At 63.1% G+C, this 113,087-nt stretch carries 104 protein-coding genes and 2 tRNA genes (1 of these 106 running past the window's edge); 71 read left to right on the top strand and 35 right to left on the bottom strand.

Annotated elements, in window-relative coordinates:
• The 3 genes from AB7A72_RS20365 to AB7A72_RS20375 all read left to right on the top strand — a co-directional run bounded on the left by AB7A72_RS20365 (position 1) and on the right by AB7A72_RS20375 (position 1,582).
• Positions 1–76: transfer RNA gene (locus AB7A72_RS20365), tRNA-Gly, on the top strand.
• A gap of 242 nt (positions 77–318) precedes the next feature.
• Positions 319–407, top strand: a tRNA-Leu gene (locus tag AB7A72_RS20370).
• Positions 408–607: 200 nt separating this feature from the next.
• Entirely contained in the window at positions 608–1,582 is a 975-nt protein-coding gene (locus AB7A72_RS20375; RefSeq protein WP_369460967.1) for a tyrosine-type recombinase/integrase, read from the top strand.
• Here AB7A72_RS20375 and AB7A72_RS20380 read toward each other — a convergent pair.
• The 16 genes from AB7A72_RS20380 to AB7A72_RS20455 all read right to left on the bottom strand — a co-directional run bounded on the left by AB7A72_RS20380 (position 1,579) and on the right by AB7A72_RS20455 (position 10,947).
• Positions 1,579–1,812 carry a helix-turn-helix transcriptional regulator gene (locus AB7A72_RS20380; protein ID WP_313333546.1) on the bottom strand — a complete coding sequence of 78 codons (234 nt, stop codon included), beginning with the start codon at positions 1,810–1,812 and terminating at the stop codon, positions 1,579–1,581. The two genes, AB7A72_RS20375 and AB7A72_RS20380, sit on opposite strands and share 4 nt — an antisense overlap.
• A gap of 378 nt (positions 1,813–2,190) precedes the next feature.
• Positions 2,191–2,577 (bottom strand): DUF551 domain-containing protein, encoded by a 387-nt coding sequence (locus AB7A72_RS20385; protein WP_369460968.1) that lies wholly within the window; start codon positions 2,575–2,577, stop codon positions 2,191–2,193.
• Complete coding sequence (locus tag AB7A72_RS20390; protein ID WP_369460969.1) at positions 2,574–3,398, bottom strand: hypothetical protein; 825 nt, start codon at positions 3,396–3,398, stop codon at positions 2,574–2,576. The genes AB7A72_RS20385 and AB7A72_RS20390 overlap by 4 nt, the downstream gene beginning before the upstream one ends.
• Positions 3,395–3,592 carry a hypothetical protein gene (locus AB7A72_RS20395; RefSeq protein ID WP_369460970.1) on the bottom strand — a complete coding sequence of 66 codons (198 nt, stop codon included), beginning with the start codon at positions 3,590–3,592 and terminating at the stop codon, positions 3,395–3,397. Before AB7A72_RS20395 ends, AB7A72_RS20390 begins: the two co-directional genes overlap by 4 nt.
• On the bottom strand, positions 3,589–4,008 hold the full coding sequence (locus AB7A72_RS20400) for a hypothetical protein (RefSeq protein WP_369460971.1): 420 nt from the start codon (positions 4,006–4,008) through the stop codon (positions 3,589–3,591). Before AB7A72_RS20400 ends, AB7A72_RS20395 begins: the two co-directional genes overlap by 4 nt.
• Positions 4,009–4,232: 224 nt before the next feature.
• Positions 4,233–4,709: an XF1762 family protein gene (locus AB7A72_RS20405; RefSeq protein WP_369460972.1), complete on the bottom strand. Its 477-nt coding sequence runs from the start codon at positions 4,707–4,709 to the stop codon at positions 4,233–4,235.
• Complete coding sequence (locus tag AB7A72_RS20410; RefSeq protein WP_369460973.1) at positions 4,709–6,154, bottom strand: hypothetical protein; 1,446 nt, start codon at positions 6,152–6,154, stop codon at positions 4,709–4,711. Before AB7A72_RS20410 ends, AB7A72_RS20405 begins: the two co-directional genes overlap by 1 nt.
• 68 nt (positions 6,155–6,222) lie before the next feature.
• Positions 6,223–7,335: an RNA-directed DNA polymerase gene (locus AB7A72_RS20415; protein ID WP_369460974.1), complete on the bottom strand. Its 1,113-nt coding sequence runs from the start codon at positions 7,333–7,335 to the stop codon at positions 6,223–6,225.
• Between the two features lie 201 nt (positions 7,336–7,536).
• Entirely contained in the window at positions 7,537–7,950 is a 414-nt protein-coding gene (locus tag AB7A72_RS20420; RefSeq protein WP_369460975.1) for a four helix bundle protein, read from the bottom strand.
• Between the two features lie 30 nt (positions 7,951–7,980).
• Complete coding sequence (locus tag AB7A72_RS20425; protein WP_369460976.1) at positions 7,981–8,379, bottom strand: Lcl domain-containing protein; 399 nt, start codon at positions 8,377–8,379, stop codon at positions 7,981–7,983.
• A 42-nt stretch (positions 8,380–8,421) separates the two neighbouring features.
• Entirely contained in the window at positions 8,422–9,003 is a 582-nt protein-coding gene (locus AB7A72_RS20430; RefSeq protein WP_369460977.1) for a hypothetical protein, read from the bottom strand.
• A gap of 123 nt (positions 9,004–9,126) precedes the next feature.
• Positions 9,127–9,765, bottom strand: coding sequence for a deoxynucleotide monophosphate kinase family protein (locus tag AB7A72_RS20435; protein WP_369460978.1), 639 nt, complete (start codon positions 9,763–9,765; stop codon positions 9,127–9,129).
• A complete protein-coding gene (locus tag AB7A72_RS20440; RefSeq protein WP_369460979.1) occupies positions 9,762–10,016 on the bottom strand; it encodes a hypothetical protein in 255 nt (84 codons plus the stop codon). Before AB7A72_RS20440 ends, AB7A72_RS20435 begins: the two co-directional genes overlap by 4 nt.
• A gap of 62 nt (positions 10,017–10,078) precedes the next feature.
• Positions 10,079–10,450, bottom strand: coding sequence for a hypothetical protein (locus AB7A72_RS20445; RefSeq protein WP_369460980.1), 372 nt, complete (start codon positions 10,448–10,450; stop codon positions 10,079–10,081).
• Positions 10,447–10,596, bottom strand: a complete 150-nt coding sequence (locus AB7A72_RS20450; protein WP_369460981.1) for a hypothetical protein — start codon at positions 10,594–10,596, stop codon at positions 10,447–10,449. The genes AB7A72_RS20445 and AB7A72_RS20450 overlap by 4 nt, the downstream gene beginning before the upstream one ends.
• A gap of 144 nt (positions 10,597–10,740) precedes the next feature.
• Positions 10,741–10,947, bottom strand: coding sequence for a hypothetical protein (locus AB7A72_RS20455; RefSeq protein WP_369460982.1), 207 nt, complete (start codon positions 10,945–10,947; stop codon positions 10,741–10,743).
• 1,262 nt (positions 10,948–12,209) lie between these two features.
• Here AB7A72_RS20455 and AB7A72_RS20460 point away from each other — a divergent pair.
• Positions 12,210–12,497, top strand: a complete 288-nt coding sequence (locus tag AB7A72_RS20460) for a helix-turn-helix transcriptional regulator (RefSeq protein ID WP_369460983.1) — start codon at positions 12,210–12,212, stop codon at positions 12,495–12,497.
• Between the two features lie 291 nt (positions 12,498–12,788).
• On the opposite strand, the gene AB7A72_RS20465 is transcribed toward AB7A72_RS20460, so the two are convergent.
• Positions 12,789–13,253, bottom strand: a complete 465-nt coding sequence (locus AB7A72_RS20465; protein ID WP_369460984.1) for a helix-turn-helix domain-containing protein — start codon at positions 13,251–13,253, stop codon at positions 12,789–12,791.
• 72 nt (positions 13,254–13,325) lie between these two features.
• Between AB7A72_RS20465 and AB7A72_RS20470 the strand changes: the two genes are divergently transcribed.
• The gene (locus tag AB7A72_RS20470) at positions 13,326–13,565 is read left to right on the top strand and encodes a Cro/CI family transcriptional regulator (RefSeq protein WP_369460985.1); all 240 of its coding nucleotides are present in this window, start codon (positions 13,326–13,328) and stop codon (positions 13,563–13,565) included.
• A 138-nt stretch (positions 13,566–13,703) separates the two neighbouring features.
• On the opposite strand, the gene AB7A72_RS20475 is transcribed toward AB7A72_RS20470, so the two are convergent.
• Positions 13,704–13,931 carry a hypothetical protein gene (locus AB7A72_RS20475; RefSeq protein WP_369460986.1) on the bottom strand — a complete coding sequence of 76 codons (228 nt, stop codon included), beginning with the start codon at positions 13,929–13,931 and terminating at the stop codon, positions 13,704–13,706.
• A gap of 27 nt (positions 13,932–13,958) precedes the next feature.
• Between AB7A72_RS20475 and AB7A72_RS20480 the strand changes: the two genes are divergently transcribed.
• From AB7A72_RS20480 to AB7A72_RS20610, 27 genes are all read left to right on the top strand, one after another.
• A complete protein-coding gene (locus AB7A72_RS20480) occupies positions 13,959–14,510 on the top strand; it encodes a phage regulatory CII family protein (protein ID WP_369460987.1) in 552 nt (183 codons plus the stop codon).
• 13 nt (positions 14,511–14,523) lie between these two features.
• Complete coding sequence (locus AB7A72_RS20485) at positions 14,524–14,853, top strand: LexA family transcriptional regulator (RefSeq protein ID WP_369460988.1); 330 nt, start codon at positions 14,524–14,526, stop codon at positions 14,851–14,853.
• A gap of 10 nt (positions 14,854–14,863) precedes the next feature.
• Positions 14,864–15,829: a YdaU family protein gene (locus tag AB7A72_RS20490; RefSeq protein WP_369460989.1), complete on the top strand. Its 966-nt coding sequence runs from the start codon at positions 14,864–14,866 to the stop codon at positions 15,827–15,829.
• Complete coding sequence (locus AB7A72_RS20495) at positions 15,826–16,296, top strand: hypothetical protein (protein ID WP_369460990.1); 471 nt, start codon at positions 15,826–15,828, stop codon at positions 16,294–16,296. Before AB7A72_RS20490 ends, AB7A72_RS20495 begins: the two co-directional genes overlap by 4 nt.
• Positions 16,293–17,111, top strand: coding sequence for a hypothetical protein (locus tag AB7A72_RS20500; protein ID WP_369460991.1), 819 nt, complete (start codon positions 16,293–16,295; stop codon positions 17,109–17,111). The genes AB7A72_RS20495 and AB7A72_RS20500 overlap by 4 nt, the downstream gene beginning before the upstream one ends.
• 144 nt (positions 17,112–17,255) lie before the next feature.
• Positions 17,256–17,783 (top strand): hypothetical protein, encoded by a 528-nt coding sequence (locus AB7A72_RS20505; protein ID WP_369460992.1) that lies wholly within the window; start codon positions 17,256–17,258, stop codon positions 17,781–17,783.
• Positions 17,783–19,807 carry a phage terminase large subunit family protein gene (locus AB7A72_RS20510; protein ID WP_369460993.1) on the top strand — a complete coding sequence of 675 codons (2,025 nt, stop codon included), beginning with the start codon at positions 17,783–17,785 and terminating at the stop codon, positions 19,805–19,807. The genes AB7A72_RS20505 and AB7A72_RS20510 overlap by 1 nt, the downstream gene beginning before the upstream one ends.
• Positions 19,789–20,136 carry a Mor transcription activator family protein gene (locus AB7A72_RS20515; RefSeq protein WP_369460994.1) on the top strand — a complete coding sequence of 116 codons (348 nt, stop codon included), beginning with the start codon at positions 19,789–19,791 and terminating at the stop codon, positions 20,134–20,136. Before AB7A72_RS20510 ends, AB7A72_RS20515 begins: the two co-directional genes overlap by 19 nt.
• Before the next feature lie 82 nt (positions 20,137–20,218).
• Positions 20,219–20,446, top strand: a complete 228-nt coding sequence (locus AB7A72_RS20520) for a hypothetical protein (protein ID WP_369460995.1) — start codon at positions 20,219–20,221, stop codon at positions 20,444–20,446.
• The gene (locus tag AB7A72_RS20525) at positions 20,443–21,954 is read left to right on the top strand and encodes a phage portal protein (protein WP_369460996.1); all 1,512 of its coding nucleotides are present in this window, start codon (positions 20,443–20,445) and stop codon (positions 21,952–21,954) included. The genes AB7A72_RS20520 and AB7A72_RS20525 overlap by 4 nt, the downstream gene beginning before the upstream one ends.
• A gap of 85 nt (positions 21,955–22,039) precedes the next feature.
• Entirely contained in the window at positions 22,040–24,100 is a 2,061-nt protein-coding gene (locus AB7A72_RS20530) for a ClpP-like prohead protease/major capsid protein fusion protein (RefSeq protein ID WP_369460997.1), read from the top strand.
• 54 nt (positions 24,101–24,154) lie between these two features.
• Positions 24,155–24,475, top strand: a complete 321-nt coding sequence (locus tag AB7A72_RS20535) for a DUF2190 family protein (RefSeq protein WP_369460998.1) — start codon at positions 24,155–24,157, stop codon at positions 24,473–24,475.
• A 5-nt stretch (positions 24,476–24,480) separates the two neighbouring features.
• Positions 24,481–24,795, top strand: a complete 315-nt coding sequence (locus tag AB7A72_RS20540) for a head-tail joining protein (RefSeq protein ID WP_369460999.1) — start codon at positions 24,481–24,483, stop codon at positions 24,793–24,795.
• Entirely contained in the window at positions 24,795–25,208 is a 414-nt protein-coding gene (locus tag AB7A72_RS20545) for a hypothetical protein (RefSeq protein ID WP_369461000.1), read from the top strand. The genes AB7A72_RS20540 and AB7A72_RS20545 overlap by 1 nt, the downstream gene beginning before the upstream one ends.
• Before the next feature lie 23 nt (positions 25,209–25,231).
• A complete protein-coding gene (locus AB7A72_RS20550) occupies positions 25,232–26,032 on the top strand; it encodes a phage tail tube protein (RefSeq protein ID WP_369461001.1) in 801 nt (266 codons plus the stop codon).
• 96 nt (positions 26,033–26,128) lie between these two features.
• Entirely contained in the window at positions 26,129–28,855 is a 2,727-nt protein-coding gene (locus tag AB7A72_RS20555; RefSeq protein ID WP_369461002.1) for a phage tail tape measure protein, read from the top strand.
• Positions 28,852–29,244, top strand: a complete 393-nt coding sequence (locus tag AB7A72_RS20560) for a hypothetical protein (RefSeq protein WP_369461004.1) — start codon at positions 28,852–28,854, stop codon at positions 29,242–29,244. The genes AB7A72_RS20555 and AB7A72_RS20560 overlap by 4 nt, the downstream gene beginning before the upstream one ends.
• A gap of 2 nt (positions 29,245–29,246) precedes the next feature.
• Positions 29,247–30,956, top strand: a complete 1,710-nt coding sequence (locus AB7A72_RS20565) for a hypothetical protein (RefSeq protein ID WP_369461005.1) — start codon at positions 29,247–29,249, stop codon at positions 30,954–30,956.
• A 9-nt stretch (positions 30,957–30,965) separates the two neighbouring features.
• Positions 30,966–32,888, top strand: coding sequence for a hypothetical protein (locus AB7A72_RS20570; RefSeq protein WP_369461006.1), 1,923 nt, complete (start codon positions 30,966–30,968; stop codon positions 32,886–32,888).
• A gap of 9 nt (positions 32,889–32,897) precedes the next feature.
• Positions 32,898–34,076: a hypothetical protein gene (locus AB7A72_RS20575; RefSeq protein ID WP_369461007.1), complete on the top strand. Its 1,179-nt coding sequence runs from the start codon at positions 32,898–32,900 to the stop codon at positions 34,074–34,076.
• A complete protein-coding gene (locus AB7A72_RS20580) occupies positions 34,076–35,452 on the top strand; it encodes a hypothetical protein (protein ID WP_369461008.1) in 1,377 nt (458 codons plus the stop codon). The genes AB7A72_RS20575 and AB7A72_RS20580 overlap by 1 nt, the downstream gene beginning before the upstream one ends.
• Positions 35,449–35,886, top strand: a complete 438-nt coding sequence (locus AB7A72_RS20585) for a hypothetical protein (protein WP_369461009.1) — start codon at positions 35,449–35,451, stop codon at positions 35,884–35,886. Before AB7A72_RS20580 ends, AB7A72_RS20585 begins: the two co-directional genes overlap by 4 nt.
• Positions 35,887–35,896: 10 nt before the next feature.
• On the top strand, positions 35,897–37,792 hold the full coding sequence (locus AB7A72_RS20590; protein WP_369461010.1) for a hypothetical protein: 1,896 nt from the start codon (positions 35,897–35,899) through the stop codon (positions 37,790–37,792).
• Between the two features lie 272 nt (positions 37,793–38,064).
• A complete protein-coding gene (locus tag AB7A72_RS20595; RefSeq protein WP_369461011.1) occupies positions 38,065–38,400 on the top strand; it encodes a hypothetical protein in 336 nt (111 codons plus the stop codon).
• Positions 38,397–39,029, top strand: coding sequence for a glycoside hydrolase family protein (locus tag AB7A72_RS20600; protein WP_369461012.1), 633 nt, complete (start codon positions 38,397–38,399; stop codon positions 39,027–39,029). The genes AB7A72_RS20595 and AB7A72_RS20600 overlap by 4 nt, the downstream gene beginning before the upstream one ends.
• A complete protein-coding gene (locus tag AB7A72_RS20605) occupies positions 39,029–39,232 on the top strand; it encodes a hypothetical protein (RefSeq protein ID WP_369461013.1) in 204 nt (67 codons plus the stop codon). Before AB7A72_RS20600 ends, AB7A72_RS20605 begins: the two co-directional genes overlap by 1 nt.
• Positions 39,229–39,762, top strand: coding sequence for a hypothetical protein (locus AB7A72_RS20610; RefSeq protein WP_369461014.1), 534 nt, complete (start codon positions 39,229–39,231; stop codon positions 39,760–39,762). Before AB7A72_RS20605 ends, AB7A72_RS20610 begins: the two co-directional genes overlap by 4 nt.
• 58 nt (positions 39,763–39,820) lie before the next feature.
• Here the strand turns inward: AB7A72_RS20610 and AB7A72_RS20615 are convergent, their stop codons facing one another.
• The 4 genes from AB7A72_RS20615 to AB7A72_RS20630 all read right to left on the bottom strand — a co-directional run bounded on the left by AB7A72_RS20615 (position 39,821) and on the right by AB7A72_RS20630 (position 42,740).
• The gene (locus AB7A72_RS20615; RefSeq protein WP_369461015.1) at positions 39,821–40,249 is read right to left on the bottom strand and encodes an SHOCT domain-containing protein; all 429 of its coding nucleotides are present in this window, start codon (positions 40,247–40,249) and stop codon (positions 39,821–39,823) included.
• Positions 40,250–40,345: 96 nt separating this feature from the next.
• Positions 40,346–40,633, bottom strand: a complete 288-nt coding sequence (locus AB7A72_RS20620; protein WP_369461016.1) for a hypothetical protein — start codon at positions 40,631–40,633, stop codon at positions 40,346–40,348.
• Positions 40,634–41,240: 607 nt separating this feature from the next.
• Entirely contained in the window at positions 41,241–41,570 is a 330-nt protein-coding gene (locus AB7A72_RS20625; RefSeq protein ID WP_369461017.1) for a YdcA family protein, read from the bottom strand.
• Between the two features lie 135 nt (positions 41,571–41,705).
• Entirely contained in the window at positions 41,706–42,740 is a 1,035-nt protein-coding gene (locus AB7A72_RS20630; RefSeq protein WP_369461018.1) for a helix-turn-helix domain-containing protein, read from the bottom strand.
• Positions 42,741–43,451: 711 nt separating this feature from the next.
• Between AB7A72_RS20630 and AB7A72_RS20635 the strand changes: the two genes are divergently transcribed.
• From AB7A72_RS20635 to AB7A72_RS20695, 13 genes are all read left to right on the top strand, one after another.
• Positions 43,452–43,769 (top strand): pilus assembly protein, encoded by a 318-nt coding sequence (locus tag AB7A72_RS20635; RefSeq protein ID WP_369461019.1) that lies wholly within the window; start codon positions 43,452–43,454, stop codon positions 43,767–43,769.
• 332 nt (positions 43,770–44,101) lie between these two features.
• The gene (locus AB7A72_RS20640) at positions 44,102–45,901 is read left to right on the top strand and encodes a hypothetical protein (protein ID WP_369461020.1); all 1,800 of its coding nucleotides are present in this window, start codon (positions 44,102–44,104) and stop codon (positions 45,899–45,901) included.
• Complete coding sequence (locus AB7A72_RS20645; RefSeq protein ID WP_313332147.1) at positions 45,898–46,974, top strand: hypothetical protein; 1,077 nt, start codon at positions 45,898–45,900, stop codon at positions 46,972–46,974. The genes AB7A72_RS20640 and AB7A72_RS20645 overlap by 4 nt, the downstream gene beginning before the upstream one ends.
• Before the next feature lie 32 nt (positions 46,975–47,006).
• Positions 47,007–47,753: a hypothetical protein gene (locus AB7A72_RS20650; RefSeq protein WP_369461021.1), complete on the top strand. Its 747-nt coding sequence runs from the start codon at positions 47,007–47,009 to the stop codon at positions 47,751–47,753.
• A gap of 11 nt (positions 47,754–47,764) precedes the next feature.
• The gene (locus AB7A72_RS20655) at positions 47,765–47,974 is read left to right on the top strand and encodes a hypothetical protein (protein WP_369461022.1); all 210 of its coding nucleotides are present in this window, start codon (positions 47,765–47,767) and stop codon (positions 47,972–47,974) included.
• Positions 47,968–48,984 carry a Flp pilus assembly protein CpaB gene (gene cpaB / locus AB7A72_RS20660; protein WP_312530899.1) on the top strand — a complete coding sequence of 339 codons (1,017 nt, stop codon included), beginning with the start codon at positions 47,968–47,970 and terminating at the stop codon, positions 48,982–48,984. Before AB7A72_RS20655 ends, cpaB begins: the two co-directional genes overlap by 7 nt.
• A gap of 87 nt (positions 48,985–49,071) precedes the next feature.
• A complete protein-coding gene (locus tag AB7A72_RS20665) occupies positions 49,072–50,742 on the top strand; it encodes a type II and III secretion system protein family protein (protein ID WP_369461023.1) in 1,671 nt (556 codons plus the stop codon).
• A gap of 30 nt (positions 50,743–50,772) precedes the next feature.
• Positions 50,773–52,440 (top strand): ATPase, T2SS/T4P/T4SS family, encoded by a 1,668-nt coding sequence (locus tag AB7A72_RS20670; protein WP_369461024.1) that lies wholly within the window; start codon positions 50,773–50,775, stop codon positions 52,438–52,440.
• Positions 52,437–53,294, top strand: coding sequence for a type II secretion system F family protein (locus AB7A72_RS20675; RefSeq protein WP_239809097.1), 858 nt, complete (start codon positions 52,437–52,439; stop codon positions 53,292–53,294). The genes AB7A72_RS20670 and AB7A72_RS20675 overlap by 4 nt, the downstream gene beginning before the upstream one ends.
• Positions 53,295–53,297: 3 nt before the next feature.
• On the top strand, positions 53,298–54,185 hold the full coding sequence (locus AB7A72_RS20680) for a type II secretion system F family protein (protein WP_239809096.1): 888 nt from the start codon (positions 53,298–53,300) through the stop codon (positions 54,183–54,185).
• Positions 54,186–54,196: 11 nt separating this feature from the next.
• Positions 54,197–54,505: a DUF192 domain-containing protein gene (locus tag AB7A72_RS20685; protein WP_239809095.1), complete on the top strand. Its 309-nt coding sequence runs from the start codon at positions 54,197–54,199 to the stop codon at positions 54,503–54,505.
• An 11-nt stretch (positions 54,506–54,516) separates the two neighbouring features.
• Positions 54,517–55,692 carry a TadE/TadG family type IV pilus assembly protein gene (locus AB7A72_RS20690; RefSeq protein WP_369461025.1) on the top strand — a complete coding sequence of 392 codons (1,176 nt, stop codon included), beginning with the start codon at positions 54,517–54,519 and terminating at the stop codon, positions 55,690–55,692.
• Positions 55,679–56,122 (top strand): hypothetical protein, encoded by a 444-nt coding sequence (locus AB7A72_RS20695; RefSeq protein WP_369461026.1) that lies wholly within the window; start codon positions 55,679–55,681, stop codon positions 56,120–56,122. Before AB7A72_RS20690 ends, AB7A72_RS20695 begins: the two co-directional genes overlap by 14 nt.
• A gap of 11 nt (positions 56,123–56,133) precedes the next feature.
• On the opposite strand, the gene AB7A72_RS20700 is transcribed toward AB7A72_RS20695, so the two are convergent.
• From AB7A72_RS20700 to AB7A72_RS20735, 8 genes are read right to left on the bottom strand one after another with little or no spacing between them, the layout of a single operon-like run.
• Positions 56,134–56,571 carry an SEL1-like repeat protein gene (locus tag AB7A72_RS20700; protein WP_369461027.1) on the bottom strand — a complete coding sequence of 146 codons (438 nt, stop codon included), beginning with the start codon at positions 56,569–56,571 and terminating at the stop codon, positions 56,134–56,136.
• Positions 56,572–56,613: 42 nt separating this feature from the next.
• Complete coding sequence (locus AB7A72_RS20705) at positions 56,614–57,777, bottom strand: oxidoreductase (protein ID WP_369461028.1); 1,164 nt, start codon at positions 57,775–57,777, stop codon at positions 56,614–56,616.
• An 11-nt stretch (positions 57,778–57,788) separates the two neighbouring features.
• Entirely contained in the window at positions 57,789–59,021 is a 1,233-nt protein-coding gene (locus AB7A72_RS20710) for an ABC transporter substrate-binding protein (RefSeq protein ID WP_407065007.1), read from the bottom strand.
• A 14-nt stretch (positions 59,022–59,035) separates the two neighbouring features.
• On the bottom strand, positions 59,036–60,061 hold the full coding sequence (locus AB7A72_RS20715; RefSeq protein WP_369461029.1) for a Bug family tripartite tricarboxylate transporter substrate binding protein: 1,026 nt from the start codon (positions 60,059–60,061) through the stop codon (positions 59,036–59,038).
• A gap of 58 nt (positions 60,062–60,119) precedes the next feature.
• Entirely contained in the window at positions 60,120–60,857 is a 738-nt protein-coding gene (locus tag AB7A72_RS20720) for an SDR family oxidoreductase (protein WP_369461030.1), read from the bottom strand.
• A complete protein-coding gene (locus AB7A72_RS20725) occupies positions 60,854–62,029 on the bottom strand; it encodes an acyl-CoA dehydrogenase family protein (RefSeq protein ID WP_369461031.1) in 1,176 nt (391 codons plus the stop codon). The genes AB7A72_RS20720 and AB7A72_RS20725 overlap by 4 nt, the downstream gene beginning before the upstream one ends.
• Complete coding sequence (locus AB7A72_RS20730; RefSeq protein WP_369461032.1) at positions 62,026–63,723, bottom strand: AMP-binding protein; 1,698 nt, start codon at positions 63,721–63,723, stop codon at positions 62,026–62,028. The genes AB7A72_RS20725 and AB7A72_RS20730 overlap by 4 nt, the downstream gene beginning before the upstream one ends.
• 9 nt (positions 63,724–63,732) lie before the next feature.
• Complete coding sequence (locus tag AB7A72_RS20735; protein WP_369461033.1) at positions 63,733–64,815, bottom strand: cyclase family protein; 1,083 nt, start codon at positions 64,813–64,815, stop codon at positions 63,733–63,735.
• 136 nt (positions 64,816–64,951) lie between these two features.
• Here AB7A72_RS20735 and AB7A72_RS20740 point away from each other — a divergent pair, with 136 nt between their 5' ends.
• The 6 genes from AB7A72_RS20740 (at position 64,952) to AB7A72_RS20765 (ending at position 83,201) form a co-directional block, all read left to right on the top strand.
• A complete protein-coding gene (locus AB7A72_RS20740; RefSeq protein WP_369461034.1) occupies positions 64,952–65,749 on the top strand; it encodes an IclR family transcriptional regulator in 798 nt (265 codons plus the stop codon).
• A gap of 98 nt (positions 65,750–65,847) precedes the next feature.
• Positions 65,848–66,933: a TerB family tellurite resistance protein gene (locus AB7A72_RS20745; protein WP_369461035.1), complete on the top strand. Its 1,086-nt coding sequence runs from the start codon at positions 65,848–65,850 to the stop codon at positions 66,931–66,933.
• A gap of 518 nt (positions 66,934–67,451) precedes the next feature.
• A complete protein-coding gene (locus AB7A72_RS20750) occupies positions 67,452–77,183 on the top strand; it encodes a beta strand repeat-containing protein (RefSeq protein WP_369461036.1) in 9,732 nt (3,243 codons plus the stop codon).
• Positions 77,184–77,818: 635 nt separating this feature from the next.
• Complete coding sequence (locus tag AB7A72_RS20755; RefSeq protein WP_369461037.1) at positions 77,819–81,448, top strand: choice-of-anchor P family protein; 3,630 nt, start codon at positions 77,819–77,821, stop codon at positions 81,446–81,448.
• A gap of 485 nt (positions 81,449–81,933) precedes the next feature.
• Positions 81,934–82,563: a DUF6806 family protein gene (locus tag AB7A72_RS20760; RefSeq protein ID WP_239809080.1), complete on the top strand. Its 630-nt coding sequence runs from the start codon at positions 81,934–81,936 to the stop codon at positions 82,561–82,563.
• 89 nt (positions 82,564–82,652) lie between these two features.
• A complete protein-coding gene (locus AB7A72_RS20765; protein ID WP_312461496.1) occupies positions 82,653–83,201 on the top strand; it encodes a YgjP-like metallopeptidase domain-containing protein in 549 nt (182 codons plus the stop codon).
• Here the strand turns inward: AB7A72_RS20765 and murI are convergent, their stop codons facing one another.
• Positions 83,202–84,053, bottom strand: coding sequence for a glutamate racemase (gene murI / locus AB7A72_RS20770; RefSeq protein WP_312835412.1), 852 nt, complete (start codon positions 84,051–84,053; stop codon positions 83,202–83,204).
• 67 nt (positions 84,054–84,120) lie between these two features.
• Positions 84,121–84,495 (bottom strand): hypothetical protein, encoded by a 375-nt coding sequence (locus AB7A72_RS20775; RefSeq protein WP_312461495.1) that lies wholly within the window; start codon positions 84,493–84,495, stop codon positions 84,121–84,123.
• Between the two features lie 221 nt (positions 84,496–84,716).
• Here AB7A72_RS20775 and AB7A72_RS20780 point away from each other — a divergent pair, with 221 nt between their 5' ends.
• Both AB7A72_RS20780 and AB7A72_RS20785 read left to right on the top strand, forming a co-directional pair.
• Entirely contained in the window at positions 84,717–85,421 is a 705-nt protein-coding gene (locus AB7A72_RS20780) for a YebC/PmpR family DNA-binding transcriptional regulator (protein WP_369461038.1), read from the top strand.
• Positions 85,422–85,598: 177 nt separating this feature from the next.
• Positions 85,599–85,877: a PsiF family protein gene (locus tag AB7A72_RS20785; protein ID WP_021027750.1), complete on the top strand. Its 279-nt coding sequence runs from the start codon at positions 85,599–85,601 to the stop codon at positions 85,875–85,877.
• Between the two features lie 128 nt (positions 85,878–86,005).
• Here AB7A72_RS20785 and AB7A72_RS20790 read toward each other — a convergent pair whose 3' ends face one another.
• Entirely contained in the window at positions 86,006–87,028 is a 1,023-nt protein-coding gene (locus tag AB7A72_RS20790) for a porin (protein WP_239809075.1), read from the bottom strand.
• A gap of 290 nt (positions 87,029–87,318) precedes the next feature.
• On the opposite strand from AB7A72_RS20790, the gene AB7A72_RS20795 reads away from it, so the two are divergent.
• The 10 genes from AB7A72_RS20795 (at position 87,319) to AB7A72_RS20840 (ending at position 99,841) form a co-directional block, all read left to right on the top strand.
• Positions 87,319–87,936 (top strand): Crp/Fnr family transcriptional regulator, encoded by a 618-nt coding sequence (locus tag AB7A72_RS20795; protein WP_239809074.1) that lies wholly within the window; start codon positions 87,319–87,321, stop codon positions 87,934–87,936.
• Positions 87,937–88,241: 305 nt separating this feature from the next.
• Entirely contained in the window at positions 88,242–90,308 is a 2,067-nt protein-coding gene (locus AB7A72_RS20800) for a sensor domain-containing diguanylate cyclase (RefSeq protein ID WP_239809073.1), read from the top strand.
• Between the two features lie 172 nt (positions 90,309–90,480).
• Positions 90,481–91,428 carry a LysR family transcriptional regulator gene (locus tag AB7A72_RS20805; RefSeq protein ID WP_312413399.1) on the top strand — a complete coding sequence of 316 codons (948 nt, stop codon included), beginning with the start codon at positions 90,481–90,483 and terminating at the stop codon, positions 91,426–91,428.
• Positions 91,429–91,490: 62 nt separating this feature from the next.
• Positions 91,491–93,086, top strand: coding sequence for an ABC transporter ATP-binding protein (locus AB7A72_RS20810; protein WP_369461039.1), 1,596 nt, complete (start codon positions 91,491–91,493; stop codon positions 93,084–93,086).
• On the top strand, positions 93,079–94,161 hold the full coding sequence (locus tag AB7A72_RS20815; protein ID WP_369461040.1) for an ABC transporter permease: 1,083 nt from the start codon (positions 93,079–93,081) through the stop codon (positions 94,159–94,161). The genes AB7A72_RS20810 and AB7A72_RS20815 overlap by 8 nt, the downstream gene beginning before the upstream one ends.
• Positions 94,161–95,081 (top strand): ABC transporter permease, encoded by a 921-nt coding sequence (locus tag AB7A72_RS20820; protein ID WP_021027743.1) that lies wholly within the window; start codon positions 94,161–94,163, stop codon positions 95,079–95,081. The genes AB7A72_RS20815 and AB7A72_RS20820 overlap by 1 nt, the downstream gene beginning before the upstream one ends.
• Before the next feature lie 78 nt (positions 95,082–95,159).
• Entirely contained in the window at positions 95,160–96,308 is a 1,149-nt protein-coding gene (locus AB7A72_RS20825; protein ID WP_312413409.1) for a BMP family ABC transporter substrate-binding protein, read from the top strand.
• 209 nt (positions 96,309–96,517) lie between these two features.
• Positions 96,518–97,666 carry a BMP family ABC transporter substrate-binding protein gene (locus AB7A72_RS20830; RefSeq protein ID WP_239809069.1) on the top strand — a complete coding sequence of 383 codons (1,149 nt, stop codon included), beginning with the start codon at positions 96,518–96,520 and terminating at the stop codon, positions 97,664–97,666.
• Positions 97,667–97,800: 134 nt separating this feature from the next.
• Positions 97,801–98,790: an aromatic ring-hydroxylating dioxygenase subunit alpha gene (locus AB7A72_RS20835; RefSeq protein ID WP_312461487.1), complete on the top strand. Its 990-nt coding sequence runs from the start codon at positions 97,801–97,803 to the stop codon at positions 98,788–98,790.
• A 1-nt stretch (position 98,791) separates the two neighbouring features.
• Positions 98,792–99,841 carry an adenosine deaminase gene (locus AB7A72_RS20840; protein ID WP_369461041.1) on the top strand — a complete coding sequence of 350 codons (1,050 nt, stop codon included), beginning with the start codon at positions 98,792–98,794 and terminating at the stop codon, positions 99,839–99,841.
• 50 nt (positions 99,842–99,891) lie between these two features.
• Here the strand turns inward: AB7A72_RS20840 and AB7A72_RS20845 are convergent, their stop codons facing one another.
• Entirely contained in the window at positions 99,892–100,356 is a 465-nt protein-coding gene (locus AB7A72_RS20845; RefSeq protein ID WP_133857827.1) for an HIT family protein, read from the bottom strand.
• Positions 100,357–100,637: 281 nt separating this feature from the next.
• Here AB7A72_RS20845 and guaD point away from each other — a divergent pair, with 281 nt between their 5' ends.
• From guaD to AB7A72_RS20865, 4 genes are all read left to right on the top strand, one after another.
• Positions 100,638–101,939: a guanine deaminase gene (guaD, locus tag AB7A72_RS20850; protein ID WP_369461042.1), complete on the top strand. Its 1,302-nt coding sequence runs from the start codon at positions 100,638–100,640 to the stop codon at positions 101,937–101,939.
• A 103-nt stretch (positions 101,940–102,042) separates the two neighbouring features.
• Positions 102,043–102,609, top strand: a complete 567-nt coding sequence (gene dcd / locus AB7A72_RS20855; protein WP_239809065.1) for a dCTP deaminase — start codon at positions 102,043–102,045, stop codon at positions 102,607–102,609.
• A 223-nt stretch (positions 102,610–102,832) separates the two neighbouring features.
• Positions 102,833–103,708 carry a KPN_02809 family neutral zinc metallopeptidase gene (gene ypfJ / locus AB7A72_RS20860; protein WP_239809064.1) on the top strand — a complete coding sequence of 292 codons (876 nt, stop codon included), beginning with the start codon at positions 102,833–102,835 and terminating at the stop codon, positions 103,706–103,708.
• A 185-nt stretch (positions 103,709–103,893) separates the two neighbouring features.
• On the top strand, positions 103,894–105,345 hold the full coding sequence (locus tag AB7A72_RS20865) for a DEAD/DEAH box helicase (RefSeq protein ID WP_312413423.1): 1,452 nt from the start codon (positions 103,894–103,896) through the stop codon (positions 105,343–105,345).
• Positions 105,346–105,404: 59 nt separating this feature from the next.
• Here the strand turns inward: AB7A72_RS20865 and AB7A72_RS20870 are convergent, their stop codons facing one another.
• On the bottom strand, positions 105,405–106,247 hold the full coding sequence (locus AB7A72_RS20870) for a symmetrical bis(5'-nucleosyl)-tetraphosphatase (protein ID WP_369461043.1): 843 nt from the start codon (positions 106,245–106,247) through the stop codon (positions 105,405–105,407).
• A gap of 53 nt (positions 106,248–106,300) precedes the next feature.
• On the opposite strand from AB7A72_RS20870, the gene AB7A72_RS20875 reads away from it, so the two are divergent.
• The 4 genes from AB7A72_RS20875 to AB7A72_RS20890 form a co-directional block, all read left to right on the top strand.
• The gene (locus AB7A72_RS20875) at positions 106,301–107,581 is read left to right on the top strand and encodes a hemolysin family protein (RefSeq protein WP_369461044.1); all 1,281 of its coding nucleotides are present in this window, start codon (positions 106,301–106,303) and stop codon (positions 107,579–107,581) included.
• 121 nt (positions 107,582–107,702) lie between these two features.
• Positions 107,703–107,990: an H-NS histone family protein gene (locus AB7A72_RS20880; RefSeq protein WP_239809061.1), complete on the top strand. Its 288-nt coding sequence runs from the start codon at positions 107,703–107,705 to the stop codon at positions 107,988–107,990.
• A 465-nt stretch (positions 107,991–108,455) separates the two neighbouring features.
• Positions 108,456–111,380, top strand: a complete 2,925-nt coding sequence (locus tag AB7A72_RS20885) for an aconitate hydratase (protein ID WP_369461045.1) — start codon at positions 108,456–108,458, stop codon at positions 111,378–111,380.
• 118 nt (positions 111,381–111,498) lie between these two features.
• Positions 111,499–113,087, top strand: the 5' portion of a protein-coding gene (locus AB7A72_RS20890) for a putative bifunctional diguanylate cyclase/phosphodiesterase (protein WP_312835419.1). Its footprint extends 1,309 nt past the window's final position; the window shows 1,589 of its 2,898 coding nt (coding positions 1–1,589); its start codon is at positions 111,499–111,501; its stop codon lies off the right edge, out of view.

Raw genomic sequence — 113,087 nt, forward strand, 5'->3', positions numbered from 1 at the left:
GCGGGAATAGCTCAGTTGGTAGAGCGATACCTTGCCAAGGTATAGGTCGACGGTTCGAACCCGTTTTCCCGCTCCAACACATTGCGAAAAGAGCCTTTGGGCTCTTTTTTGCTTTTCGGCGTCTGCGTTCTGCACGCTGGCGCATGTTGCTGCCGCTGCACAGACCGGCACGACGCCTGTCTTCGTTTTCCCCTCGCGCATTCGCTGTCATGGGCACTGCGCACATCTGCAGATGCTGTGGCTACTGTGTCCACACGGAGTTCCCCGGCTGTCTTCGTCCAACAGCGCAGCGGGAGCGGCTAGAATGGCAGGCTGCGTGCCCCGATGGTGAAATTGGTAGACACCCGGGACTTAAAATCCCGTGCCGCGAAAGTGGCGTGCCGGTTCGATCCCGGCTCGGGGCACCATCCATATGTTTTGCTTTCACTAGATTTAACTTTGCAGAGTGAAAATCGTGAATTTTCAAGCTTTAGCGGATACCATCTAACCCGTTTTAACTGCCAAAAGTGATTGTCCGTGAAGCTGGCTGCACGGGAAATGCACGGGCAAATGCACGGGAGACTTGGGGATGGGGAAGCCGAGGAAAACTGCTGAGGGCACATGGCGCGTGCAGTACCAGCTTGATGGCAAGCGTGTCGGAGGCACATTCGCAACCAAGCGAGAGGCTGACGACTGGTTGGCTCGCACTCGGGTAGAAAGCACGGCTCGCCAGCAAGGCAAAACCGGCACCATCAAGACACTCAAGCAGGCGATGTTGCGTTATGGTGAGGAGGTTTCTCCAACCAAGCGCGGCGGTGACAAGGAAGTCATCCGCATCAACGCCATTCTGCAGCATGAGGCATTCCCCTCCAATGTGAAGATGTCGGACCTGACGCCAGACCATCTGACAGCCTGGCGAGATGCCCGGCTCAAAATTCGGGCGCGGGGGTCTGTGTTGCGGGACATGAACCTGCTCTCATCAATCATGACGACAGCTAGGCGGGAGTGGCGCTGGATCTCAGCCAACCCGATGAGTGATGTTCGCCGGCCTGCTGAGCCTGATCACCGGGAGGTCGTCATATCGAGGGTTCAGATTGTCAAGATGCTGCGAGCATTGGACTACTCCAGTGGTCCTGTTCGGAGTGTTCGACAGGCGGTAGCTATGGCTTTTGCTATGGCTCTATGTACGGGGATGCGGGCGGGGGAATTGTGTAATTTGAAGTGGGAGGATGTGCGAGAGGATCATGTCATCCTGCACATCACCAAAAACGGGAAGCGCCGTGAAGTTCCGCTGAGTTCACGGGCAAAGATGCTCATCAACCGGCTGCGCGGCTGGGATGAGGAGAAGGTGTTCGGGATTACCGCGCAATCCTTGGACGCGATGTTCCGCAAGTATCGGGTCCGTGCAGGGCTCTCGGGGTTCACGTTCCATGACAGCCGGCATACGGCGGCAACGATGATCGCCGGCCGCATGCGCAGTGGCAGCATGCCTGCGCAGCAGGCCGTCATGGACCTTTGCAAAATGTTTGGATGGTCCAGGATGGACCAGGCGCTGGTCTACTACAACCCCAAGGCCGGGGACATAGCAGCGCGCCTTGGCTAGGCCTTCTTCTTTGATTCCCACTCGAGTACCTCGGCGAGCAGCCAGCGGCCATCGTTGCAGGGTTCGGGGAAGTCGCCGCGGCGGACCATGGCCATCACTGTCTGGCGGCATCGGCCAACGCGTTCTGTGACTTGCACTGTGCTGAGCCGATCGCCTTTGTTCTGGGCCATCAAGATCACAGCATCAGTCAGGCGGGCAACCTCCTTCTGGAGTGCTTCGATTTCACTCATATCAGTTCTCCAAAAAAGAACCCCGCTCATTGGCGGGGCTCGGGTTCGTCTTGTTCGGGGAGGGGTGCTCGTTTGTCACCCCATTTGCGGGAGCGTTTGGTGGTCATTTGTGCCCTCGTTTGCGCAGGCTGCGCTGGTGCAGATCTCTGTCCTGCAGGACGTTGCAAATCGGGTAGCGGGATAGGAGGTGCTCAAACTCGCCGCCGGTAATGGCCTCGCCGGTGCACACCCACTCCCACGAGATCTTGAGGGGGAGACTTCCCGGAAGAATGCTCCCGAATGATGTGGCACGCAGGAGGTCGGTCTGTACTGGCGAAAGTTGAATTCCCCAGGCGTCGGACTTGTGGACCATCTGGCGCCTGACATAGTGGACTCGCATCATGTGATTTCTTCCTGCTTTGGGGCTGCGGGGAGGGGCTGCCAATGGGTTGGTTGGTCGGGGCTTGGGTCAGCATCCTCCAGCAGCGCATCCACCCATACCCACAGCGCGTAACCAGGGCCCTCAATCCATCTCATGCGGGCTTGCTCGCCGTTGAATGCCCACACCTCTGTTCCATCCTTCGGCGCAGTCTCGATGCTCTGCCAGCAATCGGCGCCCTTGTGGGCCATGGCTGCTTGCCATGTGAGCCAGCGAGCTTGGATTTCTGGATGCTTATAGGCGCCCAGCTCGTCCCGATTGAGCCATCCTTGGCCGCGCACAAAGATTCCGTTTTCGGTGAGGACGTGTTTTCCAAACGCCTCACGGCTTGGGTCAGGGGTTGTCATTGGTGGCTCCTATTCTGTGTGCGTTCGTAGTCATCAAGCATGCCGAATGCTGCTTTCTTCGCCCATCCCTCTGCGAACCAGTTTCCGACCAAACGCTCAAGATCGTGCTGGCTCAGCGGCTCCCGCTCAGGTGCTGTCGGGGCGGCTGAGAGCATGGCGCGATAGGCAGAGCCCATGTCGAAATAATCAACAGCCTCGCCGACAGGACAGCCAGCGGCGGTCATTGCCTGCGTCGGCTCCACCGGCACCAGGCGCCACCCATCCGGCGCAGACTGCCGCGCTGATAGCTGGGCCAACTGCTCGCGCGCATCGGTGTTCAGCCGATTGGCCATGTCCAGGCGCTGGGTGAGGGCGGTGACTTGCTGCTCGGCGGCTGCGGCGCGGTTGGTTTGCTTGATGGCTTCTTTGTCGGCCTTATGAAGCATTACCTCAAGGTCAATTTCGCGCTGCGCGAGAGTGGCGAGCCGATCGAAATAGGTCTTTTCGGTAGCCTCCAGTGCCGCAATGCGGTTGGCTTGGGCGACTAGCTGGGCTCGGATCACCGAAGTGTATGGCAGCAGGCCTTCTGTATCGAACGGTTCACCATTGGCCGCGTCATTGAGCGCGTCCAGCCAGATCACTGGCAAATCACACTCGCCGCCCAGGCCCGCGTAGCAGGTGGCTGCGAGGGCGCGCAGTCGCTCTATCTCGGCGTGCTGGCGGCGCAGCTCGGCCGCAATGGCGTCATAGCCAATCTCTAGCATTTCATCTGGATCAAAATCTGAGTCGATCCAGTTCGCCAGCCGTAGCGCTTCGGGCTTTGCTTCTGTCTTGTCGGTCATGCTACCCATACTGCTTTTCCTCCAGTTGGCTCGAAGTCGCCAGATTTGAGGCGAATGTATTGCTGGCCATCAACGCCGGCCGATTGGACGTATCCCTGGATGCCCCAAGACTTAACCTCGGTGACTACAACCATGCAGGCGCCGAATGTCTCGCGGTCGGGATTGACTTGAACAATGTCGTTTACTTGGGTCATGGTGCTTCCTTGGGGGCGGGCTTCGCATCTTCCTCGGCGATCTCAGCCAGGCGCTCTTCGGAGAAGTCATCTGCTGTCAGGATGTATTGTTTTGCTTCAACAACTAGATAGAAGCGAGGAGGGGGACATTCGCTTAGCCAGTTTTCCAGCAGGGTCTGCAGCTTTGCCTTGTGATCCGGTGTCACTTCCGGATAGCCCTCGGCATACTCATCTCCAAAGTCCCAGGCGCTACTTGCAATGTCCTCTATTACAGAGTCGGCATCTACCAAACTGGAGATGGACGGTTCCTTCGCCGCGCCTTGGTATACCGTGTCACCTGGGCGAAGTTCATCGCCGTAGGTGTCCAGCAAGTCTCCGAGATCGCTGCAGTTGAAGTCTTCGTTGTCTTTCGACCAGCATTCTTTGGTGTTGTTCATATCTCAATCCTCCTTCTTGGCCTGGGCTGCCTCAAGATTCAGCCGGGCGCACACGGCCTTGGCTTCTTTCTCTGTCTCGAATGGATGGACTTTTCCCTGGTAGCCACATGGCTTGTACCGGCGCTCACCTGGTGCTTTGCGAGAGATGCCCCAACCGACAACTGGCGCCCCGGGCCTGCTAATGTCGTTCCAGCTCACAGGCCGGAATTTGCAACCTTGAATGCTCATTTGCTCCCCTTCTGTTGTGTGGTCTGAGCGGGCCATGCGCCCCATCCGTATGCGCACTTATCTTCCGTGGGGTGTTTGTCTGTGCGCGGTCTGCTTTCACAATTCCAGCTACGTCCACGCACATCCCAAAGGAGTTGCCAGCCGCTTGCCCTAAGACTGGCTCCGGGTTCGCTGGCCAGGATGTAGGTCAGTCCGCGCCGGAAACCTTTGGCCTCTGCAGCCCTGCGCGTTGCGGCGTAGAGCATGCTGCAGGCGTTTGCAGAGCCATTGGTGCACATGCGAGTCACCTCGCAAGTCAAGCCGTCATCTAGAGCCCTCGCAACTGGACGGCCAACAACTGCCACGCCGATTAGCACGCCCTCAGAGTCGTGTAGGCCTTGCCGCCAGAGCGCTCCTACTGGTGCGCCGTGGTGGCGGTGGTGCTCTCTGATGAAGGCGTCTGCGTCTGCTCGCGTTATGGGCCGTAGTTCCATCACGCCTCCTTTGCGGCATTGCCGCCTTCCTGGGCTGCAGCCATGGCGGCGTCGATTACAGCTGCGTCTTTGCAGTGGCTGAGGCGAAGCGAGTCCATTTCGATGTGATCGTATGCCAATTCAAGCGCATGCAGCAGTAGCGCATCTGCGGGCTGGGCCTGGGGTGCTGCCAGTAGCAAGTCACGCAGCTTGGCCATTTCTTCTGCAGCATCCACAGAAACAGGGTCTTCGTTTTCCTGAAGCGCCTCAATCACTCGATTTGTGAAGGTCGCATCGAAGGCCAACAGCTCGCCCTGCGCCTTCTTACCTTGCAACAGTTCGATATGCAGGCGCAGGAGCTCATGGGCAGCAGGTTCAGGCAGGGTGTATGCGATGCCATTGATCAATACGGATTCGGTCGGCCCGGCCTCAAAGTTGGGTTTGGCATCCTGCACCAGCAGCGTTACGCCGTGCTTGTCGCCCGCATCCTCCATCACCTCGGTGACAGTGCCGAAATAGCGATGGCCGGCATCGTGGTCGCCCGTGCTCACATCCACCGATACCGACATCCCCTCGATCAGGGCGGCCAGCTGGTCGGTGGTGCTCAGCTGCAGCAGGGCGCGCGCAGCCTTGTACACATAGGACTTGAGGTCGGTCAGCCCCTCTTTGATTGTGAAGCCGTTGGCAAGGAATACAGCCTTGATCTGCTCGTCTGTCACCGGCTCGGTCTGCACCCCTGCCTCGATCCCTTCTCCACGCGCCGCCAGGAACGCGCAGAAGTTCGCCACATCCACCGGGTCGCCTTTGGCAACGTGATCGCGCAGCATGGCCGACAGGCGTGGCTGTGAACATTCCGGCGTGTCCCAGCCGCCATAACCTTTGGCGCGCTGCTTTGCGAGCTTGGCCTTCATCTTGGCGGCTAGGGCATCCACGGCCGCGTCGTCGGGGTGCACCTCTGCCAAGTCACCTGCCGAGGAATCCTCGGTAGCTGGAAGTGTTGGGGTGGCGGCAAGGGCGGCGCGGGCCTGGCCTCGCGCAACGTCCAACTCAAGCAACGCGATGCTCATCCCCGGCAACTCCGCGAGCGAGTTATAGACTTCGGTCGTTGTGAGCGCTGCACGCTTTTCGCAGGCACCCTCCAACTGCGCCAGGGCCACAGCCACTGCTGCGGGCGCTGCCTGTGCTGCCACTGCCTGGGCGGTTACTTCGTGGAGCAGCTTTTCCAAGCGATGCCTGAACCACGCCGACCTGTAGCTGTCTGCATCGTCATACTCGTGGATAAAGCGATGCAGCTCAGTTGCCAGCTTGGAGTCATGTTCGGCGCCGTATCCGCCTTCAGCAATCCTTTTCGCGATGAACTCCGAGTTGCTGACCCGCAGCTGGCATTCTTCCCAGCTTGGTAGGTTGCTGGGTGGCGCATCCCCCTCGGCAGTCTTGAGGTGAGCGGAAGAGTTGTTTTCAGCCATGTTGGGCTCCAGAAATGGAAATGCCCGCTCAGGGCGGGCTGTGAATAGGGGCCCACTGGGGGCGGTGGTTATTCGGGCTTTAAATCCCGACGGCGAAAAGCCTTGTCCAGGTGCAAGCCGTCTACGGCATGCCCTCGCATAAGTAGCGCTCGGCAGATAAGCGCTTGCTCGTGGTGACTGGCACCAGCCTGCCGAACCAGGCCCAGATAGCTGTTGCCTGTTTCAAAGACCTGGTCGGCTGGAATTTCTTCCAGTCGCCTCAGGGCGTTTCGGAGGGTGCGCCGGCGGGTAACGCGTCGGTGCGGCAAGATGATCTGGCCGACATAGTCAATGCCGCGATGGATTGGTTGTCGAATGGTCTTGCGCGGGTTGAGCGCCAGACCCAGGGCCGGCAGGAACGCATTGATGCTGGCAAGTGCGCCGTTCAGCCAATCCGGCGATTCATGCAGCAACACCATGTCATCGACGTAGCGCGTGTAGTGACGCGCGCGTATGTGGTGCTTGATGTGCTGGTCAAGCTCGTTCAGCAGCACATTGGCGAAGAACTGGCTGGAGAGGTTGCCAATGGGTAGGCCGCAGTGTGAGGCTGCGTTGGTGAGGCGCTTATGCAGCGGTACGGCGGCGAGGATCGCTCTGCTGCCGCGAACTTCGTAGTCCAGTCGTGGGTCGTGAAGCAGGACTGTCTTTGTTAGGCCTCGCCACCAGCGCTCAGGTATCTGGTCCACCAGCAGTGGCCAGAGCTTGCGCTTATCGATGGACACAAAGAAGTTGGCCAGATCGATCTTCAGATAGTGGCCCGGCACGGTCCAGTTCTGCGTCTGGCTGCGTACTTTCGCCTCAAGCCGCTCGGCCGCATACAGGGTGCCACGCCCGGGAATGCATGCACATGAGTCCGCAATGAAGCGCCTGTGAAAACGCTCCGAAATCTCGTTGTAGACCATGTGGTGCACCACGCGATCAGTAAAGTCTGCTGCCCAAACTTCGCGTGGTCTGGGTTCGCTGATGGCAAAGCAGATGCTGCGACCAGGCCGATAGCTGCCATCGCGCAGTTTCTCATTCAGGTCCAGCAGGTTGTGCTCCAGCCGCTGCTCAAAGCGCAGCGCGCTGGCGGAGGTCCGCTTGTGCCGGCGGCAGTCGAAGTAGGCCTGCACCAGCTTCTCGAGCGAATAGCTTGAATTCATAGAAATTCTCGGTGAAATATGCGGACGGGGTGGACTCGGAACTCGTTGTTCCGGTTGTTGTTGTTCGTGTTTCCGTTCTTGAAATCGACCGCCCAGGGGTATCGAACTCATCACGTCGGCCCGCCGATGTCTCAGCGGGCAAACTGCGCGGAATCACTGCAGCTGCTGCCGCTGATATTCCTGTCGCGCCTTTCGGTGGGCTTATGGCCCAGCGGCTCGACCAGATTTCATGGCGCGTTGGCCTGGCTGCCTTGGCAGACCGGCGACAAGCGCTCGCTCCGAGGATTTCTGCCAGCCGGTGGCTTGTTTGCCGATGCTGGTGGTCAAGGCAATGGCATGGCTGTACTGCTTTGGCGAGATCAGGCGCAGATCGACCGCCAGGCGAAGTGACAGGTTGACTGCCTCCACTTCCTGCCGCATGCGCAGCAGGACTGGTGTCCTGTCGCTTGTGGTGTTGGCCTCATAGGTGCGCATGACCAAAGACATGCAGCGCCTGCGAAGCTCTGCGCCAAAATCGGCCTTGTAGTTTCTGCGCATGTTGGAGACGTATTCGGTGACCAGCTTGCTCAGATCGTAGGTGGCCTTGTAGATCTCAGTATCAGTGTGTAGTGCCATGCCGCAGGGGCGGGCTACGCCCGCAAAGGGTTAAAGAGTTGAAGCGGAAAAGCTGCGGACGGGGCGGACTCGGAACTCGTTGTTCCGGGTGCGGCCGTCCGTGAGACCGTCCTTGAAACCGACCGCCCAGGCCCATCCGTGGTGCTCGCTACGCGACCAGTACCAGCCGTCCTTGTCAAAGTGCTCACGGGTGTTGATGTACGCCAGCATCAGGTCTTCCTGGTCTGGTGCGCGCCAGTCGCTGTGGCCGTTGAGTGAGTCACCCTCGGCTATCACTTGCTCCACGCGGCTGAATACCACATCCACATGGTCGAACTCCACGCCGCCGGGGATGACGACGTGATGTGCCTTGCCCTCGATCAGGCGAGTGCCGATGTAAATGCCGCCTTGTTCTGGCCAGGGCTGGTTGATTGCTGGGATGGTGCTCATTGATTGCTCCGGTTGTAGAAGTGAGAAAAAGGGGTGAAGGGCTTAATAGATGAATCTGCGGACGGGGTGGACTCGGAACTCGTTGTCCCGGAGGAAGTCGTTCGTGTAACCGTCCTTGAAACCGACCGCCCAGGCGTAGTGCTCCGCATAAGGCGTGCTCGTCCAGTACCAGCTTTCTGTGCCGAAGGTGTCGTGCAGGTTGGCGCCGGCCAGCTGCAGCTCGCGACGTGCCGGCAGATAGAAATCGGAGTGTTCGTCTCGGGTGTATTCGCTGGCCAGCTTTGCTGCTGGGCATTCCTTGGCAACGCGGCGGGTGTTCTCAAGGCCATCCCAGTTGGACAGATCGCGCTCTCCATTTGCGCCCCAGGTAGCTCGGCCGGCATCCTGTTCCGGGCTCACGATCAGGCCGTAGATTCTGCCGTCGTCCCCACGAAAATCCCCGGCATAGATGCCGCCTTGACCTGGCCAATACTCGCCGATGGCCGGTCGGGCGTGGTCGATGATCGGCATTCCCTGCTTCTCGTCGCTCGTGACAATGTCGCTCAGGAGTTCCACCCCCAAGGCTGGAGAGCTGCCGGTCGCGCCAATGTTGATGGTCAAATTCTCGATGTGAAGATGTTTCATGAATGCCTCTGCTGTCAGAAATGAAGAAGCCCGCTGGCTGGCGGGCATCGTGTGGCTGGGGTGATGGGCAGGGGTCTTGCGACTCGCAGACCATCTCGGTGTTTCTTCATGCGATGGCGTGGCCTATCGCCAGTACAGGCTTGCCTGCTGCCAGTGGTGCAGGGTGCTGCGGTCCAGGTCTGCCAGGTCGCCTGCGTTGATCACCGTTTGATCTGGGGCGAACTCTTCGCCGCTCACGGTGCTGATGTGGATGGAGTCAACGCTGTGGTCTGGGCGATGCACGCGCCAGATTTGGCCGCCAAGCTCCCGAATCAAGCTCGCCTCATTGCGAAAGCGCACATCTGTGACGACGATGGCGGTGGACGGCAGTGGTATGCCGTCGGCCCAGAACAGCCGCTCGCGCATGGCGTTGATCCAGTACTGCTGGTCCTGGGCTCTGCGGTACTCCGTTCCCCACCAGCGCATGATCTGCCGAGGGCTCTGTGGTGCCTTCGTATCAATATGAGGATGGGTTGCAATAACAGCCTGCATAAATGCGCCGTTGGTGCACCGCCAGAGGGCCAAGCGCTCGCTGTCTTCTTCCTTGGTGACCCTGCAGGTCAACTCGTGGATCTGCAGGCTGTACGCCTCGGCGACTTCGGCGCGCAGCGGATCGGCGAAGGCGATGGGGAAGGCCAGTCGGTTCTTGAGCAGCACATGCGCAACGCTGTCCTTGCCTGCGCCTTCAAGGCCGGTTAGACCAATGATGCGCAGCTTTTTCATGAGGGTGTCCGATCGACAATCTTGGCGACATCGTGAATGGGATCGCGCAGGACATGCAAGGCCGTCTTGCGCGCGGCATCTGCGCTGATCGCCTTGAGGCGGGTTCGTGGCAGGCGGTTGGCCTCGGCCAGCATGCTTACGTCCTCGGGACGCACATGCGCGGGGATGGTGGTGATCTCGTATTCATGCAGCTGGATGTTTGCAGGCTGCATGCGAGCGGGTTGGGTGATGGGGCGGATGCTGTGGTCCATGGTGGGCTCCAGGTGGTGGGTTGAGGTTGAACGGGTTGGCCAAGCGTGGCCTGCCTGATGTGTCAGGGTGGTGAGGCGTTTTCCTTGTCGGCCTTGCTGCCGGGCACTGGCAGAACGCGGCCGTCTGGGCGTGGGTAGCGCAGCCAATCGCCCGTGCGGCTGGGCAATGCGTAGGCGTCAAAGCGGCCTGTCTCAATGCCCGGGTTGCGGCGCAGCTCAGGGCATGTGTAGCTGTCCTCGCTGATGATCGGTATCGTGGCATTGCTGTTGACCAGGTGGGCCTGGCGACGTGCCGCGCGCTCGGATGGAGTGAGGATGGGCAGCACGCCGCGCGCCGTTGGCACGATGCGTTCGTTGTCCAGCTTGGGTTGGGTGAAGGGGCGCGGCCCGCTGCTTTTGGGCCGGCGCGTCGTCTGCTGTGTTGTTGGGATCATGGTGCTGGCTTGAGGTGCAGGCGCATGACGGTGAGCTTTCCCGCAGCGCAGTTGAAGTGCTCCAGGCCATCGAGAATGGCTTGCGAGCTGGATGCGGCGGTGCTGGTGAACTCCAGATCGCCAACACGTACAAGGAATCGAGGCATGGTGCTGCTCCAAGTAAAACGGCCCACGCATCAACTGATGGATGGGCCGAAGGGGGTTGTAAAAAATGCCGCTTCGCAAGCGTGTGGGCGCCGGAGTGTGCTGACGGCAAAAGCGCTGCCTGGCTGGAGCAGCGCGGAGGGTTCTTAGCGGGATTGGGCTTGCTTGGGTGCGGGCTTTTCCGCTGGCTTGGCGCTTTGCCCTACAAGCTTGAACTGCGGCCGCTGCAGGTCATCGCGGGCGCGGGCAAAGCGCTGGCGAATGTCCGTGCTCAGATGGTTTTGGTAGCGGAATGCCGTGCTGTCCAGGCTTTGGGCCGGGTGGTAGCACTTAGGATGTTTGCTGGGGATCATGTTGGGCTCCAGAAACGAAAAAGCCCACCGGGGTGGTGGGCTGGGTTGGTGGGGCTTCGAAGTGACTTGGGTTCAAATGTTGCACTTCGAGAGGGGTGAGGTTGCTCCATGCTTTGAGTAGACCTCTATTTGCCAGTAGGCACTACGCATGCTTCCCCCGCTGAATGTGTGCGCAGAGGATGCGATGTCACGGCAAATGCTGTTTGCTTGTGCAGACGTCGTAATGTTGTCCCAGATCTTGATTGTTGAAAAGGCCTGGTACCGACCATTCGCCGCTGCAACAGAGCACCAGGCACTCGTTGTATTCTTAAGCGCTGAGCAAATCTGCAGGGCAGTGTCCATTGGATTTGTTGGTGCGGGTTCTTGCCTTGGCTGGACAATATAAGTTGCAGCTTTGGATTCGCTTTTGAGTGGCTTGGGGGCGCTGGATGGCGCGCTAACGGGGGTGATATCTTCATCTTCCAGTGTCGCCCACTTTGTCGCATCTGCAGGGCAGCGTGGAGTGCTTTGAAGGGTAATCGTCTTGCCATTTGGCATGGTGCACTTGACTTGTGCATTGGCACCAGTTGCGAATGCGCAAGCAATGATTGCAAGAATGAAATTGAACCGCGTCCCCATGCCCTATCACCTCGTAAGCAGTTGTACCTAGAGAGCATTATGGCGGATCGTGGAAAAGGGTCATTGGCCATCAGGTGAGCGCCATGCAGCTTGCGATTGAGATCTCGGTGGAGAAGAGGGTGCTCGCCGCTTGACGCTCGCCTGATGGGGCCAGGGTGTCGCTTCCTGGCCATGCGGCGCTTAACGCGCTGGGCTTTGCTGTTCTTGGCATCCCTGTTTGCCTCACCGCCGTATAGAACCCAGCGGGTGGATTTCGCGTGACCTTTGATGTTCCTGTTGCTTATCCCATCCGGGGGCAGAGCAGTACTGACTACGGTGACCGACGGCCTTTTGTATCCCGCTACCGCCCGCGGTGCCTTGTATTTATCCAGCCGTGCCTGCTGCATGAACTTGGTGCTAGCTCGATCACTTCACACCCATCGCGTTGTTGAATTCCTAAGCGATGGATGAATTATCAGAATTCCGAATCTTGCTGTCAATCAGTTTTCCGAATTATTTTTTCTTGTAGCGCTGTTCCTTGCCGCAGCAAGGCCTGCAGGCCAAGCAATTTAAATTTGCGCAAACGTAGATTGCGGCAGTGTCAAATTGCGGTTGCATCGGCCCATATCCTGTGTAACACTGTATGTGCATACAGTATTTAAATCATGAGCACAGAACAAAAAAAGCTACTTGGAAGCAGGCTCAAAGCAGCAAGGACAGAGGCCAATGTGTCGCAGGACTTTGCTGCTGAGACTCTGGGTGTGACGCGACAGTCGGTGTCTGCGTGGGAGAGGGGCGCGAGTAGTCCCTCTGCGATTCAGCTAGGCCAGCTAGCTGCGATGTATTGCATTTGCGCCCACAAGCTCTTGTTTGGCGAACCGTTCCAGCGCGTGCAGCTGAGTAGCCTCATGAGCGCTGGGCGATACGATTTCAAAAAACCAGTCAGGGGGTAGGCATGACAGAAGAACAAATCTTGGCCAAGATCCGCGCTCTAGATCTGCGCCGTCCTTGACCACGCGATGTGGGTGCGTTTTACGCGACCTGGTTGGCTACTGTCTATGAGCGCCTCTCGCCAGATGCGCAGACGCAGGCAATCACCCTTGGTGGAGTGATCCACGCCCGCAGCCTGCGCATGGTCCCTGTGTTGGGCTCAGTTGGTGACGATGGATATATCTCCGGCCTAGAGCTAGGTGAGGGGCATACGGTCGCTTCGAAAAATAATCTGAAATAGCCGCAGCACTTTCTCAGTGCGAGTGAGGCTCAGTCGTCTTCCTGGATAATTGTTTTTTTGCAGCGGATTTGTCAGGCTTTGTCCCATTGAATGGATCAGCGGCACTTGGCTTCTTGACTGACTTGCTGTGGTTGTATGCGTCATTCACATCTATGAGCATGGCATCGCGCTGCGCATCGCTTGCAAGTCCCCGGAACAGCATCACCAACTGAGCTTCAAGTCCAGATAGCTGCGCAAAACTTGTTGCTTCCGGCGCTCCTTCGCCCCAAAGCAGGTATTCCGGCCGGAGGCCCAACTCACGGCAGATCTTTATGAAGGCGCCGGCTCTCGGCTCAGCCGAGCGACCTTTGATCAGCTCATTCAGAGCCGGTTGACCAATCCCAACAGCTACCGCCAACTCCTTTTGAGTCTTGCCGCGATGTTTCAGCCACCAGTCGAGGCGATCACCGAAAGAATCGAAGTGAGGTGTAGATGTCATGTGGCAATGATCCGCTGAGAAAAATTCGGTTTTCTGATTGACAGGTAAATTCGGTTTGCTGATAATTCAGCAATGAAGCCCAGTGACCTCATATCTTTTTTCCGAACTGCAACCGGTGTAGCTCGTGCGCTGGGTTGTGCGCCATCAACTGTGGCGGAGTGGGTGGCGAGCGATCAAATTCCAGAGGGTCGCCAATATCAAGCTCAACTGGCAACAGATGGACGACTGCTGGCCGATCAGCCCGCATTGCGAACACACCTCGCCAAGCCTTGCTCCCAAGGGCTGCACACGCAGGATTCGCCCGATGCTTAGTTCACGCGCTGTCCCAAATTTGCACAAGCAACTAGCCAGTGAGGATTTGGCAGTGGGCCGAGTGCCAGTGGCCGAAGCCTTTGCCGGTGTGCCTATCGGTGCGCGCACCCTCTGCGCTGAGTGCGTTCTGCTGCATGGCTATACCCCCAGCACCCGGGCTTGCATGGCCCACAGCGCCCCGATGGTCCCCGGGCTGGTGCTGCCAGTGGCAATCATCCGCTGGGTGCAGAGGTCCAGCCAGTGGTCGAGCTTCGCGATCGTGAAGTCTGCGCACTCTGCTTCCATCAGGATCACTAAGTTTTCCAAGAATATTTCGATAGCGCTGATCTGGTCGGCTGCTGCAGCTGTTGTCATGGCGGTGGTCATGGCGGCTTTCCTTTTGGGGGCTGATTGATGAATGCTTTCAGTCTCTCAGCTGGCGGCCCCAGTGGATACATCGAAAACGACGCGCAAGGCGATACACGCCGCTTCGCTGGCATGGATCCGCTGGACGCGGCCTACCTGATCGCCCAGAACCACAAGGGTGGAGTAGCCCAGATTGCCAAAGATATGGGCGTGAATGCGGGCACCTTGCAGCACAAGCTGAACCCCAACAACGACCGATTCCACCTGACTTTGCGCGACGCAATCCTGATGCAGCGTGTGACCAACAGTCGAGGAATCTTGTTCGCTTGGGGTTCGCAAGAGGGCTACACCGTTCAGCGCTCGAGCACTGCGGCCGCGAGTGTTGATCTTGTCGATGTCTTCGTGCATTGGCAGCTCAAGCAGGCCGATCTGACGCGAGCCATTGGTGATGCGGTGAATGAGGCGCGTGACCGCCGGGGCCAGGTTGGCCGCGCTGCGCAGCGCCGTGTGGACTATGCGGTGCAGGAGGCGATTGCCGCTGCAAACCAGCTGGCTGCAGCCATTGCAGCCCGCGTGCCCCAGCGTGATGCGGGCATGTAGAGAGGATATTCCTATGCTTGATGTATTGACTACGAATGACACGAAGGCGGAGGCTTTTGCCCAGCAGTCGTGTGAGCAGTTGGCGCGGCTGCAGCGTGAGATGCTGGAAATCGTGCGGGGTGTTGTGCGCAACGGCGGCAAGGATGTCTCGGCCCGAGAGCTGGGCCAGCGTTGGGAAGCATTGCACAACAAGCGGATCGGCGAAGGCACCGTGAGCAGCACGATCAACAAGCTCATCACCAAAGGCGTGCTTGAGCGCGGCCAGGCGCGCGCCTGCGCAGTGACCGGCAAGACTATCAAGCCTGTAGTGCCCGTTGCGCAGCAGCAGCGCTTGTTGGCGTAAGGGGAGCCCAGTGAACCACTATCCCCACCATATTGGTGACTTCCGCAGTGCGACCCGTCATTTAACGTTCGTTGAACGGGCGTTGTACAGGGAGTTGCTTGATCTGTACTACGACACCGAGCGGCCGTTGAACGCAGACCTGCAAAAGTTGGCACGCCTTGTTCTTGCGCAGGGTGAAGAGCAGTGTGAAGCGCTATCCGGCGTCCTGGATGAATTCTTCGTCTTGCAGGATGACGGCTGGCACAACGATCGTTGCGACGCCGAGATTGAGGCATATCGAGGCAAGGTGCAGAGCGCCAGTGCTGCGGGCAAGAAGAGTGCGGAGGCTAGGCGCAGTAAGGCCTCCGAGCGTAGTGGGCGTTCTTCTGCGCGGAAGGATATTCCATCTTCTGGAGGCGGCGCGCCCGGTGGTGATGGTGGTGTTGCTCAGGAGCACAAGCAAAGCTCCAGCGACAACGCAACGACCGTTGAACGCCCGTTGAACGACGGTGCAACTAACCAGAACCAGAACCAATACGTAAAAGAGACTTCGTCTCCAAAAGCGCAAAGCGCCGACGACGATGTGCCCCAGCATGTTGGTGACTGGGTTGCCGTGTTTGGCAGCGAGTTCGGTGTCGAGGTCAGCCCCACTAACCGCCAGGACCGCCAGAAGTTCTGGCCGCTGGCAACGTCCTGGGTGGCCAGCGGCGTCAGTGTCGGGCAGATGCGCCGCGCCTGCAGCAAGGCCCGCGCAGAAGCCCGCGAAGGCATTGCCTATCTGCCGGCCTATTTGGACCGTGTGCTTGCCAGCCAAAGCGCTGCGGCTGCTGCGCCCGTTGAAACTGTCTGGCAGAAAGCCGCTCGTGAGCGGGTGGAGGCTGGAGCGCCGTTTGCAGCTGCAGCAAATCCTTCGACTGGCGACTCGGTGATTGACGGATTCGCATTTTTCGATAGCGCGGCGGCTGCTCATGGCCGCCGCCTGGAGGTGTCCCAATGACCAGCCCTGCAGTTCAGCATGATCCATCCCTCATGTGGATCTATGGCATCTTCTCCGCCTGTCAGGTGCGTTATGGTCGGCGATTCTTGGCCCAGTACGAAGGCGTGGCCATCGAGCTTGTGCACCGTGATTGGGCGCGGGTTCTGCGAGAGTACGCGTGCAATCCAGCTGCGATCAAGTGGGCGCTGGAGAATCTGCCCGATGCCCCTGTGTTGGCGCCTCAGTTCCGGCAGCTGTGCGGTGCTGCGCCACGGCCAGCCACCCGTCAACTGGAGCGGCCTGCCGTCTCGCCCGCTCGCTTGAGCAAGGTGCGCGAGCAGCTGCAGCAGATCGTCAGCCACCGAGTGCCAACTGACAGCAAGGGCTGGGCGCGTGAAGTGCTGGCCAGGGCAGATCGTGGTGAGGCTGTCAGCTACCGCGCAAAGCAGATGGCGCTGGAGGTGTTGGGGAAGGCGGTGCGTGTATGAGCGTCCGCTTTTCCGCAGAGATCACCGGGGCCAATGAGGTCATGGCCACATTGCTCGGCCTGAGCAAGGGGCGTGCGGCTCAGGCATTTGCCAAGGCAATGAACGACACGGGCTTCGAGGGGCGCCGTGCCATGCAGGCTGAGATGGCCCAGGTGTTCGATAAGCCCACACCATATATCCTGCGCAGTCCGCGATTCAAGGGAGCCACAGCGCAGCGGCTCAGCGTGACCATTGAACCGACGTACCTTGGTGGCAAAGGCATAGACCCCCAGAAGATTCTGCAGGCGCAGGAGTGGGGCGGTACGCGGGTGGACAAGCGCAGTGAAGTGGCTCTGCGTCGGGTGGGCATCCTGCCGGCTGGCTTCCAAACAGTCGTCCCTCAATCTCCATTCCCTGGCAGCACGGACGGCTACGGCAACATCAAGGGCAGCTTCATAGTCCAGCTGCTCTCCTACTTCCAGTCCTTTGGTGAGCAGGGCTACAAGGCCAACATGACGGATAAGACCAAGGGGCGCGTCCATCGTGGCACAAAGAAGTCGGCAGGCCGCCGCTACTTCGTCTCCTACGGCAAGCTGCGTGGCGGTGCGCGCACCACGGCCAAGGGCGATCCTGACCAGCGTGCCAGCACATTGGCGCCTGGCATCTGGGCGGCGTCGGGCACGGGCGGTGTGGTTGTTCAGCCAGTGCTCCTGTTCGTGAAGCGCGGCTCTTACAAGCCTCGCCTGTCCATGCAGCGGATCGTAGACAAGGCGGACCTGTACAACTACCTGCAGAGCCGCGTTCGCTTTCGCTTCCGTGAAGCGGCGGGGGTGTGAGATGGGTGTGAAATTCTCCATCGAGGCATCGGCCCGCGTCGATCATGGGTCCTTCCCGGCTGCCGCCAAAGCGGGTAATTCGCGCCACGTTCTCGGACTGTTGCGTGGTGCTCCTAAGGGGGTTAAGTGAAGGTGGCACCTTGCTTGGATGCTCTCATTTCGCAAGCAGAATTTGCGGAAATCATCGGTGTGAGTGAGGCCAGGGTCAGCCAGTTGGTCAGCGAGGGCGTGATTGCGCGCGGTGACACCTGTGCAGGGTGGCTGCTTGCGTACTGCGAACGCTTGCGCGATCAGGCCGCCGGCCGCGTTGGTGCTGATGGTGCTGGTGGTCTGGACCTCGTTCAGGAGCGTGCTGCCCTGGCGCGCGAGCAGCGCATTGCTCAGGCCATGAAAAACAAGGTGGCCAGCGGTGAGTTTGCGCCCATCGGCATCTTGGCAGACGTGCTCGGCCAGGCGGCCAGCGGTGTCGTGGATCGTATGGACCAACTCGAAGGCGATCTGCGCAAGGCCTGTCCCGATTTGCCCGAAGATGCCCGCGCGGTAGTGCTTAGCGTGGTGGCCAAGGCGCGTAACGAGTGGCTACGCAGCACGGCGAAGCTGGTGGCCGACAAGGTCGATGAGCTGGCCGACGATGTTGAGGATGAGGCTGCCGTGATGGAGGATAACGACTGATGGGCGCGCCACTATCTCCCGAAGCAGTAGCGGCCATCAAGTCAGCCGTGGCGCTGGGGCTGTCCAGCATGCGCGCCGAGGTGCCGCAGACGCTCAGCGAGTGGGCCGCGCACCACTTCATCCTGGCCGGGGAATCCAGTCACCAAAAAGGTGGCTGGGTGGGCTGGCCCTTTCAGGAAGGCATCCTCGACTTTATGAGCGATGACCGCATAGAGGAACTCTATGTGAAGAAGTCCAAGCGGGTCGGCTATACCAAGATGCTGACCAGCTTTGTGGCCTACAACATTGCGCATCGACGCCGCAAGCAGGCCATCTGGCAGCCGACGGACGACGACCGTGACAGCTATGTGAAGAGTGAGATAGAGCCTGTGCTCGACGGTGTTGAGGCGATCCGCAAGGCGCGTCGCACTGGCGGCAAGATCGAAGACACCATCAAGTACAAGCCGTTCCGTGACAGTGTCCTGCACCTGCTGGGCGGCAAGGCGGCGCGTGCCTATCGCCGGATCACCGTGGCCGTCTCCATGCTCGATGAGTGGTCAGCCTTTGACCAGAGCATCGAGAAGTCTGGCGATCCAGGTGGCTTGGCCAAAGGTCGCCTGGAAGGCGCACCGTATCCGAAGTTTGTCGGTGGTAGCACCCCGCGCATCAAGGGTCTGTGCCATGTGGAGCGCGCCTGCGAGGATGCCGACAGCCTGGTGCGGTACCACATCGATTGCATTCACTGTGGGCTTGACCATCCTCTTGTGTGGGGTGGCAAGGAACTGCTGCACGGTTTCAAGTGGGAACGTGGCCAGCCGGACACTGTGCGCCATGTCTGCCCTCACTGCCGAAAATCCATCACCCAGGCCGATTACCTGCGTGGTGGCTCGCCCATGGTGGGGACGTGGGTCTGCCAGAAGACCGGAATGCGCTACGGTGCAGATCGAGTCTGGCGCGATGCGCGGAACGTGCCTTGCAAGCCTCCGCGCACCTTGGGCGTCCACATCTGGTCTGCGTACAGCCCCCAGCGAACTTGGGTGAGCATCGTCGATGAGTTCGAGAAGGCCTACAAAGCGTTGCAGGCCGGCGATGTGGGGCCTATGACCAGCTTCACGAATGAAACTTTGGGCGACACCTGGGAGATCAAGGGCGACAGCACTGACGAGAATGCGCTGCAGCAACGTGCCGAGCCTTACGCCCTCAAGACCATCCCCTTGGGTGGGCTGGTGTTAACGGCGGGGGTGGACGTACAGCGCGATCGGTGGGAGCTCACCGTCTGGGCCTGGGGGCGTGGGCTGGAGAGCTGGGCGGTCGACCACCACATCATCCACGGCAATCCGGCCAGTGAGGGGGATTGGGAGCCTGTTGCCGAATACCTCCAGCAGCGCTACACACACGCCTGGAATGGGGCAACTCTGGGCTTGTCGGCCATCAGCATCGACAGCTCGGACCAGACCCAGTCCGTGTACAACTGGGTGCGCGCTCAGCAGACCCGATTGCCACAGTTGCGGGCGATCAAGGGACGCGGCGAAGAAAACATCCCGATCCTAGGGCCAAGCAGCTTGCAGGAAATCAACTGGCGTGGTGCCAAGATCGCGCGCGGCATCAAGCTGTGGGCGGTTGGCGTTGACACAGCCAAGGACCTGCTGCTCGGACAGTTGGCCATTGCCGAGCCAGGCCCTGGGTGTGTGCATTTCAGCAATCAACTCCCGCGCGAGTTTTTCGAGCAGCTCACGGCAGAGCAGCGCATTTTGACCAAGAAAGCCGGCAAAGAGGTCTATGTGTGGGTCAAGCGCCGCCCGCGCAACGAAGCGCTGGATTGCCGCAACTACGCGATGCACGCCGCCATGGGCCTGGGTATCCACAAATACACCGATGCCCGCTGGCAGCAGCTGGAAGCCATGGTGCAGCCGGCGGTCGATCTCTTTTCTATGCCTGGCAGCCCGCCCGCGCAGGCCGTATCCGTTCCCGATGTATCCCAGGTTGTTGTGCCCCCTGCGCGCACCAGCCGTTTTGCAAGCCAGTCATGGTTGAACCGACGATGAACAATTCAACAAAAATCACCACCCTCACGCCAGGTCGCAGCGAAGACATGGCGGTTCAACTCGAAGTGGAGATGGCTGACATCTTGCGGGAGGACTTGGGGATGACTGCCAGTGAAGCGGCTGACAAGGCCCAGGCCGTTGTGCGCGGCATGCGCAAACGCATGGGTGGCAACAACTGGTATGTGCCGGTCCTGCTCGACAAACAGGCAAGAGATGAGGCAATTCGCCGTGAATTCTCGGGCCCCAATAGCTTGCCCGGGCTGAAACGCAAGTATGGCCTCACCGAGCGGAGGATCTACCAGATTGCCCGTGCCAAGCAAGGACACTAACTGCAATCTTTTAGTACAAATTTCAGGGGCTTGTGATTACGCTCAAGCGCGTTGCCGCCACGCGCGGAAGAGGAACCAAAGCATGAGTCAAGCCACCGACATGCTCAGCCAGTACCTGCAGGCCGAATCTGCAGTGCTCAGCGGGCAAACCATCAGCTTCAATGGCCGCACCCACACCCTGGCTGACCTCGAAAGCATTCGAGCTGGCCGTAAGGAGTGGGAGAAGAAAGTGGCTGCAGAGCAGGGCGCTGCGGGCGCCACCTTTGGCGGCAAGGGATTTGCCGTGGCCACGTTTGGGCGTCGTCTATGAACTACCTTGACCAAGTCATCGCGGCCGTCAGTCCTCGCTGGGGTCTGCGGCGGGCCCAGGCGCGCCACGTCATGGCGCAGTACGAGGCAGCCCGCCCCAGCCGCCAGCGCCTGTCAAGCCAGGCGGTGGGATCGATCAACGCGATGGTCCAGGCCAGCGCGTCAGCTGTCCGGGCCCAGGCGCGAGATCTTGAGCGCAACCACGATATTGTCCGGGGCGCATTGCGTGTTCTCGTCAATAACGTCGTCGGTGCAAACGGTATCGGCATTGAGCCGCAGCCGCGCACCGCCAAAGGTGAGGTGCATGAGGACTATGCCAACCAGCTTCGAGGGGCCTGGATGTTGTGGCAGAAAAAGCCCGAGGTCACCCACCGCCTGCGCTGGCCATTGGCGCAGCGGTTGATGGCCTACACCTGGTTGCGCGACGGTGAGGCATTTGCCCAGCAGATCATGGGTCCGCTGGCCTCGCTGGAGCATGGGTCGGCTGTGCCGTACTCTCTGGAGTTGCTGGAGCCTGATTTTGTACCGCTCGACATGAGCGACCCAGGCAACAACCTGCGGCAAGGTGTTCAGTGCAATGCCTGGGGGAGGCCCGTGGGATACCACTGCTTCAAGGGTGATCCGCGCGAGGTTTTCAACCTCGCCACCAAGGTGGTGCCCGCTGATCGCATGTTGCACGTCGCCACCATTGACCGGCTGCACCAGTACCGTGGAATGAGTGAGCTCGCCAGCGTCATCACGCGGCTCGAAGACCTCAAGGACTTCGAGGAAAGCGAGCGCATTGCTGCGAAGGTTGCTGCAAGCCTGACAGCCTATGTAAAGCGCAATGAGCAGTATGGCGGGGAAGGGAGCCCGCAGGGTGGTGGCGCGCCGAGTGCTGATGGCCAAAGGCCAGTGCGCGAGTTGGAGATGATGCCGGGCATGATCATTGACACCCTGGAAGTGGGCGAAGAGATCGGGATGATTGACACAAAACGGCCCAACCCCAACCTGGTTGCCTGGCGTGCTGGCCAGCTCAAGGCGGTGGCCGCCGGAATGGGGGCCAGCTACAGCAGCATCAGCCGTGACTACGACGGCAGTTACAGTGCGCAGCGGCAAGAGTTGGTTGAGCAATGGATCCATTACGCAGTGCTGGCCGATGAGTTCGTCAGCATGTTGGTCCAGCCAGTTTGGGAGAGCTTTGTCCGCACTGCGCATCTGTCAGGTGTCGTCCGCTGCCCTAAGGATGTTCCTCTGGAAAACTCGGACGATGCATTGTTTGTGGGCCAGGCTATGCCTTGGATAGATCCTTACAAGGAAGCGATGGCAATGGAGAAGCTGGTCAAGAACGGATTTGCAAGCGAGGTGGAGGTCATCCGCAAGCGTGGCCAGAACCCGCGCGATGTGCTCGACCAGATCTCTGCGTGGCGAAAGGATGTGGATGGCCGAGGGCTGGTGTTCGCCAGCGATGCTGCCAACGACACTGCCATGCAGGGCGCTGCCAAGGCGCAGCCAGGCGACGAGGAATGAATTCTAAAAATACTGCAATCTTTTAGTACAAATTTCAGGAGCGTTTTTAGAAACTTGAGCCCATTGAAATCAATGGGCTCTTTTTATGTCTGCAGCACAAGCGCAACCCTGGTACACCGTACGTCACAAGACGGCTATCTCTGCGGCCGCTGCAGGCGTTCAAAGCGCTGCAGAGGTTCTGATCTACGGTGACATTGGCGAAAGCTGGTGTGATGAAACCGTAGCTGCCAAGGACTTCGTTCGCGAAATCTCAGCTTTGGATGTGACTGAGCTGACCGTGCGCATCAACAGCTACGGTGGCAGTGTGACCGATGGCATGGCCATCCATAACGCGCTCAAGCGTCACAAGGCCCATGTGGTGACGGAAGTCGACGGATGCGCGTACAGCATCTCCAGCCTGATCGCGCAGGCGGGCAGCACGCGCCGCATGGCCTCCAACGCTTTGATGATGGTTCATGCCCCCTGGGATGTCGTCTTGGGCAACGCTGCCGTCATGCGTGAATACGCTGACTCGCTCGATCAGTACGCCACGGCTATGGCAACAAGCTTTGTCGCCAAGGGTGTAGCCCAGGCCGATATCGATGCCTGGCTGGCCGATGGCAAAGACCACTATTTCACGGCTCAAGAGGCCCTCGCGCAAGGCCTGATTGACGAAATCTCCGACCCCCTTCCTATTGCCGCATCCGCTCATGTGCGAGATGCAGCGCAAGCCCGCTACAGCCGCCAGCCAGCGGCCGTGGTGCAACCCCGTGCGGCCACCGCCGCGATGCCAACCAAGGAAAACTCCATGGATAAACCAGAAACCCAGGCGGTGCAGACTTCTGTCGTAGCCGCTGCCCCTACGGCTGTAGCCGCGCAGGATCAGCAAGCTATCGTTCAAGCCGCACTGCAGGCAGACAAGGAGCGTCGCCAAGCGATTGCTGCTCAGTTTGCTCCCTTTGCGCAACGCGAGGGCGTCTCTGCTCTCCTGCGTCAATGCGAGGACGACAGCGCAACGACTGTCGCTGCAGCTGGCCAGAAGCTGCTGAGCCATATGGCTAAAGGAGTCGAGCCCATTGCTGGCTCGGTCGTGACTGTGGCTGATGAGGCCGATGTGCAGCGCGCCGCCAAGGTCAAGGCCTTGCTGGCCCGGGCCGGCCTGGGTAAGCAAGATGGTGCCAACCCGTATCGTGGTCACACCCTGCTGGAGATGGCGCGCGCAAGTGCCGCTCGTGCCGGCGTGGGCGTGGGTGACAAGATGCAAGTGGTGGCAAGCGCATTCACGCATTCCACCAGTGACTTCCCCATGCTGCTGCAGGAAGTCGCTCGCAGCGCAATGTCGCAAGGCTACACGGAAGCTGATGAAACCTTCCCGCTGTGGACGCGTGCAGGCACGTTGAACGACTTCCGCCCGTCCAAGCGCGTTTCGCTGGGCGCCTTTGCCAACCTGGATCTGATCCCCGAAGGCGGCGAGTATAAGTCGGGAACCATCGGCGAGAGCGGTCAGAGCGTTGTGCTGGCCACCTACGGCAAGATGTTCTCGATCACTCGCCAGGCCATCATCAACGACGACCTGGGCGCGTTCGCGGCCATCCCCCGGGCCATGGGCCGTGCCGCTATCCGTACTGTGGCTGATCTGGTTTATGCCGTACTCAACGGCAACCCAGTGATGGATGAAGACGGCAAGACGCTGTTCCATGCTGACCATGGCAACCTCCTGCCTGCTGCTGGCATCACCACTGACAGCGTTGACGCCATGCAGTCGGCCATGGCCCTGCAGAAGACCAAGGACGGCCACGTCACCAATGTGCCGCTCAAGTACCTGCTGGTACCTGTTTCGCTGCGCGGCGCCGCGAACACCGTGCGAGCTTCCGAGTTTGCCGTCGGCGCAAGTGCCAAGAACAACACGGTGCCCAATATCGTGCGCGAGTCGTTCGAGGTGATCGCTGATGCGCGCCTGGATGCCAAGTCTAAGCTGGCGTGGTATGGCGCGGCCGATCCCAACCTGTACGACACCGTGGAGGTGAACTACCTGGATGGCAACCAAACGCCATACCTGGAGCAGCAGCAGGGATGGACGGTTGATGGCACCGAATTCAAGGTGCGCATCGATGCCGGCGTCTCGCCCCTCAATTTCCGTGGCTTGGCTAAAAACCCAGGTCAGTAATCCTCGGCGCCCAGCCAGTCGGCTGGGTGCAGTCAACGCAACAGGAGTTAATCCATGAAGAACTTTGTGCAACCCGGGGATGTGCTGGACTACACCCCGACCGCTGCTGTGGAAGGCGGAACCCCCGTGGCCCTGGGCAAGCGCGTAGGCGTCGTCGTCAACTCGCTGGCCGCCAACCAGTTGGGCGCTGTGCGTGTGTCTGGTGTGGCCGTTCTGCCCAAGGTGGCCGCAGACGTTCTGGGCCAGGGTGATCTGGTCTACCTGACGGCAGAGGGCCTGATCACCAAAACTGCCACCAGCAACACGCCAGCTGGTTACGCCGCCTATCCGGCTGCGGCGGATGCCGCCACCGTAAGCGTGCAGCTCAACGGCTAAGGCAAATGGTCGCCAACATCGCCCCTTTCGCCGCCATCCAGCAGCGTACTAACGCTGCAGTGATGCAGCGCCTGGCCAATGCGGTTGCACGCGTGGATGGGGGTGAGCCGTTTGGGGTGATCTTTGAGTCGCCTTATGGCGATGCCTTCGGGGGTGATGTCGACAGCCGGTCGCCGCAGTGCAAGGGCTCGGCGGAAATGCTCGGTTCTCTGCAGCGCGGCGCAGCGATCTCGATTGATGCGACCACCTACCGAGTGCAAGACGTGGAGCCCGACGGCGCTGGCCTGGTGTTGGTCCGCCTTATTCAGGAGATCGACTGATGTACGCGCTGGAGCCGCAAATCGTTGCTCGCTTGGCACAGGCGCTCCCCGATGCGCAGGTGGTGGGCTGGTCTGAGGATGCAAGCCGCAAGGTGCCTGCCAACAAGGTGCTTCTGGTGGTTCGCTTGGATGACACCCCTGTCAATACGAGCAATCAAAAGGCTGCATCTATTGGCGCGGCGTGGTCTGTGGCTCTTGCGGCACGCCGCGGCTCCGGTTCGGTTGATCTTCTGGATGGAGCCTTCGATGCCAGCTTCCAAGCACTGCACGACTGGGCGCCGGAGCCGGTGAGAGGCCGTCCCTGGGACTACCTGCATTACCGGCGGGCCAGTCCCATGCCTGATCAGGACGACGGCGTGTTTGGTGTGGTCATGTATTTCGAAACTGCTGCGATCTATCGCAGCGGCAACTAACCCTTCAACCTTAGGAGCCCGACATGGCTTTGAAGTACGAAACGAATCAGTATGTCATCCCGCGCGGTCGGGTGTTTTTCAACCTCCAGCGCGCAGACGGCACCTTCGCGGGTGAGTACCCCTTTGGCAACTGCCCCGGCGTGTCGCTCACCATTGACACCGAGAAGGCTGACCATTACAGCTCTGAAACCGGCCTTGCGCAAAAGGATGCTGCTGTCGTGGTGCGCATCGACCGCACTGGCTCGCTGACTTGCGACAACTTCAGCCCGCAGAACTTTGCGCGCTGGCTCTCTGGTACTGCTGCGCGCGTGACGCAAGCCGCCACCCCTGTAGCGGATGAAGAAATCACCGTGTCCCCTGGCTATTTCTACCAGTTGGGCGCCACGCCTTCCAAGCCGCTGGGCGTGCGAAACGTCACAGGTGTGGTTGTCAACAACGAGGCTGGCACCACGCCTTATGCGGCCGGTGAGGACTACGAGGTGGATTTGCCAACGGGCCGCATCCAGATCCTGGCGGGCGGTGCCATTGCGGAAAACACCAAGGTAAAGGTGAATTACACGCCAGTCGCCGGCTCGTATGACGCCGTGAAGTCTGGCGGCAGCTCGGAGCTGACCGGCAGCCTGCGCATCGTGTCCGACAACGCCATTGGTGGCAATCGCGATGTCTTCTGCCCTCTGGTCACGCTCACCCCGAGCGGTGACCTGCCGCTGATTGCCGAGGGCAACAGCACCGACTTTGCGCAGATGGAGTTCGGCCTGGAGGTGCTCAAGAGCGCCAACGCGGAAGCCATCTACGTCGACGGCCGCCCGGTCCCTGGCGTCTAAGTCCTAAAACCATCCTGGCCAGGCCATGCCGGCCGGGTGGTTTGCATTGTTGTTAGTGCCCGCTGACGGCAATGCAAACCATAGAGCACATATCGCATGGCATTTAAACCCATCAACATTCTGATCAACGCCAAAGACAATGCGTCTGCGGTGTTCGACGGCTTGAGCAACAAGATCAAGTTGGTGGGGGCGAGCATTGCCGCATATTTCGGTGTGCAGGCGTTCGTCGGCGCAGTCAAGGGCGCGGCCGATCTGCAAGCTGCCATGTCCAAGGTAGAGGCTGCTACCGGCGCTACTGCCGCCGAGATGAAGACGATGGAAGGCGCCATCGCAAAAGCTATCTCGGGTACGCAATTCACTGCAATTGAGGCAGCTGGTGCGCTTGAGAACCTGGGTAAAGCCGGTCTGTCGGCTGCCGATGCGATCAAGGCATTGCCTGCAGTAATCAGGCTCGCCGCTGCTGGCAGCACTGATCTGGGGGCGTCGGCTGATTACGTCACCAAGGTTGTGATGGGCATGGGCCTGTCGTTTTCTGATGCCGCGCGCGTTGCGGACGTACTGGCCAAGGGTGCGAACGCCACCAACACCAGCGTCGATGGCCTTGGCCAGGCGCTGAGCTACACGGCCCCTATTGCCCGTACCTTGGGTGTCAGCCTTGAAGGTGTTGTGGCCATCATCGGTAAGTTGGCAGACGCTGGTATTGACGCCAGCCGTGCGGGTACAGCTCTCAACTCGATCATGAGCCAGTTTGCCGATCCGGCGAGCAAGTTCCGGCAGGAGCTGTCTGCAGCCGGCATCACGACGAACGACTTCGAGAAAGCTCTGCAGCAGCTTGCTGTGGCAGGGCCCAAAGGAAGCAAGGCAATCAACGCGGTTGGCCTGGAGGCTGGCCCTGCCTTGCGGTCGCTGCTCAACCAGGGTATGGCTGCATTGTCCGGGTTGAAGAAGGAGCTGCAGGATTCGAGTGGCAGCGCCCAGAGTTTTGCGGACATCCTGAAGAACAATCTGAATGGCAGTCTTGCTGCAATGTCGCAGGCTTGGACGAGTGTTACCAACACCCTGACCAAGCCAGTCCTGCCTGTCTTGCAGGCGGGGGTAGAAAAGCTGTCGGAGACATTCCGCGCCTGGGTGGCTGATGGAACCATCGGCAAGATGGGGGATGCCATTGCGAAGGCCTTTCAAGCGGGCATAGATTGGGTCACCAAGTTCGTCGCCAGCTTTGACCTGGATGCCCTGACAACCAAGATCCAGACATGGGCCAACGAGGCGGGCGCAGCTTTTGAGGCCATTGGCAATAAAGCCAATGCCGCCGGCGCCATCATGCAGACGGCATACGGTGTGATGTCGGCGGGTGGTAACACTGTCATGTCCGTGCTGTATCTGCTGGGCGCAACAGCGGCCGGTGTCCTCGCAAAAATCCAGGAAGGTCTAGCCTTGCTGCTCCAAGGCATGGCCAAGATTTCGTTCGGCGACGTGTCCAAGCAGTTTGCGGATTTTGCCAAAGAAGTAGAGATATCCGCTGGTGCGACTGGCGCTGCAGCTGAGGCTCTCGCTGATAAGGCCTCGGAGGCGTTTGACAGTGCGACAGAGGCTGCTAAGACTGCTCAGAATGGGTTTGGACGCTTCAGCGACGCTATGGCGAAAGGTAGTGAAGAGTCCAAATCGCTATCTGAGGCGAGCAAGGCTGCTGGCCGTGCTGTTGCTGAGGCTGCAGCGAAAACAGAGGCTGCCGCAGCTTCTGCGGCCGTTAAAGCGAAAGCTGACGCTGCTCAAAAATCTGCGTTGGCCGATCTGCAGGCGCAATATAAAGCTGCTATTGATTCGGGTAATTGGCAGAGGGCTGTAGAGCTTCAAGACCAGATTCGCAAGGCGGTAGCCGGGGTTACTGATGAGTTCAATAAACAAGGCGCTCCAGTTGAAAGCGCTGCCGAGCGGGTTAGTCGTGCGTTTCAGGAGCTGGGGGTTACCAGTCAGGCGGAGTTGAAGCGTATGGCTGAGGCTGCTAAAGCGAGCTTTGAAGCCATAAAGAACTCAGGCGATACCACTCTTGCAGACAAGGCGAATGCCTGGAAGTCATATGCGGACAAAGCCATCGCCGCAAATAACGGCGTTGCTTCATCGTCAATTCAGGCTGAGGCTGGAATGCATGGCTTCAAAGTGGAGGTTGATGCTGCTGGTAAGGCAACCATTCGTCTGATGGAGCAAGCTGCAGGGGCGACAGGTGGGGTTGGGGATGCTGCGCGAGATGCTGCTGCAGGATTCGTCCAGATGGGGGAAGCTGCGGAGAAGGCGGCGCAGCAGGCTGCTGAAGCTGCTCGGAAATCCTCAGATCTTGCCGCTGGCTATCAGGGGCATGACAACATGGGTCACGCCACCCGCAGCGCCGGCGGGTGGACCTGGATGCGGATTGTCGACGAGCTCAAGCAGCGCGGCCTGGATGAGGAGTCAGCCCGCAATGCCGCTAAGGACTTCACCGACGCCCAAGGAAACGTGCAGTACTACAACAATGCCGGCCAAAACAAGTGGCGCGGCAACACCCTGTCGGACGCCCTTGGCAACGTGGTCCAGGACTACTTCATGAACGGCAAGGGCAAGGAAGATGCGCTTGCCAAGGCGAGGCAGGACGCGCAGGAAAAGAGCCCTGCTGTCACTGCGCCTGCGCCAAAGCCCACCGCTGCTGCGCCTGCGGCAGCCGCTGCCACGGTGATCGTAAACATCACCCTCGAGAACACCAGATACACCGTTCCCACCACTGACCGAGGCCGCAATGATATCGAGGCCTTGCTCAAGCAAATCGGCTATGCAGCCCAGGTGTCCCAATGAGTAGCGCAACCCACACCCTGGCCGGCATCGCCATCCCGCGCGGCATGCTCTGGATTGATGAGCATGACTGGCTGCCGGTCCAAAAGGAGAAGTCCTATAGCTGCGAAGGCGCGCTGCTGTTGGATGTGGGCGTCAAGCTGGCCGGGAGAGCGATCACGCTGCAAGGCGAGGAAGATGCCGGGTGGATTGAATTGAGCGTACTCAATCAGGTTTACGAGCTGGCCAGCCAGCCCACTCAAACCCATCTGCTGGTGTTGGCTGATGGGCGGGAATTCGACGTGCAGTTTGACGCAGTGGATGACGCCATCGGCGCGCGCCGCATTGGCCGTCCAGAGCTGCCCAAGGCCGACTGGCCATTCGTTGCAACCTTCAAACTCATCACGGTATAACCATGCCCCTTCTGACCGGTGACATCCGCTTTGCGCGCAGCGCAAACATGGCCGACGTGCCCGAAGGCGGTGGCCGCCCGTCTGCCCAACTGCTCACCAGCGGCCGCAGCAATGAGATCTTTCCCGACATCACCGAAGAGACGCGGACTGTCGGCCGGGTCGAGATCTATCGCATCTACGGCGTGCTGCGCAATGCCGATCGCACGATGCTGGGCGGCGCCAATGTGATCATCGCCGAGCCGCCGGCCGACCCGAATGTGTCGATCACTATGCTGTCGCTCAAAAACTCATTTGCCACGCGGGCCGATATCGCCAAGCGAATCGAGAGCGGCATGGCCACGGGATCGGAGTGGTCAGGCTACCTGTTGGAAGACCATTTCACGACCATGCGCAGCATTCAGCTGCTGCAGCGCGTGGGCATGGCGCCGCCAGTGCTTGGCAAGACCTATGTGCTGGTCTACAACGAGGGTCTGGCCGGTGAGCGCCGCCAGCGCATCCGCATCAAGAACACGTCGGTGATCGTGCGCACCTTCACACAGATCATCAACAACCAGGCGGTGGACTTCGATGCGCAGGTGGCCACTTGCGAGTTGTTCGACGCCCTGAGCTACGACTTCCCCGGCAGCCCCCCGGTGCGCACGTATGCCCGCGACACGAGTAAGACAGTGGTCCGTGAGACGGTCTACTCGGACTCGGGCATGTTCTATGGCGCGTCGCGCCTTACCGTGGCCACCCAGATCATCGACACCTGGCTGCAGGTCGCTTCTGTGTACACCCAAGTGGTGCCTAACAGCAAGAGCGAAGTGGCGTCGGTGGACCAACAGCCCAGCGCGCGGCGCGTGATCACTTTGGCTGAGACGCCGCGAAAGGTGGAGGTCGGCATCACCCCGCATACCCAGCGGTTCAAGGTCGATGAGGTGAATGTAGGTTTGGTGTACGTTTTCCAGTGCACCCCCATGCCGGAGCCTGGAACCATCTTCATCGATTATTGGTCGCTCGGTCAGCGCTACACCATCGCAGACGATGGCCAGGGCAAGCTCGAAGGGCAGGGCGGGGGTTCCGTTAGCTACATGACGGGCGCTGTCAATCTGACGCTGAAGGCAATACCTGATATCGGCAGCACCATCTGCCTGAGCCATGGCGCCCGGGTTTCCTATACCAGCCGATCGAGCCAAGGCGCAGCGGTGCGCGCGCCAGAGTATGCCTTTGTGATCGAAACCGAGAGTGCGGGGGATCGTGTGGTGCCCGGGACTCTGGTGATCAAGTTCACCAGTGCGGGTGTCGTGCGCACCGTCACAGATGCCGCCGGAAAGCTGGCCGGCGATGCAACTGGGGTGATTGACTACCCTAGTCGCTCGGTGTTGCTGCGGCCCAAGTTCATGCCAGATGCAGGTGCAGAGTTGCTGATCGACTGCGACACCGAGTCGCTGGTGACTGAGATTCTCGCGCCTAGCGCGCCTGATCCGGCGGGCTTTATCGCGCTCACCTTGGCGCAGCAGCCTGCCGCTGGAACGCTGCAGATCAACTGGGTGACCGCGCGCCAGGTGAGCAACACCAGCGGAGGCCAGCTCACAACCACGGAGGCGGCCAAGGATGCCACTGTCACGTACACCATCCGGGCTGTGCCTGAGTACTACGAGCCCGCTGCGCAAGCCACAAGCACCATTCCAGCTGGCGGTGCCCCGATCGTCTGGAACCAGTCCGCATATTAAGAGGCAAGCATGGCAATTCAATACGTAGCGCGGCCATTCGCCCTCACCACCAGCGGTGCCAATAGTGCGTCTCTCACGCAGGAAACCGGCACCACGAGCGATAACCGCATCATCTGCTCGCGCACTGTCACGGACGATGGCGCCGGTGCATTCATTAGCGGCATGGGCACCGTTGCCTATGCAGAAAAGCAGGTGTCCCTTAAAGTCGTGTCGTACGACCGGACCAGCAGCGCTTATAAGAGTGATTACGAGGATGCCAAGGAATTCGAGCGCGTCGTGACAGATGGCTCCGGCTCAAGTGCCAGTAATACCCGCAAGGGTGGGTCATACGGCACAACCGCCGTGGGCGAAGAGGTGCTAGGTGGTTCCTCTGTGGTGGCCAGCTACCGAGTGGGCGCTGGTGTGCCGGTGCACAAAACCCAGACCTTCACGCCTCCAGCCGTGGTGCTGGACCTGTGCCCCTATACATCCCAGCGCATCGTGGCAGGCAGCGTCCAGTTCCGCTGGATGGGTCAAACCTATGCAGACTTTGAGGGCGTCATCTATCGTGGCCGCACTGAGTCTGACCCAGGTATTGCCTGCGGAAAGATTGATTACGACGCTGGCACGGCCTTGATGAATGATTACATCGTCGGCGGCACCGGCCCCACGGATTTCCAGCTGCTGAGCCTGTGGACGCAGGCCGCGCAGTGGAGTACGGCAAGCCTGTTCTTCACCACCGAGGCATCGCCCCTGCGAGCGGGTGCTGGTGGCTTTGTGCTGACGGTGGTAGACACCAAGGGCACAACGCTGACCGCCAATGTGGATGCGCAAGGCAATATTACCGGTCTGCACATGCGCGGAAAGATCGAGTTCAGCCGTGGTGGCGTGGAACTGATGTTCGGTGACTACGTGCTGGATGCCGACCTGACGGCCGCTGAAAAGGCGGAGTGGTGGTATAGCGCTGCCGACGTTGGCGCCGTGCAGCCAGGGCGGATCTGGCGGCCTTGGCCCGTGGACCCGACGACATTGCGCTATTCGTGCGTGAGCTACATCTACCTGCCGGTCGATGTCTCGCTGATGGGCATTGATCCTGCTGCTCTGCCGCCGGATGGCCGGGTTACTTATGCGCGGCCTGGTGACACCTGTGTGATTGGTGTGAAGCACGGCGGCGTGGAGTTCGCCCCTTTCGTGGGGCAGGTTTACAGCTTGGGCTACGAGCGGCTCTCGCTTGTTCAGGTGTTGGGCTCAGATGGCGCGGAGATTTTCACGGGCTACACCGCTGACCTGGATGCGGGCAAAGTGACCTTTACGGATCTGACGGGCTACCCGGCCAAGGTGAAGGTAATTGGCCGAACTGAGGTTTATCGCCAGATCGCAGAGGTGCGGATCGATGGCAAGGTGAAGCTGACCCAGCCCGTGGGCTACGCCTTCCCTGCCGGCGCAGTGTTCAGTACCGCACTGCGCCAAGGGGACCGCTTTGCGCGTGTCTCCCGTGCATACAGCCAAGCGCGATGGAGTGGCACGACTTGGTACGACGGTGTAGACCCTTCGATTGGCGAAGCGACGGCCAAGTACCAGGCCGACATCGTACCTATCGAGATCAGCAACCGTGGCGCTATCACTGAGCGCTGGGCCCTGCGCATCCGTACCGATGGGATCACGTTTGATTTGATCGGGCAGCACATCGGCCAGATTGCCAGCGGCACGATCAATGCCGACTTTGCGCCAATGAACCCCGCAGCCGGCGTTCCCTATTTCACGATCCGGGCCACTGGCTGGGGGGCTGGATGGATCGCAGGCAACGTGGAGTTCGTTGACACCATCGGCGCCGAAGCCCCTATTGACCTTATGCGATGCACTCAGCCATCCAGCCCCGCAGGGATTGATGACAGCTTCTGGATCGTCCAGCGCGGCGATGTGGGTCGCGAGCCCGAAAGCACATTCTCTTAAGGAACATTCATGGCATCCACAGTAGATACCTCTGTCAAATTCGCGCACTCCAGCATGCCTGGTGCTCCCGTCATCAATGGCCAGGCTGGAAGCCGCCTGTCCGCTTTGAAAGCCTTCCTAGTAACTGGTTTTGGAGTCAAGGCTGTGGACGCAGGGGGCACCATCAGTGCTGGTAAATGCCGGCTGCCCTTTGGCTCCGGTGCGAGCGCTGCGGCACCCAATAGCGTGGTACTGGTCTCTGGTGCCACGCCGGCAGCGATCAATGGTGAGCAGAAGGTTACTGCGGTAGGCGCTGCCTGGGTAGAGTTTGCGACCGCTTTGCCAGATGGCCTCGTCACCGGAGGCGGCATCTCATTCAAGATCGCTCCGCTCGGATGGGAGGAGGTGTACTCCAAAACCAACGTCTCTGTGTTTCGGCCCACAGATCCGCGAGGCACTCGGCCGTATTTGCGTGTGGACGACAGCAATGCTCTGTATGCCATCGTTCAGATGTTCGAGACCATGTCAGATGTTGACACTGGAACGAATGGGACCCCGGCGCGTTTCTGGTTTGGGAGAAGTTCTGCCAGCGCAACTGGTGTTGTGTGGACGATGGCGGGAGATAGCCGGGCCGTCATCTACGCACCGCACCCTTTCACTGCCGGCCCGGGCGTCTGGGCGCAATACGCAGCGCAGATGAACTTTTTCGGGGACCTGCTGAATTTCCGAAGTGGAGATGCCTATTGCGCTGTGATCTCCGGCGCGACCGATACTGCAGTTAGCGATGTGTCGGGGGATGTGAGCCAAACAGGGGCGAACGGTGTCCATGTCATGCGCATTGCTGCTGGCATTGGAACGCAAGCTTCGGCATCCCTTCAATCGTGGGCCCTCGGTACCAGCGGCGCTCCTTCTGGCAATCACATGGGCTCCGCGCCTGCGCGGGCAGATGCCAGTCTCCGGTTCGCTCCCATCCTCGTTTCAGACGGAGGTGCATTTGTGGTCAATGGTCCTCGGGGTGCCTTCCCGGGCATCTTCCATTGCCCACAAACGGGCGTCAGCAGCATGGTCGAGAACGGCCCTCAGCAGACTGCTGGGTCGGGTGACTTTCTGGGGCGCTCCCTGCTTTCAGCGTATGTGGGCGCGCCGCAGACAAACGGGCCACAGGGCGTTGCATTCATCGACATCACTGGTCCCTGGAGGCCTCAGTAATGGCGGCCCGCTATTGGCGGCTTGTTGGCCTGCAGGTTCCGACCGGCATGTCCGTGGCCGTGCTGCAAAGCCTGAAAGCCTTCGACGCTACAGGCGCGGAATTGACGGCGATGGTCTCAGCCTCCGTGCCGCCGACGTCAGGGTCTCCGAGCGCACTTCCCGCTTCTTGGTCTCGGCAAGATTTTGTTGCATCGGGTTTCGCGATCCATCTGGATATGGGGGTGAGCGTCAACATTGCCCGGGTCTCTGTCCAGTTACAAGGCCTCTCGTTTTCGACCTTTGGATCGCTTCAGCAACTCAATTCGGGGGCTTGGGAGCATGTGTTGCGCGTCGGGGAGGATCCTTACTTCGACAATGTAGGCCTTCTCTGGATTGCGCAGGATTGGCTCGATCGCTCCCCCAAAGCGTTTGAAATGATGCGAGGGGGCGCGCCTGAGTTGGTCAAAACTGGCAAATGGGGCAGCGCTGCTAAGTTCATGGGAGGGAGCTACTTGAACCTGCCCGCAAGCAATGCGCTATCCCCTGACACGGGTGGGAAGCTCACCTTTGAAGCATGGGCAACGTGCGATGTTGGCTCGGATAGGGCGAATGCGCTAATCAGCGTCTTTTGTGGCAGCTTTGAAAGCAGTGATCGCTGCTATCAGATCAACCTATCGGTCGCGGCGGGCACTGTGACGGCACAGATCGTCGTTTGGGGCGGTTTCGGTAGTTCTAACGTTGTTGGAAACCTTTCACAAACGGTCACCGGGGACGTTACGACCGAGATCTATATCGGTGCCTCATTTGATGGGCTGCAGCTTACGTGGTGTGTCAATGGGAGCCTGATGACCACCACCATGACAGGCAGTCCGATATCGGGCCCTGGTGTGACATGCATCGCCCGCGATCCAACCCGTGAGCCGCAAGGTTTTGACCGGGACTACAAAGGCATCATCGGGGCAATGCGAATTACCAAAGGAGTGGCGAGGGACCTGAGCTCGGTTCCGCTGGCACCTTGGCGGTCTGGCGTGCACGATTTTCCAGCTCACCAACTCGCTCGTACCAGTGCTCTATCTGGTCAGGTTGCGCCAGTCGGTATGCACAGACTGCACGGGACCTCTGTTGCCAAGGATTGCGAGTTCGGCGGACCTGGTCGCATCTGGGGCACCAATGAAATTGAGACTTCGCCAAATTCGCGCATGCCCACGGGCGGACGCGTGGTGTTGCTCCGGCAGCGCGACAAGATTCTGGTTCGTGAGACCTGGGCTGATGCGGCCACCGGCGCTTGGGAATTCAAGGGGATCGATCCACTGCCCGAGTATCTTGTGCTTGCTGAAGACCTCGAGGGCAACTACCGGCCGGTGGCTGCCAACAAGCTGACGCCGGAGGTCGCATGAGCGTAGGCGATTGGGAAGTATCTTCTGCCCTGATAGTGGCGCAGTTGCTGGGCGCGTTGGTGCGCGCCGATGCAGGCACGCAGCCATCCCGACTGGCGCTCTACACCACATCCAGGCCAGCCAGCATCTTGGAGGGCCACGCTGACACACCGCAGGCAGTGATTGTGCTGGCTAAGCCTTGCGGCGCCATTGTTGAAGACCAATTGGTGCTGTATGTGGCTGATAACTCGGGTGCCATGGTGGCCGCATCCGGCGTCCCCCGTTGGGCAGAATGGATCGCAGGGGATGGCACCGTGCTGACGCGCTGCGATGTCACGGATCTGGAAAATGGTGGCGGCATCCGCGTGCTGGGAAGCGCCACGCCACCTGGCGATATCTCGCCCATGCTGTACGCCGGCGGCAAAGTGCAGCTGGGCCTCATTGCCTTGACCTAAGAGAGCAGCCGTGTCCCGCACTGACCTTGTCTTCAACCAGCAAGCAGAGCCGATCAAGGGCGGCCCTGTGCGCCTGGTGTTTGGCGCCGGCTCCGATCTGCCGCTGCCCACTGTCATCCTGGAGGGCGGCGGCACCATCACCGGCCTGCGCGGGCATGCCCAGCTGCGGTCAGTAGTCGTTGCGAGAGGTGGTGGCCGGATTTCCGGGCTTCGTGGCCACGCCCAGATGTCGTGGGACGCCGATGTGAGCCGAGGCGCTCGCGTGGGCCTGGAGTCAGCCTGGCAAGAGGCATTCCCCGTGGCCATGGCAGTGGCGCCTGCCTGGCAAGAGGCCACCCAGGTGCGCAAGGCGGCCATTGCGAGATGGCAAGAGGCCGTGCCTGCCCACTACGTCCTGGCCACCCATTGGCAAGAGGCGCAGCGCCTGCGCTCTGCCAGCCGATCAGCTTGGCAGAGCGGCATCGGTGTGCGTGCAGGTCTGGAATCGCAATGGCAAGAGAGTGTGAGGCTCCGTGCGGCCGCACGCGGCCACTGGCAGGAAGCGCGTCCGCTGCGCGCCGGCCTCGATACGCATTGGCAAGAGGCGCTGCGCCTGCGGGCGGCCGTCCAGCCTCATTGGCAGCAGGCGAACCCTGTGCGCACGGCCATTCACAGCCGTTTTACCGATGGTATGCCTGTGCGGGTGCCGGTGCGCTCGCACTGGCAGGAGGCAAACCGGTCAGCACCAGGCCGTACGGTGGTCGTGCCTCCGGTTAAGCCTCCGTGCTATGTACCCGCTGTCCCTGTATCGCTGGTGTTCTTTGACCCGGCGGATAGTTCACTGCCGGCCCGCTTGGTTTTCAGATGCGGCACCCGTGCCGGTCCAGAGCCTGGCGAGCCCATCGTTATACCTATTCAGAGGACATATATCGTGCTCAACAGTATTGGTTTGCGCCGCGTGAGCGATGGCGCGGTAATTTCTGCGGTGGCCTTCAGTATGGCATTGGGTGTGGATAGCTGGACCTGGAGCTGGCAGGCGACTATTCCTGGGCGGCAGCTTGGGTTGATCGCATCTGATACGGATGATCCGGTGCAGGTTTATGCGCTTATCAACAATGTGCCTTACGTGCTCTTGGCCGAAAGATGGCAGCGTGAGCGTAGGTTTGCAAGCGATCAAATCAACGTCAGTGGCCGCGGCCTAAGTGCATTGCTTGATGCACCTTACGCGCCAGTAGTCAACCACGGGTCGCAGGGTGGTTTCACTGCGCAGCAGTTGACGCAGCACGTTCTCACGGCCAATGGCGTGCCTCTGGATTGGGTGGTGGATTGGGGGCTGACGGATTGGCTGATCCCCCCTAATGCGTGGAGCTTGCAAGGCAGTTACATGGCGGCTCTCACCGACATTGCCACTGCCGCTGGCGGCTATATCCAGCCGCACAACACGCTGCAGCGCCTGCATGTGTTGCCACGCTATCCCAAGCAGCCGTGGCTATGGAGCACGCTCACGCCCGATTACCAGTTGCCCAGCGATGCAGTTGAGGTCGAGGGGACTGAGTGGGTGAGAAACCCTGCCTACAACCGCGTGTATGTCAGTGGCGAAGGCGCTGGCGTGCTGGGTGAGGTGGTGCGCGCTGGTACGCCGGGGGACTTTGATGCGCCGATGGTGACGCATCCTTTAATTACCGATTTGGAGGCAGCTCGGCAGCGCGGCATCGCCGAGCTTTCTGCAGCCGGATCCAGCCAGACCGTTTCTCTGAGCATGCAAATTGCGCCCCAGACCGGCGTTATCAAGCCAGGCAAGCTCATTCGATACGTAGATCGGAGTGGTCCGCGTCTGGGCATTGCTCGCAGCACATCGATTTCATGGGATGGAGCTGCAAAGCTGCGCCAACAAATTGCACTGGAAGTGCCGGAGACAGTGTCATGAATCTCGCAAAGTTGTTTGAGCAGGTCTTGCCAAAGCGTCCACTGCAGGTCGGTGATGTTGTGGAGAGTGATGGCTCCATCTGCACGGTGGAGTTGCCCGGGGGCGGGCGACTGCGAGCCAGGGGTGACATGGAAGTGGGTGAGAAGGTATTTGTGCGGGACGGCGTGATTGAGGGGCAGGCCCCAAACCTACCCCTCATGTCGATCCAGATTTAGGAACCGAATTTTGTCAGCAAGGGTGAGCATTTTTTTTATGAATGGGGGTGTCATGTGATGCAAAACACGGAAATCAGCATGCCGGTTACCAAGGTCACCAGCGTGGTTACATTGGCCACTGCTGCACAGACCGATGTGGCGGACAAGCTTGCCCAGGCTGCGACCATCAATTCCAGTTTCGAAACCTGGTTCTGGGTGAACTCGATTCCATGGGGCAATATAGCTTCCATCGTGGCTGTGCTCTACACGGGGCTTCTGATCTGCGAATGGTTCTGGAAAAAGCTGTGGCGGCCGGCGTTTGAGCGCTGGGGGTGGATCAAGCCGCGTAAGACGCGTGTAGTCCTGTTTGAGGACTACCAAAAAATGACCGAAACGCAGAGGGCCGAGCTATGAGCCGCGTTCCCAATGCTTTGCGCACTGGCCTGGTGGCCTTGGGCATCCTCCTCGGGGGAGCAGGTGGCTACGTCGTCTCCGGGCGCGACAAGGCCGCAGCCCAGGCGATGGCCGAGCGGAGCCAGTACATCCAGGCCGTGGCCGCTGACCCTGGCACATCCGAGGCGGTCAAGATCGCCATGGTGATGGGCAGCTACTACGAGAGCAGCTACCGGCACATTGGCACGCCCTACGTGGATAAGCTGGGCAAGGGTCAGCCCCTGACGGTCTGCAACGGCATCACGGGGAGCGCAGTGGTGGCTGGCCGGTATTACACGCCGGCCGATTGTTACGCGCTTGAAAAAGACCGCTACCAAGCGGCCGAGCGCACGGCCATGGGCATGTTCCGCCTCTGGTCCACCTACACCCCGCTGCAGCAGGCTGTGTTCATCGACTTCATACACAACAAGGGCGAGGGCGCGCTGTACACCTCGACCCTGCTGCGCAAGGCAAATGCGGGCGATGTGGTGGGTGCATGCCGCGAGAACCCGCGCTGGAACCGCGGCACGGTCAATGGGGTGTCGGTGTTGCTGCCAGGCCTGCAGGCCCGGGGCGATGCCAATGGCGAGATCTGCGAGGAGGGCTTGTGATGTTTGAGCAGTTCAAAAACCCTGATCGCAAGACATACAACGGCGTGGCCGCTATGGCGGCTGTGACTGGCATCCCGCCAGCTGAAATGGCCTGGATGGCCAAACGCATTCAAGCCTTGGTGAAGGCCGGCACGCCCAGGGCGCAAATCACCTTGATGGTGAAGGAGGAGGCCAAAGCTCGGCCCTGGGAGCAAAAACCATGACCACCGGTGTAATTCTGCGAATTCTGGCCTGCTTGGCCCTGTTTGGCACCGGTGCGCTGGTCAATGGGTGGCGCATGAGCGGCCAAGTGGCCAGGTGCGAGGCCGAGCAAACCCAAGGCCAAGCCACCCGCGCCCAAGCAGCACGCGCCGACGAAACCCAAACCGCGAAACTGGAGAGCAAGCATGCCCAAGACACGATCTACAACGCCGACCGCCTGGCGAACCTCAAGACTGGCATTGATGTTGATGTGCGCGCTGAGCTTGCCCGCGCTGAGCGCCTGCACCGCGACACCGACAGCCGAGCCGCCACTTATCGTGCGCAAGCCCAAGCCGACGCCGCTGCCCGCAGCGATCTTGCAGATAAAGCCTCAGCCCTCGACCGACAGCTTGCAGAGGGCCTCGGCGTGGTCGCGAGCCTCGGAGGCGATCTTAAACGGAGAGACCTCGAAGTAGCCGCGCTCTGCGATCAGGTGAACATCGAGCGCCGGCTGAGCGGTGACGATAGCGATCTGGCCTGCAGCCAGAAATAGAAAAGCCACCCCGGCGCCAATATGGCCCGGGGTGGCTTTTTTCGTTTGTGCGCAAGTATTAAGGGGTGGAGCTGCTAAGCAAAGCTCTCTTCTGCTGATCGAATTCTTCAGCGGTCAGGACGCCCTGATCTCGCAGGTTCACGAGTTTAGACAATTCGTCAGCGACTGAGATTGTTGGGGCAGAGGTGAGCGGGCCCGTGAAAGCTTTTGGTTGTGCGCTCGAAATGGCGCGCAGTGACTCAAGTTGCTTCTCATGCTCCCGCTCGCGCTCCTTGGTGCGCAAATACTCATCCCTTTGCCGTTCCGAGTATTGCTGTCTTTCGGCCGCAAGATCCTTGGTGACCAAAACGACGATAAGTCCAACCAAAGGCGACAGCAGGAAAGACAGCAGGAAAAATCCCCATCCGCTGCGCCCCCTAGAGATTGCTAATGAGGTGACGCCCCAGGCCAGCAGCGCCCAAATAAATAAGACGATGAAAAGTTCCAAGACTGATGCTCCTATGACCTTCTGAAGGATTTGGTTACAGGATCATAGCCTATGCGTATGCTGGAGAGATTTCAAGCCTTCTTCCCGTCGCTCGGCTCAAAACGGCACATCTTTGCTCAGTGAGTCCATGAAGTCGGCAGACGGGGTGGCAGTCTTGGGCGGCAAGTACTGCCCAGGATTGTTGAGCACGCCGGTCGAGGTCTTCCGGTATTGCTCCCACATCTCTTCATCCGTCTCTGGCACCCACCTGTCAATGAGCGAGCTTTCTATGCAGATCGCTTCCGGGTGATCGTCTTTGATGTGGTCCTCAGTGCAGCGAAAGCGGGTGGTCTTCCACTTCCCCAAGTCCTGAATTTTCCAAAAGTAGTGCTTCTCAAGTTTCATGCTGACCTCCTAGATGTACTGTATATTTATACAGTAAAGCGAGTAAGTCAAGAATTCCCTCTTGATGCCGGGCTCAGCCAAGAGTGCAAATGAAATGCACGAATTGTGCACGGAAAGCAAGAATAATGGCGCCAATGCTTGATTCTCGATCCCGGCTCGGGGCACCACCCGGATGATGCGTGGCTGGCGTTGGCGCGATGCTGCGGCAGACACGCCGGTGCCTGGCGATGCGTGCACCCCACGATCGTCCGCACGGTCTTGCGGAACACCATCTATGCTGCGGCAGGCTGGCGGTCATCGGCCAGCTTCCAAGAGCACTCTTTCTCTCTCCATCTCCACCTTCGTCTCCGCAGCGTCCCCGCCGGCGCACGTCCTGCAGGTCCTCCATCGCTGATAGTGACAGGTGCCAGCCCATTGCGCGGGCGTCTTGATGACGGTGCGAGCGCTCGCAGGCCTGATCCGCACCGGCTTGCCATTCCACCCCGGCGGTCGCGCCGCAGATGGACCAGCGGCGCAGGGGGCGTGCGTTATGCCAGGCGCGCGCATCCGCGCAGACCGCCGCGTTGGAATGTTCAGCCCCTTGCGCTGGGCCGCCGTCTGCGGCCCTTCAGTCGCGCAAATAGCTCTTCTTGCCACTGTCGGACAGGCAATAGCGTCCGCCGCGAGGACCCGTGCAATAGCGGTTGGCGCGGCAGGCGCAGTCCGTGCGGGAGGGTGTGGCATCGGAGACCAGCGGACGCAGGGTTGGCGTGGCTGCGTCGGCGGCCGTGCAGACGCGCTTGGAGCCGCTGATGGAGCCGTCGCGGCAGACAAAGCGCGTTCCCGCACAGTGCGCGATGCCGCCTTTGCTGCCGCTGCAGGGGTAGTTGGCCGCTTCGGTCCCGCTGGCCAGCACGGAGAGGAGCAGAACCAGAAGCGCACGGACGGTCGTCAGCATCGTTGCCATCTGCGTTGGTCTCTTTGGAGTGCGCCATTCATCTGCATCTGCCCCTGGGTAGTGTGTGAATGCTACATCATTTTGTTACATTCCCCGGTCACACGGCTTGGGCGCCACCGGGCATGCCCTTGGGGCTCAACGGTCGCCGGTGTCCGGCTTTTCCGCGCATGGCCGCGGCTGCGGGCTTGCGGTGGTGCCGTTCTCGTCCAGCGGCTGCAGTGCTCCCATCCAGCGAAAGGGGCGGTGATGGGCGCCTTGTTGGCGTGCCAATGCGTCGACAGACTGCAGCCATTGCGCACATTCCCGGCTGGGCGTGTTCGCGCTGCGCTGGGTGCCCAGCCGGCTCAGAAAGCGGCCCAGCTCCCGGTGCCAGGCGGCGTAGTCGCCACAGCCATGCGTGCACCAGTGCGGGCGCATGCCCAGCCAGGCCTTGATGCTGGGGTGCTGGCTCAGCGCGCTGGTGTCGAGGATGCAATGCACATCCAGATGAGGCGGCAGCATGGCTTCGACTTCACGCAGGAAGACCAGAAACTCCTGGTGCCGGAGACGGGGCTTGCACTGCGCTGGCGGGCTTGTGCAGGGGCTGCTGAGTGCCTTGCACAGCGCCGTTGAGAGCGAATGCGGCCAACTGCCATGGTCGGCGAGGGCGTGGGATGGGCTGGCCTTGCGGGGAGCGGCGGGCAGGCTCAACGGGCTCTTGGTGTCCAGGCAGATCACCAGGGCTCTGTCGCTGCCGCTCAGGTACAGCGCAGCGGGGGCCTGCAGCTGCTCCAGCAGCAGCGGATCGCTGAAGAGCGCAAAGTGGGGACGGGACCTGGTTTTACCCAGCAGCTGCAGATAACGGGCCACGCTGCTCTTGGACATGCCCGTGCGCGCTGCCAGCGCGCGCACGCTGTCGGGTGCGGCGTCGCCAGAGGCTGTTGCGGCTGTGGTGATGGCAGCGATGGTTTGCAGCTGCCGGTCATCGATCGTGCGGGGCTTGCCCGGGCGCATGTTGTCATACAGGCCCACGACGCGGTGGCTGGCAAAGCGGCGCCGCCACTTGCCCACCGTCGCCTGCGTCAGTCCCATGCCCTGGGCGATCGTGGTGTTGCTGTCGCCTTCCACGCTGCGCAGGATGATCCGGGCGCGGGCCGCCAGATGGGCGGGCTGGCCTGCCTGGGTGGCCATGGTTTCGAGCTGTTCACGTTCCCGTTCAGTCAGTGTGATGCCTGACTTCGGTCTGCCTTTTTCCATGCTTGTTTCTCCGTGTCCGGGGATCTTCTGCGCTGTACGTTCCGAAGGCGTGGCGTGCGGGTCGGCTCATGGTGTAAGGCGTCTTCGCGCGTCAGCGGCCGCAGCCGACAAGACATTCCACCTGAGCACTCGCGCCGGCCCATGTTCAGACCGCGACAGCGGAGGAGGCAGCAGATCCCTTGCTATGTGTTGGGGCAGCGATTAATGCTGCTTATTTATTGGACAGATGAAATGATTACTCGCTAATTATGGCAAGTTATTCTGGGACGGTATCGAATATCGATTGCATATATATGTTGTGTAATTATGGGACGTATCCTCGGACAAGGGGCTTGGGTCATGATTTGTATGGAATTATTGTGTTGAATGGCGTTGGTTGCAAAGGATTGTTCAATAACCTGTGGATGTCATCAATATGACAGTTGAAAAATTTCATCTAGCAACAAATTAATTTTGACAAATAAGCTCATTCAGTCTATTTAGGCAAGGAAACACTTTGTTAACATTTTAATAAAAATGGCATGTACATCGCGAAAACAGATAGATACCATTGCGCCGTTCAGTAATTGCGCTGCGCGGTCGCATGGCATGGTTTCTGAAATGACTGCATTTTCGTCCGAATGATCCATGAATGAGGAGCTCGCCTTGAATATCACAAATTACACCCCATCCGCTGTCGCAAGACTTTCCATGCCGGTGACCAATCGCAAATCGCGCGGCCAGGGCATGACGGAATACATCATTATCTTGGGCTTGATTGCGATTGCCGCGATTGCCGCCTTCAGCTTTTTCGGCCAGACGGTGCGCAGCCAGGTTGCGGGTATGGCCAAGGAAGTGGGTGGTGAATCGGGCAAGGAAGGCATTACTGCGGCACAGGCAGCATCGGGCAAGGCGCTGACCAATGCCCAGAAGAACATGAATATGTCGACCTATACCGAGGGTGGTAACGACGGCGCCAAATAACAGCCGCTGTCGCAACCCGGTTGCGCTGCTGCGAAGCTGCCGGCGCCTGGCCCCAGCGTAAGCAGGTACTGCCTGCGGTGGGCGGCTGGTATTCAGTGCAAACCCTTGGGTGGGCCGGGTTGGGATAATGGCTTTGGGCTATCAACGGGAGGGAGGGCCTCCGGAATCCAACGAATTACATAATAGTGGCCATCATGCATAAACCATCTTCGTATCGATTCGGGGATCGCGTACAAAAAGGGCAGGTGATTGTCTATTTGTTGGCCATGGTTCCGGTGGTCTGTCTCGGCATATTCCTGGTCTATAACACGGCCATTGTGACGCGAGACAAAATGAAGCTGCAAAACAATGCCGATGCGATGACGTATAGCGCTTCGACGGTATTTGCGCGGCAATTGAATTTTCTGGCCTATACCAATCGGGCCATGGCCGCGAATGAAGCGGGCGTCGCGATGCTGGCGAGCTTTCAAACGTCGGTGGGCATGGTGGTCAGCACGGCGGCCAATATCCAGGTGGCGCGGGTGGAGATCGAAGGGCAGAAGGGCGTGTGGAACCTGGCCCAGGCAGCAGCCGCTGCTGCGCGCTATGACTTCATCAGCGCCATCAATTACTTGGTCAAGTGGGGTGGCAATGTGCAGGCGGCCGCCAAGTACCAGCGCCAGGCCAACAACATCGCCAAGGCCATCGAGCCGTCGGCCCGGCCGTTCCAGATCATGGTGGACGCGCTGCGGGTGCTCAACACCGCCATCTCTCTGGCCCAGGCGGCGACGACCGGCGCCAGCATTCCCGAGGCCATCGTCGTCGCCAAGGATGTGCTCAGCGACAACGACGACAAGGCCTATTTGCCGGTAGCGGCCAATGCACCGCTGATTGCCAGCTCGTCGCTGGAGTTTCTCAACTTCATCAAGCTCTACAGCACCACGTCGGACCGCCGCAACGACGAGGACGATTTTTTTGATGCGATGCGTTTTGCCCATGCGGCCCAGGCGACACGCGATGACTTCAGCAAGGACCGGCGCATTTTCCCGGGCCTGATCGGTCAGGGCATCAGCGGCATGCAAAACGAGGGCTCCAGTTTTGACCTCTCCAGCGGCCCGATTGCCACGGCCATGCAGGAGCTGCTCAAAGGCACGGTGTCGTGGAAGGGCGGCACCGAGCTGGTCGCCACCCGGGGCTCGGACCTGGCCGAGGAGCGGGGCCGCATCCGCTGGCAATCAGCCGATTCGGTGAATATCTTCGGCGCCGGGGTGCTGCTGGGCGAGCGCTTTGTCGGCGATTTCGGGCTGGGCGCAGCCGCTGCCACGGGTGGCTCCGGCTATGCCGACAAGGGCTGGTCCGGCCACCGTCTGGCCTTGCGCTCCTACGACAAGAACTTCAAGCCGCGCAATGCCGATCCCGAGTACCAAAGCGATGAGAAGCGCAACTACGGCAAGCTGACCGCGGACGGCCTGTCCGACAGCGCCATCTATGCGGCGGGGCGCGACCGGGATGGCAACAATTTGCTGGTGCCTTATGCGGTGCTGCAGTTCAACTCGGCCTACAAGTACAAGCCGCGTACCGACATTGGGCTGGCCACCAGGAATTTCTCGCTGCCCCGCTACTGGGATGTGCGCCAGCTGCGCACGCTCAAGGGCCGGGACCAGGACAAGTGGTATGGCGACCTGTCGATGACCAGCATCAACCCCCGCAAGTGGGGCAGCCTGACCGACAAGGGGCCCACGATCTCGGTGATGGTGGCGCGCCGGGGCAGCGATATGCGCACTGGCGAACAAGCCGGCTTTGGCTATGCCAAGGACGACTACAGCATCGGCCTGCGGGACCGCATGCTGGGTGGCGACATGAGCGCGCTGTCTTCGGCCCAGCTGTATTTCAAGCGGCCGCAGGACCGCTGGCAGCGCCGCGACATGACCAAGGACCAGTACAAGTCGCTGCAGATCGCCGGCCGCACGATCAAGGTCGGCTTCACCGGCGGCTATATCGAGCACAAGAACCTGTTCTCCCCTTACTGGCAGGTCCACCATGTCGAGCCCTCCATCTGGGCGCGTGGCGTGGCCGTGGCCGGCTCCGCCCTGGGCGGGTCGGATGGCCTGTTTGGCGGCGGCGAGCCCGACAACCAGGATGCCGCGCAATGATGCTCCGGACTCCTCCGATGAAGGCGCTGCAGCGCCGTGCCCGGCACCGCGCGCAGCAGGGCAGCGCGCTGGTCGAGGTCACGTTGATCAGCGGTTTTGCGGCACTGCTGATGGCGGCCGTACCATTGATTGCCGACTACGGCCAGGCGCGCATGCAGGTCACGGCGGCGGCCAAGCTCAATGCCTGGCAGCGCGCGGTCTGGTTTCCAGCGGCGACGGAAACCGAGGTCATGTCGGCCGACCAGTACAAGGGCGCCAGCGGCGCCATCCGCAAGTCCGATGCCGAGCTGAGCAACGACCTGCGCCGCCATGTGTTCCGTGATCCGAAGCAGGACACCAACACGGGGGTGCATGGCGAGGCGGTGTCCGAGTTCACGTCGGGCCAGGCCCGCATGCCCGACTTCAACGAGTCGCTCAGCGCCAAGACCACCGCTGCGCCACTGCCCTCGGTCGCGGCCTTCATGGATACCATCTTCTCCAAGGTCGGTGAGGTGCAGAACCTGGCCAAGGGCGAGTCGATCGCCAAGTTCCGCTTTGTCACCCAGGGCTATATGCGCACCGAGGTGGCACTGGAGCGGGGTGCCGGTTTTGCCGCTGCGCGCTTCCCAACCGAATTTGGCAAGGTGGAGTCGGCCTTGCACAAGAACGACACGCCGCTGCCGCTCAAGTTGCAGATCAAGGACCATGTGACCATGCTGTCCGAACCCTGGAGCGCCGGCGGCACGAACCGCGAGGAATCCAAGATCCAGGGGCTGGTGCCGATGAAGCTGCTGGACCGCCCGGAGTACCAGGATTTCCGCGCGCCACTGGGGCAGCTGGGCAGCACGCTCAAGTGGCTCTGGCCCACCTTTGACCACAACAAGCTCACGATGGGCCTGACGCCTGGCGATGCGCAGGAGAAGTCGGTGCCGCTCGACCGCTATGAGTGGCTGCAGAAGGTGCCTGCCAATGAGCACTACAACGACAACCCGGGCGAGCACGAGTGCGGACCGCTGGAGAAGCCCGACGGCAAGGACTGCTTCCGCTTCTACCGCGCGTTCCCGCCGCCGCCGGTCGTCAACACCTTGCCATGACGATGATGCTGTTGCACAGGCCCAGGCGTGGCATGCGTGCTGTGCGCCGGCCAGCAGGGCTGTGGTTGCCGCTGGCCTGGCTGCTACTGGCCGCGCTGGCCGCCGCCGTGCCGCTGGCAACCCGCGCCGCACCCGGCAGCGCCATTGCCTGGCCGGTCATCCTGTTTCCAGACAAGCATCTGTCGCCGTACTGGGTGGCCGAGCTGATCGTGCAGAACAAGATACCGATGCAGATCCAGGCCTTTGATATCGACGGCGACACCCGCCAGGCCCAGCGCTTCTACCAGGAATGGCTGGGGGGCAAGTCCGATTTCTCGGAAACCACGCTCGAAGGCATTCCGATCCTCGGCGCGCGCGATGGCCATTTCCGCATCACGGTCGAGTTCCGGCCGCTGCCCAGCGGCAAGCAGCAGGTGCGCATCTCGTCGGCCTGGCTGCATGGCGCGGTGCCGCAACTGGTCAGCGAGCAGCTGCAGCGCCGCAGCTACCTGGCCGTGCCGATGGGCACCGATGAGTTTTCCGACACCTTTTCGTTCGATGCTGACCGGGTCAACCGCACCACCGTCTGGGGCAATACCTTGAGCGTCGAGGCCAATGAGCTCTACATCCGCGAACAGGCACTGGTGGCCGGCTGGACGGTGCTCAGCCGCAAGACCATCCAAGGCGGCACGCGCGCCCAGGTGGTGCTGCGGCGCGGCGGCCAGGAGGCGGTGATCGCTCTGGCCCACAACGGCGTGGGTTGCTCCATCGTCATCAGCAACACCTTGCCCCAGGCCTAGCCGTTTCCCGCATGCCGACACCGAACCTCCCCCTCCCTGTTATCCGCAGCCGCTGGCAGTCGGGGCAGATCATGACCGAGTACGTGATCGTCGCGGGGGTGCTGGCGGCGGTGTTCTTCGCGCCCATGCCGGGGGCCGACAAGTCTTTGTTTCAGCTGCTGATCGATGCCTTTCGCGCAGCCTGGGCTTCCTATTCCTACACGATCTCTTTGCCATGGTGACCCCAAACTCTCCCAAACCGAACCGTTTCTCCCGGCTGGCCAATGGTTCGCGCCGCGCCGCTCCGCTGATCGCCGCCATCACGCTCGGTGTCATCGCAGCCGGCCTGGGCTGGTACTACCTGAAGACCTCCGAGCGCGAGATCCAGGCCAACCTGGAATCGGAAGCCGAACGCCTGCGCACCGATGTGGTGGTGCCGGTCCAGAACATTCCCGCCGGCACCGCGCTGCTGCCCGAGATGGTGGCCAAGCGCAGCGTGCCTTCGGCCTATGTGCATGCCGATGTGCTGACGCCGGACATGATCGACGCCTTTCTGGGCCGCCAGCTGTCGGTGGACATCAGCGCCGGCAAGCCGCTGCTGGCCAACTTTTTTGTGACGCCGCGCAAGCTGTTCTCCGAGGAGCTCGAAGCCGGCGTGCGTGCGGTGACCATTCCGGTCGACGAGGTCAGCACGATATCGGGCATGCTGCGCGCGGGCGACCATATCGACTTCCTGTTCATCGCCGACAAGGATGGCGGCACCCAGGCCGAGGACGCCATCGTCGTGCCGCTGTTGCAGGACGTGGTCGTGCGCGCCACCGGCCAGATCACCTCCGAGCAGTTCTCCGAGCTGCGCAAGCGCCCCGACATCGCCAACACCGTCGATCCCTACCGCCAGCGCAGCTACACCACGGTGACCGTGGGCCTGCCGCCGGTGGACGCGCAGCGCCTGATCCTCGCGCAAAAGCTGGGCAAGATCGTCGCGGCACTGCGCAATGCCGATGACCGCCAGAAGCTCGACACCGGCACCAACGCCCAGCAGCTGGCCAGTTACATCGACAGCTTCCGCCCCCAGCGCCCCCCGGTTCGGACCCTGCCCAGCCGCACACCGGCAATGGTCGAGTACATCGTCGGCGGCAGCGGGGTCAAGACCCAGATGCAGACGCCGCTGGCGGCCTTGCTGGGCGCTGCGGCCGTTCCTGGCGCCAGCGCGCCGGCGCCCCAGGCGCCCGCCGTGGCCGGCTCCTACTGATCCCCGCTGCGTGCTGATCTATTCCCTGGCCTTGCTGTGCCGTTCGCTCCCTAGAGTTGGTAGACCATGAATTCCTTGATGATCCGTATGTCCCGTCCCCGTCCGGCCCTTCAGAACTGGGGTGCGACGGCTTGCACCGCGCTCGCGCTGGCCCTGCCTACGGCGCCGTTGTTGGCCGCACAGGCCTCGGGCGGCACCCCGCAGCCGGCAGCCACCGGCGCGCTGGGGGATTTGCTGCGCGCTGCGCAAAGTGCCTCGCTGCAGGCGGAAGCCGAGCAGCGCGGCCAAGGGGGCGAGGGGGGCGATTTCGCCCGCGATACCGAGGGCCAGATGGCGCCTCTCACATCGCCTGGCTTTCGCACCTTGCCCACGGTCAGCGTCAACACCCAGGCTGCCGCAGATGCAACCAGCATCGGTGGCGTGCAGCCCCTGGTGATCAGGCACCTGCCGGCATCGCTGTCGCTCTATGTGGGGCAGATGACCCTGATCGAGCTGCGCGACGTCGTGCGCGTGGCCGTCGGCAATGGCAAGATCATGGAAGCGCGTGTCGTGGACCAGAAGAGCCTGCTGCTGACGGCGCTGGACGCCGGCGAAAGCACGGTCCATATCTGGCGCAAGGACGGCCAGGTCAGCAGCCTCAAGGCGCGCGTCAATGTGGTCGACCTGGACCGCATCGAAGGCGAAATCTCGATGCTGACTGCCGGCATCAGCGGGGTGAGCGTCTCGCGTGTCGGCGAAAAGATCATCCTCGACGGCGCCAACCTTGACCCCGCTGCGGTATCGCGGCTGCGGGAGATTGCGCGCATGTACGGACCGGCCGTTGTGTCCTTCGCCACCTCGGAGCGCCTGCGTGTGGACCGCATGATCGAGATGGATGTGCGCATTGTGGAGTTCTCGCGCTCGGCGCTGGACGACCTGGGCATGAAGTGGGATACGACCGGTGGCGGTTTCAACTTTGGCCTGTTCTCCGATATCGCCTCCAACGGCGGCTACCGCATCCTGCCGGAGAACTCGCCCTTTCTGAACTTGGACAGCGGCTACGGCCAGGGCTTTCTGGACCAGCGCCGGCGCAAGGCGCGCTACTACTTTGGCCTGAGCACGGCGCTGACCTCGGCGATCAACCTGCAGGTGCAGCGCGGCAATGCGATGCTGCTGGCCTCGCCCAAGCTCACCACCCGCAGCGGCGGCGAGGCGCGCTTCCTCTCGGGCGGTGAAATCCCGTTGCCCGCGATGAGCGCGCTGGGTACCGGCTCGGTCAACTACAAGCCCTATGGCCTGCGCCTGCATGTCAAGCCAATGGCCGATGGCGCAGGCAATATCTCCGGCTCGATCCTGGCCGAGGTCAGCAACATCGACCAGTCGGTCTCGGTCGATGGCATCCCGGGGCTGCTGACGCGCCGCACCGAGAGCGAGTTCAATGTCGATGACGGTGACACCATCATCCTCTCGGGCCTGCTGAGCCGCCAGTCCTCGCGCGCTACCGATGGCCTGCCGGGCCTGCGCCATGTGCCGGTGCTGGGCTGGGCCTTCAAGAACAACAACGACAGCGACACCCAGATCGAGACCGTGGTGTTCATCACCCCGCGTGTGGTCACCGCGCGCGATTCGCGCCCCCGCCTGGAGCGCAGCCAGCAGATGGAGGAGCAGATCTCCAACGGCTTTACCGACCTGACCGAAGACCTCTACCGCAACTCCAGGAAGGCCGAGCCGCCGATGCCCGAGCGGGGTCTGGACCCCGACAGCTATTCGCACAACTGACGGCTGCGGCCGCTGATCCCGGAGAAGACCGTGCATAAGTTACTAGTCCATTCGCCCCGCCAGAAGGCGCAGGAGTTCGAACTCGGCGCCGAGACCTTCACCATCGGCAAATCCGCAGACCGCTCCCTGCACCTGACGGGCTGGAACGTGGCCCGCGACCATGCGGTGGTGATGCTGCATGACGGCGAGGTCTTCATCGAAGACCGGGGCAGCCTGTTTGGCACCTGGGTCAACAACGAGCGCGTGACCCGCTATGGCCCCTGCCGAGGGGGGGAGGAGGTGGTCGTCGGCGGGCACTCCATCATCGTGCTGCTCGATGAGAAGCTCGCGGGACCCCGCGAAGAATCCCAGGCACCGGACCCGGGCGCACCGCCTGCGCTGGAGCACCTGCGTCCCGCGCGCAGCCAGCCGCGCCAGGAAGACCCGCTGCTGCAGTGGCGCCGCCTGCTGCACCGCCAACTGCTCGAGCAGCTGGAAGCGCGCCGCATCGACACCATCAAGATGAAGGACGACGAGCTGCGCTCCAACGTGCGCGCGCTGATTGCCGAGGTCATCCGCGACACGCCGAACCTGCCCGAGACCATTGACCGCACCGAGCTGAGCCAGCAGCTGCTGGACGAGGCGATTGGCCTGGGCCCGCTGGAGGTGCTGCTGCAGGACGACTCGGTGACCGAGGTGATGGTCAACCGCTTTGACGAGATCTGGATCGAGCGGCGCGGCCGCCTCGAGCGCACCGATGTGTCCTTCACCAGCGACCTGGCGGTCAACGGTGCGATCGAGCGCATCGTGACGCCGCTGGGCCGGCGGATCGACGAGAGCTCGCCGATGGTCGATGCGCGCCTCAAAGACGGCTCGCGCGTGAACGCCATCATTCCGCCGCTGGCGATTCGCGGCCCCAGCATCACCATCCGCAAGTTTCCGAAGAAGCGCATGGGTGCCGAGGGCATGGTGCAGTACCAGTCGATCTCGCAGGCCATGGTCGACTTTCTGCAGCTGGCGGTGGAGAACAAGCTCAACATCGTGGTCTCGGGCGGCACCGGCACCGGCAAGACTACGTTGCTGAACATGATGTCCAATTTCATCCCCAACGACGAACGCATCTTGACGGTGGAGGATGCGGCCGAGCTCTCGCTGAACCAGCCCAACCTGGTGTCGCTGGAGGCACGCCCGGCCAACGTCGAAGGCAAGGGCGCCGTGTCGATCCGGGACCTGGTCAAGAACTCGCTGCGGATGCGCCCGGACCGCATCGTCGTCGGCGAGTGCCGCAGCGGCGAGGCGCTGGACATGCTGCAGGCGATGAATACCGGCCACGACGGCTCGCTCACAACCTTGCATGCGAACTCGCCGCGCGATGCCGCAGCCCGCATGGAAGTGCTGGTGACGATGGCGGGCATGAACATTCCCGTCACCGCCATCCGCGAGCAGATCGCATCGGCGATCCACCTGATGGTGCAGCTCACCCGCTTTCCCTGCGGCAGCCGCAAGGTGACCCAGATCACCGAGGTGCTCCACTGCACCGATGGCGTGATCCAGATGCAGGACATCTTTGTGTTCCGCAAGACCGGGCTGGATGCCGAGTTCCGCACCCAGGGCCGGTTCGAGGCCACCGGGGTGATCCCGGACTTTGTCTCCAGGCTGGTGGAACACGGGGTGCCGGTGAACATGGAGGAGTTGTTCTTCCAGGGAGAGCCGGTATGAAGAATTGGCAGTTCCTCGGCTTTCTGCTGGCAGCCGCCGGCTTTGTGGTGCTCTCGGGCTGGCTGGTCTACAGCCGCCTGGGCGAGTGGCGCAACCGGTCCAACATCTACCTGCGCGGCCGCGGCCTCCGGATCCTGGGCATCTCGGAGTTCCATGCGCAAAAGGCGCTGACCCTGGCCACCGGCCATGTGGCCATGGTGGCGGTGGCCGGCATCCTTGCCTACCTGGTGGCACGCAACGGGTTGCTGGTGGTGGTGGTCTGCGGCGCCGTGTACTTTCTGCCGGCGCGCTACTTTGCCTGGCAGCGCAAGAAGCGGCGCGAACGCATCGAGGCCGAGCTGCCCGATGCCTTGCTCTTCATTGCCAGCGCATTGCGCGCCGGCAGTGCGCTGTCGGTGGCGCTGCAGATTCTGGTGCGTGACCAGAAAGGCCCGCTGGGCGATGAGTTCGCGATTGTGCTCAAGGAGCAGCGCATTGGCCTGTCATTTGACGACGCGGTGCAGAACATGGCGCGGCGCATCCAGATTCCGGATTTCATGTTGGTGGTGGTGGCCTTGCGGGTGGCCAAGGAAGTGGGGGGCAACCTGTCCGAGCCGCTGCAGCTGCTGGCCGAGACCCTGCGCAAGAAAGCCATGCTGGAAGGGCGCATCAAGGCGCTGACGGCACAAGGCCGCATCCAGGGCCTGGTGATGACCATGTTCCCCGTGGTGCTGGGCGGCATTCTGTACCTGATGCAGCCGACCATGCACCTGCTGTTTGTCACCCCTATCGGCTGGGGGGTACTGGCCGTGATGATCGTGATGCTCACCCTGGGCTATATGTCCATCAAGAAAATTGTCGCCATCGACATCTGAGCCATGAAAAACGCCATTCTGCTCGCCGCCATCTTTCTGTCCGCTGTGATGGCGGCCATCATCCTGCTGTACTTCGTGGCCATCGTGCGCAAGGCCCGGCCGTCGGTGCGCGAGCACATGGACCCGCTGCCCTGGGGCATCCGGCTCATCTGGCCGGCGGTCAACGTGCTGCAGTTCCATGTCTCGGAGATCGCGCCCACCTCCAGCCTGCTGCGCTGGAAGCGCAAGCTGCAACTGGCCGGTTTGGAGTATGTGCTCAAGGCCGAGGAGATCATCGCCGTGCGCGTGATCGCGATGACGGCGGTGGCGCTGGCCTTCACCGGCGCGGCGATGGCACTGAAGATCGATGGGCAGTGGGTGCGCCTGGCCTGCCTGGCAGGCCTGCTGTTGGGCTGGATGCTGCCGGCCATCTGGGTCAACGACCGCAAGAAGCGCCGCGACAAGGAAGTGCTGCGCACCTTGCCCGGCTACCTCGATCTGATCACCTTGTGCTGCCAGGCCGGTCTGGGCTTGACAGCGGCGATCTCGCAGGCGGTGCAGAAGGGACCCAGCGGCGCCATGCACGAAGAGCTCGAGCGCCTGCTGCGCGAAATGCGCACGGGCATGAGCCGTACCGAGGCCTTCAACGCGATGGCCGAGCGCATGGACAACAAGCATGTGCGCGGCCTGGTCTCCAACCTGACGCAGGCCGAATCGCTGGGTGCCAGCGTGACCGACACCCTGGTCGCCATCTCCGAGCAGCGCCGTACCGAGCGCTTCCAGCACGCCGAGAAACTGGCGATGGAAGCGCCCGTGAAGATGCTCGGTCCGCTGGTGATCTTTATCTTTCCGGTCACCTTCATGGTGATCTTTTTTCCACTCGCGGTGCAGATGTACCAGACCTTGAAATGAAGGTGCCCGGCATGCCAGCACTCAAAGCACAGGTGGCCGAGCGCTTTTCCGAACGCGCCTTTGGCCTGATCTTTCGTCCGCCGCCCGGCAGTGGCGAGGCGCTGGTGTTCGAGCGCTGCGCGGCCGTGCATACCTGCTTCATGCGCTACGCGATCGATGTGGTGTTTGTCGATGCGCAGCAGCAGGTGCTGCGCATCAGCGCCGGCCTGGCGCCCTGGCGCATGGCCTGGTGCCGGGGCGCGCAAGGTGTGCTGGAGCTGCGCAGCGGCGAGGCTGCGCGCCTGGGGCTGGCACCGGGCCAGCGGCTGCAACTGTGTTGAAAGGGGTTGACATGCGCATGACGCTCAAGCCTGCAAGCCGCGCCCGGCAGCGCGGCGTGTCGATGACGGAGACCTTGATCGCGCTGCCGGTGGTGCTGGTGTTCACGCTGTCGCTGGTCCAGTTTGCGCTGATCTACCGCGCCAGGCTGACCTTGCAGTACGCCGCCAACGAGGCTGCGCGTGTGGGCTCGCTCAACAATGCGCTGCCGCTGCCCTATGACCTGCGCATTCCGCTGGCCAAGAAGGGCATGCTGGCCGACGTGAGCCTGGGCAACGTCAAGTCCGCACTGACCAAGGGCAGCGTCTGGCAAGGCTTTGTGCGCGGCATGATGCCGCTGTATGTGTCGGACGCCAGTGTCTCGGGCCTGCTCAAGGGCTGGGTCAACACCAACACCGATTTGATCCAGGGCAGCTGCATCGAGTATGTCAACCCGACGCAGAACACTTTTCTGGACTGGGCGATGGTGGAGAACTATGGCGAATCGCGGGGCATCGTTCGCATCCCCAACGACAGCCTGCGCTACCGTAAGCCGCTGCCCTATGAGCGCGATGCGCGTACCGGCGCGACCGACACCTACAACGGCGACACCCCGAATCTGGAAGATGCGCGGCTGCGCGGTGCGGTCTCCAACAAGACCTTGGGCGAGACCAATATCCTGCACCTGCGGGTGCACTACGGCTACAAGCTCAGCGTGCCGATTGCCGGGCCCATCATCATCAAGGCCATGCAGGGCTACCGCTATGTCTCCAAGCACATCGGCTCGGTGCTGACCACGGGCGACGATGTGCCCGGTGCCGAAGGCACCGACCTCTCGGCCATCGATGCGTTCTTTCTGTCAAACGACCGCTTTCCGCTGACGCAGGAGGCCTCGGTCGGCATGCAGTCGTCCCTGTACTGGCATCCCTTCTATTCCTTCGGGCCGGCGCGCGATACCTCGGACCTCAATGCCAGCTTCAAATGGGAAGTGGCCGACGGCAACAGCGGCCTGGGTGACTATGCGACCCTGGTGCCCGACCTGGTCGGCAATATCCGCAACGGGGCGCAGTGGGTGACTGCGCATGTGGGCAATGCAGCGCTTGATGGCCTCCAGGACGTGGTCGGCCTGCGCAACGCCTTCTGCCCTGCAATCTGGACCAATCCGATGGGGGTGGAGAATGTTCCCAATCCATTTGATGCGGCACGCTGACGGGGCATTGACGGCAGCGGCCGTGCTGCTGCTGTCTGCCGCGCTGGGCGCTTCGCCAGCCGGTGCGCAGACGGTGTGCAAGGATGACGGCGTGGAATACCTCCTTGGCGGTGCCGCCGCCGCCGGACCCGGTTGCAAGGCCGCAGTTGCAACGCCCGCGCGCCGCACGCTGCGCACGGTCGCATCCGCACCTGCCCCAATCCACACCCGGTCGCCAAGCCCGCGCCCGCCTGAGCGCGCAGATTTTGGCCAGGACGAGCGCCGCTTGATCCTGGAGATCGAGCTGAAAAAGGCCCAGCAGGTGCTGCAGGGCTTCTCCCAGGCCCTGGGAGGATCGGCCGCCAGCGCGGCACCGGCCGACCAGACCCGCGCGCTGGCCGATGTGCGCGCGTTGACCGCCGAACTGGCGCGCCTGCCACCGGCCCGCTGATCGCTTCGCGTCTATTCGGGGTTCTCCAGCGACTGCACCAGCTCGGCCGCATGCGCATAGCCCGAGGCCCTGGCCCGTTTTGCCCAGTACAGCGCGCTGGCGCTGTCCTGTTCATACATGCCGATCTGGGCCAGGTTGTACTGCGCCGGCGCATGGCCCAGGTCGGCCGCCAGGATCAGCCAGTCGCGCGCCTGGGCATCATCGTTCTCTACCGAGCGCAGATGCCGGTAGACGTTGAAGGCCGCACGTTTGTCGCCCCCCTGGGCCAGGCGCTTTTGGCGCAGCAGCTCAGTCTCTGACATGCGGGCGATGCCCGCGCTGTTGGCGCCAGGCTCGTAGCGGATGCCGGTCGGCGGTGCCGGCAACGGCGAATAGGGGATTTGCTTGCAGCCGGCGCTGGCCAGCAGTGCAAGCATTGCCAGGGGAAGGACGATGGAGGACAGGCGCATCGCCGCATTGTGGCATTGCCCGGCCCGGTGCCGTCAACGCCTTCAGCGCACAAAGGTGGACGGCTGCAGATCCGGTGTGGTGGCCTTGCGCCGCTCCAGCCAGAAAGCTTCGTTCCTGGTCAGCATCTGGAAGTCCTGCGCATCCTGCAGCTTTTGCGCCGCATCCATCGGCCAGTTGGGGTTGTAGATCAGCTCGCGCGCCAGTGCCACCAGGTCCGCGTCGCCGCTGCGCAAAATGGCCTCGGCCTGTTGCGCATGCACGATCAGGCCCACAGCCATCGTGCAGGCACCGGTGGCGGCCTTGATGGCCGAGGCCAGTTCCACCTGGTAGCCATAGGTGGCCAGCGCGCCGCCGCGCAATGGCGAGCCGGCAATGCCGCCCGACGAGCAGTCGATCGCATCCACCCCCAGCGGCAGCAGGCGCTGGACCAGCGCGATGCTGTCTTCCAAGGTCCAGCCGCCCGGCGCCCCGTCGGTGCAGGACAGCCGCACCAGCAGCGGCAGGCCCGCTGGCCACACGGCGCGCACCGCTTCGACCACGCTGAGCAGCAGCCGGCAGCGGTTGTCAAAGCTGCCACCCCAGGCATCGCCGCGCTGGTTGGCCAGCGGTGACAAAAAGCTGTGCAGCAGATAGCCATGGCCGGCATGCAGCTCCAGCACCTGGTAGCCCGCGCGCGCGGCGCGGCCGGCGGCCGCGGCAAAGGCCTCCACCACCTGCTGGATGTGCTGCAGCGACATGGGCAGCGGCGTCTCCAGTCCCTTGCCCGCCGGGATCGCACTGGGGCCCATCGGCGTCCAGGCATCCCAGTCGGCGATATCGGGCTGGCAGGGCAGGGGGCCACGGCCCTGGGCCGGTGTCAGCTGCCGGGCCTTGCGGCCGGCATGCATCAGCTGGATGCCGGGCGTGGTGCCGCAGTCGCGCATCAGCTGCACGATGCGCTGCAAGGGCGCGACCATGTCGTCCTGCCACAGGCCGATATCGCCCAAGGTGCCGCAGCCACGCCGCTCCACGCCAGTGCCTTCCTGGAGCACCAGACCGCTGCCGCCTGCGGCCAGGCGGCCCAGGTGCATCAGATGCCAATCCTGCACCCGGCCATGGCGGCCCTGGTACTGCCACATCGGGGCGGCCGCGATGCGGTTCTTGAGCACGACATCGCGCAGCTGCAGCGGGATGAAAAGCTGGTTCTGGGTTTCGCGGTGGGCCATGGTGCGGCGGCCTACTTCTTGACCAGCGGGCAGGCCGATTCGGACAGCGGCAGGAAGGCCTTGTCGGCCGGCACCGTGCTGATGACCTTGTAGTAGTCCCACGGGGCCTTGGACTCCTGCGGTGACTTGACCTGGAACAGGTACATGTCGTGCACCATCATGCCGTCTTCGCGCAGGCGCCCGTTCCTGGTGAACACATCGTTGATCGGCATCTCGCGCATCTTGGCCATCACCGCCTTGGCATCGGTGCTGCCCGCGGCCTCCACCGCCTTCAGGTAGTGCTTGACGGAGGAGTAGGCGCCCATCTGGCTCATATTGGGCATCGCATTGACCTTGGCGAAGTACTTCTTCGAGAATGCGCGCGTCTCGTCATTCATGTCCCAGTAAAAGGCCTCCGACAGCAGCATGCCCTGCGCGGTGCGCAGGCCTACCGAATGCACATCGTTGATATACATCAGCAGTGACGCGAGCTTTTGCCTGCTCTCGGGGGTGATGCCGAATTCGCGCGCAGCCTTGATCGAGTTGACCAGGTCATTGCCAAAGTTGGCCAGGCCGATCACATCGGCCTTGCTGGCCTGGGCCTGCACCACGGCGGACGAGAAATCCGAGCCATTGAGCGGGTGCCGTGTCTCGCCGATCACCTTGCCGCCGACCGTGCTGATCGCCTGGGTGGTGGCCTTGACGATGTCATAGCCGCCGGAGTAGTCGGCGGTCAGAAAATACCACTGCTTGCCGAACTTCTCGGCTGCAGCCTTGCCCACGGCATTGGCCAGCGAATAGGAGTTGTAGGCCCAGTGGGCCACGGTCGGGCCGCACATGTCGCCAGTGATGCGGTCGCTGGCCGGGCCGCTCATCACCAGCACCTTGCCTTTTTCCTTGGCGATGTTCAGCACCGCCAGCGCGGCGGCCGAGCCGCCCACGTCCTGGATCGCGTCCACGCCGTTGTCGTACCATTCGCGCGCCTTGGCCGCTGCCGAGTCGGCCTTGCTCTGGTGGTCAAAGGTCAGCAGCTCGACCTTGCGGCCCAGCACCTGTCCTCCAGCCTCGTCCAGCGCCATCTGGGCAGCCGTGATGCTGCCCTTGCCGGTGATGGCCGAGTAGACGCCCGACTGGTCGACGATCAGGCCGATGCGCACCGGCGGGCCCGATTGCGCCATGGCGCCCAGCGGCAGGCACAGCAGTGCTGCGGCCAGGCCCAGCGGTGGGAAGGGGGCGCGCAGCGCGCGGATGTGAGAGATAGCCATGTCTTGTCTCCTGTTCAGCTTTTTGTCAGTACCTGGGATTCGCGGATCATCTGTTGCCAGCGCAGGCGCTCGGCCTGCAGGAATTTCTCGTAGGCGTCCGGGCCCTGGGCGGTGACGGAGACCCCTTGTTTTTCGAGCAGGTTCTTCAGCTCGGGCGCCTGCAGCTGGGCCACGGTGACCTTGCCCAGGCGGTCCACCACCTCGGCGCCGGTCTTGCGTGGCACAAAAAAGCCGTTCCAGATCGGCGCGGCAAAACCGGGGTAGCCCAGCTCGGCCACCGTGGCGATCTCGGGCCAGGAGGCCATGCGCTGCGCGCTCAACGTGGCCAGCACGCGCAGCTTGCCCGACTGCACCTGCGGCCGGGTGAAGAGCGCCGTCATCATGCCCATGTCCACCCGCTGCTGCAGCAGGTCCGGCAGCGCGGGAGCCTCGCCCTTGTAGGGCGCATGGATCATCTGCGCGCCGCTGAGTTTGCCCAGGTATTCCATCGCCACATGCAGCGGGCCCAGCGGCCCGGTGGACATGTAGCGCAGCTTGTCCGGTGTCTTCTTCGCATCGGCGAGCAGCTCGCCCAAGGTCTGGTAGGGGCTGTCCTGGGCCACCACCAGCACATAGTCCACATTGCAGATCGAGGCGACGGCGGCAAAGTCGCGCTGGGGCCGGTAGCCCAGGTCGGGCATCGTGTGCTCGAGCACGATATTGGTGCCCACGCCGCCCATCAGCACGTTGTAGCCATCGGGCTCGGCATGGGCCACCTGGTTGGCGCCGATGGCCCCTGCCGCGCCGACCTTGTTGTCGACGACCACCGGCTGGCCCAGGCCCGGCTCCAGCGCCTTGGCCAGCAAGCGGCCCAGCACATCGGTGGCGCCCCCTGCCGCAAACGGCACCACCAGCCGCACCGGGCGCGACGGGTAGGGGCTCTGCGCCCAGGCCGGGTGGCTGGCCAGCAGGCTGGCTGCGCCCCAGGCGGCGTTGCGCAGCAACCACCGTCGTCTGTCCTGGTTGGCAGGTGATTGGGCTGGGGGAAGTTGGTCGTTCATGGCATTGTCTCCGTTCCTTTTTGTGGTGTTGCCGTGTCCAGAGGCCCCTCTGAAATCGCTATATCCGGGTGGCGCTGATCGTCAGTCCTCCATCGATATGCAAGGTCTGGCCGGTGATGTAGCCGGCCAGCGGATGCAGCAGAAAGTCGATCGCATGGGCGATCTCCACCGGCTCGGACACCCGCTGCAGCGGCACGGCAGCGAGCAGCGCCTCGGTCTGCGGCGCGCCGGGCGGGCTGGCGGTCTTGAACAGTTCGGTGGCCACGGGCCCCGGGGCGATCACATTGACCGTTATCTGGTCCGTGGCCAGCTCCAGCGCCCAGGTGCGGCTCATGCCGATGACGGCGGCCTTGGTGGCGCTGTAGGCGGTGCGGTTGGGCTTGCCCAGCGCGGCGCGCGACGAGATATTGACGACCCGGCCAGCGCGCGCCTGGCGCATGCCCGGCAGCAGCGCCTGCATGCACACCAGGCAGGCGTTCACGTTCAGCGCCATGGCCTCGTTCATGTCGGCCACGCTGGTGTGTGCCAGGTCGGTGGTGTGGGCCAGCGCGGCGTTGTTGACCAGGCCGTAGAAGGGGGCCTGTGCGGCCAGCTGCTCGACCTGCTGGCGCGTGCCATCCAGGTCCATCAGGTCGCAGGCGATGAACTGCTCATCGGAGCGGGCGTCGGCAGGGATGCTGCGGGCCAGGCCAATGGTCTGGTAGCCCTTGTCGGCCAGGTAGCGCATCGTGGCGCGGCCAATGCCCCGGCTCGCGCCAGTGACCAGAACGCGGGGTTTGCGGGAGCTGTCTGTCATGCCAGGCCTTTCAATATCTGCCGACCGATGATGGTCTTTTGCACTTCGGTGGCGCCTTCGTAGATGCGCATCGGGCGGACTTCGCGGTAGAGGCGCTCGACCACGCTGCCGCAGGTGATGCCCATACCGCCCCAGAGCTGCACGGCCGCATCGACCACCTGGAAGGCGGCCTCGGTGCCCTGCATCTTGGCCATCGCCGCCTCGGTGCTGATGCGGCGCTGGCGCACATCGCGGCACCAGGCGGCCTTGTGCACCAGCAGGCGCGCGGCTTCCAACTGCGTGGCCATGTCGGCCAGCTTGTGCTGCACGGTCTGCATCTCGGCCATGGCCTGGCCATAGAGCTGGCGCTGGCTGACCCGCGCCAGGGTTTCGTCGAGCGCACGCTGGCCCATGCCCAGCGCGGCGGCACCGACGGAGCTGCGGAAGATATCGAGCACGCCCATCGCCACCTTGAAGCCTTCGCCGGGCTGGCCCAGCAGGCGGTTGGCGGGCACCCGGCACTGCGCGAAATGGATCTCCGCGAGCGGATGGGGCGCGATGATGTCGATGGTGCGGTGGATGCGCAGGCCCGGGGTGTCGGCATCGACGAGCAGGGCCGACAGTCCGCTGGCACCCTTGGCCTCTTCGGTGCGCGCAATGACGACGTAGAAGTCGGCGATGCCGCCGTTGGAGATATAGGACTTGGCGCCATCGAGCAGATAGTGGTCACCTTGGAGCACGGCACGGGTCTTGGTGGCCGCCACGTCCGATCCGCCATCGGGCTCGGTCAGCGCAAAGGCTGCGACTTTTTCGCCCTGGCTGCAGGCCTGCACATAGGGCTGAACCAGCGGTGCATCCCCTTTCTGCCAGAGCGCGGCGCTGCCGATGCCCTGCATGCTGAAGACAAAATCGGCCAGCGGCGCGTAGTAGCCCAGGCATTCGCGCACCAGGCAGATTGCGCGCAGGTCCACCGCCGCTGGCATGCTATCGGCCATCGCCGGCGCGGCGTATTCCAGCAGGCCATGCTGGGCGAGGCTCTGCAGCCAGTGGCGGCATTCGGCCTGCAGGTCCTGCGGCGTTTCATCGGCCAGGCGCGCGCGGTTGTCGCTGATCCAGCGGTTGAGCCGGGCGATGACCTCGTCATGCCGTTCGTCAAAAAAGGGCGTGTCGGCCAGGGTCCATGGCTGCTTCATGCGGTGGCCTCCTGGGCGAGCAGGCGCTGGGCCAGGTCGCGCAGCTCATTGCGTTTGACCTTCTTGCCATTGGGCCCCATCGTGTAGGGAAAGGTGTCGACCCGGAAGATGCGGATGGGCACCTTGTAGCGGGCAATCTGCTGCTGCAGCTGGGCCTTGATGGCCTCTTCATCCCAAGCTCCACTAGCGCTGTCGCTGGGCTCCAGCACAAAGGCTACCGGGCGTGAGCTGCCCGAGGCATTGACCGCTACCACCTGGCAGGCGCTGGCGCCGCTCAGGGCGATCACCGACTCCTCGATCTCGGCGGGGTTGACCAGAAAGCCGCCGATGCGCAGCACATCGCCCAGGCGCGAGATATGGGTAAAGCCGCCGTCGCCATTGAGGTAGCCCAGATCGCCGGAGCGCAAATAGCCGTCATCGGTGAAGGCCTGCTGCGTGGCCTGTGCATCGTGCAGGTACTGTTGCATCAACGTGGGGCTGTAGAACTCCAGCTCGCCGGGCTCCTGTGCGCCGGCGAGGGCGCCGGTCTCCAGGTTGCGCACGCGCACCCGCGCCTGCGGGCAGACCGGAAAGCCGCCCGATTGCGCGCGCCGGGGCAGGGGCGCGGCCGGGTCCTGGTGGGCAAACAGCGCAAAGGTCTCGCTCATGCCAAAGCAGCCGACCATCGGAATGCCGAACTGCTGCGCAAGGGCCGGCAGCGCGTCGAGCCCGGGCACAAAGTTGGCATGGCCAAAAAAGCGCAGCGCCTGCGGCTGCCAGCCTGCGGGCAGATCGGCAATGAGCTTGTCGACCATGTCATTGGTGCCAAACATGTGGGTGATGGGCTCGTGCTGCAGGCAGGCTGCGGCACGCGCGGTATCGAACACCTCATGCAGCACCAGGCAGGCGCCTGCGGCCAGGGTGGCCATTGCGGCGGTGTAGCCAAATGCCCCGCACAGCGGCAAGGCCAGCAGGCTGCGGCAGCCGCTGTCGATGCCAAAGCCGGGTGCCACATCCTGCGCATGCTGGGCCACGCTGGACTGGCGGTGCACGATGAGCTTGGGCTGGCTGGTGGTACCTGACGAGGACAGGATGATGCAGGTCTGGTCGCCCTGGCAGGCGCTGTTGTTCTGGGGCGTTGCGGGTGCTGCCATCAGCGTTTGCCAGGGCTGGATGGGCAGCGCCGTGCCAGCGACTTGCATTTGGCCTGGGTTGCTGTGGGCCGGGCCCAGGCTGGCATCGATCAGGCACTGCAGGCTGCCGCCTTGCTGCGCCAGGATTTGCGCCAGGCTGTTGCCCGGCAGCAGGCTGCCCGCACTGGCGGCAGCGCCATTCATCACCGCCAGCGCATTGGCGGTGGCGCGGTCAAAGGCCAGTGCCTTGCAACCCGAGCGGTCGATAAAGCTGCTGATTTCCTTGACGCCGAGCTTGAGGTTGAGGCTCAGGGTGGTGATGCCCAGTTCGGCGCAGGCCAGGTGCAGCAGCAGCCAGTGGGGGGTATTGGGCAGCCACAGGCCCAGTACATCGCCGGCCGCGAGGCCTTGCTGGCGCAGGCCGTTGGCGCATTGCTGTACCTGGCTGCGCAGCTGCGCATAGCTGTGGGTGCTGCCGCCAAACTGCAGCGCGGGCGCGTCGTCGGCGCCCAGTGCCAACAGGCTGCGCACATCGTTGGCCCGCGCGCTGCTGGGCGCGCTGGCCATGGGTTGGGAGGTCATAGGCGGCCTTCAGACGGTGGCGACCGGAGTCACGGGTGAGCCCACGGCACCGGGCAGGCGAAGCGCCGGTGCGGTCAGCATGAAGCGGTAGCGACCATGGGCCTCCAACCACTGCGCCAGAGGATGCAGGTACCAGAGTTCACCAAACGGCATGCCGAGCTTGAACAGGCAGAGCTCATGCAGCGGTAGAAAGGCGCAGTTGCCATCGACCGGCCGGCCCGGCACCGATTCGATGCCGTAGTTGTCGGCCACCAAGGTGGTGATGTGGCTGTCGATGATCCACTGCTGCAGCTCGGGATCGCGCCCATCGAGCACCGCGCCAACGGTCTCGGGCATGTCCGGCTTGGGGGGGCCATCACAGGCAAGCAGCAGTTCGCTGAAGCCGGTGTAGAGCGCCACGATGTCGCCCTGGGTCACCTCGATGCCGTCGGCCTGCAGCACCTCCTTGAGCATCTTGCCCGACACCAGGGTGTGGCCGTCGCCAAAGTGGCGGCGCAGGTTGACCAGCACGCCCCGGCCCTGGATCGCCTGCTCGGCCAGGCGCTCCACGCCCAGCGCCTTGGCGCGGGACTGGCCGCCCATGTCCGGCAGGTCATCGGGCGCGAGGATGTCGATGCCGGCCTGGAAGCCGTTGTAGTAGACCAGTTCGTCCACGCCATCGCCATCAATGTCGAAATGGCTTCCCACATGCGACAGCGCATCCCATTGCGTTGAGTACTGCAGGTAGAGCTCGGCATAGTCGTCGCTGACCACGTCGGTGTAGAGCGGGTTCTCGCGCGACAGCGCAAAGTTCAGGCCCGGGCCCAGCGGCCGGCGCGAGGGCTTGATGATCGGCGGGTGGCGGCGCGGGTTGAGCGCATTGCCGCCGGGCTTGTCCAGTGGCAGGCTCAGGCAGAAGCGCTCGCCGGTCTGTATCTCCCGCGCCGCTTCCTTCACCTTGTCCGCCGTCAGGTAGTTCAGGCGGCCGAGCTGGTCGTCGGGGCCAAAATCGCCCCAGTTCGATTGCGCGGGGCGCTGGGTCCAGCGGGGCGAGCCAGCGCTGCCGACAACAGGGGCGGGGTGCGGGGCATGTACAGGGCGGTAGGCGTTCATAGGGTTTTCCAGATAACGGGGGAGACAGGCGCCGGCAGCCATCTGCATTAGCTTGTGCGGGCCTTGCGGGGTGACGACCAACTATGAAACGGGAGGCGCTGGGATGGCAAAAGCTGGCAGCACAGATGTTCACGATATGAACTCAGGTTTTCCCGGGGCGCAGAGCCCTGCGCGCCTGGTCAAGGTGCTGCGCCTGTTGACGCGCCACCATGTGCAAGGCCTGTCGATTGCCGATCTGACGGCGCTGTCGGGGCTGGACCGGTCGACCGCGCGGCGGCTGCTGATGGTGCTGGTGCAGTCCGGCTACGCGGCCAAGGATGCGGACACGGGCCGCTACCGCCTGGGGGTGGAAGCGATGCTGACGGGGCTGGCCGCGATGGCCAAGCCGCCGATCTTCGGGGTCTGCCACCCGGTGATGGTGAGCGTGGCCCGGCGCACCGGCGATACGGTGTTTCTGATCATCCGCGTCGGCGACTTTGCCCATTGCCTGCATGTGCAGCCGGGCAGCACGGTGCTGCCTGCGCACAGCCTGATGACCGGGCAGATCCGCCTGCTGGGCCAGGGAACGGCCAGCCTGGCGCTGGCCGCCAGCCTGCGCGATGCCGAGCTGGAGCAGATCTTCCAGCGCCGCCGGCTCGACTACGAGGCCGCCGGCATCAGCCAGGAGCGGCTGATGGACATGGTGCGCCAGACACGCAGGCGCGGCCATTCGCTCAGCGTCAACCTGCTGACCTCGGGTGCCACTGGCGTGGGCCTGGCGATCGAGTTCCAGACCGACCACAGCGCGCATATCGCCGCCATCAGTGTGGCCAACCATGATGCGCAGATGGATGCCGCACACCAGGCGCAGGCGCTGCAGGTGCTGCGCGACGAACTGGCCCAGGCCGGCATTGCACAGGTGAGCGGCGGAGCAGGCGATCGCGTAGGACGGTAGCGCAGAGTGGCCGCTGGCAGGCCTGGGTGCGGAACCTGGGCCACGCCCTGGGCTCAAATTGCGTTCTTTTGTGCACTTTGAATGCGGAGCCCTGATCCATGACGACTGAAGAAATGCGTGCCACCTTGACCTTGTGCCTGCTGGCCTCGTTCGCCGATGGCGAAAAGCACGAGCGTGAGCGCGAGCAGATCCGCCAGGTGGCCGAGGGCCTGGCGGCCGACCAGCAGATCAACCTGCCCCACCTCTACCAGGATGTGCTGCTGCGCCGCGTGCAGCTGGGCGATGTGCTGGCGCAGCTGCAGACGGTGGAGTCGCGCCAGCTTGCCTATGAGATGGCGCTGTGCGTGTGCGAAGCCGATGGCAGCACCAGCCCCAAGGAAGCCGCCTTTTTGGCGCAGCTGCGTGAGGCCTTTGGCACGGCGCAGCCGGCGCCATCCACCGCGCCGCCCGCTGCGCCAACGCCTGCGGTTGCGGCAGCCACGGGGATGGCGGCTGCCGCTGCGCTCAGCACACCCCGCGAAGCAGCGCTGGCCGGTAGCCTGGTCGATGCGCCGTTGAATGCTGCCTTGCTTGAAGCCCCGCTGGCGCTGACCGAGCCCGCACCCCATCCGGCAGCGGCAGACCCGCTGGTGCCGGCGCAGACCGAGCGCCGGCCCTCTGCGTTGCCGGTGGAGGCCATGGACCAGAAGATCCTCAAGGCCTCGATTCTCAATGGCGCGATCGAGCTGCTGCCCGAGAACCTCTCGACCTTGGCCATCATTCCGCTGCAGATGCGCCTGGTCTACCAGATCGGGCAGAACTATGGCTACGAGCTGGACAAGGGGCATATCAAGGACCTGCTCGGTGCGCTGGGCGTCGGCCTGACATCGCAGTACCTGGAGCAGGCCGGGCGCAAGCTGCTCGGCGGCTTGCTGGGCAAGGCGGGCAAGGGCCTGCTCGGTGGCTTGGGCAAGCAGGCGGTCAGCAGCGGCATGAGCTTTGCGTCTACTTATGCGCTCGGCCATGTCGCCAACCAGTACTACGCCGGCGGGCGCCAGCTGTCCACCGAAATGCTGAAGAACGCCTACGCGCATGTGATGCAGGATGGGCGCCAGCTCCAGCCGCGTTACCAGGCGCAAATGCAGCAGACCGCCAGCGGCTTGACCACCGCCAAGATCCTGTCGATGGTGCGCGGCGGTCAGTAGGAATATATCTGAATGTAACTGCTCCTGTAGGTCAAAACCTGGAATTTATGCAGGACGATACCGTCGATATTGTCGGACTATATTGATTTCTGTATTTGGTTTTTTGACTGATTTATGCCGAACCCGCCTGCATAGGCGGGTTTTTTTGTTTCAAAAATGCGCTGTGGCATGTCTTACAAAATCCAGCGTTTATCCCACATTTCTCCTCTGAAGGAGTATGAAAACAACCCAAAAGCGCATTGCATCGCAGCAGGTTTGCCCAGGGATTTTGGCAATTTTCTCAGCTGGTGGGAGAGCGGCGCGGAGTTGGATTTGCTTATAGACCGGAACTAGTCGCGGTTATATGTTCTTTCAATAAATTAATTTACTGTTTACCAAAGATTCAAAGTACGGTTGTCCTTGTGAATAGTTGTGTTTGTATCAGCAATCAGCGGCACCTGTCCTCGACCCTCGGTGGATAAGGCCTGAGTGGAACTCAGCCCCTTCCGGCGTCTTGGCGCGGTGTACTAGGAGACGCTATGAACCCGATTGGTGCGCAGAGGACACTTCGCCGTCTGTTGTATGGGGGGCTCGCGAGCCTGGCCCTCATCTGCAGTTTTAACGCTTTGGCGGCATCTACAGGAGCTGGCCGGGCCTATGGCCTGCAGGTGACCGCCGATGCGGCCGGCGTGGGGCTCGGCGTTCCGATTGCCGACACGGGGCCGCGAACCGCGCCACCGGATTTCAATGCGCCCACCTCGGTCCTCAGTGCATCGGTCGCTGCAGGCCTGGGCAATTTGCTGACGGTGCGCACGGGTGTTCTCAACGCCGCCACGCAAAGCAAGCTGGCGCAAAACAGTGTCGTGTCCTCGGCGTCCGTCAATGGCCTGGCCCTCAAGCTCGCCGGGCTGGCGCTCGGGGCCGATACCCTCAGCTCGCAAGCGAAGATGTCCTGCGAAAACGGCGTCCTCAAACCAGAGGGGAGTGCGCAGATCCTGGGCGCCTCGGGCTCGCTGGTGGGTGTCGGTGTGGGGGTCAACACCTCGGTCAATCTGACCATCGGCGTGCCAACCCTCGGGACCATGGTGGGCGTGGTTCTCCACACCAATGAGCAAACACTGAGTAACCAGGGGCGGACGCTGAGCGTCAATGCGCTGCGCGTCGAGCTGGTCGCCACCGCGCTGGGCGCGCATTTGCTTGGCGCATCCGTCGTGGTCGGCAACTCCACGGCCACGATGGCCGACTGCGCGCCGACCGTCACCTTGGCGCCGTTGCCGCTGATCACCACCAGTAACCAGTCCTCGGTCGCCGTCAGCGGAAGCTGCAGCGCCGGCAGTGGCAATGTGGCCATCACGTCCACGCCCACAGGTGCCAATCAGTCGCTGCCTTGCTCGGCCACGGGCAGCTATTCCGGTTCGGTGAACACCACCGGACTGGCCGATGGCCCCGTAACGCTGACGGCATCCCAGTCCCCCGCAGGGCCGGGCAGCGCGGCCAGCCAGTCCACCACCAAGAACACGGCCCCGGTGGTGCAGCCGCCCGTCGTGACGGTCGTCTCTGCGCCACCTATCACCTTGGCCAACCAGGCGTCGTATGGCGTCTCGGGCACCTGCTCGGCCAATGGTGCGGCGGTATCCATCCTGGTGGGCGCAGTGCCCGCATCGGCAACGTGCAACGGCGGCCTTTGGTCGGCCTCCGGTCTCAATGTCACAGCGGTGCCGAATGGGCCGGTCACCGTCACGGCCTCGCAAACGGTCAGTGGTTTGCTCGGCTCGGGCAGTTTCGCCACCAGCAAGGACGTCACCGGTGTGCTGCCCGTGGTGGTCGTTACGTCGGCACCGGCCATCACCGCGGCGAACCAGGCTTCCTACACCGTATCGGGCAGCTGCTCGGTGAACGACAGCAACGTCACGGTCCTGATCGACACCGTCACTGCCACCGTGTCCTGTACCGGCAATATCTGGGCTGCCGCAGGCCTGGATGTCAGTGGGTTGCCCAATGGGCCAGTCACGGTCACGGCCTCCCAAACGGCCAACCTGCTGACGGGTTCCGGCAGTCTGGGAACGACCAAGGATTCGGCCGGCGCCATCCCCGTGGTGACCATCGGCCTGGCACCGGCCATCACGCAGGCCAACCAGACTGGCTATACGGTCTCGGGGACCTGCTCGGTCAATGGCAACAGCGTGGCGGTGCTGGTGGGCGCTGTCTCTGCCTCTGCGCTGTGCACCAACGGCAGCTGGGCCACTGCAGGCCTGGATGTCAGCGCCTTGCCCAATGGTGCGGTCACGGTCATGGCTTCGCAGACCGTGGGCACGCAAACCGGATCCGCGACCCTGGTGACGAGCAAGGACGTGACGGGCACCGTCCCTGTGGTGGCGGTGACCTCGGCCCCCTCGATCACCCCGGCGAATCAGGCGTCCTACGCCGTCTCGGGCAGCTGTTCGGCCAACAGCATCGGCGTCGCCGTTCTGATCGGCTCCCTCGCTGCCACGGCGACCTGCAATGGAGGCCTCTGGTCGTCGGCAGGCGTCGATGTCAGCAGCTTGCTGGATGGATCGGTCACGGTGACAGCCTCACAGACGGTAGGCAACCAGACAGGGTCGGGCAGCCTCTTGACCACCAAGAACACTGTGGTGGAGGCTCCCGTGGTGACCATTGTTTCGGCACCCGCCATCACCGCACTGAATGAGGCGTCCTATACCGTCTCGGGCACCTGCTCGGCCAATGGCACGCCTGTCGCAGTCCTGGTCGGTTCCGTGGCGGCCTCGGCAGCCTGCACCGGCAGCATCTGGTCCAGTTCGGGCATCGATGTCAGCGGCTTGGCGGATGGACCGGTGTTGGTCACGGCCTCGCAGACCGCCGATGGCCAAACCGGATCAGGCAGCCTCGTGACCGCCAAGGACACGGCGGGTATTGCCCCCGTGGTGTCCATCAGCTCGGCGCCTGCCATCACGGCAACCAACCAATCCGCCTATACCGTCTCGGGCACCTGCTCGGTCATGGGTTCGCCCCCCGGCTCGAATGTGGCGGTACTGATTGGCTCCATCCCTGCATCGGCGGTGTGCAATGCTGGGCTTTGGACCACCTCGGCGGTGGATGTGGGGACCCTGCCGGATGGCGCGGTCACGGTGACGGCGTCGCAGACCGACAATGGCCTGACCGGATCGGGCACGCTGGTGATCAGCAAGGACACGGCCGGCGTCGCACCTACCGTTGCGGTTACCTCGGCTCCCCCCATCACGATCGCCAACCAGGCGTCCTATATCGTTTCGGGCACCTGCTCGGTCAACGGCAGCACGGTGAACGTTCTGGTGGGTTCCATCGCCGCATTGCCCCTGTGCAGCGGCGGTGCCTGGGCCACTGCAGGCCTGGATGTCAGCAGCTTGCCCGATGGACCTGTCACGATCATGGCCTCCCAGACCGCCGGTACCCAGACGGGATCGGGCAGTGCAGTGACCAGCAAGAGCGCGGCGGGGATCGCCCCCGTGGTGACCATCACCTCGGCCCCTGCAATCACGGCTGCGAATGAGTTGTCCTATACCGTCTCGGGCACCTGCACGGCCAATGGCACGGGCGTTGACGTTGGCATCGGGTCCCTATCCGCCTCGGCGCAGTGCAACAGCGGCCTCTGGGTCACCGCAGGCCTCAATGTCAGTGGCTTGCCCAATGGATCCGTCTCGGTGGTTGCTTCGCAGACCTTGGGTGGGCTGACCGGCTCGGGCAGCCTGGTGATTGGCAAGGACTCGGTGGGCATTGCCCCCGTGGTCACCATTACCTCGGCCCCCGCGATCACCGCCGCGAACCAGACTGCCTACACCGTCTCCGGCACCTGCTCGGCATACGGCGCGCTGGTGACGGTGCATGTCGGTGAGGTGGCAGCCGTGCCGTTGCCGGTGTGCAATAGTGGGATCTGGTCCACCGCAGCGATGGATGTCAGCGGCTTGCCGGATGAAGCGGTCCTGGTGACGGCTTCGCAGACCGTGAGCGGCCAAACGGGATCGGGCAGCCTGGTGACGGCCAAGGATACGGCCGGTATCGCTCCCGTGGTGACCGTGACCACGGCACCCGCCATCACGGCTGCCAACCAGTCTTCCTATGTCGCAGCAGGCACCTGCTCGGTGAATGGAACCAACGTGGCCGTGCTGGTCGGCGCGGTATCGGCATCGGCGCCTTGCACCAGCAGCGCCTGGTCTACCGCTGCGCTGGATGTCAGTAGCCTGCCCGATGGGTCGGTGACCGTGACGGCCTCGCAGACAGCGGGCGGCCTGACGGGATCAGGCAGTTTGGTCACCAGCAAGGATTTGGCTGGTGCTGCACCTTCGGTGGCGATTAGCTCGGCACCCGCCATCACCGCTGCCAACCAGTCGGCCTATGTCGTATCGGGCAGCTGTTCTGCCAATGGCGCCGATGTGTCGGTTCTGGTGGGCCAGGTCGCTGCGACGGCACCATGCAGCAACGGCGCCTGGACGACCGCCGCGCTGGATGTCAGTGGCTTGCCCACTGGATCGGTGACCGTGCTGGTCTCACAAACGGTCGCCGGCCAAACGGGATCCGCCAGCCTGGTGATCAACAAGGAATCGGGAGGGACCGCACCCGTGGTGAGCATCAGCGCGGCTCCCGAGATCACCGCGGCCAACCAGTCGGCCTATACCGTCTCGGGCACCTGCTCGGTCAACGGTACGGCCGTGGTGGTCCAGGTGGGCGCCCTGTCAGCGACGGCAACGTGCGGCAGCAATGGTTGGACCACCGCCAGTCTGGATGTCAGTGGCTTGCCCGATGGCTTGGTCACCGTGACCGCGTCGCAGACGGTGGGCGGTGGTACGGGGGCGGCGAGCGTGGTGATTGGCAAGAGCACGGGCGGCGCGGCTCCCGTGGTGACCATTACCTCGGCACCCATCATCACGCTGGCCAACCAGGCGTCCTATACCGTGGCGGGCAGCTGTTCGGCCAATGGCACGAATGTGGCCGTCCAGGTCGGCAATGTGCCTGCCACTGCGATGTGTGACGGTGGAAGCTGGTCTGCTGCCGGCCTGGATGTCAGCGGATTGGCGGATGGAGCTGTCATCGTGACGGCTACCCAAACGCTGGGTGGCCTGACCGGGTCGGACAGCGTCGAGACCAGCAAGGCCACTGCAGTGGTGGTTCCGGTCGTGGTCATTACATCGGCACCGGCGATCACCGCCGTCAACGCGGCGGCCTATACCGTCTCCGGTACCTGCTCGGTCAATGGCCAGGCAGTGGCTGTGCTGGTCGGCACGGTAGCTGCCACGGCGCAGTGCAATGATGGCCTGTGGGCCGCCGGTCCTGTCGATACCGGTGGCCTGGCCGATGGTCAGATCACGGTAGAGGCGTCGCAAACTGCCGGTGGCCAGACGGGAACGGTCAGTTTGGTGATCAGCAAGGACACGGCCGGTGTTGCGCCCGCCGTGAGCGTGACGTCGGCACCGGCGATCACCGCAGCGAACCAGTCGGCCTACACCGTCTCGGGTACCTGCTCGGCCACCGGCGAGGCGGTGGCTGTCGAGATCGGCACGGTTCCCGCCTCGGCGCAGTGCAACGCCGGCCTGTGGACAAGCTTGGCTGTGGATGTCAGTGCCTTGCCCGATGGCCCGGTCACGGTGAAGGCCTCGCAGACGCTGGGCGCCCAAACCGGCACGGGCAGCCTGGTGACCACCAAGGACGCGGCCGGCAACGTACCCGTGGTGCGCGTGACGTCGGCACCTGCGATCACATTGGCGAACCAGGCCGCCTATAGCGTCTCGGGCACCTGCTCGGTGGATGGCAGCAGCGTGGCAGTCCTGGTCGGCTCGGTATCGGCATCGGCACAGTGCAATGCCGGCATCTGGTCCTCAGCGGCTGTGGATGTCACTGCGTTGCCTGATGGAGCCGTCACCGTCATGGCCTCGCAGTCTGCCAATGGCCAAACGGGATCGGGCAGCTTGGTGACGACCAAGGAAACGGCAGGCACCGCCCCGGTGGTGACCGTCACTGAGGCACCTGCGATCACCACAGCCAACCAGGCGTCGTACACCGTCTCGGGCACCTGCTCGGCCGACGGCACGCCGGTCGCGGTGCAGGTCGGTTCGGTGGCTGCAAGCGCCCCATGCGCGGGTAGCACCTGGTCCGCCGCAGGCCTCAATGTCACGGTCCTGCCTGATGGAGCGGTCACCGTGACTGCGGCACAGACCGTCGGCAGTGTGCTGGGCTCGGGGAGCCTGGTCACCTTCAAGGACACGGCTGGCGCCGTGCCGGTGGTAACCGTTACCTTGGCTCCCGCCATCACGGCGGCCAACCAGGCCTCGTATGTGGTCTCGGGCAGCTGCTCGGTCAACAGTGCGGCGGTGGCTGTACAGATCGGCTCGGTGTCGTCATCGGCGCCATGCGCCGGGAACCTCTGGACCATCCCGGCCGTGGATGTCAGTGGTCTGCCGGATGGACCGGTCACGGTGACCGCCGCGCAGACGGTTGGCGCGCTGCAGGGATCGGGCAGCCTGGTGACCACCAAGAACACAGGCGGCGTCCCACCCGTGGTGACCATTACCGTGGCTGCCGACATCACGGCGGCCAACCAGTCGGCCTATAGCGTCTCGGGCAGTTGTTCGGTCAACGGCACCAATGTGGAGGTGCTGGTCGGTTCGGTGTCCGCATCGGTGCCCTGCACCAGCGGCAGTTGGATGACCGCAGCGTTGAATGTCAGTGGCTTGCAGGACGGCACGGTCACCGTGACCGCTCAGCAGACGGTGGGCACTCTGGTGGGGTCGGCCAATGTGCAGGTCAACAAGAGCACGGGCGTAGCTACACCCGTGGTGACCATTACGTCGGCACCTGTCATCAACGCAGCCAACGCACCGGCGTACTCCGTCTCGGGCACTTGCTCGGTCAACGGCAGCAATGTGCAGGTGCAGGTCGGCTCGGTGTCTGCAACGGCACCGTGCAATGGTGGCCTCTGGGCGACCGCGGGCATGGACGTCAGCGGTCTGGCGGATGGGCCGGTTGCGGTGACGGCGACCCAAGTGGCTGGTGGCCAGACGGGCACGGGCAGCTTCGCCACCAGCAAGGACACCGCAGGCGTGGCACCGGTGGTGGCGATCACCTCGGCGCCTGTGATCACGGCAGCCAACCAGTCGGCCTATACGGTCTCGGGAACCTGCTCGGCGGATGGCGCCAATGTGGATGTGCTGATAGGCGGCCTCACCGCGTCGGCGGTGTGCAACAGCGGCATCTGGGCGACTGCGGCCATCGATGTCAGCGGCTTGGCCGATGGACCGGTCTCCGTGTCCGCGTCGCAGACGGTGGGTGGCCAGATCGGCTCCAGCGGTTGGGCGACCAGCAAGGATTCGGCTGGCGTGGTGCCTGTGGTCGCCATTGGCTTGGCACCTGCGATCACGGCGGCCAACCAGTCCGCCTATAGCGTCTCGGGCACCTGCTCGGCAAATGGCGCCGCTGTCACGGTGCTGATTGGATCTGTCCCGGCATCGGCGCAGTGCAACGCCGGCATCTGGACGAGCGCGGGTGTGGATGTCAGCGGCCTGCCCGATGGCGCAGTCACCGTCATGGCCTCGCAAACCGCTGGTGGCCAAACGGGATCGGGTAGCCTGGTGACCACCAAGAACGCGGCCGGCGCCGCACCGGTGGTGGCCATTACCTCGGCGCCTGCGATCACGGCAAGCAACCAGTCGGCCTATGGCGTATCGGGCACCTGCTCGGCCGATGGTGCCAATGTGACGGTGCTGGTCGGCAGCATTTCGGCGACGGCCGTGTGCAGCGCTGGCGCCTGGTCCATCGCGGGCCTGGACGTCAGCGGCCTGCCCAACGGACCGGTGACGGTGACAGTGGCGCAGACGGCGGGAGGCCAGACCGGCACCGGCAGTATCGTGACGAGCAAGGATGCGGCTGGCGTAGTGCCTGCCGTGGCCGTGACCTCGGCGCCTGCGATCACGGCGGCCAACCAGACTGCCTATACCGTATCGGGCACCTGCTCGGTCGATGGCGCCAATGTCACCGTGCTGGTCGGCACGATCTCTGCGACGGCCCTGTGCAGCGGCGGAGCCTGGTCCACCGCAGGCATCGATGTCAGCGGCTTGCCCGATGGTGCGGTCGCTGTACAGGTGGCGCAGACAGCGGGCGGCCAGACGGGGTCGGGTGGTTTTGTGACCAGCAAGAACTCCAGTGGGGGCACGCCCGTGCTGGCCATCACTTCGGCGCCAGCGATTGCCTTGTCCAACCAGGTGTCCTACACCGTCTCGGGCACTTGCGCGGCCAGCGGCAGCAATGTGACCGTCGTGGTCGGCTCCCTGTCTGTGTCGGTGCCCTGCAGCGGCGGCACCTGGTCCACGCCAGCGCTGGATGTGCGTGGCTTGCCTGATGGTGCGGTCACGGTGACGGCTTCGCAGACGGTGGCTGGTGCGGTGGTCTCTGTTTCCCAGAACCCGGTCAAGGACACCGTGGCGCCTGTCGTCTCGATCGGCACGGCGCCGAGCATCGATACCTCCAACCAGAGCGCCTACCGCCCTGCGGGCAACTGCACCGCTGGAGACGGCGCCATGACGGTGAAGGTCGGTACCGTCCAGGCTGCAGCGGCCTGCGTCAACGGCAGCTGGACGGCACCGGGCATGGATGTCCGTGGCCTGCCGGATGGCGCGGTTGCCGTGACCGCATCGCAGACGGACCAGGCCGGCAACACGGGCAGCATCACCCGCGAAGTCTCGAAGTCGACGGGCTCTGGCGGTGAGCCGCCCGAGCCTCCGGTGGCCCGGATTGCGCCCCAGAACGGTACCTGGATCATCAGCGATGAGCTCAATGGCGAGCCAGGCCGTGGCATGGGTATCGACATCCAGGACGGCGTGCTGTTCATGCAGGTCTACAACTACCGCCAATCGGGCGAGCCGACCTTCCACACGGCGCTGGGCACCTTGCGCGACAACAAGGTGACCGCTCCGCTGTACTTCTATGAAGGCGGGCGCTTCTTTGGCAGCGAGCAACGCGATGGCCATGCGGCCGGCAGCCCCGGCAATGTGGTGATCACCTTCACCAGCCGCAGCACCGGTACGATCCAGTTCCCCGGCGAGCCGGTGAAGGCCATGCACCGCTTTGACTACGAGAGCACGCCTGCTGGTGTCTTCTCCGATCCGGCCTTTGTCGACCGCTGGGCCATGGTCGAGCTCAACAGCAGCAACCAGCCGGTGCGCAGCTGGTGGGCCGATATCGGCAGCAGCGAACAGGTCTCGATGAGCGAGGACTGGGTGACTGCAGCGATGGGCTGGCCATACCCACCTACTGTGGCGACGGCGGTCCATGGCTTTGGCGGCACCTTGTCGGGCCGTGTGGTGGCGCAATGCAGCTATGGCGGCCGGGGTCTGGTGTTCAACTGCGCGGGCAACCGTGCGGGAGCTAACGGTGCGCCGGCGATCGCGATGACGATGAAGCGTGGTGTGGACCAGCTCAGCGGCACCGTGAAGGAGGGCGGTGGCGAGACCCGGCGCCTGGTGGGCTTCCGCGTGGCGCGTGCAGCCTACGCCTGGCAGGACAACCAGCGCGTGCGCACCAGCTACTATGCGCCGGGCTACCTGCCCGAGTCGGGGACCTGGGTCGTCAGCAGCGAGTTGCGGGGCCTGCCTGGCCGCGGTATCTCCATCGAGCTGCAAAAGCCGCTGCACCAGGAAGACCACCTGTTGTTCATGTCGGTGTACGACTACCAGAGCGACGGTAAGGCCACCTTCCACAGTGTGCTTGGCGCGCATGACCCATCGACCACGCCCGAGCCCCACACCCCCGACCTGCCCACCGTGCAGTACCAGGGCGGGCGCTACTTTGGTGGCCCGGCTGCGATCGCAGGCTTCAAGGCGGATGCGGGACTGACCCAGTCGATCCACTTCAGCGCGCCGTCGGTGGGAACGCTGGCCTTCCCGGGTGAAGAGCCGGTGCAGATCGAGCGCTTCTACTACGGCCTGAACAAGGGATCGGCCCAGTCGCTGCGCGGGTCCTGGTCGGTGATGTCTGCGACCGACGCGATGCCAAGCCGTATCTTCCGCTTCCAAAAGCGCGATGAGCACTCGGTGATCGATACCGACTCGGGCTATGTCTGTGTCGCGGAAGTGCTGCGCCAGTACAACTTCCACTGCACGGGTCCGTCGGGATCACCCGCCTTCCGCTTTGTCGCCGGCTTCTACGGCGCCAGTACCGGGATCGTAGGTGACGACGAAGATGCCCCCGCCATCACGGTGGTGCGGGTGACCGACACCAATGGTGAGATGGTGCAGGCGGGCGACTGAGCGCAGAGGCCACCGCTGGCCTGGCAAGGCGCAGCGGTGGCTTCCGAGCCGGGTGGCGGTCGCGGTAATAGCGATGGTGTGCGGGGGCGACTGGCTGACGCGCTGTTGCAAAATCGGCATTGAATCTATGCCAGTATGTAACCGCTGCTGTAAGCCGGCGCCTTGATTTGACGGTGGAAGGCGCTGTCAGACATGTCAGGCGCCGCAGGCTGGAGACGGCTCCAGCGCCTGTTTTCCCGCTCCCCCGTACCGCGTGCCCACCGTGATGGTGGGCTTTTTGCTGGCTGCGATTGCATTACAAAAAGCAGCATTTATGCGGGATTTCTCCTCTGAAAACAGCGTTGGAATAGCGGGGAGTGCGACTGAAGCGGGCAGCCTGTACAGGCCAGTTCCCTCTGCCGTGCGGCCCGTAAAGCGCCAAGACTGCGGTAACCGGCTCTGGGCCGGAGCACTCGCGTGCTTATAAGCGACTTAAATAAAATAATTTGCCGTTTACCAAAGATTCGCTGTACCTTTGCGCTTGTGAGTAGTTGTGTTTGTATGAGCAATCAGCAGCACCTGTCCTCGGCCGTCGTTTGGTGGGGTCTGAGTGGATCACACCCATCTGGCGTTCTGGCGGTGCAGAAGGAGACGCTATGAACCCGATTGGTGCACAGAGAACGATCCGACGTCTGCTGTACGGGGGGCTTGCCAGCCTGGCCCTCGTCTGCAGCACTTCCGCCCTGGCGGCATCCTCAGGATCCGGGCGGGCCTATGGCCTGCAGGTCACCGCCGATGTGCTTGGCGGGGGACTCGGTATTCCGTTTGCCGATACCGGCCAGAAGAGTGCACCACCGGATTTCAACACCCCCATTTCCGTAGCGAATGTGAGCGTGACCGCAGGGGTCAATCTTCTGAGTGTGGGGACGGGCGTCATCAACTCCTCCACCCAAAGCAATCTGGCGCAGAACAGCGTGGTGTCCAACAGCTCCGTGGACGGCTTGAACCTGACGCTGGCGGGACTGTCTCTGGGCGCCAACACCATCAGCTCGCAGGCGCGCATGGCCTGCGTCAACGGCGTGCCGCAAGGCTCGGGCGATGCCCAGATCCTCGGCGGAACCGGTGCGCTCAGCGGCGTCAGCGCCGCCGTCAATGGTCTGGTGAATCTGACAGTCGGCGTGCCAACCATTGGCACGGAGGTCGGTGTCAAGCTCTACACCAATGAGCAAAGCCAAAGCGGCACCTCCATGAGCGTGACCGCGCTGCGCATTGAGTTGGTGGCCAAGGCCCTGACCCTGCCTTTGCTCAACGCGTCGGTGATCGTCGGCAACTCCACCGCGTCGATGCCCGATTGCAAGCCCACGGTGACCTTGAATCCGCTGCCGCCGATCAATGCGGGCAACCAGAGTTCCGTGCCCATCAGTGGCAGCTGCAGCGCTGGCAGCGGCAATGTGGCCATCAGCTCCAATCCTGCGGGCGTCAGCCAGTCGCTGCCCTGTTCAGCGGGCGGCACGTACGCTGGCTCGGTGAATGCACAAGGCCTGCCCGATGGCACGGTGACGATCACGGCGACGCAGACGGTCGCCGGACAGCCCCCTGGTACCGCGAGCCAGTCGACCACCAAATCCACGGGTTCGGTGCCACCACTGCCGGTGGTGTCCGTCGTCGCGGCTCCGCAGATCACCGCGTCCAACCAGGCTTCGTACTCCGTCTCGGGCACCTGCTCTGCCAATGGTGAAGCCGTGGCGGTAACGGTCGGCTCGGTGCCGGCCACTGCCGTGTGCGGCGCAGGCGTATGGTCGGCTTCAGGCATCAATGTCAGCGGCCTGCCCGATGGCGTCGTCACGGTGACGGCCTCGCAGACCGTCGGCGGCCAGACCGGATCGGGTACGTTGGTGACGGGCAAGGACGCGACCGCACCGGCGGTGGCCATCACTTCGGCTCCGGTGATCAATGCCGCCAACCAATCGGCCTATGGCGTGGCCGGCAGTTGCTCTGAAAACGGCGTAGCGGTGACCGTGCGTGTGGGCAGCGTGGCCGCTGTGCCGCAGCCCGTTTGCAACAGCGGTATCTGGTCCGCCTCGGGCATGGATGTCAGTGGTCTGCCTGCGGGCTCTGTCACCGTGACTGCGATGCAAACCGATGCTGCAGGCAATACCGGCAGTGCCAGCCGCGCGACCAGCAAGGAGAGCACGGCCGCTGTGGTGACCGTGGTGGTCGCGCCCCGCATCAACAGTGGCAACCAGGCCAGTTATGGCGGTGTCTCCGGTGCCTGCAGCGCCTCTGGCGGTGCGGTGACCGTGGCGATCGGCAGTGTCAACAGCACGGCTGCCTGCAACGCCGGCACCTGGGTGACGAGCGGTGTGGACGTGCGCAGCCTGCCAGAGGGCACGGTGGTCGTGAAAGCCTCGCAGACCGTCGCTGGCACCGTCATCTCCGGCTCGCTCAACACGGTCAAGGACACGACGGCACCGGCGGTCTCGATCAGCACCGCGCCGACCATCGACACCTCGAACCAGAACGCTTACAGCCCTTCGGGTACCTGCACCACCGGTGATGGCCTGGTTACCGTGAGTGTCGGGGTTATCAAGGTGACCGTGGCCTGTGTCAACGGGACATGGACGGCACCGGGCATGCAGGTGGGTGCCTTGCCCAAGGGGTCTGTCACGGTCACCGCTTCGCAGACCGATGATGCTGGCAATACCGGTAGCAGCACGCGCGAAGTGAACAAGACCTCGGACCCCAGCGGCGAGTTGCCCACCACGCTGATTGCGGCGCAGAGCGGCACCTGGATCATCAGCGATGAACTCAATGGCGAGCCAGGGCGTGGCATGGGCATCGACATCCAGGATGGCGTGCTGTTCATGCAGGTCTACAACTACCGCCAATCAGGTGCGCCGACCTTCCACACCGCACTGGGCACCTTGCACGACAACACGGTGACCGCGCCGCTGTACTTCTATGAAGGCGGGCGCTTCTTTGGCAGCGAGCAACGCGATGGCCATGAAGCGGGCAGCCCTGGTAATGTGGTGATCACGTTCACCAGCCGCAGCAGGGGCGCGATCCAGTTCCCCGGCGAGCCTGTCAAGGCCATGCAGCGCTACGACTATGAGGGCACGCCAGCCGGCGTCTTCTCCGACCCGGCCTTTGTCGATCGCTGGGCCATGGTCGAGTTCAACAGCAACAACCAGCCGGTGCGCAGCTGGTGGGCTGACATTGGCAGCAGCGAGCAGGTGGCGATGAGCGAAGCGCTGACCACTGCCGCGGTCACCTGGCCCTATCCGCCAACCGCCGCAACCACCGTGCACGGCTTTGGCGGGACCTTGAGCGGCCATGTGCTGGCACAGTGCAGCTATGGTGGCTCGGGGCTGGTCTTCAACTGCGCAGGCAATCGCGCAGGAGGCGCAGGCAGTGGTGGCACCGTGGCGCTGACCTTGCAGCGTGGTGTCGACCAGCTGAGCGGCACCGTGCGCGAAGGTGGCGACGAGGCGCGGCGCCTGGTGGGTTTCCGTGTGGCGCGCGCCGCCTACACCCGGCAGAACAACCAGAATGTGCGCACCAGCTACTACGCGCCGGGCTATGCCCCAGAATCGGGCACCTGGGTCGTCAGCAGCGAGTTGCGCGGTCTGCCTGGGCGCGGTATTTCGATCGAGCTGCAAAAGCCCACGAACGCTGAGGACCATATGCTGTTCATGTCGGTGTACAACTACGAGAGCGATGGCCAGGCGACCTTCCACAGCCTGCTGGGCGCGCACGATGCCTCCACCACACCGGAGCCCAACACGCCTGATCTGCCGACCGTGCAGTACCAGGGCGGGCGCTACTTTGGTGGCCCGGCAGCGGTGGCGCGCTTCAAGGCGGATGCGGGACTGACCAAGTCGATCCACTTCAGCGCGCCATCGGTGGGCACCGTGGCCTTCCCCGGTGAGCAACCTGTGCAGATCGAGCGCTTCTACTACGGCGTCAACAAGGGCTCGGCCCAGTCGCTGCGCGGCTCGTGGGTGCTGCTGTCGGCCAGTACGGCGATACCCAGCCGCATCTTCCGCTTCCAGACCCGTGACGCCAACTCGGTGATCGATACGGACTCGGGCTATGTCTGTGTCGCTGAAGTGCTGCGCCAGTACAACTTCCGCTGCACTGGCCCTGCGGGCGCACCGGCCTTCCGCTTTGTGGCCGGCTTCTACGGCGCCAGCACCGGCATTGTGGGAGACGCGGAGGATGCACCGGTTATCACCGTGGTGCGGGTGACCGACACGAACGGCGAGATGGTGCAGGCGGGCGACTGAGGCCGAGGGCGCCACCGCTGGCCTGGCAAGGCACAGCGGTGGCTTCCGACCCTGCAGCACCTGGTCCCAGGCCGGAACTGGTAAAATGCCTGAGCGCAAGGCACCACAGAGCAACGGTTTCGCAGAAATATCCTGCAAACCGTTGTTTTTTATTGCCTATGCCCCAGACGCTGGCCTGGCAATGCGAAGCATGTCGGCAGCGAAGGAGACCGTTTCGCATCCCCCGCTTTTGGTGGCGCGGGGATCGGGCGCCAGCCAGCAGGCATCCTGCTGGCTTTTTCTTCGTCTGAGATCGACAAACCGGGCACAATGTCCGATATTGTGGATATTGCGCCGCTCGGGTGGGTGGCGCATGGAGAGTTGCCAGCCCGGCCCGCTGCAGGTGGGGTGCTGGCGGCTTGTGCAGAGCGATGCGGCGTGCCGTGTCATCAGGCGTGGGGTTGGCCAGCGCAAGCGGACAGCCCCCATTTAGGAAGGTACAGAACATGCCCAGTTACAACCCACCCTTTGAGATCCATGTCCACGGACAAGTGCTGCTGCGTGCCGATGTCGGCTTTGACCAGCTGCAAGAGGCCTTGAAACCGCTGTGGGGCTACGCGGGCGCCAAGTCGCTGGTCGATGGCGCGGAGAGCGCTTATGAGGAAGAGCCCGGCATTCTGTTCGAGCCCAAGGACCATGTGCTGCAGATGTGCTGGACCGTGCGGGGTGACGATGATTTCCGCCAGTCGCTGGACGACATGTGCATGAACCTCAACGAACTGGCCGACCAGGGCGCAGCGATCGAGGTCACCTTCTACGACGCCGAGTTCGATGACGAGGAGCAGGACCGCAGCGCCGAGTCGCGCGACGACTTCATGATGCTGTTTGTCGGTCCGACACCGGCGGCCATCATGCAGGTGCAGCGCGACATGCTGGTGCAGGACGTGGTCAGCACGATGGAGCGCCACTTCGATGCCGGCGAGCTCGTCGGTGTGGTGGGCGAGATCGACAAGCTGTTCAGCCAGCGCTTTGATGCGCTGGTCGATTCGCTGGAGATCGGCAAGCCACCCCGTGGCACCGGTGGCCCCGGCGGCGGCCATGGCGGCGGCGGACGCCGTCCGCGCCACCTGCACTGACCATCGGCTGCGCTGCCCACAGCGCAGCGCTTCCCGTGTTTCACCCCAAGGCAGCCGCTGTGCTGCCTTTGTTATTGGCCTTGCCCCTCATGTCCAGCCCCGTCCTGCTTCCCTATCTGCAGTCCTACCCCGCCAGCTTGCAGCAGCAGGCGGGCAGCCTGGTGCAATCGGGCAAGCTGGGCCAGTGGCTGCTGCAGCGCCATCCGCAGCCGCACCAGATGCGCTCGGACAAGGCCTTGCATGCCTATGTGATGGGCCTCAAGGGCGAACACATGCGCAACAGCGCAGCGCTGGCCAAGGTGGTGTATGACAGCAAGCTGCAACTGGTCTACCAGGCGCTGGGCATCCATGTGCGTACCGGCAACAACCATGGCGGCAAGACCCAGTCGCGCCATGAGATCCGCATTGGCAGCCTGTTCAAGCATGCGCCCGAGGCCTTTTTGCGGATGATCGCCGTGCATGAGCTTGCGCACCTGCGCGAGTCCGACCACAACAAGGCCTTCTACCAGCTATGCGAGTACATGGAGCCGTCCTACCACCAGCTGGAACTGGAGGTGCGGCTGTACCTGACCTGGCTGGACCAGGGCGGCCACCGGCTGTGGCAAGTGGCGGCTGATGCGGCGGACGGTGCCCGCTGATCAGTCAGCGGCCCGGCACACCTGAGGGGGCAGCCCCAGCCACTGGGCGGCGGCATACTGCAAGGCGGCCAGCTCTCCGGTGGTCACCAGGCTGAAGGCCTCATCGGCACCAGGTGCCTGCGCCGGCTTGCGCAGCATGCCGGTGGCATGCAGCAGGCTATAGGTGCGGCGGGCCACCGGCGTGGCCGTGTCCATCAGCTGCACCTGGTCGCCCACCAGCGCGCGCAGGGTATCGGCAGCAAATAGGTAGTGGGTGCAGCCCAGCACCAGGGTGTCGATCTGGCCAGGCTGGGTGCCAAAGGCGCCCATGGCGGCCAGGTAGGTCTGGCACAGACTCTGGATATGCGCGGCATCGGCCGCGGCATCGCGCCCGGGCCGGGTGCTGTCTTCAATCGCGCGCGCCAGTCCGTTGCAGGCCTGCACCACAAAGCGGGTTTGCGTGGCATGCGCAGCCTGCAGGGTGGCAAAGCGGCTGCTGGTGACGGTGCCCTGGGTGGCGATCACGCCCACCACATGGGTCTGGCTGTACTGAGCGGCGGGTTTGAGGGCGGGCTCCACACCGATGATCGGCAGGCCAGGGTGCTGCTCGCGCAGGCCCTCGATGGCCGCTGCGGTCGCCGTGTTGCAGGCAATCACCAGCGCCTTGATGCCATGGCGCTCGCGCATCTGCTGCGTGATGTGGGCGCAGCGCTGCTGCACAAAGGCGTCACCTCGCTCGCCGTAAGGGGCATTGCCACTGTCGGCCACATAGACGAACTGCTCATCGGGCAGCACGTCGCGCAGCGCGCGCAGCACGCTCAGGCCGCCGATACCGCTGTCAAAAACACCAATGGGGGAGAGGGGGCTGGGCATGGAGGCGTGCACGGTGAGGGCTCTGGAAAAAGAAGCGGGCGCCGTGATTGTAGGCAGGCTGCAGCTTTTATGCACCGGTCGCCGCCAGCAGCATCATGCAGGTGCAGACAATACTGGTGAGCCAGACCCCCAAGGCCACGCCCAGCACATGGGGCCAGCGCGGCAGGCCCGGCCGCCAGCGCTGCAGCAGGCAATGCGCGGGCGTGATCAGCAAGGCCTGCAAAAAGCTCGCCGAGATGAGGATGGGCCAGAGGCTGTCGCCCTGGATGGCATCGAGCAGTGCGCCATCGCCGGCCCAGACAAAGAGCTGCTCGGCAGGCGCATAGCTGGCAAAGCCCGGCAGCCCCAGCGTGGCAAAGGACAGCACAAGGCCGCCCAGGCTCCACAGCAGGGGCGTGCGCTGGGCCTGGGTCCATCGCCAAAGTCGCTGCAAATAAGACATCTCGGTATTGTGCCCATGAACGGTTGCCTCAGCTTGGCAGCCCGCGCCCTGGCGTCGTTTGACCGCATCGATGCCCCAGGTTTTTTGGCAGGAATTTCTCCTTATGGCCAGCACAGCCTTGGGCGGCGGTGTATAAATTTGCCCTGTCAATCTGGGCTTGGCCCGGCATTGTTGCCAGCAGCGACCGCTGCTGCCCAACCAACAACTAGGAAAACGCAGCCATGGGCGCGCAATGGAAAGCAAAGGGCAAGGCGCTGGTCGCTGATGCCAAGGGAAAACTCTTTGGCAAACTGGTCAAGGAAATCACGGTCGCGGCACGTTTGGGCGGGGGTGACCCGGCCAGCAATTCGCGTCTGCGCATGGCTGTGGAAGCAGCCCGCAAGGCATCGATGCCCAAGGACACGTTGGAGCGTGCGATCAAGAAGGGCTCGGGCGCAGGCGCCGATGCGGTCAACTACTCGACCGTGTTGTTCGAGGGCTATGCGCCGCACCGCGTGCCGGTGATGGTCGAGTGCCTGACCGACAACCCCAACCGCACGGCACCCAATATGCGCGTGTGCTTCCGCAAGGGCCAGCTGACCGCCGTGGCCTGGGATTTTGACCATGTGGGCATGGTTGAAGGCGAGCCAGAGAACGGCGCCGATGTGGAATTGGCTGCCATTGAAGCGGGTGCGCAGGATTTCGAGCCGGCCGAAGAAGAGGGTGTGACTCTGTTCATCACCGAGCCCTCGGACCTGGACACCGTCAGCAAGGCCTTGCCCGAGCAGGGCATCAAGGTGCTGTCGGCCAAGCTGGGCTACAAGGCCAAGAACCCCGTCAGCATGGGCAGCCTGCCTGCCGAAGCGCAGGAAGAAGTGCAAGCCTTCCTGGCCGGTCTGGAAAATGACGACGATGTGCAGAACATCTACGTGGGCCTGGTGGACTGATCACAGTCTGTGCCAACGCTCCTGGAACGGCCGCGCAGGCCGTTTTTTTATGGGCCGCTGCCAGGTGGCCGTAGGCAGTTTGCGCTTCTTCATCATCTGCCCATTGACACGCCGGGCCAGATATGCCGAAATTCGCTTGCGCTGGTCGTCGGCGCAGTTTAGATAAGAGCCCATACCATGAAAAAACTCATCGTCCTCGCCAGCATCGCGCTGGCATCCCAGTTTGCGCTGGCAGCCGACAAGACCCCCACGGCCCAGCAGCAGCTGATGGGCACCTGCAACACCGAGGCCAAGACCAAGGAGCTCAAGGGCGATCAACGCAAGGCGTTCATGTCCAGCTGCCTGTCTGACGGCCGCAAGCGCCAGCAGGAACGCATGAAGACCTGCAATGTGGACGCTACCGGCAAGAAGGGCGATGAGCGCAAGGCCTTCATGAGCGAGTGCCTGAAGAAGTAAGCCATTGTCCGCTCCGGCGCTGATGCGCGGGGTCTGCCCAATCGGCAAGAAAAAACGCCAAGCATGCACAGATGCTTGGCGTTTTGCGTTGTGGACCCCAAGGCACCACGGCTCGCTACACGAGCCGCTTAGAAGCGGTGGCGAATGCCGACGCCAAAGCTGGTGCCGTTGCCAAAGTCCTTGACCTTGTCGTACATCACGATGGCGTAGCCGTCGGTGCGCTTGGAGAAGTCGTAGTTATAGCCGACGGAGACGGTGTCACGCTTGGCATTGCTGTCTTGCAGCTTGCTGTGCGCCCAACCGGCGAGGATGCGGCTGGTGGCGCCCAGCGGTACGGTGGCACCCAGGCTGGCGGTCTTGATCTTGAAGTCGGTGTCCTTGCCGGTCGTCTGGCCATAGGTCGCATAGGCCTTCACAAAACCGGCGTCATAGCTGCTGCCCAGCATCCAGTTGCGGTGGTTTTCGGCCAGCACGGCGGGCACGGGGTTGCTCATGTCCACGTCTTCATAGAAGCCGGTGATGGCAAAAGGACCGTTGGCATAGGTGGCGTTCACACCGATGTTGTTCTTGCCGCCCTGGCCGGCCTGTTCACCAAACTGGTAGTGCAGGTTGCCGCTGAAGCCGCCGACCTTGGGCGTGCTGTATATCACCTGGTTGCTCCAGCCGGTGTCCGAGGGGTTGCTGCTCTGCCAGCCGCTCTTGTTGAACAGCGACACGTTTTGGTGCAGCACCAGCGGCGAGAAGGTGAAGGAATCACCAAAGGGGTTCATCGAGATCGATGGCACGAAGTTGGGCGCCACGGTGCGGCCCAGGGTCACGGCACCAAAATCGCCGGACAGCGACACCAGCGCATCGCGCGACCAGAAGACGTCGCCATTGAAGCGGCCGGGCGTGCCGGTGTCGGCGCGCATGAAGCTGGTCAGCAGGAAGCTGGCCTTGAGGCCGCCGCCCAGGTCTTCGGTGCCCTTGAAGCCGAACCAGGAGGTGGTCATGCCACCGCTGCCCAAGGTAGAGGTGCGGCCGTCATCGCCGGGAGCTTTCATCGAGCCGATATACATATCGACCAAGCCGGTGGCGGTGACCGACGATTGGGCCTGCGCCGCGGAGGCGCAGACGGCCATCACGGCCAGGGCGAGCAGTTTGTTGTTCATGGCAGTCCTTTGTTACAAGCGTGTGAATTTGTGATAGCGGTGAATTGTGAAGTCAGTGCCGACCTCCCTGAGCAATATGTGTGCCAATGGCGGAAAAAAGCGCTGGTAAAGACCCGAGGTGTGGCGTGCACGCCGCATATCGGGCCTATATGGTTTTCGAATAGGTAGCGCCGCCGGTCGTTGGCTAGTGCGATGGCGAGCGGCGGAGGGCGGGTTTTTCTGGGGCCGCGTGGGAAGAGCATTGATGTAGCTCAATGTGCGGCTGCGCCATTCGCGGCAAAGTGCGGGCCATGCCTGACTTACTCTGCCTGGATGAATTTGCCCCGATCAGCGCCGGCGCGGGTGCCTTGCTGCGTCAGCGCCACCAGCAATTGGTGGATGTGCTGTACCTGGAGCAAGGCTCGGTCGCCTTTGGTGTGCAGGAAGAGGGGCGCATGCGCCACCTGCTGGGCGTGATGGAGGGCCCCTGCTGGCTGGACGCCGCCCCTGCATTGGCGGGCCAGCCCTGCGCGGTGGACATGGTGGCGCAGACCGCCGTGCAATGGCGGGCGGTGCCGGTGACACAACTGCGCGGCTCCCTGCTGCAATGGCCGGCAGAGGCCCAGGGCCTGGTGGCCAGCATGGCCCAGGGCTACTGCCAGCAGGCGGCGCTGGCGGTCAGCCGGGTGGCGCAGGATGCGGTGGCGCGCTGCGCCGAGTGGCTGCTGCTGCATGCCGAGCCCGCCGACAAGGGCTTGCGGGTGCAACTGGGGCAGTCCAAGCGCCAGATCGCTGCACACCTGGGCATTGCGCCCGAGACGCTCTCGCGCGTGTTGCGCCAGCTGCGCGACCAGGGCCTGCTCGACGGCCTGGGCAAGAATCTGTGGCTGCCGCAGCCCGAGTCGCTGCGCCAGCTGGCCAAGGCCTAGTTCAAGCCATCTCCCCAACGCTGCCACCGCATTGGCTGGCCGGCCGCGCCCAGCCTTGTCGCAGGCGTGTGCTGCCTGGGGTGCCCCGTCTCCACCGCTAGCCTCGCCGGGGCCGGCCGTGGCAGCGGGGCTTCACCCGCTCCCTGTGTAACCCGGGTTTCCTCCGTCCGGTCTTTTCCCGATACCGGCGCTGGAGCTAAACAGCGAACATGTGCGCAGCTGAAAGGAGGCGCCACATGCCAGAGTCTGTTATTTGCCATTGCCGGGTTCTGGTTTCCGCCATCGTGGTGGCCAGGTAGCGCGGCATGGATGGCCGGCAGGTGCATTGGCAGCCCGATCCTCCCCCTGCGGCAGAAGGCCTGCGCGAGACGGCCGGACCCTGGCTGTGGCGGCTCTGGGTGGTGGTGCCGTTAATGGTGCTGCTGGGCACGGCGCTGGTGCAGTGGCTGGCGATCCACGCCAGCCAGCAGACCGTCATTACCCAGCTCTCGGCCCAGCAGGCCGATGAGACCGAGATGCTCGCCAGGCTGATGGGCAGCAAGCTCGAGCAAAGCCAGAAGGTGCTCGGCACCCTCGCCGAAGCTGCCGCACCCTGGGTGCAGGGCCCGGCGTCCCAGCCGCCGCCGCTGCTGGACCAGGGCGGCACGGCCACCCGCTACTTCGACAGCCTGGTGTTTGCGCGCGGCGCCGAAGTGGTCAGGCGCCAGGTGCGCGACGCGGGCCAGGGCGACGAGGCTGTGGAGCCTGCAGAGCGTGACGTGCTGCGCCGGGTCATCGTCGATGGCAAACCCCTCGTGTCCGAGCCCTTCAGAAGTGCCTCCGGCGGGCCCAGCATTGCGCTGGGCATTCCGCTGCGCGACAAGCAGGGCGCCGTGCAGGGGGCGATGGCCGGCGTGCTGCGCCTGCAGTCTCAAAGCCTGCTGCCGGTGTCGCTGGCGATCACACCGCCCGACAGCGGACAGCTGGTGCTGATGACGGCCAGCGGTGTGCTCATCTCCCACCCGGACCCGACCCGCGTGCTGGGCCCGGCCGACAGCGACAGTATGCTGGCGCAAGCGCTGCAGCTGTGGCGCGAGCGCACGGCCAACGGCGGCGCACTGACCGCCCATTCCTGGTGGCTGGCGCCGCATGTCGTCAGTGTGGCGCAGATGCCTGCGGCCCGCTGGCTGGTGGTGCGCGTGATGCCGCATGACCAGAGTCTGCAAAGCTGGGGGCGGCAGTGGCGCAGCTGGTGGTGGTTGCTGCTGCTGCCGGTGGCGCTGGCGGCACTGACCTGGCTGTGGCTGTGGGGACATAGCCGGCGCTTCAAGCAGCTCGTGGCCCAGACGCCGCTGCCCGTGGCGCCTGCGCCGGTACTGGCGCTCGCCTCCGGGCCCGTGGATGCCTCGGACTCGGCAAGCGGTCCGCTGCCGGACGAGATTGACCGCATGGGCATGCACCTGCATGAGCTGGGCCAGCAGCGCGACTCGCTGTCCGAGCAGTTGCGCCAGCAGCAGCAACTGGCCGAGAGCGTGCTCGCATATGCGCGATTTTCCTTTTTGCTGCTGCAGGGAGACCAGATCCAGCAGGTGTCGCAGGCGCTGGCCCATCTGCTGGGCTACAGCCGCCAGGATCTGCAAGGCCAGCCGGTGCGCATGCTGGCGATGGCCGACCAGGACTTTGACCTGGCCTGGGAGCAGCTCGCGCCGGATCTGGAGCGTCTGGGCAGTGCCGAGACCAGCGTGGTGCTGCGCCACCAGTCAGGCGCGCCGGTCATGGTCAGCCTGCATCTGGTGAACATTGCGGAGGCAGGACCGGAATTGCGCTGGTGTTTTGTGCGCGCCGGCCAGGCCCGGGTGGCCGCGCAGTCGCCCAGCCGCATGGACAAGCTGACCCTGCTGCCCAACTACGATGCCTTGCTGCTGCACCTGACGGCCCTGCTGCAGGCGCGGCGCCAGGGACTCGATGAGTCGTCACCGAGCGCGCCGGTGCTGTTCTATGTGAATGTCGATAACATGTCGGCCATCAATACCCTGGCCGGCCATGCCCAGGGCGACCTGGTGCTCCAGCATGTGGCACGCCAGCTGCAGCTGCTGCAACCCTTCCAGGGCTATGCGGCACGCGTGGCAGGCGACAAGTTCGCACTGGTGCTGCGCCAGTGCAGCCGTGAAAAGGCGCATGAGCTGGCTGCCCAGCTGTGCGACACCTTGCAGAACTGGGAGCCCCAGCTGCGCAGCAAGCACTTTGTCGTCACCGTCAGCATCGGGCTGCTGCAGATCGATGCCTCGTTTGCCGATGCGCTGCAGGCGGTGCGCGCGGCCGACATGGCCAGCTACAGCGCCAAACGCCAGGGCGGCAACCGCGCCTGCTGGCGCGAGGCCAAGGCAGCCTGAAGGGAAGGGCTGCGTGGGCGGGACACTGAGGGGCTGTCGCCACAGCTTGGGGTAACAACCGGGATGGCTGGCCGGCCTCGGCTGATAAGCTTGAATGTCCACATTTCGAGAATGTATCGATGATCTCGCCACACGGCAGTGTAGAGATCCTGCACACGTTCCCCACACCCGCATGCGCGACCAAGCCCTGTTTGACAAGATTGACCTGCACCTGATCCGGGTGCTGCACACGGTGCTGACCGAGCGCAGCGTTTCGCGGGCGGCCTTGCGGCTGGGCATGTACCAGCCGGCGGTGTCTGCCGCGCTCAAGCGGTTGCGCGATCTGGCCGGCGATCCGTTGCTGGTGCGCTCGGGTGCGGCGATGATGCCCACCGACAAGGGCCAGCGCATGGTCGAGCCCGCTGCTGCGATCCTGCGCGCGGCCGAAGGCCTGTTCAGTGATGCACGTGATTTTGACCCGCAGACGGCGACCCGCACTTTTCGCATTGCAGCGAGTGATTACTTCGATCCGCTGTTTTTGCCGGCGCTGGTGGCGCGCATCAAGGCAGAAGCGCCGCTGTGCGTGGTGGAGATCTACCCGCTGTCGCCCGAGACGCACTACCACGCCCAGCTCGCCAATGGCGACATCGACGTGGTGGTGGGCAACTGGTTGCAGCCTACCGGAGACCTGCACATGACCAGCCTGATGAGCGACGAGGTGGTGAGCCTCGTGAGCCGCCGCCATCCAGCAGTGCGGCGCGGCTGGGATGTGCAGGCCTGGCTGCAGGCCGAGCACATTGCACCGACGGCGACCCACCCTGGCGCGCGCGGCATCATCGACGCCCGGTTGGATGCGCTGGGCGTGGAGCGGCGCATCATGGCGCGCTGCGCCCATTTCAGTGCGATCCCGGCGATGGTGGCATCGAGCTTGCTTGTGCTGACCACGGGACGCCAGTTCTGCGAGCGCTTTGCCGACAAGCATGCGCTGGCGATCCTGGAATGCCCACTGGCGCTGCCGCCGCTCGACTACTACCTGCTCTGGCATGCGCGCAGCCATGCCTCCGAGGCGGCCATCTGGCTGCGCAGCTGCCTGAAAAAAACCGCTCTGGCGCTGCGAAGCCCGGTGGCCTATTCGCCGTGAGTGAGTGCATCTTCGCGTTTTATCCCGCGCTCGGGTAACAATTTGAGGGACAATTGCCGCCCATGACAGAACAGACCCCGACACCGCCAACCGATGGTGCGGCCGCACCCCGGTTACAGCTGATCGGCATCACCAAGCGCTACCCAGCGGTTGTAGCCAATAACAAAGTATCGTTGAAAGTACGGGCCGGGGAAATCCACGCCGTGCTGGGCGAGAACGGCGCTGGCAAGTCCACGTTGATGAAGATCATCTACGGCTCGGTCAAGCCCGACGAGGGCCAGATCTTGGTCGATGGCCAGCCGGTACTGGTCCGCAACCCGCAGGAGGCGCGCCAGCTGGGCATCAGCATGGTGTTCCAGCATTTCAGCCTGTTCGATACCTTGACCGTCGCCGAGAATGTCTGGCTGGGCCAGGACAAGCGCATGTCGCTGGCGGAAGTGACTGCTCGCATCACCGAGGTGGCCAGTGAATATGGCCTGGACATCGACCCTGTGCGCCCGGTGCACAGCCTGTCGGTGGGCGAGATGCAGCGGGTGGAGATCATCCGGGGCCTGCTGACCCGGCCCCGGCTGCTGATCCTTGACGAGCCGACCTCGGTGCTCACGCCGCAGGCGGTCGAGAAGCTGTTTATCGTGCTGCGCAAGCTGGCCGCCGAGGGCTGCAGCATTCTCTATATCAGCCACAAGCTCCATGAAATCCGCGCGCTGTGCACCGCCTGTACGGTGATGCGCGGCGGCGAGGTGACCGGCGAATGTGACCCACGCGCGCAAAGCAATGCCTCACTGTCGCGGCTGATGATTGGCGCCGAGCCGCCGATGCTGGAGCTGCGCCCCAGCCAGGCGGGCGCAACCGTGTTGGCGGTGCAGCAGCTGCGCCTGGCCCGGCAGGACCCCTTTGGCGTGGATCTTGACGGCATTTCGCTGCAGGTGCGCGCCGGCGAGGTGGTCGGGATTGCCGGCGTCTCCGGCAATGGCCAGAAGGAGCTGATGTATGCGCTCTCGGGCGAAGACATGCGCGCCGAACCCCAGGCCGTGTTGATGGATACCACGCCAATGGGGCGCATGGGCCCGGGCCAGCGCCGTGCACTGGGCCTGCATTTTGTGCCCGAAGAACGCCTGGGGCGGGGCGCCGTGCCCAGCATGAGCCTGGCGCATAACCTGGTGCTGACGCGCAACGAAATGCTGGGGGCCGGCGGCTGGCTGCGCATGGGCCAGCTTGACCAGATGGCACGCGGCATCATTGCGCGCTTTGGCGTCAAGGCCGGTGGGCCGCATGCAAGTGCGCAGTCGCTCTCGGGCGGCAACCTGCAAAAGTTCATCGTGGGCCGGGAGATCGATGCCAAGCCCCGCCTGCTGATCGTCTCCCAGCCTACCTGGGGGGTCGATGTGGGTGCGGCCGCGCAGATCCGGGGCGAAATCCTGGCGCTGCGCGATGCAGGCTGCGCCGTGCTGGTGCTCAGTGAGGAGTTGGAAGAATTGTTTGAAATCAGTGACCGCCTGCATGTGATCGCCAAGGGCTGCCTGTCGCCATCGGTGGCGCGGGCCGATGCCTCGGTGCAGCTGATCGGCGAATGGATGAGTGGACTCTGGGATGGCCGCAGTGCTGCCCCGGCTGCCGCTGCTGCGGTTGCTGCCGAGGAGGGCCGCCACCATGCTTAAGCTGGAGCAACGCCCGCAGGCCTCGCGCTTCTGGACCTTTGGCTCACCGGTGCTGGCCTTGCTGATCACGGTGCTGATCGGTGTGGGCCTGTTCGTGCTGCTGGGCAAGGACCCCGTCAAGGGCCTGCAGGCCTTTTTCTGGGAACCGATCAAGTCCGGCTATGCGCTGGGCGAATTGACGATGAAGGCCACGCCGCTGCTGCTGATTGCGCTGGGCCTGGCCGTCTGCTTCCGCTCCAATGTGTGGAACATTGGCGCCGAAGGCCAGTTCGTCATCGGCGCCGTGGCTGCGGGTGGCATGGCCTTGCTGGCCGACAAGAACACCGGTCCCTGGATCGTGCCCGTCATCCTGCTGGCCGGCATGCTCGGCGGCATGGTCTGGGCCGGCATCGTTGCCTGGCTGCGCGACCGCTTCAATGCCAACGAGATTCTGGTCAGCCTGATGCTGGTCTATGTCGCGACCCTGATGCTGGGCTACCTGGTCTACGGGCCCTGGAAGGACCCGATGGGCTACAACTTCCCGCAGACCAAGAGCTTCGAGAAGATCACCCAAATCCCCAAACTGGTGCAAGGCATGCGCATGAACATCGGCGTGCTGATCGCGTTGGCCGGTGCGGCGCTGCTGTGGGTCTACCTGTTCCGCACTCGTGCCGGGCTGGCGCAGCAGGTGGGGGGGCTGGCGCCGTCGGCGGCCCGCTATGCCGGTTTCTCGTCGCGCAAGGCCCTGTGGACGGCGCTGATGATCTCGGGCGCCACCGCTGGTCTGGCTGGCGCGCTGGAAGTGGCCGGCCCGTTGGGCCAGCTCACCCCCTATGTGCCCGCTGGCTACGGCTTTGCCGCCATCATCGTCGCCTTTGTCGGCCGCCTGCATCCGGTGGGCATGGTTTTCTCCGCGATTCTTATGAGCATGTTCTATATCGGCGGCGAGCTGGCGCAGTCGCGCCTGGGTCTGCCCAAGGCCCTGACCGGCGTTTTCCAGGGGCTGCTGCTGTTCACGTTGCTGGCCTGTGACACCCTGGTCGTCTACCGCCTGCGTTGGGTGGCATCGCGCGCCGCAGTGAAGGGAGGCCTGTGATGGAATCCTATGCACTGCTTTTGGGCGCCACCTTGAGTGCCGGCACCGTGTTGGCGCTGGCCGCGCTGGGCCTGCTGATCAATGAGAAGGCCGGCATCGTCAACCTGGGTGCCGAGGGCATGATGCTGTGCGCGGCCATCGCCGGTTTTGCCACCGTGGTCCACACCGGCAGCACCTGGCTGGGCTTTGGCGCGGGCATGCTGGCGGGCGCTGTGCTGGCCGCCATCTTTGGCGTGCTAGTGATCTGGCTCAATACCAACCAGTACGCCACCGGCCTGGCGCTGTCCTTGTTCGGCGCGGGCTTTTCGGCCTTTGTCGGCCTGTCCTATGTGCAGGCCAAGCTGCCCAGCCTGCCCAAGTACGCCATCCCTGGCCTGGCCGATATCCCGCTGCTGGGCCCGGCGCTGTTTACCTTGCACCCCCTGGTCTATGGCGCGATGGCGCTGGTGCTGGTGATGATGTGGTTCCTCTACCGCACCCGCGCCGGCCTGGTGCTGCGTGCCGTCGGTGAATCGCCCACATCCGCCCATGCGCTGGGCTACCCGGTGCGCCGCATCCGCCTGATGGCGGTGGTGTTCGGCGGCGCGATGTGCGGCCTGGCTGGTGCCTACATCTCGACGGTCTACACCCCCCTGTGGGTCGAAGGCATGGTCTCGGGCCGGGGCTGGATTGCGCTGGCGCTGACCACCTTTGCCACCTGGCGCCCCGCACGGGTGCTGCTGGGCGCCTACCTGTTCGGTGGTGTGACCATGCTGCAGTTCCATCTGCAGGCCAGCGGCGTGCAACTGGCCAGCCAGCTGCTGTCGATGCTGCCTTACCTGGCCACCATCGTGGTGCTGGTGCTGATCTCGCGCAATCCGACCTGGATTCGCGCCAATATGCCTGCCTCTTTGGGCAAGCCTTTCTACCCGGGTTCATAAGCGCATGTCACCACGCGCCCATAACGATAACAACGGCCCGGCTTTCGTTCATTTTTCATAAAAACCAAGGATTCATCCATGCAAACCGTGCGCAAGCGCTCCGTGATCAAGCTGATCGGCCTGTCGGCCCTCTCTGTGGCAGCGCTGACTGCCTGTGGCAAGAAGGAAGAGCCAGCGGCCCCTGCGGCGCCCGCGCCGGCGGCCGCCGCTCCCGCCGGCGACAAGCTCAAGGTCAGCTTCATGTATGTGAGCCCGATTGGCGACGGCGGCTGGACCTTCCAGCACGAGTTGGCGCGCAAGGCGATTGCGCAGAAGTTCGGCGACAAGATCGAGACCTCGATGGTCGAGAGCGTGCCCGAGTCGGCCGATGCCGAGCGGGTGCTGCGCGACATGGCGGGCCAGGGCAACAAGCTTGTGTTTGCGACCAGCTTTGGCTACCAGGAGTTTGTGCAAAAGGCCGCCGCCGATCTGCCCGGTGTGAAGTTTGAGCATGCCACCGGCTACAAGCAGGCGGACAACGTCGCGGTCTATGACAGCAAGACCTTCGAAGGCGCCTATCTGGCCGGTATCGTGGCTGGCTCGATGACCAAGACCAAGACTGTCGGTGTGGTCGCCTCGGTGCCGATTCCGGAAGTGGTGCGCAACATCAACAGTTTTGTGCTGGGCGCGCAAAGCGTGGACCCCAGCATCCAGGCCAAGGTGGTCTGGGTGAATGAATGGTTCGCACCGCCCAAGGAGTCGGAAGCGGCCACCAGCCTGATCAACGGCGGCGTGGACGTGATGTACCAGAACACCAACTCGCCGGCCGTCCTCAAGACCGCCGAAGAGCGCGGCGTCTACGCTTTTGGCAAGGACGGCGACATGAGCGCCTTTGCACCCAAGGCCCACCTGGGCTCGGCCGTGATCGACTGGACGCCTTACTACAGCAAGGTGGTCGAGGACACCCTGGCTGGCAAATGGCAGTCCGGCAACTTCTGGTGGGGCGTGAAGGAAGGCGCGATGGACCTGGTCAAGATCGCCGACCAGGTGCCGCAGGAAGCCAAGGACAAGGTTGAGAAGGCCAAGCAAGGCCTGAAGGACGGCAGCTTCGCTGTCTGGACCGGCCCGATCGTCGACAACAAGGGCCAGGAAGTGCTGGCCAGTGGCGTGGTGGGCGATGATGCGTTCCTGCGCGGCATCAACTTCTATGTCAAGGGCATCGAAGGGGCCGTGCCTGGCGCCAAGTAAGCGGGGCTGCGGTGCCCGGTCACGCCAGCATGGGCTGGCGTGCTGCGCCGGGCCTGCTGGCCAACCCACAACAGTGCAGCGCGGCGGGTGGCTGCTGCTGGAACCTGGCCCGATTTATGCATATATTGGCCGGGCGATGTTCTACCCGCTGCAGGCCGGCCCGGTGGCCTGTACAGCTCGACATTCCAACAACATTCGAGGACACACAGATGACTGATTTCCGTAAGCGTTCGCTGATCAAGGTCGCCGCGCTCTCCGCGCTGGCCGCTGCCGCCGTGGTGGGTTGCAGCAAGAAGGAGGAGGCGCCCGCGCCGGCGCCTGCTGCTGCCCCAGCGGCCGCTGCGCCAGCTGCCGAGCCCTTGAAGATTTCCTTTGCCTACGTCGGCCCGGTGGGCGACGGCGGCTGGACCTATGCGCATGACCAGGCGCGCAAGGCGCTGGAGAAGGAGTTTGGCGACAAGATCCAGACCAGCTTTGTCGAAAGTGTGCCCGAAGGTGCGGACGCCGAGCGCGTGTTGCGCGACATGGCCAGCCAGGGCAACAAGCTGGTGTTCGGCACCACCTTTGGCTACATGGATGTGATCCAGAAGCTGGCCCCCGAGTTTGCCGATGTGAAATGGGAGCATGCCACTGGCTACAAGGTGGCCGGCAATGTCAGTACCTATGACAGCCGCACCTACGAAGGTGCCTATCTGGCGGGCATCATCGCCGGCTCGATGACCAAGAGCAACACCCTGGGCGTGGTGGGCTCGGTGCCGATCCCCGAGGTGATCCGCAACATCAACAGCTTCACCTTGGGTGCGCAAAGCGTCAACCCCAAGATCAGCACCAAGGTGGTCTGGGTCAATGAATGGTTCAGCCCTCCGAAGGAAACCGAAGCGGCCACCAGCCTGATCAATGGCGGTGCGGACATTCTGTTCCAGAACACCGACTCGCCGGCCGTGCTCAAGACTGCCGAAGAAAAGGGCAAGCGCGCCTTCGGCTGGGATTCGGACATGACGGCCTACGGCCCCAAGGCCCACCTGGGCTCGTCCATCATCAACTGGACGCCTTACTACATCGACACCACCCGCAGCGCCCTTGAAGGCAAGTGGACCAGCCGCCAGACCTGGTGGGGTGTGAAGGAAGGCACGATCGACCTGGTGTCCATCGCCGAAGACGTGCCCGCCGAAGCCAAGGCCAAGGTCGAAGAGGTCAAGAAGGGTCTGAAGGACGGTACGTTCAGCATCTGGAAGGGCCCCATCCTGGGCCAGGATGGCAAGGAAATCCTGGCTGCCGACAAGGTCGCCGATGACGAATTCCTCAAGGGCATCAGCTTCTACATCAAGGGTGTGGAAGGCCAGGTTCCTGGCAAGTGATGCGCGGGCACTGCGCCCGACGTTCGACGCACGATCTAAACGCGAGTGGCACAGGTGTTTTTTATGCCAGTGCTAACATCGTGACCCAAGGCTGCCCCAGGGCAGCCTTGTCATTTATACAAAGAGATTCCCCGATGATCGAAGCCCAACAATGGCACCCCGTTGCCCTGTCTGATGCGGTGGTGAGCGCACCGCTGCCTGTGCGCCTGCTGGACCAGGAGCTGGTGCTGTGGCGCGATGCGCAAGGCCAGGTGCAGGCCTTTGTTGACCGCTGCCCGCACCGTGGCGCCCGCCTGTCGCTGGGCCGCGTGCAGGATGGCCAGCTGGAGTGCCCCTACCATGGCTGGCAATTTACGAGCGGCGGCCAGTGCGTGAAGGTGCCGGCAGTGCCCGCCTTTGTGCCGCCCGCCAAGCACTGCGTCGCCTCCTATGGCGTGCAAGAGGCCCATGGCCTGGTGTGGGTGCAGCTGGCGCCCGATGCGGACGGCCAGCCCGCGACGCCGTTGCCGGTGTTCGAGGCCGAGGCCGATGACCGCCTGCGCAAGCTCAACTGCGGGCCCTACGATGTGGAGGCCAGCGCGCCCCGCATCATCGAGAACTTTCTGGACATGTCGCACTTCGGCTTTGTGCATGAGGGCTGGCTGGGCAGCCGCGATGCGACCGAGATGTCGCACTACGAGGTGGAAGCCACGGAGCGGGGCGTCAAGGCCACCGGCTGCAAGGCGATCCAGCCCCAGTCGAACCTGCATTCGACCAAGCCCGCCGAAGTGGACTACACCTACGAGGTGACCGCACCCTATACGGCGTTGCTGACCAAGGTGCCCGAGAGCGGATCGAGCAAGCAGGGCTGGCGCGAGGCGATTGGCCTGTTTGTCTGCCCGGTCACGCCGGAGCGCAGCCGCGTCTGGTTCCGCCTGGCGGTGGCTGATTTCGACAGCACCGATGCACAGCTGCAGCAGTTTCAGCATACGATCTTTACCCAGGACCAGCCTGTGCTGGAGTCCCAGATGCCCAAGCCGCTGCCACTCGATGCCAAGGCCGAGCTGAACTCACCGGCCGACCGCATGTCGGTGGCCTACCGCCGCTACCTCAAGGCCAGTGGCGTCACTTTTGGAGTGTGTTGAGATGTACACCGTCCCACAAATCGAGGCCGCGCGCCTGCCTGGCCTGCTGCGCGCCATGCCCAAGGCAGAACTGCACATGCACATCGAAGGCTCGCTCGAGCCTGAGCTGATTTTTGCGCTGGCCCAGCGCAACGGCGTGGCCTTGCCGTATGCCGATGTCGAAAGCCTGCGCGCAGCGTACGCCTTCACCAACCTGCAGAGCTTTCTCGACATCTACTACGCGGGCGCCAGTGTCTTGCTGACCGAGCAGGACTTCTACGACATGGCCATGGCCTATCTGGAGCGCGCGGTAGCCGACAACGTCGTACACACCGAGATCTTCTTTGACCCGCAGACGCACACCGCCCGTGGCGTGGCGATGGCCGATGTGATCCAGGGCCTGCACAGGGCCTGTGTGGATGCGGAAAAACGCTGGGGCATCAGCTCGCAGCTGATCCTGAACTTTCTGCGCCACCTGAGCGAAGAAGAAGCGCTGCAAACGCTGGAAGAAGCGCTGTCTTACCGCGCCCACTTCAGCGGCGTGGGTCTGGACAGCAGCGAGGTCGGCAACCCGCCCGAGAAGTTTGCCCGCGTGTTCACCCGCTGCAAGGACCTGGGCCTGCGCCGCGTGGCCCATGCCGGTGAGGAGGGGCCACCCGCCTACATCTGGGGTGCGCTGGACCTGCTGCATGCCGAGCGGGTGGACCATGGCGTGCAAGCGGTGCACGATGCCGCACTGATGCAGCGCCTGCGCGACGCACGCATTCCGCTGACCGTCTGCCCGCTGTCCAACCAGAAGCTGCAGGTCTTCCCCGACCTGGCCGACCACAACATGCCGCAGCTGCTGGCTGCCGGCCTGGTGGCTACGGTCAATTCAGACGACCCCGCCTATTTTGGCGGCTATATCAACGAGAACTTCGTGCAGCTGTTTGCCGCTACCGGCATGGGTTCGGACGAGGCCTACCAGCTGGCCGCCAACAGCTTTGAGGCCAGCTTTGTGCCAGCCACCCGCAAGCAGGCCTGGCTGGGCCAGCTGCAGATGGCCTTTGCCGAGGCCGCCCGCCAGCGCTAAATGCAGCAAGGGCGCCATGAGGCGCCCTTGTTCTTGGGTGGGTGGTGGCTTTAAGCTGCCACGGGCACCGATTCCGACAGCATCGCATTGCGCAGCTGCAGCGCATAGCCTTCCAGCACCGCGCCACCGGGCTCCTTGCGCGGCCAGCTGAAGCTCACGCCATCGTCGGCATGGCGGGGCACCACATGCAGGTGGAAGTGGGCAACGGTCTGGCCGCCTTCCACACCGTTGGCCTGCAGCAACGTGAGGCCTGCGGGCTCGAAAGCGATCTTGGCAGCCAGCGCCACCTTGCGCGCGGTCTGCATCACAGCGGCTGATTCCTCGTCGGTGATCTCGAAGATATTGGCCGCATGGCGCTTGGTGGCCACCAGCACATGGCCGGGGTTGACCTGGCCCAGGTCCATGAAGGCAATCGTCAAGGCGTCTTCATACACCTTGGCCGAGGGAATTTCTCCTTGCACGATTCGGCAGAAAATGCAGACACCGGCAGGGGACGGATCAACAAAATGCGGCATGGGACGGGCTTCCTCCTTGCAATGGTGCAGCGGGCGCTGTCTTGGCAGCGCCGCAGACTGTTTTAACCAAAAGGTAAAACAAACACTATAGACCGCAGGGATGACCTGCGCATGCGTCTGAGACTGGGGTTTTCCCTGGTTAACGATATGCCTGCTGTCAGCGCAATGCCCGTGTTGCACGCCGCCCGAAGCTGGCGCGGCCAACAGCCCTGTATCCGCGCATAGAAACTATTGCTGAGCTTATATAACGGCAAGCCTTGGCAGCCGCTAAGCTTGGCGCCATGCATATTTACCGATCCGCCCTGTTGCGCTTTGCCGATGATGGCCAGGCGCTGTATGAAGAAGATGGCCTGCTGGCCGTGGCGCCGGGCGCCGATGGCCGCGAGCGGGTGCTGGCCGCAGGCAGCTGGCAGGCGCTGTCTGCCCCGCTGCTGGCCCAGGCCGGTGCCGAGGCCGTGGTGGAGCACCTGCCGGGCCGCATCATCGCGCCAGGTTTTGTGGACATGCACATCCACTACCCGCAGACCGATGTGATCGGCTCGCCCGCCAGCGGCCTGCTGCCTTGGCTGAACGACTACACCTTTCCGCATGAGTCGCGCTTTGTCGATGCCGGTTATGCGGGCGAAGTCGCGCATTTCTTTGTCGATGAGCTGCTGCGCAACGGCGTGACCACCGCGCTGACTTTTGCCACCTCGCACCCGGCATCGGCCGATGCGCTGTTTGCCGAAGCGCAAAAGCGCCAGATGCGTCTGATCACCGGCAAGGTGCTGCAGGACCGCCATTCGCCCGACGGCGTGCGCGATGAGACCGCGCAAAGCCTGATCGACACCGAGGCGCTGATCCGCCGCTGGCATGGCGTGGACCGCCTGGGTTATGCGATCACGCCGCGCTTTGCACCCACGAGCACCGATGCCCAGCTGCGCGGTGCCGGCGAGCTGGCGGCGCGCTATGGCGATGTCTGGATCCAGTCCCATGTGGCGGAGAACCTGGACGAGATGGCCTGGGTGCGCGAGCTCTTCCCCGACAGCCGCAGCTACCTGCAGGTCTATGCGGACCGGGGCCTGATGCGCGAGCGCGCCGTTTATGCGCATTGCATCCACCTCGATGACCGCGACCGCGCGCTGATGCACGAGACCCGTACAGCCGCTGCGGTCAGCCCGACCAGCAACCTGTTTCTGGCCAGCGGCTTTTTTGACTATGCCAAGGCCGACGCGGCGCAGATGCTGTACGGGCTGGCCAGCGATGTCGGCGGCGGCACGAGCTTCAGCCCCTTCCGCACGATGCTGGCTGCCTATTTTGTCGGCCGCGAGGGGCGCGACAAGCAGGGCCTCTCGCTGGCGCCCAGCCATCTGTGGTGGCAGCACACGGCCGGTGCTGCCAAGGCGCTGGGCCTGCCGGGCGTGGTCGGCAACCTGCAGCCCGGCTGCGAGGCAGACTTTGTCGTGCTCAACCCGCAGGCCACGCCGTTGATTGCCCGCAAGACGGCGCAAGCCGGCAACCTGGAGGAGCTGCTGTTCAGCCTGATCGTGCTGGGCGACGACCGCCTGATCGAGCGCAGCCATATTGCGCAGAAAGCCGGCTGATCCTGGTGCCGCATTGGTGGAGAGACAGGCCCCAGGACGGCTGCACATGCCGCCCGCTGGGGCCATGCCTTTCGCTACAATGCCGCCTAGGAGTTATTCAGACATGAGCATTCAAAGCGACAAGTGGATTCGCCGCATGGCGGAACAGCACGGCATGATCGAGCCGTTCGAGCCCGGCCAGGTGCGCCAGGTCGATGGCAAGAAGATCATCAGCTATGGCACCTCCAGCTACGGCTACGACATCCGCTGCGCCCGAGAGTTCAAGGTCTTCACGAACATCCACAGCACCGTGGTCGACCCGAAGAACTTCGATGAAAAGAGCTTTGTCGATTTTGAAGGCGACCACTGCATCATCCCGCCCAACAGCTTTGCGCTGGCCCGGACCGTCGAGTACTTCCGCATTCCACGCGATGTGCTGACCGTCTGCCTGGGCAAGAGCACCTATGCGCGCTGCGGCATCATCGTCAATGTGACGCCCTTCGAGCCCGAGTGGGAAGGTTATGTGACCTTGGAGTTCTCCAACACCACGCCGCTGCCGGCCAAGATCTACGCGGGAGAGGGCTGCGCGCAGGTGTTGTTCCTGCGAGGGGACGAGCCTTGCGAGGTGAGCTACAAGGACCGCAATGGCAAGTACCAGGGCCAGCACGGCGTCACCCTTCCCAGGGCCTGATGACGCGTGCCCATGCCCAGAAGCCACTCCCCATCCGGAGTGGCTTTTTTACGCGGGCGCTGCAGTGCGGGCCAGGGCTTTGCAAATTTTCTTCAATGGCAGTGCCGGTCCGGGATTTTCTGCCAGATTGGGGGCCGGTCTTACGGACGGCACCCCGCCAAATGCGCTACTGTAGGCGGATCAATAACAGAGTCAGTGCCAGGGCACTGCGAGGAGAGCGACCATGAAATGGGAAGGCAACCGCGAATCGAGCAATGTGGAAGACCAGCGCGGCAGTGGCGGTGGGGGCGGAGGGTTTGGCCTGGGCGGGCGCAGCATTGGTATCGGCACCGTCGTGCTGGCGCTGATCGGCTGGGGCGTGTTCGGCATCAACCCGCTCACCACCATTGGCGTGCTCTCCGGGGGCGGCTCGCCCGCGCCGACGCAGCAAGGCCCGGCCAAGGCACCACCTGCCAATGACCAGGGTGCCAAGTTCGTCTCCACAGTGCTCGCCTCGACCGAAGATGTCTGGAGCGACATCTTCACCAAGGGGGGTGCCCAGTACCGTGCGCCCCGTTTGGTGTTGTTTACGGGTGTCACGCGCACCGCCTGCGGCACCGGCCAATCGGCGATGGGGCCGTTCTACTGCCCCGGCGACCAGAAGGTCTACCTGGACATGGATTTCTTCAACACCATGAGCCGCCAGCTGGGCGCGCCCGGTGAGTTTGCGCGCGCCTATGTGGTGGCTCATGAGGTCGGCCACCATGTGCAGAACCTGCTCGGCATCTCGGGCAAGGTCGATGCGATGCGCGGGCGCGTCAGCGAGCGTGAGCAGAACGCGCTGTCGGTGCGCCTGGAGCTGCAGGCCGACTGCTATGCCGGCATCTGGGCCAACCATTCGCAGCAGGCCAAGAGCTGGCTGGAGCAGGGCGATATCGAGTCGGCGGTGAATGCTGCCCAGCAAATCGGTGACGACAAGCTGCAGCGCGAGGCCACCGGCACCGTGCGCCCTGACAGCTTCACCCACGGCTCCAGCGCCCAGCGTGTGCGCTGGTTCACCCAGGGCTACAAGACCGGCAGCGTCCAGTCCTGCGATACCTTCCAGGCCGGTAGCCTCTGATGCGCCGGGCCCAGCCCGCAAAAACCGGGCTCGGCCCTTGCGCCGCGATACCCGGAAATGCCTTGCCTGGCGCCCGCACTTACGCTGGTCTGCCAGGCTTTGCACTGCGGCTGAGCGAATCCGTAAGCCATGACAGGGTTAAACCAAGCGCCGATTTGTCTGCAGTGCGACAATAGGGGGCTTACATGACAAATTCTTTCTCCAACCTTCATCTGGCCGAGCCCCTGGCCAAAGCCATCTCCGAGATGGGCTACGCATCCATGACGCCCATTCAGGCACAGGCCATCCCTGTGGTCCTGACCGGCAAAGACGTCATGGGTGCCGCGCAAACTGGCACGGGCAAGACAGCTGCTTTCTCCCTGCCGCTGCTGCAGCGGATGATGGTGCACGAAAACAGCTCGGCATCGCCCGCGCGCCACCCGGTGCGTGCGCTGGTGCTGCTGCCCACGCGTGAGCTGGCCGACCAGGTCGCCCAGCAGATTGCCCAGTTCGCCAAGCACACCAAGCTGCGCAGCACCGTGGTGTTTGGTGGCATGGACATGAAGCCCCAGACGCTGGAGCTGAAAAAGGGCGTCGAAATCCTGGTGGCAACGCCCGGGCGTCTTCTGGACCATATCGAGGCCAAGAACGCGGTGCTCAACCAGGTCGAATATGTGGTGCTGGACGAAGCCGACCGCATGCTCGATATCGGTTTTCTGCCCGATCTGCAGCGCATCCTGTCCTACCTGCCCAAGAAACGCACCACCTTGCTGTTCTCGGCCACGTTCTCGCCCGAGATCAAGCGCCTGGCCGGCAGCTACCTGCAAGACCCGATCACGATCGAGGTGGCGCGCCCCAACGAAACCGCCTCTACCGTCGAGCAGCGTTTCTACGCCGCCTCCGATGACGACAAGCGCCGCGTGCTGACCAAGGTGCTGCGCGATCGCCAGATCCGCCAGGCCTTTGTGTTCGTCAACAGCAAGCTGGGCTGCTCGCGCCTGGCCCGCACCTTGGAGCGTGAAGGCCTGCGGGCGGCTGCGCTGCACGGCGACAAGAGCCAGGACGAGCGCCTCAAGGCCCTGGAGGCCTTCAAGCAGGGTGAAGTGGATCTGCTGGTCTGTACCGATGTGGCCGCGCGGGGTCTGGACATCAAGGATGTGCCTGCCGTCTTCAACTTTGATGTGCCCTTCAATGCGGAAGACTATGTGCACCGGATTGGCCGTACCGGCCGTGCAGGCGCATCGGGTCTGGCCGTCACCTTGGTCTCCCACGCGGATGCCCGGCATGTGTCGGACATCGAAAAGCTGATCAAGAAGAAGATCGACGTGGAGAACTTCGCGCTGGGCGAGCAGCCTCAGCGCGAGCGTTTCAACGACGGCAACCGCGAGCGCCGTGAGCGCGAAGCAGGCCGGGAGCGCGACAGCTCCCGCAGCCGCGACCGCCGTGCGCCCCGTGAGGACGAAGGCCAGGACCGCCGCGAGCGCTACCGCCCGGCACCGGTCTCGCGCGACCCCTTCTTTGACAAGCCTTACGAGCCCAAGGCGGCCGAACCTGCGGCCTGGGATGCGAATGCCAAGCCAGCGCCGGCACGCGGCCCCGGCATCAAACCGCGCCGCAAGGTGGCTGCGCTGTTCAAGCCCTCGCCTGCATCTGAATAATCGCGATAACGTCGATGGACCAAGGCCTCAGCGGACCGCTGAGGCCTTTTTTATTGCGCTCAGCCTGGTTGCTGGGCCTGCTCGCAATCCACGTGGATCAGCTCGCGCTCAGCCAGGGTGTTGCCAAAGCGCACTGCGCTCAGGCAGCCCCCCCAGACGCAGCCGGTATCGAGCGCCAGCAGGTGGGGACGCTGCAGATCACCCAAGGTGGACCAGTGGCCAAAGGCGATGGTGGTGCCGGCGGTGGCGCGGCTGGGCAGGTCAAACCAGGCGGTCAGGCCCTCGGGTGCTTCTGCGAGGCTTTCGGTGCTGTCGAAGTCCAGGCTGCCGTCGGCGTGGCAAAAGCGCATGCGGGTGAGCACATTGGTAATCATCCGCAGGCGCTCCATGCCGCTCAGTTGCGGATCCCATTGCGCCGGGGTGTTGCCGTACATGGCTTGCAAAAAAAGGCTCAAGCCGTCGCTGCGCAGCACCGCTTCGACCTCGGCGGCATGGCGCAGGGTGGCGTCCAGGTCCCAATGCTGGTGAACGCCGGCATGCACCATCAGCAGCCGTTCGCCGCCCAGCGTATGCGTGCGGGCCAACGGCTGCTGGCGCACCCATTCCAACAACTGCGCAGCATCCGGCGCCTGCAGCACGTCCAGCAAGGTATCGCGCCGGGAGAACTTGCGCCGGCCGTCGGCAGCCGCCAGCAGGTGCAGGTCATGGTTGCCGAGAATGGCCTGGATGCTGCCGTCCGCCGCGATGCAGCGCCGCAGCGTCTGGGCCGATTCCGGGCCCCGGTTGACCAGGTCGCCCAGCAGATACACGGTATCGCGGCTGGGAGAGAAATCGATTGTGGTCAGCAGACGGCCCAAAGCGCTATCGCAGCCTTGGATATCGCCGATACAGTAAAGTGACATGCTTGTTGAACTACCTGTGAACTATTTTGTTAGACGTACTCTTGATCGCGCTTTTGACCTTGTTGAATGGGGTCTTCGCCATGTCCGAGCTGGCGCTCGCCAGCAGCCGCAAGTCCCGTTTGCTGGCCATGGCCGAAAGTGGCGACAAGGGCGCCAAGGCGGCGCTGGATCTGCTCAGCAATCCTACCCAATTTCTGTCCTCGATTCAGGTCGGCATCACGTCGATCGGCATGCTCAACGGTATTTTTGGTGAGGCGGCCTTCAGCGACGGGCTGGCACAGTCGTTGATCACCTGGGGCATGCCGGCCTCGGTGGCATCGGTGGTGGCCACGACCACGGTGATCATTGTCATCACCTTCATGACCATTGTTTTTGGCGAACTGGTGCCCAAGCGCATTGGCCAGATGTACCCTGAGGCATCGTCGCGCATCATCGCGCTGCCGCTCACCTGGGTGTCGAAAATTGCCAAACCCTTTGTGTGGCTGCTGGCCATCTCTGCGCAAGGCGTGCTCAAGCTGCTGCGCATCAAGGATGAGTCGGACCGTGCCGTGACCGAAGAAGAAATCGTCGCCAGTCTCGACGAGGGACGGGACGCCGGCGTGATCGAACGCCATGAGCACCAGATGGTGCAGAACGTGTTCCACCTCGATGACCGTCCGCTCATTTCGATGATGGTGCCCAGGGGCGATGTGGAATGGCTCGATGCCAATCTGACCGTGACCCAGGCCTTGCACGAGGTGCGCGCCTCCAGTGGCAAGGGCGCGCACTCGTGGTATCCGGTGTGCCGTGAGTCGCTGGACAACGTGGTCGGTCTGGTCAGCGTGGCACATCTGCTGGACGTCGCCGACCCCCAGAACACCTCGATCGCCAAGGTGGCAGTTGCAGCCAGCTATGTGCCGGAAACTCTGAGCGGCTTTGAGCTGCTGGAGCAATTCCGCGCGCGCGCCGGCCGCATGATTTTCGTGGTCGACGAATACGGTGTCGTGCAGGGCATCATCACGCCGCGCGACCTGCTCGAAGCGATTACCGGCGAGCTCAAGCCGGGCGCTGCCAGCGAGGCCTGGGCGGTGCAGAACGACGATGGTTCCTGGTACCTGGATGGGCTGATGCCGGTGTCGGAATTGAAGGCGCGTCTGGAAATCAAGGAGCTGCCCGATGAGGACAAGGGCCGCTATAACACCCTGGCCGGGATGCTGATGGCGGAATCGGGCCATCTGCCGCCACTGGGCGAAAAGATTTATTGCGCGGGCTGGGTATTTGAAGTGCTGGCTCTGGAGGGCAAGCGGGTCGACAAGGTAATCGCCCGGCCGGATCTCACGAGCATTGATTACTAGTCGTTACAAGTTTTTGGCACGAGGTTTACCATTCCTTTAAATAGAAAAATGGCGAGGCGCACTCGGTTATTGCGTTTTTAGGTATACTGCAAACGTTAACTGAATTGAATGGATATTAAACATGCCTACTTTGAAGGAAATCGATGCCCAACTGGCAGCCCTGCAACAACAGCGTGAAGAAGTTCGTCGCAACGAACTGAAGACCGCCGTCGACCAGGTGCGCAAGCTGGTGTCTGATTATGGCCTGACCGAACAGGATGTATTCCCTCCTGCCCGTGGCCGTTCGGCTTCTGCTGGCTCCAAAGTCGCTCCCAAGTACCGCGATCCTGCGACCGGTGCAACTTGGACGGGCCGCGGCAAGGCGCCCAAGTGGATTGAAGGCCAAGACCGTGATAAGTTCGCGATTTGAGCCGGGCGTCCTTCAAAGAAAACCTGCTTCGGCAGGTTTTTTTCGTTGCGGGGTCGACTAGTCAGGCAGGTTTATAGAAATTCCTACATATCTTCTTAATTTCTCCTATTTTTGTGGAGAAGGATTGTGACGGACTATCTGTTAAGCTGCCGGTAAGTCTAGTGCGCTGCTAAATGTAATCAGTTGCCAATAGTGCCTTGCTATAATTGTAATTGTTAATCTATAGGCTTATAAATTTTCCGAACGATTTTGTAGATTCCGTGTGCAGCCTTGGCAGCGAATTGGCAGCTGCAGGTTCCCATGCATCGGTCCGCATGCGGCGCGGAGATTAATGGGAAACGGCCGTGCAACCCGGATCGCACACACGATCGCAGGGCTTAGCGATTGGATGACATATGTAGGACCTGACCCAGGAGTAGACTGTTCGCAGCGTTCAGTCTAATACCCCGCCAATCAGGAGCCACGATGAAATCAGGTGTTCATGAGCCAGCGCAGCATGCGTTCGCCTCGACCTTCAAATCCTTCTCGATCGCCTCGTCCAAGAAGTCCGGCAAGCCCAGCAAGGCCAAGTTCTATTCGCTGCCGGAGCTGAGCAAACAGTTCCCCAATGTCCAGCGCCTGCCGATGTCCCTGCGCATCGTGCTGGAGTCGGTTCTGCGCAATTGCGATGGCCAGCGCGTCCTGCCCGAGCATGTCGAGCAACTGGCCAACTGGAAACCCCAGTCTGAGCGCACCGAAGAGATTCCCTTTGTCGTCGCGCGCGTGGTGCTGCAGGATTTCACGGGTGTGCCGCTGCTGGCCGACCTGGCAGCGATGCGCAGCACGGCCGAGCGCATGGGCAAGAATGCCAGCGCCATCGAGCCGCTGGTGCCCGTCGACCTGGTGGTGGACCACTCGATCATGGTCGACTATTACGGCAGCAAGAATGCGCTGGACCTGAACATGAAGCTGGAGTTCGAGCGCAACAACGAGCGCTACCAGTTCATGAAATGGGGCATGCAGGCTTTTGACACCTTTGGCGTGGTGCCACCCGGCTTTGGCATCGTCCACCAGGTCAACCTGGAATACCTGGCGCGGGGCGTCCACAAGGACCAGCGCGATGTTTACTACCCCGATTCACTGGTCGGCACCGACAGCCACACGACGATGATCAATGGCGTCGGCGTGGTCGCCTGGGGTGTTGGCGGTATCGAGGCCGAAGCGGCGATGCTGGGCCAGCCGGTGTACTTCCTGACGCCCGATGTCGTCGGTTTCGAGCTTTCGGGGACGCTGCGTGAAGGCGTGACCGCGACCGACCTGGTCCTCACGGTCACCGAGATGCTGCGCCGCGAGAAGGTGGTGGGCAAGTTTGTCGAGTTCTTTGGCGAAGGCACCCGCAGCCTCTCGGTTCCGGACCGCGCAACGATCGGCAATATGGCCCCGGAGTATGGCGCGACGATGGGTTTTTTCCCCGTCGACGACAAGACCATCGACTACTTCCAGGGAACGGGCCGCAGCAAGGCAGAGATTGCCGCGTTCGAGGCTTACTTCAAGGCCCAGGGCCTGTTTGGCGTCCCCCGGGCCGGCGACATCGACTATTCCCAGGTCGTGCGGCTGGACCTGGGCAGCGTCGCGCCCAGCCTGGCAGGGCCCAAGCGCCCCCAGGACCGTATCGAGATTGGCCATGTGGCCAGCACCTTCGATGCGCTGTTCAGCGCGCCGGTCACCCAGAACGGTTTCAACCTGCCGGCCCAGCAGCTCGACAGACCGGTGAAGGTGCATATCAACGGCACCGGCGAGACCGCCGCGCCCGCGACACAGCCCTTGCCCGCAGGCTCGCCACGGCATGCACTGGAGATGGTGGAGAACAAGCCGGCAGTCGTCGACGAAGAGGCGCGCGTGCAGACCGCCGATGCCCATGCCGAGCGCATCGAGGGCCGCGATGTCGATCTGCACAATGGGGATGTGCTGATCGCCGCCATCACCAGCTGTACCAATACGTCCAACCCCAGCGTGATGCTGGCCGCAGGCCTGCTGGCCAAGAAAGCGGTCAAGGCAGGCCTGCGCGTGCAGTCGCATATCAAGACCTCGCTGGCCCCGGGATCGCGCCTGGTCACGCTGTATCTGACGGAATCTGGCCTGCTGCCGTACCTGGAGAAATTGGGCTTCAGCATTGCCGGTTATGGCTGCACCACCTGCATCGGCAATGCCGGAGACCTGCTGCCGGAATTCAACAGCGCCATCCAGCGCGAGGACCTGGTCTGCGCGGCCGTGCTGTCCGGTAACCGCAATTTCGAGGCGCGCATCCATCCCAATATCCGCGCCAACTTCCTGGCCAGCCCGCCGCTGGTCGTTGCCTATGCCATTGCCGGCAATGTACGCAAGGATCTGATGACCGAGCCCGTCGGCCAGGGCAAGAACGGCCGCGATGTCTATCTGGGCGATATCTGGCCGTCGACAGACGAGGTGCAGGCCCTGATGAAGTTCGCGATGAACGGCAAGGCGTTCCGAGCCAACTACGAGAAGGTCAGCAGCGAGCCGGGCAAGCTCTGGGAGAAGATCCAGGGGGTAACCGGTGCGACCTATACCTGGCCGGAAAGTACGTATATCGCCGAGCCACCGTTCTTCAAGGATTTCTCCCTCGCCGCCCCTGAGCCGGATGCGGAGCTGCGGGACAACGCGGTCCGCAAGGCGAGAGTGATGGCTTTATTTGGCGATTCGATCACCACGGACCATATCTCGCCGGCCGGGTCGATCAAGGAAACCTCGCCAGCGGGCCAGTGGCTGCTGGCCCATGGCGTCAAGAAGAGCGACTTCAACAGCTATGGCTCGCGCCGTGGCAACCATGAGGTGATGATGCGGGGCACGTTTGCGAACGTCCGCATCAAGAACCTGATGCTGGCCGCAAAGCCGGATGGCTCCCGGGAAGAGGGCGGCCTGACGCTGTACCAGAACCCGGGCGAGGAGCAGGGCACCCAGCTGTCGATTTACGATGCCGCCATGCGTTACATGGCAGCGGGTACACCGACCGTGGTGTTCGCCGGCGAAGAATATGGCACCGGCTCCAGCCGCGATTGGGCGGCTAAAGGCACCCAGTTGCTGGGCATCAAGGCCGTCGTGGCCCGCAGTTTTGAGCGTATCCACCGCGCCAACCTGGTGGGCATGGGGGTGCTGCCGCTGCAGTTCAAGCAGGGCGAAAGCTGGGAGACATTGAAGCTGCGCGGCGATGAGTTGATCGACATCGTGCCGCATCCGTCGCTGGCACCGCGCAGCAAGGCCAAGCTGGTGATCCAGCGTGCCGATGGAAGCGTTACCGAGGCGGAACTGGTGTTGCGTATTGACACGCCTATCGAGGTCGCTTACTACAGGGATGGCGGTATACTGCCCTTCGTTTTGCGCCAGCTTCTGTAAGAGTTGACCTACATGCGACCGAAACGGGCCTTGTTGATACGAGGCCCGTTTGCATTTGTTGACCGTTACTGGTCAAATAGATGGACGTTGGTTTACTTTTAATTACATTTAGCCCCATATGGCCCTCCCTTACACACCGTTGTCGCTTGGCCGGCGCATCCATGAGATCCACACCCGGATCGTCTGGTGCCTGCTGGCAGGTGGCGTGGTGTTGGCCGGATTGGTGGCCACGGATGCGCAGGGGGTGGGCTTTGTCCAGGCGCTGCAGACCTGGGTGCAGGTGCTGCTGCTGCTGGCAGCACTTGCCACATTGGGCTGGGGCGGGCGCTTGCTGCTGCAGGGCTCGGCCGCCAGTGCCTTCCTGGGCTGCCCGCTGTGGGTATGCAGTGCCGTGGTGCTGGGCGGCTTTGCGGTGGTGCTGGCGCTGCCGCTGCGCTGGTCTGAGCCTGGCAGCCTCCCAGCCCTGTGGCTGGAGCTGGCAGTCAATATTCTTCTATCAATAAGCCTATTGATAGTCTCCATAGAACTGTCTTCATCTTCGCGGCGCCACCGTCCTGGCACGGCGCCAGGCGCCAGCCCTTGGCTGCGACTGCAAAGCCATCGCGCCGTGCTGACGGCGCTGGCGGCACTGGCGCTTGGAGCGGCCGTGGTGGCGCAGGGGCTGGTCGACCTCGAAGGCGTGCGCCGCTTCCTCGTTCCGCTGGCCATGCTGGTCTGCTGTGCCTGGGTTGCGATGCAGAGCCGCCATTTTGCGGGGCAGTCCGGCCGCTGGACGGTGCTGAGAATATCCGCAGCGCTGGCTGTGGGCGCGATGGCCATGCTGCTGGGCGCCGGCACCCGCTGGGCGCTGCTGGTGGAGCAGGCGGCCTGGAGCTATGCGCTGTCCGTGCTGGCGCTGGTGCTGATCATGGCGTCGTTGCGCCATAGCCTGGTCGACTGGGCCTCCAGCCATCCCGCACGCCTGCAGGGCGAAGAATGGCTGGAGCAGGCCCCCATTGGGGTGGTGCGGGTCGATGGCACAGGCGCCATCGTGCATGCCAACCGCACCCAGCTGGACTGGCTGGGCGTGCCCAGCCTGGTGGACCAGCCCTGGACCGAGGCACTGGCACCCAGCCTGCGCGGCCAGGCGCCTGACTGGCTTGCGCGCCTGCGCGCAGGCCAATCGCTCGCATTCGAGCAAAGCATTGAGACGCCGCAGGGTCTGCGCCACTTCCAGACCGATATTCTGGTCGCCCCGCAAGGCCGCGATGCCCATGCCTTCATGCTGCTGTCGCACGATGTGTCGATGCAGAAGCTGATGGTGGGCCGCGTGCAGGAGCAGCAGTCGCAGCTGGTGTCACTGGTCAGTGCCATCCCCGACCTGGTCGTGCTCAAGGGGGCGGATGGGCGCTTTCTGCACTGCAACCAGGCTTTCGAGCGCCTGGTGGGGCTGACCCATGCGCAAATCATTGGCCGCACCACGTCCGATCTGGGGCTGCAGGCGCGCATGCCATCGGACTGGGAGACGGACCTGCGCGCGCGCAATGCGAACACCCCGGTGGTCTATGAGGAAACCCTGCAGTTTGCCGACAATGGCTACCAGGGCCGTTTCGAAATCACCAAATCCGCCATCCGGGCAGCCAATGGCGAGGTCACCGGCCTGCTGTGCATTTCGCGCGATCTGGCCGAACGCAGCCGCGCCCGCAAGGAAATCGAGCGCCTCGAGTT

The sequence above is a fragment of the Comamonas sediminis genome, assembly GCF_041107495.1.
Lineage (GTDB): Bacteria > Pseudomonadota > Gammaproteobacteria > Burkholderiales > Burkholderiaceae_C > Comamonas > Comamonas sediminis.

What these genes read in the sequence shown, in the direction of transcription:
- AB7A72_RS20380 (WP_313333546.1), bottom strand. Translation starts at nt 1,812, where the DNA reads ATGAGTGAAATCGAAGCACTCCAGAAGGAGGTTGCCCGCCTGACTGAT.
- AB7A72_RS20385 (WP_369460968.1), bottom strand. Translation starts at nt 2,577, where the DNA reads ATGACAACCCCTGACCCAAGCCGTGAGGCGTTTGGAAAACACGTCCTC.
- AB7A72_RS20390 (WP_369460969.1), bottom strand. Translation starts at nt 3,398, where the DNA reads ATGACCGACAAGACAGAAGCAAAGCCCGAAGCGCTACGGCTGGCGAAC.
- AB7A72_RS20395 (WP_369460970.1), bottom strand. Translation starts at nt 3,592, where the DNA reads ATGACCCAAGTAAACGACATTGTTCAAGTCAATCCCGACCGCGAGACA.
- AB7A72_RS20400 (WP_369460971.1), bottom strand. Translation starts at nt 4,008, where the DNA reads ATGAACAACACCAAAGAATGCTGGTCGAAAGACAACGAAGACTTCAAC.
- AB7A72_RS20405 (WP_369460972.1), bottom strand. Translation starts at nt 4,709, where the DNA reads ATGGAACTACGGCCCATAACGCGAGCAGACGCAGACGCCTTCATCAGA.
- AB7A72_RS20410 (WP_369460973.1), bottom strand. Translation starts at nt 6,154, where the DNA reads ATGGCTGAAAACAACTCTTCCGCTCACCTCAAGACTGCCGAGGGGGAT.
- AB7A72_RS20415 (WP_369460974.1), bottom strand. Translation starts at nt 7,335, where the DNA reads ATGAATTCAAGCTATTCGCTCGAGAAGCTGGTGCAGGCCTACTTCGAC.
- AB7A72_RS20420 (WP_369460975.1), bottom strand. Translation starts at nt 7,950, where the DNA reads ATGGCACTACACACTGATACTGAGATCTACAAGGCCACCTACGATCTG.
- AB7A72_RS20425 (WP_369460976.1), bottom strand. Translation starts at nt 8,379, where the DNA reads ATGAGCACCATCCCAGCAATCAACCAGCCCTGGCCAGAACAAGGCGGC.
- AB7A72_RS20430 (WP_369460977.1), bottom strand. Translation starts at nt 9,003, where the DNA reads ATGAAACATCTTCACATCGAGAATTTGACCATCAACATTGGCGCGACC.
- AB7A72_RS20435 (WP_369460978.1), bottom strand. Translation starts at nt 9,765, where the DNA reads ATGAAAAAGCTGCGCATCATTGGTCTAACCGGCCTTGAAGGCGCAGGC.
- AB7A72_RS20440 (WP_369460979.1), bottom strand. Translation starts at nt 10,016, where the DNA reads ATGGACCACAGCATCCGCCCCATCACCCAACCCGCTCGCATGCAGCCT.
- AB7A72_RS20445 (WP_369460980.1), bottom strand. Translation starts at nt 10,450, where the DNA reads ATGATCCCAACAACACAGCAGACGACGCGCCGGCCCAAAAGCAGCGGG.
- AB7A72_RS20450 (WP_369460981.1), bottom strand. Translation starts at nt 10,596, where the DNA reads ATGCCTCGATTCCTTGTACGTGTTGGCGATCTGGAGTTCACCAGCACC.
- AB7A72_RS20455 (WP_369460982.1), bottom strand. Translation starts at nt 10,947, where the DNA reads ATGATCCCCAGCAAACATCCTAAGTGCTACCACCCGGCCCAAAGCCTG.
- AB7A72_RS20460 (WP_369460983.1), top strand. Translation starts at nt 12,210, where the DNA reads ATGAGCACAGAACAAAAAAAGCTACTTGGAAGCAGGCTCAAAGCAGCA.
- AB7A72_RS20465 (WP_369460984.1), bottom strand. Translation starts at nt 13,253, where the DNA reads ATGACATCTACACCTCACTTCGATTCTTTCGGTGATCGCCTCGACTGG.
- AB7A72_RS20470 (WP_369460985.1), top strand. Translation starts at nt 13,326, where the DNA reads ATGAAGCCCAGTGACCTCATATCTTTTTTCCGAACTGCAACCGGTGTA.
- AB7A72_RS20475 (WP_369460986.1), bottom strand. Translation starts at nt 13,931, where the DNA reads ATGACCACCGCCATGACAACAGCTGCAGCAGCCGACCAGATCAGCGCT.
- AB7A72_RS20480 (WP_369460987.1), top strand. Translation starts at nt 13,959, where the DNA reads ATGAATGCTTTCAGTCTCTCAGCTGGCGGCCCCAGTGGATACATCGAA.
- AB7A72_RS20485 (WP_369460988.1), top strand. Translation starts at nt 14,524, where the DNA reads ATGCTTGATGTATTGACTACGAATGACACGAAGGCGGAGGCTTTTGCC.
- AB7A72_RS20495 (WP_369460990.1), top strand. Translation starts at nt 15,826, where the DNA reads ATGACCAGCCCTGCAGTTCAGCATGATCCATCCCTCATGTGGATCTAT.
- AB7A72_RS20500 (WP_369460991.1), top strand. Translation starts at nt 16,293, where the DNA reads ATGAGCGTCCGCTTTTCCGCAGAGATCACCGGGGCCAATGAGGTCATG.
- AB7A72_RS20510 (WP_369460993.1), top strand. Translation starts at nt 17,783, where the DNA reads ATGGGCGCGCCACTATCTCCCGAAGCAGTAGCGGCCATCAAGTCAGCC.
- AB7A72_RS20515 (WP_369460994.1), top strand. Translation starts at nt 19,789, where the DNA reads ATGGTTGAACCGACGATGAACAATTCAACAAAAATCACCACCCTCACG.
- AB7A72_RS20520 (WP_369460995.1), top strand. Translation starts at nt 20,219, where the DNA reads ATGAGTCAAGCCACCGACATGCTCAGCCAGTACCTGCAGGCCGAATCT.
- AB7A72_RS20525 (WP_369460996.1), top strand. Translation starts at nt 20,443, where the DNA reads ATGAACTACCTTGACCAAGTCATCGCGGCCGTCAGTCCTCGCTGGGGT.
- AB7A72_RS20530 (WP_369460997.1), top strand. Translation starts at nt 22,040, where the DNA reads ATGTCTGCAGCACAAGCGCAACCCTGGTACACCGTACGTCACAAGACG.
- AB7A72_RS20535 (WP_369460998.1), top strand. Translation starts at nt 24,155, where the DNA reads ATGAAGAACTTTGTGCAACCCGGGGATGTGCTGGACTACACCCCGACC.
- AB7A72_RS20540 (WP_369460999.1), top strand. Translation starts at nt 24,481, where the DNA reads ATGGTCGCCAACATCGCCCCTTTCGCCGCCATCCAGCAGCGTACTAAC.
- AB7A72_RS20545 (WP_369461000.1), top strand. Translation starts at nt 24,795, where the DNA reads ATGTACGCGCTGGAGCCGCAAATCGTTGCTCGCTTGGCACAGGCGCTC.
- AB7A72_RS20550 (WP_369461001.1), top strand. Translation starts at nt 25,232, where the DNA reads ATGGCTTTGAAGTACGAAACGAATCAGTATGTCATCCCGCGCGGTCGG.
- AB7A72_RS20555 (WP_369461002.1), top strand. Translation starts at nt 26,129, where the DNA reads ATGGCATTTAAACCCATCAACATTCTGATCAACGCCAAAGACAATGCG.
- AB7A72_RS20560 (WP_369461004.1), top strand. Translation starts at nt 28,852, where the DNA reads ATGAGTAGCGCAACCCACACCCTGGCCGGCATCGCCATCCCGCGCGGC.
- AB7A72_RS20565 (WP_369461005.1), top strand. Translation starts at nt 29,247, where the DNA reads ATGCCCCTTCTGACCGGTGACATCCGCTTTGCGCGCAGCGCAAACATG.
- AB7A72_RS20570 (WP_369461006.1), top strand. Translation starts at nt 30,966, where the DNA reads ATGGCAATTCAATACGTAGCGCGGCCATTCGCCCTCACCACCAGCGGT.
- AB7A72_RS20575 (WP_369461007.1), top strand. Translation starts at nt 32,898, where the DNA reads ATGGCATCCACAGTAGATACCTCTGTCAAATTCGCGCACTCCAGCATG.
- AB7A72_RS20580 (WP_369461008.1), top strand. Translation starts at nt 34,076, where the DNA reads ATGGCGGCCCGCTATTGGCGGCTTGTTGGCCTGCAGGTTCCGACCGGC.
- AB7A72_RS20585 (WP_369461009.1), top strand. Translation starts at nt 35,449, where the DNA reads ATGAGCGTAGGCGATTGGGAAGTATCTTCTGCCCTGATAGTGGCGCAG.
- AB7A72_RS20595 (WP_369461011.1), top strand. Translation starts at nt 38,065, where the DNA reads ATGCAAAACACGGAAATCAGCATGCCGGTTACCAAGGTCACCAGCGTG.
- AB7A72_RS20600 (WP_369461012.1), top strand. Translation starts at nt 38,397, where the DNA reads ATGAGCCGCGTTCCCAATGCTTTGCGCACTGGCCTGGTGGCCTTGGGC.
- AB7A72_RS20605 (WP_369461013.1), top strand. Translation starts at nt 39,029, where the DNA reads ATGTTTGAGCAGTTCAAAAACCCTGATCGCAAGACATACAACGGCGTG.
- AB7A72_RS20610 (WP_369461014.1), top strand. Translation starts at nt 39,229, where the DNA reads ATGACCACCGGTGTAATTCTGCGAATTCTGGCCTGCTTGGCCCTGTTT.
- AB7A72_RS20620 (WP_369461016.1), bottom strand. Translation starts at nt 40,633, where the DNA reads ATGAAACTTGAGAAGCACTACTTTTGGAAAATTCAGGACTTGGGGAAG.
- AB7A72_RS20625 (WP_369461017.1), bottom strand. Translation starts at nt 41,570, where the DNA reads ATGCTGACGACCGTCCGTGCGCTTCTGGTTCTGCTCCTCTCCGTGCTG.
- AB7A72_RS20630 (WP_369461018.1), bottom strand. Translation starts at nt 42,740, where the DNA reads ATGGCCACCCAGGCAGGCCAGCCCGCCCATCTGGCGGCCCGCGCCCGG.
- AB7A72_RS20640 (WP_369461020.1), top strand. Translation starts at nt 44,102, where the DNA reads ATGAAGCTGCAAAACAATGCCGATGCGATGACGTATAGCGCTTCGACG.
- AB7A72_RS20645 (WP_313332147.1), top strand. Translation starts at nt 45,898, where the DNA reads ATGATGCTCCGGACTCCTCCGATGAAGGCGCTGCAGCGCCGTGCCCGG.
- AB7A72_RS20650 (WP_369461021.1), top strand. Translation starts at nt 47,007, where the DNA reads ATGCGTGCTGTGCGCCGGCCAGCAGGGCTGTGGTTGCCGCTGGCCTGG.
- AB7A72_RS20655 (WP_369461022.1), top strand. Translation starts at nt 47,765, where the DNA reads ATGCCGACACCGAACCTCCCCCTCCCTGTTATCCGCAGCCGCTGGCAG.
- cpaB (WP_312530899.1), top strand. Translation starts at nt 47,968, where the DNA reads ATGGTGACCCCAAACTCTCCCAAACCGAACCGTTTCTCCCGGCTGGCC.
- AB7A72_RS20665 (WP_369461023.1), top strand. Translation starts at nt 49,072, where the DNA reads ATGTCCCGTCCCCGTCCGGCCCTTCAGAACTGGGGTGCGACGGCTTGC.
- AB7A72_RS20675 (WP_239809097.1), top strand. Translation starts at nt 52,437, where the DNA reads ATGAAGAATTGGCAGTTCCTCGGCTTTCTGCTGGCAGCCGCCGGCTTT.
- AB7A72_RS20680 (WP_239809096.1), top strand. Translation starts at nt 53,298, where the DNA reads ATGAAAAACGCCATTCTGCTCGCCGCCATCTTTCTGTCCGCTGTGATG.
- AB7A72_RS20685 (WP_239809095.1), top strand. Translation starts at nt 54,197, where the DNA reads ATGCCAGCACTCAAAGCACAGGTGGCCGAGCGCTTTTCCGAACGCGCC.
- AB7A72_RS20690 (WP_369461025.1), top strand. Translation starts at nt 54,517, where the DNA reads ATGCGCATGACGCTCAAGCCTGCAAGCCGCGCCCGGCAGCGCGGCGTG.
- AB7A72_RS20695 (WP_369461026.1), top strand. Translation starts at nt 55,679, where the DNA reads ATGCGGCACGCTGACGGGGCATTGACGGCAGCGGCCGTGCTGCTGCTG.
- AB7A72_RS20700 (WP_369461027.1), bottom strand. Translation starts at nt 56,571, where the DNA reads ATGCGCCTGTCCTCCATCGTCCTTCCCCTGGCAATGCTTGCACTGCTG.
- AB7A72_RS20705 (WP_369461028.1), bottom strand. Translation starts at nt 57,777, where the DNA reads ATGGCCCACCGCGAAACCCAGAACCAGCTTTTCATCCCGCTGCAGCTG.
- AB7A72_RS20710 (WP_407065007.1), bottom strand. Translation starts at nt 59,021, where the DNA reads ATGGCTATCTCTCACATCCGCGCGCTGCGCGCCCCCTTCCCACCGCTG.
- AB7A72_RS20715 (WP_369461029.1), bottom strand. Translation starts at nt 60,061, where the DNA reads ATGAACGACCAACTTCCCCCAGCCCAATCACCTGCCAACCAGGACAGA.
- AB7A72_RS20720 (WP_369461030.1), bottom strand. Translation starts at nt 60,857, where the DNA reads ATGACAGACAGCTCCCGCAAACCCCGCGTTCTGGTCACTGGCGCGAGC.
- AB7A72_RS20725 (WP_369461031.1), bottom strand. Translation starts at nt 62,029, where the DNA reads ATGAAGCAGCCATGGACCCTGGCCGACACGCCCTTTTTTGACGAACGG.
- AB7A72_RS20730 (WP_369461032.1), bottom strand. Translation starts at nt 63,723, where the DNA reads ATGACCTCCCAACCCATGGCCAGCGCGCCCAGCAGCGCGCGGGCCAAC.
- AB7A72_RS20735 (WP_369461033.1), bottom strand. Translation starts at nt 64,815, where the DNA reads ATGAACGCCTACCGCCCTGTACATGCCCCGCACCCCGCCCCTGTTGTC.
- AB7A72_RS20740 (WP_369461034.1), top strand. Translation starts at nt 64,952, where the DNA reads ATGAACTCAGGTTTTCCCGGGGCGCAGAGCCCTGCGCGCCTGGTCAAG.
- AB7A72_RS20745 (WP_369461035.1), top strand. Translation starts at nt 65,848, where the DNA reads ATGACGACTGAAGAAATGCGTGCCACCTTGACCTTGTGCCTGCTGGCC.
- AB7A72_RS20750 (WP_369461036.1), top strand. Translation starts at nt 67,452, where the DNA reads ATGAACCCGATTGGTGCGCAGAGGACACTTCGCCGTCTGTTGTATGGG.
- AB7A72_RS20755 (WP_369461037.1), top strand. Translation starts at nt 77,819, where the DNA reads ATGAACCCGATTGGTGCACAGAGAACGATCCGACGTCTGCTGTACGGG.
- AB7A72_RS20760 (WP_239809080.1), top strand. Translation starts at nt 81,934, where the DNA reads ATGCCCAGTTACAACCCACCCTTTGAGATCCATGTCCACGGACAAGTG.
- AB7A72_RS20765 (WP_312461496.1), top strand. Translation starts at nt 82,653, where the DNA reads ATGTCCAGCCCCGTCCTGCTTCCCTATCTGCAGTCCTACCCCGCCAGC.
- murI (WP_312835412.1), bottom strand. Translation starts at nt 84,053, where the DNA reads ATGCCCAGCCCCCTCTCCCCCATTGGTGTTTTTGACAGCGGTATCGGC.
- AB7A72_RS20775 (WP_312461495.1), bottom strand. Translation starts at nt 84,495, where the DNA reads ATGTCTTATTTGCAGCGACTTTGGCGATGGACCCAGGCCCAGCGCACG.
- AB7A72_RS20780 (WP_369461038.1), top strand. Translation starts at nt 84,717, where the DNA reads ATGGGCGCGCAATGGAAAGCAAAGGGCAAGGCGCTGGTCGCTGATGCC.
- AB7A72_RS20785 (WP_021027750.1), top strand. Translation starts at nt 85,599, where the DNA reads ATGAAAAAACTCATCGTCCTCGCCAGCATCGCGCTGGCATCCCAGTTT.
- AB7A72_RS20790 (WP_239809075.1), bottom strand. Translation starts at nt 87,028, where the DNA reads ATGAACAACAAACTGCTCGCCCTGGCCGTGATGGCCGTCTGCGCCTCC.
- AB7A72_RS20795 (WP_239809074.1), top strand. Translation starts at nt 87,319, where the DNA reads ATGCCTGACTTACTCTGCCTGGATGAATTTGCCCCGATCAGCGCCGGC.
- AB7A72_RS20800 (WP_239809073.1), top strand. Translation starts at nt 88,242, where the DNA reads ATGGATGGCCGGCAGGTGCATTGGCAGCCCGATCCTCCCCCTGCGGCA.
- AB7A72_RS20805 (WP_312413399.1), top strand. Translation starts at nt 90,481, where the DNA reads ATGCGCGACCAAGCCCTGTTTGACAAGATTGACCTGCACCTGATCCGG.
- AB7A72_RS20810 (WP_369461039.1), top strand. Translation starts at nt 91,491, where the DNA reads ATGACAGAACAGACCCCGACACCGCCAACCGATGGTGCGGCCGCACCC.
- AB7A72_RS20815 (WP_369461040.1), top strand. Translation starts at nt 93,079, where the DNA reads ATGCTTAAGCTGGAGCAACGCCCGCAGGCCTCGCGCTTCTGGACCTTT.
- AB7A72_RS20820 (WP_021027743.1), top strand. Translation starts at nt 94,161, where the DNA reads ATGGAATCCTATGCACTGCTTTTGGGCGCCACCTTGAGTGCCGGCACC.
- AB7A72_RS20825 (WP_312413409.1), top strand. Translation starts at nt 95,160, where the DNA reads ATGCAAACCGTGCGCAAGCGCTCCGTGATCAAGCTGATCGGCCTGTCG.
- AB7A72_RS20830 (WP_239809069.1), top strand. Translation starts at nt 96,518, where the DNA reads ATGACTGATTTCCGTAAGCGTTCGCTGATCAAGGTCGCCGCGCTCTCC.
- AB7A72_RS20835 (WP_312461487.1), top strand. Translation starts at nt 97,801, where the DNA reads ATGATCGAAGCCCAACAATGGCACCCCGTTGCCCTGTCTGATGCGGTG.
- AB7A72_RS20840 (WP_369461041.1), top strand. Translation starts at nt 98,792, where the DNA reads ATGTACACCGTCCCACAAATCGAGGCCGCGCGCCTGCCTGGCCTGCTG.
- AB7A72_RS20845 (WP_133857827.1), bottom strand. Translation starts at nt 100,356, where the DNA reads ATGCCGCATTTTGTTGATCCGTCCCCTGCCGGTGTCTGCATTTTCTGC.
- guaD (WP_369461042.1), top strand. Translation starts at nt 100,638, where the DNA reads ATGCATATTTACCGATCCGCCCTGTTGCGCTTTGCCGATGATGGCCAG.
- dcd (WP_239809065.1), top strand. Translation starts at nt 102,043, where the DNA reads ATGAGCATTCAAAGCGACAAGTGGATTCGCCGCATGGCGGAACAGCAC.
- ypfJ (WP_239809064.1), top strand. Translation starts at nt 102,833, where the DNA reads ATGAAATGGGAAGGCAACCGCGAATCGAGCAATGTGGAAGACCAGCGC.
- AB7A72_RS20865 (WP_312413423.1), top strand. Translation starts at nt 103,894, where the DNA reads ATGACAAATTCTTTCTCCAACCTTCATCTGGCCGAGCCCCTGGCCAAA.
- AB7A72_RS20870 (WP_369461043.1), bottom strand. Translation starts at nt 106,247, where the DNA reads ATGTCACTTTACTGTATCGGCGATATCCAAGGCTGCGATAGCGCTTTG.
- AB7A72_RS20880 (WP_239809061.1), top strand. Translation starts at nt 107,703, where the DNA reads ATGCCTACTTTGAAGGAAATCGATGCCCAACTGGCAGCCCTGCAACAA.
- AB7A72_RS20885 (WP_369461045.1), top strand. Translation starts at nt 108,456, where the DNA reads ATGAAATCAGGTGTTCATGAGCCAGCGCAGCATGCGTTCGCCTCGACC.